Here is a 115343-nt window from a genome sequence, read left to right as displayed (position 1 = left end):
GGATAGCCGTGCCCTAAGCGTGACGGACGCATCGGGCAGCCGCGCGTTATGCGCCAAGACGTAGCCGGTCGCGACATACCCCTCCCTTGATAGCCACGCGCCATAATCGAACCGATTGAAGTTGTGATATCCATGATTGGGTTTGAGTCGAAGCGTCATATGCCAGCGCTGGCCTGAGTGCACTACTGGCTCGGGGTCATACCAGGAAAGCCGGTAGGATTGGCCGGGCTTGCACGCGATCAAGTCGCGTTTATCCGGGCAGGTGTCTACCCGCCCCCGAAAACGCACGCGGTTTGGGTCGCGTTCAAGCGCCTCGATTCGAATCACACGTTCAAGCGTTACTGTCCCCATGGATTCGGGCATCGGCTCGGGGGCGCGCAGCCGAAGATCCAACCCTGACAGCATGAGTACCGCCAGCGCGAATACCGCCGCCCAGCGCCAGGGGCGTGCGATAACGGCCAGCACTGCCAGGGTGAGTGCCAGCCAAAAAAGCATCATCGTCTCTAACGTCACGCCTGCCAGGGCCGATAACCCGGCAAGAGGCAGCGTCATCGCCGATTGTAATGGCCGATGAAACGGTGCTTCACCCATACTGTGCATTGCCTGTACCATCGCTCAATGCATACGCGGGGCGCGCACCATGTATTTCGCCCATTTCGATCACGTGAAATTTCGGCACATCCAATGCCTCGTCGACTGATCCAGCGCTATCTGCCAAAACCTGAAACGCTGCGCCGAAAGAAATCACTGCGCTGCGTCAGCCACTTCATCGCGAACCCTGCCTTGTGGCAGGTATCGCGACGGACGGTCGGCAATGCCTTCATGGTCGGTATCTTTTGCGCCCTTCTGCCCATTCCAGCCCAGATGCTGGTTGCTGCCGCCGGCGCATGGCTGCTCAGGTGCAACCTGCCGCTGTCGATCGCGCTGGTCTGGATCACCAACCCATTGACGATGCCCGTCATTTTCTACAGCACCTATCGGCTGGGCACCTGGGTTCTAAACTCGCCCCACCGAGATGTCCCGGATCACTTCAGCGCGCATTGGCTTGCAACGCAGCTTGCCGACATCCTGCCGCCGCTGCTGGTGGGGTCGATCATTGCGGGCGTCGTGCTTGGCGGGGCCTTCAATGTCGCGATCCGACTGATCTGGCGGTGGCACGTCTCTCGGCAGTGGCGCCGCCGTCGCAGGCGTCGCGCGCAGTAACTCACATTCCTACATGAAAACGGGCGGCTCATTGAGCCGCCCGTTTTCAATCCATCACCAATCGGTCCACCAATAACGCGATCAATCCGCCACTGAACTCCGCTTCGGAATTTCCCGCTTCGGGATTGCTGGCGTCAGGACTGTTCGACAAGCCGCCCTTGATCGAGGTGCAGCACACGGTCCTGGTGACGCGCGAGACCGGTATCGTGGGTCACGATCACAAAGGCACACTGACTGGTGCGCGCAATGTCGTCCATCAGCTCGAGAATCCGGCCGGCGGTGGTCTGATCTAGGTTACCGGTCGGCTCGTCCATCAGAACAAGACTCGGGTCGGTCACCAGCGCACGGGCAATGGCAACGCGCTGACGCTCACCGCCTGAAAGCTCGCCCGGCTTGTGCGCCGCCCGTGGCTCCATCCCGACCCGTGCAAGCAGCGTTCGCGCCTGAGCCCGCGCCTCGCGCCGGCGCATTCCGCGGATGATCAGCGGCATGGCCACGTTTTCATCGGCGGTGAACTCGGCAAGCAGATGGTGAAACTGATAGACGAAGCCGATGTGTCGGTTACGAAAGCGCCCGATCTCGGCCTCCGATAACCCCTTGATCGACTGCCCGGCAATGACGATATCGCCCTCGCTCGCCCGGTCGAGTCCGCCCAGTAGGTTCAAGAGCGTGGTCTTGCCGGAGCCGGAGCTTCCGACCACGGCAACACGCTCCCCGGCGCGCACGCTCAGCGACAGCTGGTCGAGCACGGTCAGGTCTTGCGGGCCTTCGTTATAGACCCGAGTGACGCCCTGACATTCAAGCATTGTCCGCTCACTCATAACGTAGCACCTCCGCCGGCTGAATACGCGCCGCCCGCCAGGCGGGATAAAGCGTTGATAGGAAACTTAACAGCAGGGCAAACCCCGTGATGGTCAGCACATCCGACAGCTCAAGCCGCGAGGGCAGATAGCTGATGAAATAGACATTGGGGTCTAAGAAGGTAACTCCGAACATGCCTTGTATCCAGGCCACCACGTCGGCCACGGTCAGCGCGCCGATGATGCCGAAGATCACCCCTAAGATGATGCCCACCACACCGATGGTCAGCCCCTGCACGATAAAGATGCCCATGATGGTCAAAGGCGTTGCCCCAAGCGTTCGAAGAATCGCGATGTCGGCGTGCTTGTCGGTCACCACCATGACAAGCGTCGAAATGATGTTGAAAGCCGCGACCGCTACGATGACCGACAGCAAAAGGCCGATCATGTGTTTTTCCATCTGAATTGCCTGGAACAGATTGCCCTGGGTATAGGTCCAGTCGATGCCGCGATAGCCTGGCGGCATCTGATTGATGATGTCCCGAGTGATCTGATTGGCCTTGAACAAATCATCAAGCTGCAGCCGAACGCCCTGCGCCTCGCCCTGGATACGCCCAAGCTTGGCCATATCCGACAGGTTGGCGTAGGCCAGATTGGCGTCAAGCTGCGCCCCGACGCTGAAAATACCCGAGACGGTAAAGCGCTTCATGCGCGGGAAGATGCCGCCCGGGGTCACAGAAGCCTCCGGAATCATCAACGTGACCCGGTCGCCCACACCGACGCCCAGGCTTCGGGCAAGCTGCTGACCGAGCACCACGTTCCACTGACCTTCTTTCAAGGAGTCGAACGAGCCCTGCGCCATGTGCTTGCCGATGATCGAGACCTTCTCTTCGGCCTTGGGCTCGACGCCCTGCACCATCGCGCCCTGGGCGTTACCTCCACGCGCGAACATGCCCTGCTGCTCGACGTAAGGCGCCGCACCGATGATGTGAGGGCTTTTCTGCTCCAGCCGCTCGGCCAGCGCCTTCCAATCATTGACGCCGTTGACGGCCTCGATGCGCGTGTGAGGGACCATGCCCAGAATGCGCGTTCGAAGCTCATGATCGAACCCGTTCATGACCGAGAGCACCAGAATCATGACCGCCACGCCAAGCGTCAGGCCAAGCATCGAAGTCATGGAAATAAACGAGATAAAGTGATTACGCCGTTTGGCTCGCGTATAGCGAAGCCCGACCAGAAACGGGATGCGGTCCAGCATGTAAGTCAGTCCTATCCTTTGGGGGCATTCATGGTACGCACTTTTTGAAAACGCTGCATCAGAGGCTACTTTCCACCAAGTAACGCTTAAGGCATTATCGCGACACCTCTTTCTGACCGCACGCAAGGCTGGAAATTCGTATGGCTTATACGCTGCCGCCCGAATGGTATCCCCAGGACGCCATTCTCTTGACCTGGCCTCCGCTTGAAAGCGATTGGTCGTCCATGCTCGAGCGCATCGAGGCGACGTTTGAAGCGCTGGTGCGTGCCATCAGCGCCTACCAGCGCGTCGTGCTCGTGCTCGACAGCCACGCCCGCGCCGATGCGGTCCGAACACGCCTGACGGCACTTGGCGCGCGCATCGAGAATTGCCTGTTTCATGTCGCCCCTGCCGATGACACCTGGGCCCGCGACCACGGGCCTATCACACGCCTGAACGAGGGCGCGCCGGAGCTTCTGGATTATCGCTTTACCGGCTGGGGCGGCAAGTTCTCTGCCGAGCGAGACAACGCCTTAACCCGCGCGCTCGAGCACTGCTGGTCGGTGCCGGTCATCGATCACCAAGCGCGCATTCTCGAAGGCGGCGCCATTGAAAGTAACGGCCAAGGCGTGGTACTTGCCACCACGGCGTGTCTGCTCAATGAAAACCGGGGCTCGGTCTCTCGCGCTGACTGGGAAGCGCACATGCGCACGCAGTGGGGCGTCGAACACGTGCTCTGGCTCGAGCATGGCCACCTTGAAGGTGATGATACCGACAGCCACATCGACACCCTGGCGCGATTTTGCGCAGAAGACGTCATTGCCTATGTGCATTGCGACGACCCAAGCGATCCGCACTTCGACGCCCTCGCCCTCATGGAAGCCGAGCTTAAGGCGTTTCGAACGCCCGAAGGCCATCCTTACACGCTGGTTCCGTTGCCCTGGCCGCGTGCGGCGTTTGACCCTGAAGACGGCCACCGGTTGCCGGCAACCTACGCCAACTTCTTGATCACCAATCAGGAAGTCCTGGTGCCGATCTATCAGGACCCGGCCGACCTGATGGCACTCAACGTTCTGCAAAGCCTCTTTCCAGAGCGTCGGGTCGTGCCGGTCGATTGCACCAGCGTCATTCGCCAGCACGGCAGCCTGCACTGTCTGACCATGCAACTGCCCAAGGGCACCCTTGGCCCGCTCGACCACCATTGATGGAGCCTGTATGACCACCTTGCACGCCGGTATCGTTCAACAGCCCGCCTGGGCCGACAAGACCAGAAGCCTCGAAGAAAGCGCCCGCGGCATTCGCACGCTGGCGGCCAAGGGCGTGCAGCTCGTGCTGCTTCAGGAGCTTCACGCCACACAGTACTTCTGTCAGACCGAAGACACTGCCATCTTCGATCTGGCCGAACCGCTTGATGGCCCGACCACGCAGTACCTGGCCGCGCTTGCCCGGGAACTGGACGTGGTCATCGTCGGGTCGATCTTCGAGCGGCGCGCACCGGGGCTCTACCACAACACCGCCGTCGTGCTCGATCGCCAGAAGGGTTTGATCGGTCACTACCGCAAGATGCACATTCCAGACGACCCGGGCTTTTACGAAAAATTCTATTTTACCCCGGGCGACAGCGCCGCCCAGGGCGGGCCGGGCTTCGCCCCGATCGAGACCTCGGTCGGGCGGCTTGGCGTGCTGGTCTGCTGGGATCAGTGGTACCCGGAAGCGGCGCGTTTGATGGCAATGGCCGGCGCGGAACTCCTGCTTTACCCCACCGCCATCGGCTGGGACCCACGAGACGAGACTGAAGAACAGCGCCGCCAGCAGGACGCCTGGACCGTCATTCAGCGCGCCCACGCCGTCGCCAATGGGCTGCCGGTGATAGTGGCCAATCGCGTGGGCCATGAAGCCGACCCCAGCGCCCAGAGCGAAGGCATCGAATTCTGGGGGGCAAGCTTCATTGCAGGCCCTCAAGGCGAGTTTCTGGCTCAGGCCGACGGGCAGCCAACGACGCTTGATACCCGGATCGACCTGTCCCGCAGTGAGGACATCCGGCGCATCTGGCCTTACCTGCGCGATCGGCGCATCGACGATTACGCGCACCTGACCCGTCGCTACATCGACTGAGGCCACACCGACTGAGGAGAAAAGGCATGGACACGGACGTGGCGTACTATCGCCTGCACGAGATCGAGCTGGCCTTCGACGCCCTTGTCGATCGCGTCAACGCGCTGTGTGACTGCGTCGAGCAACGCCACTGCCCGATCTGGCATCTTCGCGAGAGCGCCTCACCAACCGCCTGGCTGCGCCAGGCGCTTTTGGATATGTGGTACGAGCAAGGCCAGGATGGACGCGCTACCCGCAATTACATCGGTATGGTCCTGTGCGATGACGCCGTACTTGAGCACGTCGCCGCGCTCAATGCCGCCAAGGATCATTTCGGTGGGCTGGTCAATACCATGCGCAAGGAGGCTACCGATCAGATTGGTGCGCTCAAGACGCACCTGCCAAGGCGCCATCCGGCGCTCAATCAGCTCATGGCCCAGCAGGGGCTCGCCAGACTCCACCTGAAACAGGCCTGGCGCCGGATACCGGTTGCCGAAGCACCGCTTGCCCGCATGCAGATGTCCTGGTACTCAAGCGGTCGCTCAATCAAGCGCACGACCATCGCCGAGGCGGAGGAGAAATTGGCCGCGCTCAATAACGAGGCGCCTCATGTGCGCATTCAGTGGCAGAAACTTGCCGCACTGCCAAGCGATGAGGTCCTGGCGCAGGTGCAGCAGCAGGCGCCGGTCATGCGAGCAAATCTCTTCTTCAAGGAACCCCTGGATGACGGGCGACAGCGCCGCGCCTTGAACATGGCCCTGCCGCTGTTCGTGCCGGATGACGGGTCCGGGAGGCTCCCGAAAATGAACGCACCAGCGCTTGCGCCGCCTGAAACGCGTACGCGTGTACGGCGTGGTGACAACCGACTTGAAGACGCCCCCTATATCCCAAGCCTACGTCTTTATCGCTACCGATATTAGAAAAACTAGAAGTCCTGCTCACCTTGGCTTGGCAAACGCCCCAGATGAATCGAGCGAGCCAAGCGAATTCCAGGCCGAATCAACAATTGCGCACTGCCGATCACAAACAGCCAGGTGCCTATTAACATTGGCAGGCCTTCGTAGAAAAAACAGATGCTGCCGATCAAGAACCATATGCCGATCAGTAGATCGTTGATCATACTAAGCGCTGCGTATCGTCTATGTATGACAAGCTCCCTATGACCGAACGTAAACGTAAAATCTCCATTGCTTTGCTGCTGCTTTCGCATTGAACGCATCCCTGTGTGCATGATTGTGTTCCCTATCAAAACAGACGATTAAGTCCGTTCTGTGCCGCCACCCGATAGGCTTCCGCCATGGTCGGGTAGTTGAAGGTCGTGTTAACGAAGTACTTCAACGTATTCGCTTCACCTTCCTGACGCATGATGGCCTGGCCGATGTGGATGATCTCGGAGGCCTGATCACCAAAACAGTGAATACCGAGAATGGCCAGCGTCTCCGGATGGAACAGGATCTTGAGCATCCCGACCTTGTCGTCGGTAATCTGGGCGCGCGCGGTGTCCTTGAAAAAGACCTGACCGACCTCGTAGGGCACGCAGGCATTGGTCAGCTCACGCTCGGTCTTGCCGATCGAGCTGATCTCGGGAATGGTGTAGATCCCGGTTGGAATGTCATCAACAAACTGAAATTCGTCGTCCAGCAAATCCGCTGCGGCAAACCGGCCCTGGTTATAGGCTGCACTGGCAAGACTCGGCCAGCCGATCACATCGCCTGCTGCATAGATGTGCGGAAGCTCGGTGCGATACCGGTCATCGACCTGCAGCTGCCCGCGGGAATTGGCATTTAATCCGATGTTTTCAAGGCCAAGCTCATCGGTATTGCCCGTGCGACCGTTGGCCCACATGAACGCATCGGCGCGCAGCTTCTTGCCGGATTTCAGGTGAAGCGTTACACCGGACTCGCCGCCCTCAACGCGCTCGTATTCCTCATTGTGACGAACCAGTACACCATTGTTTCGAAGGTGATAGGACAGCGCATCGCTGATTTCGTCATCGAGGAACGACAGCAGCCGGTCGCGCGTATCGATCAGATCGACCTTCACTCCAAGCCCTGAAAAGATCGAGGCATACTCGGAACCGATAACGCCGGCGCCGTAGATGATCAGCGTGCGCGGTGTATGGGTCAGATTGAGAATGGTGTCCGAGCAGTAGATTCGCGGATGGCGAAAATCAATGTCGGCAGGCCTGTAGGGCCTCGACCCGGTCGCGATCACAACCTGCTTGGCGTTGAGTTCCTCGGCGCCGTCGTGCTGACCGCGTACGACGATCGTGTGCTCATCCTTGAAACGGGCGGTGCCAAAGAAGAGGTCGATGCGGTTACGCGCGTAGAAGTTGGCCCGCATCTCGACCTGCTGCTCGATCACTCGCCGCGAGCGCTCCAGCACCTTGGTGAAGGAAAACCAGCGGGGCTCTCCGATGTCTCGAAACATCTTGCTGGTGTTGAACTGGATGATCTGCTTGACCGCATGGCGCAATGCCTTGGAGGGAATCGTGCCCTTGTGGGTGCAGTTTCCACCCACTGCGCTTTGTTGCTCGATCACGGCAACACGGCGACCGTGCTTGGCGGCGTTCAGCGCCGCACTTTCACCGGTAGGCCCAGAGCCAATGATCACCACATCGTAGTTATAAACGGCCATCTGAATCGACTGCTCCTTCCGTTCGGTTATGACTTACGCTTTGTTGCATCATGACCCAGAGAAGGATCCCCTTGCGCGCGCATGGCCTGTTTCTTCTGCTCTTCTTCACAGATGTCATCCTTGCCCCCGCAGATATCACACCCCTCTTTAAGGCCCAGGTTGTTGAGCCCTCCACAGGAGCCGGCAATGGGTTTTCGACCCATCAGCACGCCTACAGACATGGCCGTTACCAATAAAAGCATCACAGCCAGTACCAATACCCAAATCAACATCGATCTACCTCCTGACGACGTTTTACCAATGGCGCTAGTGTATCAAATATGCATCCAAACTGCCCCAGGGCACTCACGCCACACGACTCATCATTTAACGGCCTGCGTTACGCGCTCTGCACCGCGCTCAGCTGCCGATGGGCGTGCGGTGAGCGATTGCGCCTTGGCGCTACAGCGCAGGCACCGAACAGGTCAGCGGCGCATGACGCTCTGTCGCCAAAGGCCGCGTGATGAGACCTTGCACCTCGAGCCACTCGAGGCGCCCGCCCCTTGATGCAAGCTCGTCAGACACCGCCTCCTGCCAGGCCCTGAGCCGGTCACACACGCAGATACCATCTTCTGCAGTGGAAGGCGCCACACGCGACAACACCGCATCAAGCGGCGTATTCAGTAACCGCGTGCGCTCAAAGGAGGCGCCTGAGGCGCCAGGCTTGCATGAGCTTGGCGTCGATGAAAACCGCTGCAGGAATGAGGGCGTGATCGGCCGCTTGACCATTGCATCCACAAAGGCCTGGTTACGCTCATCGGCCAGGGTATAGCTGACACGATAGGCAAGGCCCTGCTTCACTCCGGAAAGATGGTGCTCCGTTTGACGGTGATCAAGCAGCTCAAACGCAAAAAGGGCCAGCCCCGAAAGGGCCAGCCCGGTAAGTAACGCCGCGATCAGGCGCATTAACCGCCGAAGTCATCAAGCAGGATGTTTTCGGGCTCGACGCCGAGGTCCGTCAACATCTTGATGACCGCCGCGTTCATCATGGGCGGCCCGCACATGTAGTACTCGCAGTCTTCCGGTGCCGGATGATCCTTCAGGTACTTATCGTACAGAACGTTGTGAATGAAGCCGGTATCGCCATTCCAGTTGTCCTCGGGCTGAGGATCGGACAGCGCCAAATGCCATTCAAAGTTCTCGTTTTCTTCCTGAAGCTTGTCGTATTCCTCGTTATAGAACGACTCACGCATGGAGCGCGCACCGTACCAGAACGAAATCTTGCGAGAGCTACCGAGGCGCTTGAGCTGATCGAAGATATGACTTCGCATCGGCGCCATGCCGGCGCCCCCGCCAACGAACACCATTTCGGCATCGGTATCACGTGCGAAGAATTCGCCGAAGGGCCCATAAACGGTCACCTTGTCGCCCTCACCCAGGCTGAACACCCACGTGGACATCAGTCCCGGCGGATGATCGGAGTTGGGCGGCGGCGTGGCGATACGAATGTTGAACTTCAAAAAGCCCTTCTCTTCCGGGTAGTTCGCCATCGAGTACGCTCGAATGGTCGGCTCTTGGGTCTTGCCGGTCACGTTGAACAGACCGAACCGATCCCAGTCACCGCGATACTCTTCCGGAATGTCGAAATCGCTGAACTTGACGTCGTAGGCAGGCGCTTCGAGCTGCATGTAACCGCCGGCGCGGAAGGCAACGTTCTCACCTTCCGGTAGTTTGAGCGTCAGCTCCTTGATGAAGGTGGCAACGTTCGGGTTGGAAACGACGGTGCATTCCCATTTCTTGACCCCGAACACCTCTTCTGGCACATGTACCTTCATGTCCTGCTTGACCGGCACCTGGCAGGAAAGGCGCCAACCTTCCTTCTTCTCACCCATGGTGAAATGGCTTTCTTCGGTCGGAAGAATGGAGCCACCGCCCTCTTCGACCTGGCACTTGCACTGGGCGCAGGAACCGCCGCCACCACAGGCAGAGGACAAAAAGATGCCGTTTGATGCAAGCGTCTGCAGCAGCTTGCCGCCGGCCTGGGTCGTGATGGTGTTCTCGGGATCATCATTGATCTCGATGGTGACGTCGCCACTGGAGACCAGGCGGCTTCGAGCCGCCAGGATCACGACGACCAGTCCAAGGACGATCACCGTGAACATGACCACGCCGAGCAGGATTATCGTTGAATCGACCATGTCGAGTTTCCCTATCGCGTTCTAGTCGTAAGCGTCTTAAAGCTGAATACCGGAGAAGGACATGAAGCCAAGAGACATAAGGCCCACGGTCAAAAACGTGATGCCAAGCCCCTGAAGCCCTGCCGGAACGTCACTGTACTTGAGCTTTTCACGAATACCGGCCAGCGCCGTGATCGCAAGCGCCCAACCGACACCAGCGCCCGCACCGTAGATGACCGATTCCCCGAAGTTGTAGTCACGCTGCACCATGAACAGCGATGCACCCAGGATGGCGCAGTTCACCGTGATCAGGGGCAGAAAGACACCCAACGCGTTGTAAAGCGCCGGCACGAACTTATCCAGAAACATCTCTAGAATCTGGACGATGGCCGCGATGACGCCGATATAGCTCAAAAGCCCGAGGAAGGTCAGATCGATCTGGTCGGCGCCTTCGATGCCGGTCCAGGACAGCGCACCGGCCTTGAGCAGATAGTTCAGAATCAGGTTATTGACCGGCACCGTGATGGCAAGCACCACGACAACGGCAATCCCCAGGCCAATGGCCGACTGAACCTTTTTGGATACTGCGAGAAACGTACACATGCCCAGAAAGAAGGCGAGCGCCATGTTTTCAACAAACACCGCCTTCACGAACAGGCTGAGATAATGCTCAAACATTTACGCGGCCTCCTGAGCCTTGGTGTTGGAGGTGATCTTGAAATCAGCCTCTTCGACCTGTTCCGGGTTAATACTTCGAATGACCCAGATCATCAGCCCGATCACGAAAAACGCCGACGGCGGCAGAAGCATCAGGCCGTTGGTGACGTACCAGCCGCCATCCTTGACCGGTGTGAGCAAGGTAAAGCCGAGCAGAGAACCGGATCCGAAGAGCTCGCGCACCGCACCGACAACCAGCAGAACGAAGGTGTATCCGAGGCCGTTGCCGATGCCATCCAAAAAGCTCATGACCGGGCCATTTTGCATCGCATAGGCTTCAGCGCGGCCCATTACGATACAGTTGGTAATGATCAAGCCCACAAAGACCGAGAGCTGTTTCGAGGTTTCGTAGGCGTAGGCGCGCAGAACCTGATCCACCACGATAACCAGCGAGGCGATGATCGTCATCTGAACGATGATTCGGATCGAGGACGGCATGTGGTTTCGAATCAGGGAAACGAACAGGTTCGAAAACGCTGTAACCGAGATAACCGCCAGGCCCATGACCAGCGAGGTCTGAACGGAGTTGGTAACGGCAAGCGCTGAACAAACGCCCAGAATCTGCAGGGCGATCGGATTGTTTTTGAATACCGGCGTCGTCAGGACACCTTTCGGCGAATCAGCAGCCATGGTTATGCTCCTTGAGACGGATCACGGAAACGTGAAAGATATTTGGCAAACCCCTGCTCGCCCAGCCAGAACTGAAGCAGTTGGGTCACGCCTCGACTGGTCAGCGTAGCACCGGACAAGGCATCTACCTTGTTTTCGGCATTGGGGGTCTGACTGTCGACACCGCCCTTGACCAACCGAATGACCGGTTCCATGCCGTTGTCGGAATAGACTTCCTTGCCATCCCACAGCGCCTTCCAGCGCGGGTTATCGACTTCACCGCCGAGCCCCGGGGTTTCACCCTGTTGGTAGAAAGACAGTCCAACGATGGTGTTGCCATCGCCCTTGAGGGCCAGATAGCCATACATCATGGACCAGAGCCCCTGACCGCGAACCGGCACGATGATCTGCTCGGGGTCCTTTTGGTCGCCGACCAGATAGATGGTCGCGAAGTTCTCACGTCGACCGAGCCCGGCCGGGTCGTTGCCCTTGAGAGACTCGGAAAGCTCGGGATCTTCGGCCGCGCCGAACTGATCGAACGTATCGGGATCGAAGCGATCACTGTACTCGCCCGTGTTCAGATCGACCACCTTCGGCGTAATGTGGCTGAACTGCTCGGCCACACTCTGCCCCGGCTTATAGAGCTCGGCGACCTGAAGAATGTTGGTCTTTCGATCAAGTTCCTGGTTGGTCTGCTGAACCGGGCGCAGCGCTACCGCTGCCGCCGAGACCACGACCGAGCACACAACGCACAGGCTGAATGCCACGATCAACGTTTTCTTGATGGAGTTGTTGTTCGCCATCAGGCTATCTCCTTACCAGCCGTTGCCGAAGCCACACGCTTCTGACGACGCTTGATGTTGGCCTGCACCACGAAGTGGTCCATTAGCGGTGCGAAGAGATTGGCAAACAGGATCGCAAGCATGACCCCTTCCGGGAACGCCGGATTCACCACACGAATCAATACGGTCATGACACCGATCAGGGCGCCGAACGCGAGTTTACCCTTGTTGGTCATGGACGCCGACACTGGGTCTGTGGCCATGAAGACCATTCCAAAGGCGAACCCGCCAATGACCAGATGCCAGTACCAGGGTAGCGCGAACAACGGGTTGGACTCGGAGCCGATCGCATTGAATAGACTTGCGGTCGCAACCATCCCCAAAAACACACCCAGAATGATTCGCCAGGACGCCACACGCGTCCAGAGCAATACGGCCATGCCAATTAAAATCGCAAGCGTCGAGGTTTCACCCATCGACCCCTGAATCAGGCCGAAAAACGCATCGGTCCAGCTCATCTGATTCATGAGATCGCTCACACCACCCTGCGCCGCCGTGGACAGTGCCGTGGCGCCTGAGTAGCCATCGACGCCCGGTACCCAGACCGAGTCTCCGGACATCTGCGCCGGATAGGCAAAGTACAGGAAGGCGCGCCCGGTCAGTGCCGGATTGAGGAAGTTCTTGCCGGTACCGCCAAACACTTCCTTACCGATAACCACACCGAAGGTGATACCGAGTGCAACCTGCCAAAGCGGCGTGGTTGCCGGAAGCGTCAGCGCGAAAAGCACCGAGGTCACGAAGAAGCCTTCGTTGACCTCATGGCCACGCTTGATCGCGAACAGCACTTCCCAGAAACCACCGACCGCGAAGGTGATGAAGTAGATCGGGATGAAATACGTCGCCCCCAGCACGAAGTTGGCCCAGATGCTGTCGGGGTCATGGCCACCGGCAAGCGCCATGGTCACCGCGTCGCGCCAACCGGAAAGCGCAGACACACCATCGGTCAGAAGCGCGGTATTGGCCTGAAGCCCTGCGTTGTACATTCCAAAGAACATGGCCGGAAAGGTACACATCCAGACCGTGATCATGATGCGTTTGAGGTCAATGCCATCACGCACGTGCGCCGTTGCCTTGGTTACGCTCGGCGGCGAATAGAAAATGGTGTCTACTGCCTCATACAGCGCATAAAACTTCTCGTACTTGCCGCCGTGATGAAAATGAGGCTCGACCTTGTCGAGAATCTGTCGAATGCCCATTAATTAAGCCTCTTTCTCAATGGTCGCGAGATTGTCACGCAAAATGGGACCGTACTCGTATTTTCCCGGACACACGTAGGTACAGAGCGCGAGGTCCTCTTCGTCAAGCTCCAGACACCCAAGCTGCATCGCTGTCTCGATGTCACCGACGATCAACGAGCGCAGAAGCTGCGTCGGCAGAATATCGAGCGGCATGATGGTTTCATACGCACCGACTGGCACCATGGCACGTTCCGACCCATTGGTATTGGTCGTCGGTTTGTAGTCCTTGAGCCCCGTGATACGGGACATATAGATACCGAGCACCGAGTGCCGCTTGGTGCCGGGCGACATCCAGCCCATGAAGCTGTACTTGTTGCCCTCTTCGATCAAGGAGATCTGCGTATTGAAGCGTCCGAGATAAGCCTCACTGCCGTGCGCCGTACGCCCGCCGAATACTGACCCTGAAATGACACGCGTATCGTCCGGGGCGATGACTTCGCCCTCGAGCAGCTCATCAAGGCTTGCGCCCAAACGAGTACGCAGAAGGCGCGGCGACTTGGCGCGCGGCCCGCCGACTGCCACGGTGCGCGTCATGTCCAGCTCGCCCTTGATAAAGAGCGCGCCGAGTGCGATCACATCCTGATACCCGATGTGCCACACCTGACGGTTGAGACCAACCGGCGATAGGTAATGAATGTGCGTGCCCGGAAGCCCGGCCGGATGTTTGCCGCTGAAGGTTTCGTAACGAACGCCGTCGACAGACTCACCCACCGATGCCTTGGGCGCATGGTTCACGAATACCTTGCCCGAGGTCAGGCGCTTGAGCACGGAAAGACCATGCGCAAAGTCCTCGGCCCGCTCATCGATGATGACCGACGGGTCGGCCGCCAGCGGATGGGTATCGATTGCGGTCACGAAAATATCGGCAGGCTCGGCATCAATTGCCGGCACCTTGGAAAACGGCCGAGTTCGAAAAGCGGTCCAGAGCCCGGAGCTGACCAGTTGGTCGACCACGGTCTTGCGCTCGAGCGTCGTGATCTGCTGAGCACTGTAGGCGGTATAACGAACAGGATCGATTGACGTATCGATCCGAATAACGACCGACAGAAGGCGGCGTTTCTCTCCGCGATTGACGGCCACGACTTCCCCGGAGGCCGGCGCGGTATACACCACCCCGTCAGTTTTCTTGTCGGAGAACAACGCCTGACCGCACGCGACCTTATCGCCTTCACGCACCAGCATGGTGGGCTTCATGCCCACATAGTCACTACCGAGAACGGCTACGTGACGGACTTCTCGACCCACCTCGATGCGCGACTCCGGCGCACCTGCGATCGGAAGATCCAAGCCTCGCTTGACTTCAATCATAGTCTCGCTCAATTGTCGGTTCTGATATTTCAGCACGGCATAACGGGAGAGCGTTGTGCCTTGAACGCGTCAGCAAGCCCGGCAGCACCGGCCAGGGTTTCCCGATATCGTTATGAATCAGATGGTTGTTGCGAAGACTCGAATTAAACGAGCCCGGTAAAAAACCGCATTATTATAAAGAGGGAAGGCTCGAAAGGCCATCGGTTACGGGGGTGTAACCGAAATTCGGGGCATTATTTAAGACAAAAGTCGAATAATGCCCCGGAGGGATCACTGCTCGGGAAGCTCGACCAGATTCTGACAGGCCATCTTTTCTACAAGACGAACGACCTGACAGCTGTAACCGTACTCGTTGTCATACCAGACGTACAAGACAATCTGGCGACCGTCAGCGATGGTTGCTTCACCGTCGACGATACCGGCGTGACGATTACCGACAAAATCCGAGGAGACAACTTCAGGCGAACAGACGTAATCGATCTGATGACGAAGCTCTGAATGAATCGAAAGCTCGCGCAGATAGTCGTTCAGCCCTTCGCGGTCGACATCACTTTCAAGCGTCAGATTCAAGATCGCAAGTGACACGTTGGGCGTGGGTACGCGAATGGCGTTGCCTGTCAGCTTGCCATCGAGCTCCGGCAGCGCCTTGACAACCGCCTTGGCTGCACCCGTTTCGGTGATGACCATGTTGAGCGCGGCACTGCGCCCACGGCGTGATGCCGAGTGGAAATTATCGATCAGGTTCTGATCGTTGGTGTAGGAATGCACCGTTTCCACATGACCGTGTGCAACGCCGTAACGGTCATTGACCGCTTTAAGCACCGGCGTGATGGCGTTGGTTGTGCACGAGGCCGCCGAAAGGATCCGGTCATCTTCAGTCACGGCGTTGTCGTTGATGCCGACAACGATGTTCTTGAGGCTGCCCTTGCCCGGCGCGGTCAGCAGTGCCTTGGACACACCCTTGGCCGCCAGATGTTTCTTGAGCCCGTCTTCATCACGCCATTTACCGGTGTTATCGATAATGATCGCATTATCGATGCCGTAATCGGTGTAATCGATGCTGGACGGGTCAGAGGCATAGATGAACTGAATGCGTTGGCCGTTAACCACCAACGCATTGTGGTCATGATCGATCGAAATCGTACCCTGAAACGCACCGTGCACGGAATCACGACGCAAAAGACTCGCACGCTTTTCGAGATCGCCGCCATCGCCGCGAACAACCACGGCACGCAGACGCATCTGACTGGAATCACCGTTTTCGATCATGATCCGCGCAAGCAGTCGACCGATACGGCCAAAGCCGTAAAGCACCAGGTCCTGGGGCGGAGCCGACAGGGTTTCAGGCGAATGCTTACCGATGATCGGTGCCAGTTCCTTTTTCAGGAACTGCATCGGATCGCTGTGCCCGCCCTTTTTATAGGCCATTGCAAGCTTACCGAAATCGATTCGTGATGGCCCCGGCGACAGCTCCAGCAGGCGCTTGACCAGCGGATAGGTATCGCGAATCGTCAACTCCGTACCCTCGACCTTGCGCACGAAGCGATGGTCCTTGAGGATTCGAATGACGGACTGCTGCGCAAGCGGCCGACCATACATCAGCGGGACAACTCGAAACTCGCGGTACAACCGACCGAGCAACGGAATCATTTCCTCGGCCATGGCCTCATGCGACTGCCAGGCTTGAAAACACGAATCGCTTGAAACGGGATTCATGGAAGGGGGTTCTCCTTGTGGGGGCTCTCTCTCGACGCCTGTGTTCCTTTCGTGCGTGTGCCAACTGTCTTATATCTGGCACCGCCCACTGTTGTCGTGGCAATGACGGTTCATACCCTGGGTGTGAACGGGCAACCAAGCGATGCGGCGGATTATGAGTATTTACATGAGACCCGACAACCGCGGCATGGTCGTGCATGCTGTAGGCCTGCTACACCTGCCTGCCACTTGCCCCCATCAAATCACGCGCCAGGCACACCCGGTAGTTATAAGACTACATAAGGTGGCGATAGAGCCTGCAAGGTCTACAGTGTGGCTTTACACTACACGTACTCGACCTGGGCCCGGCATCGACACCTGCGTGCGACCGCGCCCTTCAATCAGCGTGCAAAGGCCAGACAATCGTCGTGACAACCCGCATGTATAGCCCGTTTTCTCCCCCGCTTCCCAGTGGCAGCAAACAGACCTGCTATTGGGGCCCCCAGCATGGCAGCGCCTACGCTCTGGCACTTACTCAGTGGTCACGAGAGACCAGTGATCCGATCGTGGTCATCACCCCCGATACCGCCAGCGCCCAACGCCTTGAAAGCGATCTTGGCTTTTATGGTGCCGATCTTGAAACCGCGCTCTTTCCCGATTGGGAAACGCTGCCTTATGACAGTTTCTCACCGCACCAGGACATCGTGTCGGCGCGCCTTAAGCTGCTCAATCGTGTGCAGCGCGGCTTCAATGGCATCGTGATCGTTGCCATCAACACCCTGATGCAGCGCCTGCCCCCGGTGGACTTCGTCGCCATCCAGGCCATGACGCTTGCAACCGGTGATCGGCTCGAGCGCGAGCGCTTCAGACAAAGCCTGCACCGCGCCGGATACCGCGCGGTCGAAACCGTGTTCGAGCCGGGTGAGTATGCCTTTCGCGGCGCCTTGATCGACCTCTACCCGGTCGGCGGCGATCATCCGGTTCGCATCGACTTGTTCGACGACGACGTGGACAGCCTGCGCACGTTCGACCCGGATACCCAGCGCACAATCGACAAGATAGAGCGGCTCTCGCTGTTACCGGCTCATGAATACCCGCTGACCGAGGAAGGCATTGCTCGATTCCGGGAAGGCTTTGAAACCCGGTTCGATGTCGACCCGCGCCAGTGCCCGGTCTACGTCGATGCCTTGAAGGGAATCGCCGCACCGGGGCTCGAGCAGTACCTGCCGCTGTTTTTCGAAACGACGTCGACGCTGCTTGATCATCTTCCAGAGGGCGCCTCGATTGCCCTTTATCAGCACACCTTCGAGGCGGCCGAAACGCACTGGCGCTCGATCGAAGCGCGCTTTGACAATCTCGGCGTGGATTCAACGCGCCCGCTTCTGCCCCCGGCCACGGCATTCGTGCCCGTCGCCGAACTGTTTGGCCAGTTCAACACGCGCCCCCGAGTTCAATGGGTCGAGGCCGATCACCCTCACGCGCACTTGTTCGAAACCCACGCGCTTCCAGACGTCGCCATCGATGGACGAAGCACCAAGCCACTAAGCCGAATCGAACAGGTGCTGGCCGACCACCCGGGGCAGCGGCTATTGCTGGTCGCCGAGTCTCGCGGCCGGCAGGAAGTGCTGCAGGACACGCTCGCCCCGCTGGGTCTGGATGTACCTGACCTCGATCACTGGCAGGCGTTTCTCGACAGCACCCACACGGTCGCGATGACCCACGGCGCCGTCGAGGCTGGCCTCTGGGTCGGCACGCCCCCCGACATGCTGGTGTTGACCGAAACCGAGCTGTACGGCGATATCGTTCGACAAAGTCGACGCCGGGAAAAGACAACCGACGACAGCGAAATGGCCGTGCGCCATCTCTCTGAGCTCAAGGAAGGCGCCCCGGTCGTGCATCAACAGCACGGCGTCGGCCGCTATCTGGGCCTTGAAACCCTCTCGACCGGCGGCCAGCAGGCGGAGTTTCTGACGCTAAAGTTTGCCGATGACGCGCGACTCTACGTGCCGGTGGATCATCTGCACCTGATCTCCCGCTACGCCGGTGCAAGCGACGAGCACGCCCCGCTTCACAAGCTGGGCTCGGAGCAGTGGACGAAAGCCCGCAAGAAGGCCGCAGAGAAGATTCGCGATACGGCCGCCGAGCTACTGGACGTCTACGCGCGCCGCGAAGCGCGTGAAGGCTTTGCCTGCCCCGCCCCGGATGACGACTACGCCCGCTTTTCTGCCAACTTCGCCTTCGAAGAAACACCGGATCAGCGCAACGCCATCGAGGCGGTGATCAATGACATGACCGCCAAGCAGCCAATGGACCGCGTCGTCTGTGGCGATGTGGGGTTCGGCAAAACCGAAGTCGCCATGCGCGCGGCGTTTCTGGCGGTGCATTCGGGCCGCCAGGTCGCGGTGCTGGTGCCGACCACGCTGCTGGCTCAGCAGCACTTCGACACGTTCATCAACCGCTTCGCCGACACCGCCATCCAGATCGAGCTCATCTCGCGCTTCAACGCCGGCAAGGCGCAGAAGGCGGCGTTCGAGCGCATCGCCAATGGCCAGGCTGACATCGTCATCGGCACGCACCGCCTGCTCAGCAAGGAGCTCTCGTTCGATAACCTGGGGCTTGTGATCGTCGATGAAGAGCACCGCTTCGGGGTCAGTCAGAAAGAGCGCTTGAAGCAGCTTCGCGCCGAGGTCGATATTCTGACCCTCACGGCCACACCGATTCCAAGAACGCTGTCGATGGCGATGAGCGGCATGCGCGATCTGTCGATCATTGCAACGCCTCCGGCCAAGCGACTGTCGGTCAAGACCTTCGTACAACAGCGCAACGAAGGCGTACTCAAGGAGGCAATCCTGCGCGAGCTCTTGCGGGGTGGTCAGGTCTATTACCTGCACAACGACGTCAAGACCATCGACGCCACCGGTGAGACGCTCCAGGAATTGATTCCCGAGGCCAGAATCGGTATTGCCCACGGACAAATGGCCGAACGGCAGCTCGAGCGCGTGATGTCGGATTTTTACCACAAGCGCGCCAACATTTTAGTGTGCTCGACGATCATCGAAACCGGCATCGATGTGCCCTCGGCCAATACCATCATCATCGAGCGCGCCGACAAGTTCGGCCTCGCCCAGCTTCACCAGCTTCGCGGGCGGGTCGGGCGCTCACACCATCAGGCCTATGCCTACCTGTTGACGCCGCCGCCTCGGCAGATGACCAGTGACGCCAAAAAGCGCCTCGACGCCATCGCGCAGGCCGAAGATTTGGGGGCAGGCTTCACCCTTGCAAGCCATGATCTCGAGATTCGCGGGGCGGGTGAACTGCTGGGGGACGAGCAAAGCGGTCAGATCGAGACGATCGGCTACACCCTCTACATGGACATGCTCGACAGCGCGGTCAAGGCGATCAAGGCCGGCAAGACACCGAACATCGAGGCGCCTCTCAATGAGGGCGTCGACATCAACCTGAACGTTCAGGCGCTCTTGCCTCAGGACTACATTCGCGACGTTTCCCAGCGATTGATCATGTACAAACGCATCAGCAACGCCGCCAACGAGGGTGAGCTCAAGGAATTGCAGGTCGAGCTTGTCGACCGGTTCGGCCTGCTGCCGGAGCCGGTCAAGAACCTCTTCCGCCAGGCTCAGCTCAGACAGCGCGCCGACCGTCTCGGCATCGTCAAGATCGATGCCGGCGACAAGGGCGGGCGCGTTCAGTTCAGCGAGCAGACCGCGGTCGACCCGATGACACTGGTCAACCTCATCCAAAGTAATCCGCTGATCTACAAGTTCGATGGCGCAAGTCTTCTTCGCTTCGAGCAGGACCTTGCCACCGCCGAGGCGCGGTTTAAGGCTGTGGAAAGCCTGCTTGGCCATCTCAACCAGAAAACAGCCGAAACCGCATGACGCTCAGAGCTGGTTTAGGCCACGCGTGAAGCGTTCGACGCAAAACGGCCCGGTTTCAACCGGGCCGTTTTTTTAAACGCGTTGCTTGAGATTCATCAGCAGCGGGTGCTGATGAGGGTCTCCAGAAGCCGGCGCGCACGCTCCATGCCGCCCTCGAGTGCCTCGGCGATTTCTTCCATCGTGATTTCATCCTCACACACCCCGGCTGCCGGATTGACCACCAGCGAAAGCGATGCATACGGAAGCTCGAGCTCCCGTGCCAACGCCGCCTCCGGCATGCCCGTCATTCCGACCAGCGTACAGCCATCGCTTGCCATGCGCGCGATTTCAGCCGCGGCCTCAAGTCGAGGCCCCTGAGTGACGCCATAAACGCCCTCCTCGACCAGCACCTGACCACAATGACGTCCCGCCTGACTTAGCGCGGCCCGAAGCGCCCCATTGTAGGGCCACGAAAAATCGATGTGCTTTAACGGCTTGAAGCGGCCATCGAAGAACGTGCCCTCACGCCCGTGGGTGTAATCGATCAATTGATCCGGCAGGACCAGATCGCCCGGCGCCAGGGCGGGGTCAATGCCACCAACGGCGTTGACGCCAACAACACGGGTCGCACCGGCCTGTTTCAGCGCCCAGAGGTTGGCCCGGTAATTGATCTTGTGCGGCGGCACCTTGTGCGGATGACCATGACGGGCGATGAACAGCACATCCTGCTCATTGATCCGCCCTTGAACCACGCCTGCCGAAGCGGCTCCGAGCGGGGTTTCGCTCGCGAAATTCTTGACCACTTCAAGCCCCGGCATTTCAGTCATGCCGGTTCCACCCACGATCGCAAGCATGTCGCTTCTCCTTGATGGTATCGAGCGGGGTTACAGCCCCTTGGGCGCAAAAATGCCCGGCGCGTTGCGCCAATAGCCTTTGTAATCCATGCCGAAGCCGAACACGTAACGATCCTCGACATCGAGGCCGCAGAAATCGGCACGCAGGCCAGGAACGGCCTTGCGGTCGTGGCGCTTGTCCACGAGCACTGCACTCGAGACGCTTTCAGCACCCGCAGTACGGCAGTAATCGAGAATGGCGGCAAGCGTGGTGCCTTCATCGAGAATGTCATCGACAATCACGACATGACGCCCGGCCATCGGAATCTCTGGCGACACGCGCCAGAAAAGCTCGCCTCCGCGAGTGTCACCGCGGTAACGCGTGGCATGCAGGTAGTCGACTTCCAGGGGAAATCCGAGACGGGTCAACAGGTGCCCGGTCGTGATCAGCCCGCCATTCATGACACAGTAAAATACCGGCAGTTTGTCGCCGAGCTGTTCTTCGAGCGCCGCGGCCATGGCATCGAGCGCCGCCTCGAGCTCCGATTGCGAAATCAGGCAGTCGGCCTCGTCCATCATGGCGCGCATGTCGTGATAATGACGTTGATGATCGGTAGACAAAGGGGAATCAGGCATCTTCGGCATCTTGGGTTGAATTTGAGGAGGCGTCGTCATCGCTTGGCCCTTGTCGGGCCCCACGCGTTGACCGACGCGTGTTCGACCGAGTCGCGCCTGACCGGGTCGCGCTCGACCGGGTCGCGCTCGACCGATTGGCAGTCGAGCGTTTGGACGAGCCAGCATGCTTTTCGTTCGAGCCGGAGGCGTCCTGGCGCGTGTGCGCCTCAGCGTCCTGCTCATCATCTGACTCGTCCTGCCCGTCATCAGGCTCGTTCTGTTCATTGTCGGACGAATCGGGCGCATCATACCCTTGTGGACGCTCGACCGCGACCGGCGTCGCCATATGAAGCTTGGACAGCGGCAACGCAAGCTCCGCGCCCTGGTCATAGACAATATCGCGCACGCCGAGAAGCACACGGTGCTTGATGTCGTGGAACCGCTGCCAGTCGATCTCTTCGGTGAAGGCGTACACCATGATGTCGAGCGAGTAATCACTGATGCCGTTGAAGCAGACCGTGATCGATTCATCGTGATCGATGTCGTCCATGTCCTGAAGCATCTGACGAATGGCGTCCACGATCGGATCGATGTGCTGCACATCTTCATAGCGAACCCGGATCGTTTCCCAGATACGCCGACTGATCATACGGCTCGGGTTTTCGACCACAATGCGACTGAAAATCGCGTTTGGCACGTACAGGGGCGGCCCCGGAAAGGTGCGAATACGAGTCAGGCGCCAGCCGATGTCTTCAACGACACCTTCTATTTCCCGGTCGGGCGAACGCACCCAGTCACCGACCTTGAACGGCCGATCGACGTGCACCACCATGCCGCCAAAAAAATTCGCCAAAAGGTCTCTGGCCGCGAAACCGGCCATGAGACCACCAAAGCCACCGAAGGCGAGCACACCCGAAAGCGATATGCCAAGAATCTTAAGCCCCCATAGCCCGACTACCGTAACCAGCACGGCACCGAACACCTTGGTCAGCGCGTCCATGGTGGTTTTTTCAAGGGGCTTGACGTTGCTGTTGGCGGGCGGGTTGACCATTCGCGGTTCAATGCGAGAAATGAAGCGCCACCCAAGCCACCCGAAGAGAGTCAGCGACAGCAGCTCGATGACCGTGGGCATGTACTGGCTTACCCAAGGCGCCTCGAAGTGCGCACCGATAAACAGAACGACGGTGGCCACCGCCATCATCCAGATCCAGGCCCTGAACGGCGCTCGAAACGATGCGACCAGTACATCATCCCACCGGTTCGACGTCTTCTGAAGGCGTCGCTCTACCGGTTTCAACACGAAATAGAACAGCAGGTCGACCGCAATGGCCACGCCAAGTGCGATCAGCGGCATCTCGAGCCACGCAGGGATACCCAGCCCATCGACGTACTCGCGAAACTGGGTAAAAAAAGCGAAGAAGCCGTCCATGGCAACCTCCGAAGTTAGGGATTCAGGATACAGGTGTATCCGACGTCGCCATGGCCTCGAGCCTGGCGTGCGTCTTGCGCCATCGACACAGTGCCTCCAGCGCGTCGAGCTCGGGCCGGGCGCGAGCAAAACGTAATCGGCCGAGTTTCTTGGAGGGCTCGAGTGACTGGGATTCGAACGCCTCAACAATCGAGCGTGCGCCTGCGCGATCATTGCAGATCAGCGGTAGATCACAGCCAGCGGCCAGTGCCTGGTGTGCACGCTCAAGCGGCGTGCCGGCGCCGTGGGCCCCTTTCATCGAGAGATCATCGGAGACAATCACGCCCTTGAAACCGAGACTCTCACGCAAGAGCCCAAGCCAGGACGGCGAAAACCCGGCCGGCCGAGCATCGAAACTCGGATAGCTCACATGAGCCGGCATGATGGCCGCAAGCTTGGGCGCCAGCTGCTTGAACGGCACCAGATCATTGGCCTCGATCTCCTTGAAGGGCCGCTCATCGACCGGCAGCGTCTCGTGGGAATCCGTATTTACGTGGCCATGACCCGGATAGTGTTTACCGCAGGCAACCATGCCGGCCTCCCCCAGGCCCTCGATAAAGGCGCCGGCCAAGGCGACCACCGTATCGGCCTCATCTGAAAACGCACGATTACCGATGGCCGGGCAACGATCACTGTCCAAATCAAGCACGGGCGCGAACGAGAAATCGATGCCGACCGCGGCCATTTCCATGCCGAGCAGCCAGCCGGCATCCCGCGCAGCGCCGGCGGCGACTGCGGCACCTTGCGCCTTGGCCATTTGACCGAAGGCACCCATCGGCGGCAGACGCGTCACGCCGTTGATCAGACGCTGGACGCGCCCACCTTCCTGATCGATCGCGATCAAAAGCGCCCCGTTGACCGAGCGGATATCCTGACAAAGCGCCTTGACCTGACCGGCATGTTCGATGTTTCGGGAAAAAAGAATAACGCCTGCGACGGCCCTGGACTCAAGCAACCGACGCTCATCATCGGTAAGCCTGGGGCCTTCAAGGTCTAGCATGATCGGTGCGACAGGGTGTGTCATAAAAAAACAGTCTCTTCTTGATGATGACTCAAGCACGAAGCGCGGCAATCGCCATGGGACGAATCGTTTGTGCCAGTGCCCGGATAGAGGCCTGCGACGCGTTGGGGGCCGTCATGCCGCGAAGCGTATCCAGGCTCGACAGCGTGAACACCACCGAGCCCAGCAGAAAGTGCAGACGCCAGAAGCGCTCTTGACTATCAAGCTCGGGCGTTGCCTTGGCCATCAACGACATGAACCGCTCGAACAATACCGCGTAATGCGTTTGAACGTACGCGCGCAGATCGCCCTGCTGCTGAGTGTAGGCAAGGCCGATCAACTTCATGAATACGCGCAGATCCCCGTGGCTTGACGGCGTATTCAAGGCGCAATACATCAGTGCATCGACGAGCTCTTCAAGCGTTGGCGTGCGCTCGGCCCACTGAGCAAGCGTTGTTTGAAAAAGTTCGGCAAACGGGTCGAAATGGCGACTGAACACCGACTGGATCAAGGCGCTCTTGGAGCCAAAATGGTAATTGACTGCCGCCAGATTGACGCCGGCGCGCTGGGTGATCGCACGCATGGACGTCTCGGCGAACCCGTGCTCCACAAAAAGCGCCTCGGCGGCGTCGAGAATCCGCTCGGCAGTAGTGACTTCGGCCATAGATGCTTTGTCTCTCTTATCCCTTGACTGGCTTGGCAGCGGGCAATTAACTGGATAAAATCACAGGCTGTACACCCTATCACCACGGAGTCGTCATGACACGCCCACTGACAGCACGACAGCAAGAAGTCTACGACTTTATCCGTCGAACGCTCCAAGATCATGGCTACCCGCCCACCCGCGCTGAAATCGCTACAGCGCTAGGGTTTCGTTCGGCAAACGCCGCCGAGGAGCACCTTAAAGCGCTCAAGAAAAAAGGCGCCATCGACATGATCCCCGGCACCTCTCGTGGAATTCGGCTTCCGCAGATCGACGACCCTGCCCCGGAAGGCCTTCCCGTTATCGGTGAGGTTGCAGCGGGTTCACCCATTCTTGCCGAGGCCCACATCGACCGGTACTGCCCCCTGCCCGCAGACTACTTTACACCAACCGCCGATTACCTGTTACGCGTGCGCGGTCTCTCGATGAAAAATGTCGGCATTCTAGATGGCGACCTGCTTGCGGTTCACCGCACCAGCGACGTTCGCGATGGCCAGATTGTGGTCGCCCGAATCGATGATGAAGTCACGGTCAAACGGCTTCAGCGCACCAACGGCATGATCCACCTGCTGGCGGAAAACGATGCCTTTGCGCCGATCGAAATCGATCCGACCACGCATGAGTTCTCCATCGAAGGCATCGGTGTGGGAATCATTCGAGGCGGCGACAACGCCGGGCTCCACTAACAAGAACGGCGCGTCATCCCATAAAAAAGCCTCCCTCGGGAGGCTTTTTTCGTCGAGAGACGCTTATTCGCCGCGTCCCTTCGTGGCTGCGATTCGAAGTCGAAGCGCGTTGAGCTTGATAAAGCCCTCTGCATCCTTCTGATCGTAGGCACCTGCGTCATCTTCGAATGTGGCGATAGAGGCATCGAAGAGTGAGTCGTCGGACTTACGGCCAACCACAGTCACGTTGCCTTTGTAGAGCTTCAGCCGGACAACGCCATTGACGACGTCCTGGGTGTTGTCGATCGCAACCTGAAGCATTTCACGCTCAGGGCTCCACCAGTAGCCGTTATAGATGACCTTGGCGTACTTGGGCATCAACTCATCTTTCAGATGCGCGGCTTCCCGGTCGAGCGTGATCGACTCAATCGCCCGGTGGGCACGCAGCATGATGGTGCCACCCGGTGTTTCATAGCACCCGCGTGACTTCATGCCGACATAACGGTTCTCGACAATATCGAGTCGACCGATGCCGTTCTCACCGCCGACCTTATTCAGATGCGAGAGCACCTCATGCGCCTTCATCGGCTGGCCATCAATGGCGGTGATGTCGCCATGCTCATAGGTCAGCTCGATATAGGTGGGCTGATCCGGTGCAGCTTCCGGGCTCACGCTCCAACGCCACATGTCCTCTTCGGCTTCTTCCCACGGGTCCTCGAGGTTGCCGCCCTCATAGGAAATGTGAAGCAGGTTGGCGTCCATGGAATACGGCGATTTTTTCTTGTTGGTCGAAAAATCGACCGGGATGTTGCGCTCTTCGCAATACGCCATCAGCTTCTCGCGTGAATTCAGATCCCACTCGCGCCACGGCGCGATGACCTTCACGCCAGGCTTCAGTGCGTAGGCGCCCAGCTCGAACCGAACCTGGTCATTCCCCTTGCCTGTTGCCCCGTGGGCGATGGCATCAGCGCCAGTTTCGTTGGCGATTTCGATAAGACGACGCGCAATCAGCGGCCGCGCAATCGAGGTACCTAAAAGGTATTCACCCTCGTAGACCGTATTGGCACGGAACATCGGGAAGACATAATCGCGCACAAACGTTTCGCGCAGGTCCTCGATGTAGATTTCATTGACCCCCAAGGCTTCCGCTTTCGCACGCGCAGGCTCAACCTCTTCCCCCTGCCCCAGATCGGCCGTAAAAGTGACTACTTCGCAGTCATAGGTATCTTTCAACCACTGAACAATTACCGAAGTATCCAACCCGCCGGAATAGGCGAGTACGACCTTCTTGACATCGGACATGCTGCTCTCCTTGTTGACGATGACGAGGTGGGGCAACAGCACCTGACCCACCCAAGCCTTGATGTTCTCTGCAATTATAACGAGCGACCCGGACTTCGAATACCGCAATCGCCACGCGTGAGACGCTTATCCACTTACCTGTTACACTTGGCGCGACATACTTCCCGGTCACCCACTTAAGGACACCCTATGACCGACGCCAACCCAATGGGCGCGATGGCGCGACGTTTTCGCGGCTTTCTGCCCGTGGTGGTCGATCTGGAGACTGGCGGATTCAATGCGAAAACCGATGCCATTCTCGAAATTGCGGCAACACTTCTGACCATGGACGATCATGGCAACCTGTTGCCGGACAGCACGCATGCCTTTCATGTCACACCCTTCGATGGTGCAAATATCGAACAGGCCGCGCTCGATTTCACCGGCATCCAGCTCGATAGCCCGTTTCGTAAGGACATCGCCGTCGATGAAAAGACAGCGCTTGAAAGCCTGCTCAAACCCGTCCGCAAGGCCGTCAAGTCACATGGCTGCACACGTGCCATTCTGGTCGGGCACAACGCTGCCTTCGACCATGGCTTTCTAAACGCAGCCAATGAACGGCAGGGCATCAAACGGAACCCGTTCCACCCGTTTTCAAGTTTTGACACGGCAACACTTGCCGGATTTGTTTACGGTCAGACCGTTCTGGCACGCGCCTGCCGCGCAGCAGGCATTCCGTTCGACAATCAGGAAGCGCATTCAGCCCGTTACGACACCGAGCGCACGGCCGACCTCTTTTGCGCCATGGTCAATCGGTACAAGGATCTGGGCGGATGGAACATGACGCTTCAGGAACAGGGAATGGACGACCTCTAAGTTAAGTCACAGCATCGCAAGACGTTCGCCACTCATGCTTCACATGGGTTGGCGACATAAAAAAAGCCGCCCAAGTGGGCGGCTTTTTCGTTAGCGGCTATGGACTCAGGAATCCTGTTCCATTTGCTGCTTGATCAGATCACCGATGGTAGTCGGGCCGGAGGACGTGCCTTCCGGTTCCTGATCGCGCATGGTGCGCATGGTCTTACGTGTGTCGGCCTGTTCCTTCGCTTTGATGGACAGGTTGATGACACGGTTCTTGCGGTCAACGTTGGCAATGCGCGCTTCAACACTGTCGCCTTCGTTTAGAACGTTGCGTGCATCTTCAACACGGTCAGCACTGATCTCGGAGGCCTTGAGCACAGCGATAACGTCTGTTGCCAGCTCAACGTAGGCTTCCTTGGCATCTACCTCGACAACACGGCCGGTAACCAGTGCGCCCTTGTCGTTCACGGCGAGGTATTCAGAAACCGGGTCGCTCTCGAGCTGCTTGATGCCCAGAGAAATGCGCTCACGCTCGGGGTCGATAGAAAGGATGACGGCTTCAGCTTCGTCGCCTTTCTTGTAGTTGCGCACTGCTTCTTCGCCGGTCTCGGACCAGGAGATGTCAGACAGGTGCACAAGACCGTCGATGCCGCCATCAAGACCGATGAAGATACCGAAATCGGTAATGGACTTGATGGTACCAGTGACACGGTCACCCTTGTTGAAGTGAGAGTTGAACTCTTCCCACGGGTTCGGAGTGCACTGCTTGATGCCGAGCGAGATACGACGACGCTCTTCATCGATATCAAGAACCATGACGCCGATGTCGTCACCGACCTGGACAACCTTGGACGGATGAATGTTCTTGTTAGTCCAGTCCATTTCGGAGACGTGAACCAGACCTTCGACACCCTCTTCGAGCTCGGCGAAGCAGCCGTAGTCGGTCAGGTTGGTTACGCGTGCTGTAACCTTGGTGTTTTCCGGATAACGACCCTTGATGTTGACCCAGGGGTCTTCGCCCAGCTGCTTAAGACCAAGAGAAACGCGGTTGCGCTCACGATCGAACTTCAGAACCTTGACGTTGATTTCATCGCCAACAGCTACGATTTCGCTCGGATGCTTGATGCGCTTCCAAGCCATATCGGTGATGTGCAGCAGGCCGTCAACGCCACCGAGGTCAACGAACGCGCCGTAGTCGGTGAGGTTCTTGACGATACCGTTGATCTGCTGACCTTCCTGAAGCGTTGCCAGCAGCGCTTCGCGCTCGGCACTGTTTTCAGCTTCAAGAACAGCACGACGGGAAACGACAACGTTGTTGCGTTTCGGATCGAGCTTGATGACCTTGAAGTCCAGCTCTTTGTTCTCGAGGTGCGCGGTATCGCGAACCGGGCGAACATCTACCAGTGAACCGGGCAGGAACGCACGAATGGAATTGACATCGACGGTAAAACCACCTTTGACCTTCCCGTTGATGATGCCCTTGACGACTTCATCGTCTTCAAACGCAGCTTCCAGTTCTTTCCAGGCTTCCGCGCGCTTCGCTTTTTCGCGCGACAGGCGAGTTTCGCCAAAGCCATCTTCGACGGCTTCCAGAGCGACCTTAACTTCGTCGCCGATGCCGATCGTCAGTTCACCATTTTCGTTTTTGAACTGGGCGGCCGGAATTTGGCCTTCAGACTTCAGTCCGGCGTTAACAGTGATCCAGTCGCCGTCAACATCCACAACGGAAGCCATGACGATTGCGCCCGGCTCCATATTGATGTCCTGAAGTGACTGTTCAAACAGTTCAGCAAAACTTTCGCTCATGATGTTCCTATATCTCAACGTGAAGCGGTGTTTACCGCTATCTCTCCGCGCCACCAGCAAGCACGGGCCAATCGACTTTCCCCGGGGGCGTTAACGCTGGTTCGACGTACGCAGATTTCCAGAGTTCTATCTGCGCACCCCATGACACCTGGCCGGGGCCTTTTAATGAATGACTACACGATATGTCGTTTGGAGATCAATGCAGTGATTCGTGTGATGACGTCTTCGATGGAAAGCTCGGTGGTATCGAGCGTAACAGCGTCTTCGGCTGCAACCAGAGGCGAGGACGATCGATTCATGTCCCGATCATCGCGCGCTTTTATCTCTTCCAGAAGATCGGGCAGGCTAGCATGTATACCTGCCTCCTGCAACTGACGGTGGCGTCTGCGCGCTCGCTCATCGGCGCTTGCCGTAAGAAAGATCTTGAGTGAGGCATCCGGAAAGACGACCGTCCCCATATCACGGCCATCGGCCACCAAACCCGGCGCCTTGGCAAAGTCGCGCTGGCGCTCCAAAAGCGCGCTGCGCACCACTGGATAAGCCGCAATCCGTGAGGCAATCGCACCAATGGCTTCATTGCGAATCGCCTGACTTACGTCATCGCCGCCCAAAAGTATCTTGGTTCCGCCATCAACTGGAATGAAATCGATTTCAAGCTCGGACGCCGCATGAGCGACCAGCGCCTCATCGTCGATCGGCAACTGGCGCCGATCACAGTCGAGCGCAGCCAGGCGATAGATCGCCCCCGAATCAAGAAGGTGCCACCCAAGCGTCTCTGCAATACGACGGCTGATCGTACCCTTGCCTGCACCGCCCGGCCCATCAATTGCAATTACCGGCGCCATCGCTGAATCACTCATCGCTCTCCTCGGCACTGATGCGCATGCCGAGTCGTTCGGCAAGCTCGAGAAAATTGGGGAAGGACGTGGCCACATTGGCGCAGTCGCGAATGGTGATTGTCTCACCGGCGTTCAGCGCCGCCACGGCAAAGGCCATCGCGATTCGGTGATCACCCAGGCTATCGACGACGCCACCCCCGTACTTACCCCCCACAATATCGATGCCATCATCGACCACCGTGTGCTCAATCCCAAGTACGGCCATGCCATCGGCCATCGCCTGAATACGATCGGACTCCTTCACACGAAGCTCTTCCGCCCCGCGAAGGCGTGTCGTCCCCTCGGCATTGGCGGCCGCAATGAACAGCACCGGAAACTCATCGATGGCCAGCGGCACCTGATCCTCGGGTATATCGATTCCCTTGAGCTGTGCATGACGGACATGCAGATCGGCGACCGGCTCGCCACCGACCTCGTGCTGATTTTCAAGCGTGATGTCCGCGCCCATGGCCTTCAGGATATTGATGACCCCGACGCGAGTCGGATTGATTCCGACATGTTCCAACACCAGATCAGCGTTGGGCGTGATCGACGCAGCCACCAGGAAAAACGCTGCCGAGGAAATATCCGCCGGCACATCGATTGGGCCACCGCGCAGCGTACCGCCGCCGTGCAAGGTCGAGACCGGGCCCTGCTTGTCGACCGCAAAACCAAACCCATTGAGCATGCGCTCGGTATGATCACGGGTCGGCGCCGGCTCGGTCACGCGCGTTTCGCCCTCGGCGTACAGCCCCGCCAGTAGAACGCAGGATTTCACCTGCGCGCTCGCCATCGGAAGTTCGTAATCAATGCCCTTGAGCGCTTGACCACCTCGGATTGTCAGCGGCGGTCGCCCACCCTCGGCGGACTCGATGTGTGCCCCCATCAAGCGCAGCGGGTCGACCACGCGCCCCATCGGACGCTTGGTCAGCGAGGCGTCTCCCGTCAGCTCGGTATCAAATCCCTGTCCGGCCAGAAGCCCTGCAAAAAGACGCATCGCCGTACCGGAGTTACCGACATACAGGGGGCCATCCGGCTTCTTGAGCCCATGAAGGCCCACACCGTGAATGATCACACGCCCCTGATCCGGACCCTCGATCGCAACGCCCATCTCACGAAAGGCCTGGAGGGTCGCAAGACTGTCCTCACCTTCAAGGAAACCATCCACCTGCGTCACGCCGTCGGCCAGCGCGCCAAGCATGATGGCACGATGCGACATAGACTTGTCGCCCGGCACGCGAATGCGCCCTTCGACGGCCCCGCCGGCCTGGGCACGATAGGTAATGCTGCGTTGTTCCATCGACTGATAACTCGACTGATTCAAGAGTGTTTCAAAGTAATGCCGAGCGTGGCTCGCGCGCGAAAAGATCGAAAGCATAGCGTCGCCATCGCTTGATTCGACAGCGCACCTCAAACGCGCCACGCCCTGCTCGAACTCATCAAGCGCATCCAGCACGGCCGTCTTGTTGGCCATGAACACATCGCGCCACATGACCGGGTCACTGCCGGCAATGCGGGTAAAATCACGAAACCCGCCTGCGGCGTATTGAAATATTTCGAGCCGCTCATCCTGACGCGCCAGCGTATCGACCAGTGAAAACGCCAGAAAGTGCGGAAGATGGCTGGTGCGCGCCAGAACATCATCGTGATGTTCGACGCTCATGCTCAACACCTGCGCGCCGAGGCGCTGCCAGAGCGAGGCCACCAGCTCGAAGGCCCCGCTCCGATTGGTCGCCTCAGGCGTCAAAATCACATTGTGATTGGCATAAAGCGTCGGATTTGCCGCTTTGACGCCGCTTTTCTCAGACCCCGCAATCGGGTGCCCAAGCACTACATTGTCCGGTACATGCCCGAATACCCGGCATACGCTTTCGCGCACCGCGGCCTTGGTGCTGCCGACGTCAGTCAGAACCAGTGCATCATGCCACACCGGCATGAGTGCACGAAGCACCTGCTCAACGGCAAGCACGGGAACACATACAACGATCAGATCGGCCTCTCGCCCCATGGCCTCGATCGACCCGAACGCATCGATGATTCCCATCGACCGCCCGACCTCGAGTTCATCATGGCAGGCATCGCTTGCAAGAATCCGGCCCTTGAATCCCTGTGCTTTCAGGCCCGCAGCAATGGAGGCACCGATCATGCCAAGTCCGATAATCAGAATCGAGTCGGTATGTTCAAGCACTCGCGGTGTGGATGCAGGCGCGGCCGATGTCACAGAACACCCACCGGATAGGACCCCAGCACCTTCAAATCCGCCGTACGCTCAGAGGCCTCGGCAAGCGCTGCCTTGACCCGCTCATCATCACCATGCCCTTTGAAATCGATAAAGAAGACATAGCTCCAGGCACCGTTATGCGACGGCCGACTCTCCAAGCGCGTCATGTCGATGCCATGGCGATGAAACGGCTCGAGCAGGTCATGCAGTGCGCCCGGCTGGTTACGCATGGCCGCCACAATGGATGTCTTGTCGTCACCGCTTGGCGGCACATCATGGGTGCCGATGATCAGGAATCGAGTCGAGTTGTCGGGCTGGTCCTCGATCTTTTCGGCCACCCGCTCAAGCTCATAGCGCTTCGCCGCCATATCGCCCGCGATCGCGGCGCTGTGCCACTCACTCTTGACCAGGCGCGCCGCCTCGGCGTTGGAAGATACCGCGACCCGTTCGGCATGGGGGTAGTGGGCATCGAGCCATTTGCGGCACTGCGCCAGCGACTGACTGTGCGAGTAGATGCGGGAAATCTGGTCACGGCGCGTGCGCTCGGACACCAACAGATGGTGGTGAATACGAAGCACCACTTCCCCGTTGATCTTGAGTGACGGTGAAGCCATGAACGAATCGAGCGTGTGGCTGACAATGCCTTCGCTTGAATTCTCGACCGGCACCACGCCGTAATGCGTCGCGCCCGCCTCGACCTCTCGAAAGACCTCGTCGATCGCATTGGTCGGCACCGGCACGGCACTGCCCCCGAAATGCTTGAGCGCGGCCTGCTCGGTAAAGGTGCCCTCGGGCCCCAGATAGGCCACGCGAACGGGCTGTTCAAGCGCCAGACACGAGGACATGATCTCGCGAAAAAGACGCGCCATTTCCTCGTTGCTCAAGGGGCCGTCGTTGAGCTCCATGACGCGTCTAAGCACGCGCGCTTCGCGCTCGGGCCGGTAGAACACCGCACTCGGGTCTTCGGTCAGCTTGACGCTTGCAACCTGCTGCGCACAGCGAGCGCGCTCGCTGATCAATGCGAGAATGTCGCTGTCCAGTTGATCGATACGCTGTCGAAGCGCTTCCAGGGAATCACTGATGCTTGAAGAAGAATCGGTCATGCTCGCTCCTAGCCGTGTCGGCGCTCGAAATCGGTCATGAACTCGATGAGCGCGTCCACGCCTGATTCCGGCATTGCGTTATAGATGCTGGCGCGCATGCCGCCAACGCTTCGATGCCCTTTCAGCGCAAGAAGCCCCGCCGCCTCGCTTTCGGACAAGAACGTCGAATTGAGCGCGTCATCGGCAAGCGTGAACGGTACGTTCATGATCGAACGGCTGCGCTCGACAATGGGGTTATTGTAAAGCCCACTGTTGTCGATCGCCTGATAGAGCTTGGCAGCCTTGCGGCGATTGATCTCGGCCATCGCCTCGACCCCGCCCTGCTCTTTCAGCCACTGAAAGACAAGCCCAGAGAGGTACCAGGAATAGGTCGCCGGAGTGTTGTACATCGAGCCATTGGCGGCCATGAGCTGATAGGAGAGCATCGATGGAATGCTCGACTGCGCACGGTCGAGCAGATCGTTTCGAACGATCACCAGCGTAATGCCGGCCGGGCCGATGTTTTTCTGAGCGCCTGCGTAGATCACGCCGAATTTCGATACATCGACCGGCGTCGACAGAATGGACGACGACATGTCGCAGACTACCGGCACATCCACCTCTGGCACGTGATCGAACTGCAGGCCACCGATGGTTTCGTTATCGGTGTAATGCAGATACGCCGCGTCGTCGGTAAGCGAAAGACTGCCCTGAGCCGGGGCTTCGGTGTAGTTATTGGCGTCACTTGAGGCAATAACCTCGGCCCCCACCAGATGCTGGGCTTCCTTATAGGCCTTCTGGGACCAGATGCCGGTATCGATGACGTTGGCTCGACCGCCCTTGCCGGTCAGATTAAGCGCGGTGGCCGCAAACTGCGTCGCAGCGCCTCCCTGGACAAACAGCACGCTGTAATTGTCTGGCACTCCCATCAAGTCGCGGAAATCAGCTTCTGCCCGCTCGGCAATCGCCATGTAATCCGCGCTTCGATGGCTCATTTCCATGACCGAAAGGCCCTTGCCCTGATAGTCGAGCAACTCGGCCTGAGCGCGCTCGAGCACGGCCTGCGGAAGCGTTGCCGGGCCCGAGCAGAAATTAAAGTGTCTCGTCATCTGACAAGCGTCCTTCCAACTGAACGAGCGGGTCCCCCGCTCGCTGGTTCACCCTGCAGGCAAGGCCTGCCTGAAAAAGCGGGCAGTGCACGCACCACCCGCCCCCTATATCATGCCTCGGAATCGTCCGACTCGAGCTCGGGCGCGCCTTCTTCCGACGCTTCCGGCTCCGACTCATCCGGGATCAGATCGTCGAGACGCACCGTCGCCACAAGCTGCTCCCCTTTCGAGGTCCGAATCAGCGTCACACCCTGAGTATTGCGCGAGCTGATCGAAACTTCCTCAACGCGGGTACGCACCAGAGTGCCCCGGTCGGTAATCATCATCATCTCATCAAGCGCAGCCACCTGAATTGCGGCAACCAGCGGGCCGTTACGCTCAGAGGTCTGCATCGCAATAACGCCCTGACCACCTCGGCCACGCAGCGGGAATTCCTCGAGCCGGGTACGCTTGCCATAGCCGTTCTCGGACGCCGTCAGGATGTAGGCCTGACTCTGCTGATCGCCCGACAGCGGCTCATCGGCGTCGACCGAGTCGTCGTCGGCCGAGTCATCGATGGTGGTCGATTTCGGAATGATCAGACTGATGACCTTGGCATCGCCCGTAAGGCGCATGCCTCGAACACCGCGCGCCGTTCGGCCCATCGAGCGAACGTCCGTTTCATCGAACCGGATGGCCTTGCCATTGGACGAACACAAAATGGCGTGATCGGTGCCTGAGGTAATCGCGGCCCCGACCAGGCGGTCGCCCTCGTCGAGATCCAGCGCGATCAAACCTGCACTTCGGGGGCGCGAGAACTGATCGAGACCGGTTCGCTTGACGGTACCGTTGGCGGTTGCAAAGAAGATATAGCTGTCGGCGCGGTATTCTTTGACCGGCAAGATCGCGGTAATCCACTCACCGTCATCAAGCGGCAGCAGATTGACCAGCGGCTTGCCGCGCGAGCCACGGGAGGCCTGCGGCATCTCATAGACCTTGAGCCAGTAAACCTTGCCCTTGTCGGAAAAGAGCAGCACGGTGTCGTGGGTCGAGGCCACCAGCAGATGCTCGATGACGTCTTCATCCTTCATGCTCGTTGCCGACTTGCCGCGCCCGCCGCGTTTCTGGGCCTGATAATCCGAAAGCGGCTGCGTCTTGGCATAGCCAGAGCGTGAAATCGTGACCACCATGTCCTCTTCGTTGATGAGGTCTTCGATGGTCAGGTCCTTGCGACTGGTCTGGATCTCGGTCAGTCGCGCGTCGCTGTACTGATCGCGAACCGCCTCGAGCTCTTCACGAATCACCTCCATCAGCCGCTCGGCAGAGGCCAGAATGCGCGTAAATTCAGCAATCTTGTCCAGAATGGACTTGTACTCGTCCAGAAGCTTTTCGGTTTCAAGCCCGGTCAGACGGTGCAGACGCAGTTCCAGAATCGCCTGAGCCTGAGCAGGCGTCAGCCGGTATTCCGTGCGGTTTTCCGAAAGGCCGCGACCTGGTTCCATGCCGTCCGGCTCGCAGGCCGAGGCGCCGGCGCGGTCGAGCATGTCGAGCACTTGGCCGGGCTGCCATACGGCATCGATCAGTTTTTCCTTTGCCTCAGACGCCGACGGGGACGCCTTGATCAGCTCGATCACCTCATCGATGTTTGAAATTGCAACCGTCAGACCTTCGAGCAGGTGCCCGCGCTCCTTGGCCTTTCTGAGCTCATAGAGCGTTCGTCGGGTAACGACTTCACGGCGGTGGCGAATGAAGGCTTCAAGCAGCTGCTTCAGGTTCAGCGTCTTGGGCTGGCCGTTATCGAGCGCGACCACGTTGATGCCGAACACGGTTTCAAGCTGCGTCTGGGCAAACAGGTTGTTGACGATGACGTCGCCGTTTTCGCCCCGCTTAGTTTCAATCACCACACGAAGGCCTTCTTTATCCGACTCATCGCGGAGTTCGGCAATGCCTTCGATGCGTTTTTCCTTGACCAGCTCGGCGATCTTTTCGATCAGTCGTGCCTTGTTGACCTGATACGGAAGCTCGGTGATGACAATGTGGTCGCGGCCGGTCTTTTCATGATGCTCGACCGTATGACAGGCGCGCACATAGATGCGCCCACGCCCGGTACGATAGGCATCCATGATGCCGGCCCGGCCATTGATGATGCCGCCGGTGGGGAAATCCGGGCCGGGAACATACTCCATCAGATCATCGACGGTAAGCTCGTGATCATTTATGAGCGCGAGGCAGGCATTGATGACCTCGCCCATGTTGTGCGGCGGAATATTGGTTGCCATACCGACCGCAATGCCGGACGCGCCGTTGACCAACAGGTTCGGCACCCGGGTCGGCAGCACGTCGGGGATGCGCTCGGTACCGTCGTAGTTGTCGACCCAGTCGACGGTTTCCTTTTCCAAATCCGAAAGCAGTTCATGCGACAGGCGCGCCATGCGCACCTCGGTATAACGCATCGCGGCTGCACTATCGCCGTCGATCGATCCGAAGTTGCCCTGGCCATCCACCAGCACATAACGCATCGAAAAGCTCTGCGCCATGCGTACGATGGTGTCATAAACCGCGCTATCACCATGGGGGTGATATTTACCGATCACGTCGCCCACGACACGAGCGGATTTCTTGTATGGCTTGTTCCAGTCGTTGCCAAGCTCATGCATGGCAAAAAGCACCCGTCGGTGAACGGGCTTGAGGCCATCGCGAACATCGGGCAGCGCGCGCCCGATGATGACGCTCATGGCGTAATCGAGGTAGGACTGCTTAAGCTCGTCCTCGATGTTGACTGGCAGAATCTCTCTGGCGATCTCACCCATGGGTCGTCGAATCCTTTAAACAGCGTCCGGCAGATAGACAGGCCACGCATCCCGGCACGTCGAATTACCGAAGTACGTAAGCGGTGCGACTCATCGTCTACCGACACCCAAGACGGTTAATAAATCAGGCCGGAGTGTACCATAGTCGATCCCTGACGCGGCATGCCCAGCCGTTATCCCGACATGAAATCAGACGGCACTGGCCGAGCGGCCCTTCCTTCGACATAATGTGGCGCTCTCAAAGGAAGGTCATCATGTGGTTCAAGCATTTACATCTCTACCGTCTTCATGACGAACAGGTTATCGACCTCGAATCGCTCGACGACGCACTGTCGACGCAGGCGTTCAGACCGGTCGGCCCGTTCGAAGCCAAACGCGTGGGCTGGCAATCACCGGGCGGGCGACTCGACCCGAGTCTGGTGCGCGACATCGAAGGCCATCGCCTGCTGACCATGGGCTGTCAGGAACGGCTGTTGCCAAGTTCGGTGATCAAGGAAGTGCTCGAGGAGCGCTGTCTTGAGCAGGAAGCCGAGCAGGGATTTCCGGTCACTCGCCGCGACAAGCAGGCGCTCAAGGAAAAGCTGACCGAGGAGCTGCTGCCTCAGGCCTTCACGCGCTCGACCCGCGTCGATATCTGGTGGGATACGCGCAACCGCTTGATCGGGGTGCACTGCGCCAGCCAGAAACGCGCCGAAGAAGCGCTTGATCTGCTTCGTCAAAGCCTTGGCTCGCTCAAGGTCGCACCGATTTCGGTCGCCGTTCCACCAGGCCGGACCATGACCGGTTGGCTGAACGACCCGACCACCCGACCGGACACCCTGCTATTGGGTGATCAAATCGAGCTGCGCGCGGCCAATGAAGATGAAGGCGTGCTGCGAGGCCGCCAGGTGGACCTTGAATGCGATGAAATTCAGGCGGCGCTGTCAGCCGGTCGGCGCGTAAGTCAGCTGGGCCTGATCGCTGACGGTCAGATGCGCTTTACCCTTCATGAAGACCTTGCCATCAAATCGATTCGATTCGACGACGCTCTGACCGAGGAGGCCGATGAATCGCTCTCCGACGAGGACCCGCTCCTCAAGCTCGATACCGAATTCTCGCTGATGGCACATACCCTGTCGGCCACCTTGAGCCAGCTGATCGAGTGGCTCGGCGGCGAAACCCAGTTCACTACATCCGAGCCATGACCACCGATAACGCCGACGATCCCTACGCCAAGATTCGCCCCTATCACGACGATGAAGTAGCGCCGGTACTTACGCGTCTGGCCGAGTGTGACGAGTTTCTCGACACCATCACCCGCTACCGCATGCCACGGCTTTCAAAACGCATGCCAGGGCTTGCCAGACGACTGGTGAGTTTCGGACTCAAGCGAAAGATGCGCGGCGTCGAAAGCGTCCAGGGCTTTCAGCAGCACATTGCCTACTACATGAACCAGATGCTCGAACGAAGCGTCGATAAGTTCGTGGTAGAGGGGCTTGACGCACTGGAAGGCGAGACCGCCTATCTGTTTTTCGGCAACCACCGCGACATTGCACTCGACCCGGCGTTCGTCAACTACGCCCTCTATCTTCAGGGGCGCAACACGGTGCGTATCGCCATCGGCGACAACTTGCTTCAAAAGCCTTATGTGACCGACCTGATGCGCCTGAACAAGAGTTTCGTGGTGCCTCGCTCGGCCAAGGGCAAGCGGGCAATGCTCGCCGCCTATCAGATGCTGTCGGGCTACATTCGCCACTCGATCACTCGCGACAATCACTCGGTGTGGCTGGCTCAGCGTGAGGGGCGCGCCAAGAATGGCGTCGACCGCACGGATAACGCCATCATCAAGATGCTCAGCATGGCGGCCCGGCAGGAAGACAAGAGCTTGAGCCTTGCTGGCGCCATTAACGAGCTGCGCATCGTGCCCGTCTCGATCAGTTACGAGTTTGATCCCTGCGACGTGCAAAAGGCGCGCGAGCTCAAGGCGGTCGATGACGGCCAGAGTTACGAGAAGAAGCCGTACGAGGACATTCTTTCCATCGCGTCCGGCATCTCCGGCTACAAGGGGCGTGTCAAACTGGTGTTTGGCACGCCGATCGTGCTCAACGACGAAACCGTCGACATCGCCGATCACATCGACGCGCAGGTGCTTGATAACTACACCCTGTTTCCGTCGCATTATCTGGCACTTGAAGCCAGCGGTCAGGCACCGGAGCTGGTCGATACGGCATCGATCACGGACGCTGATCGCGCCACGTTCAACGCACGTCTAGCAGACGTTCCTGCCGAGCTTCGCCCCTGGTGGCTCTGCCAATACGCGAACCCCGTCCTTAACAAGCACGGCCGCCTTTAGCCGCGCTCAGGCTGCCGGATCAATAACACGGTCTCAGCCAACACCATCACCACCTGCTTCAGAAAAAAGCGCTCTCATGAGCGCTTTTTTTATAGAGCTCACACTGCCTGTAGACCGTTTTGTATCTTACATGCATGAAATTTGATTTTCGCCTTGCACCCCCCCCGGGAAAAACTAAACTCGATTCAAGGATTACTTATTGACGCTGACCTGCCCGTTCCGACGGCCCTGCCTCCATCACGAGACGCTCAACATGTTTACCAGTCAGTCTCCTTTCTCTCCGTTTCTCAATCCGTTCGGCGCCCCCATGTTCGAAGGGCTCAATATCCCCATGTTCAATACGGAAACGGTCGAACAATGGCTGGCCAACCTGCCGGGCATGAGCACCTTTCAGCAGCAAACGCTCGACGCCGAGCGTTTTCCGAAAATCCCTCCGGAAACCCTTTTTGCGTTAAGCAGTCAGTACAGCCTCGAAGTTACCCAGCTGTGGCAGCAGATGCTGATGGCGCAGACGCCACAACTCGATGATCCCCGGTTTACCGCCGAAGCCTGGCGACATCCGGTGTATGGGTCGATCGCCGCCCTTTATCTTTTAAATACGCGCTTTCTTCTGAATCTTGCCGAAGCGCTCGAAGGCGATCGCAAAACCTGCGCCCGGGTACGCTTTTGCATTGAACAGTGGGTCGCAGCCAGTGCACCGAACAATTTCCTGAACACCAACCCTGAAGCGCTTACGCGTCTGGAAGCAACTGGTGGTGAGAGCCTACGTCGCGGGATCGAAAATTTCTGGTCCGACTTTTCCAAGGGGCGCATCTCGCAAACCAACGAAGGCGCCTTCGAGGTCGGTCGCGACGTTGCGCAGACCCCGGGCGAGGTCATTTTCGAAAATGAGCTGATTCAGCTGATTCAATACTACCCGACCACCGATAAAGTGCACGAAACGCCCCTGCTGATCGTGCCGCCCTGCATTAACAAGTTCTACATTCTCGATCTACAGCCCAAGAACTCGCTGGTTCGATTCGCACTCGACCAGGGCCACAACGTTTTTCTGATTTCCTGGCGAAATATAGATGACACTCTGGCCCACTCGACCTGGGACGATTACGTCGACAGCGGCGTCATGACAGCCATTCGGGTCATGCAGGACATCACGCGGCAAAAGCAGGTCAATACACTTGGATTCTGCGTGGGCGGCACCCTGCTCTCATGCGCGCTTTCCGTATTCAAGTCACGCGGTGAAACACCTGCAAAGAGCCTGACGCTGCTGACGTCGATGCTCGATTATACCGATACAGGCATGCTCGATGTCTTTATCGACGAACACGCAGTCCAATATCGGGAAAAGACCATCGGCGGCCACGGCGGCCTCCCCCCGCGGATGCTCAAGGCCCATGAGTTGGCCAATGCCTTCTCGTTTCTTCGCCCGAAAGATCTGGTATGGAACTATGTGGTGGGCAATTACCTGAAAGGCGATACGCCGCCCCCCTTTGACCTGCTTTACTGGAACAGCGATGGCGCCAATCTGCCAGGGCCGATGTTTTCCTGGTACCTGCGCCATACCTACCTGCAAAACGACTTGAAAACACCGGGTGCAGTTACCGTCTGCGATCATGCGCTTGACCTCAGCGCACTCGAGATACCGGCCTACCTGTACGCCTCGAAAAGCGATCACATCGTTCCCTGGCAAAGCGTTTATAGAAGTGCCTGCGTACTTGGGGGCAACAAGCGGTTCGTACTGGGGGCATCCGGTCATATTGCCGGTGTGATCAATCCTCCCATCAAGAACAAGCGCTGCCACTGGCTGGGTCAAAGCGATGATCTGCCGGACGCGCCGGATGCATGGCTCGATGACGCAACAGAGCACCCAGGCAGTTGGTGGACCGACTGGGCCAATTGGCTAGGTCAATTCGGCGGCACTCGAAAAGCACGGTTCAAGACACCGGGCAATGCAACCTATACGCCGATCGAAAAAGCGCCGGGGCGCTACGTTAGAACCGCGGCGTAACGGCGTATCACAAAAACAATGCCTTTCGAGTTTGAGAGGCCATGAAACACCCATTAAAGGAGAAAAGTGTCATGTCTGATAAGCGCATTGCGTTCGTCACCGGGGGTATGGGCGGCATCGGAACAGCCATCAGTCAACGACTGTATAGCGATGGCTATAGAGTCGTGGTGGGGTGCAGCGTGAACTCGGCCCGCAAGGATAAATGGCTTGCCGACCAGAAAGAGCAAGGCTTCGAGTTCGACGTCAGCGAAGGCAACATCAACGACTGGGAGTCGGCACGAGAGAGCTTTCTCAAGGTTCGCGAATCAATCGGGCCCATCAGTATTCTGGTCAACAACGCCGGCATCACCCGCGACGCGGTTTTCAAGAAAATGTCGCCCGAGGACTGGAACGCTGTCATCAACACCAACCTGACGGGGCTTTTTAATACCACCAAGCAGGTGATCGATGACATGCTTGAAAGCCAGTGGGGGCGCATCATCAATATCGCCTCGGTCAACGGTCAGAAGGGTCAGTTCGGACAAACCAACTACTCCGCGGCCAAGGCCGGCATCCATGGCTTTACCAAGGCACTTGCCCAGGAAGTGGCCTCGAAAGGCATTACGGTCAATACCGTCTCTCCGGGCTACATCGAAACCGATATGACCGCCGCCATCAAGGAAGAGGTGCTCGACAAGATCAAGTCCGGCATTCCCAACAAGCGTCTTGGCAAACCCGAAGAGATCGCCTCAATCATCAGCTGGCTCGCATCCGAGGAATCCGCCTATTCCACTGGCGCCGAGTTCTCGCTTAACGGCGGGCTGCACATGAGTTAATCTGGCGAAAATTCGCCAACGATAAAAAAACCCGGCCTACGCCGGGTTTTTCACAATGGACACGCTATGAGCGAACACGCCTCCCCCCGGCTGATCAAGAAATATCAGAACCGACGGCTCTACGATACCAAGGCCAGCGCTTACATCACGCTTGCCCAGGTCAAGGCACTAATTCTCGAGCAGGAAGATATCTGTGTGGTGGATGCCAAGACCAACGACGACATTACCCGCAGCATCCTGCTGCAGATCATTCTTGAAGAAGAAAGTACCGGCGGCGAGCCGCTGTTCAACAGCGACATGCTGCAGTCCCTGATTCGTTTTTACGGCCACGCCATGCAGGCGCCCATGGGACAGTATCTGGAACAGCAGATCGGCTACATTCGAGAGTTTCAAAATCAGCTTGCCAAGCAAGGGGTTAACGCATATCGCCCGGAAAACGTCGAACAGGTCTGGGCCTCGATGCAAGGCATGCAGCCCCCGTTCATGAAAGACATGATGGAAAGCAACCTGCGCCAATCACAGGCATTCATGAAGCAGATGCAGTCGTTTTGGACGGCGCCGTTCAAACGCCGTGACGACGATGAATGACCGCAGCCGATCTATCCTGGCCATAAAAAACCGTACTACGCAGATATAAAAACCATACTGCGCAGCCATAAAAAAAGCCCCATTCATGGGGCTTTTTTTATGCATGAGCGATCAACGCTGACTCGGGAAAACGACCACCTGCCCGGGTGTTTGGCGACGAACCTCACGATCAACACCTGACTCCGCTTCGAGCTTTTCTGCACGTTTACGCGTCAACGAGGCCACTTTACCTGGCGACGACACGGAGGCTGACTCTGCTGCACCGTTGGAGACGGTCCGAACGTTGGCGTGAGCACTACCCCGGTGAGGCGCAACGGCCGTGAACGGAGCCGCGTACTTTCGCTCGGCGCGACGAAGGCTCTGGAATCCGAGTGCAACATAAAGCGCCGCAGTCACCAGGCAGAGGCTACCGCCGGAGATGCTCAAGAGATCCGCGTGAGACGGCATCAGGCAAAGCGCAACCAGAAATGACGTCAGCGACACATGGCCGACAACGCCACTTACGCGATTGATGCGATGATGCGGCGCCTGCTTGAGCGCAGTATCAATGGTCGCCGACGTCTTTGAAAAGGAGCGCGCGGCCAACACAAGCGCGATAACGCCGATCGACAGCGTCATGGCCGCTTCAGAGGACACGGTAAGCCCCCAGGTCACCATCGCGCCACCGAACAGGGCGTAGGTCAGACCGCTTGAAACCATATCGATGAACTTGCCGGCCGAACTGAACGTGCTGCCGAAACGCGGAAGCGAATGGCTCAGGGCACCAATCAAGCGATGAATCAGCAGGACGACAGCCGCCAGCTCAAGCTGTCCGGCCCACAGGGCAGGCACGGCAAGAAGGCCGACCACAAACCCGGTGATGGCAAGTTTTGTCGGCGTAACGCCCTTGTTGGCCAACAACGTTGTAAGTCTTGAAACGAGAGACTGACTGCGCGCATCGATTCGATAATTAGGCATCTATCACGATCCTCCTGACGGAGAATATCCCTGTGTTGGTTCGAATATGTGGCTCCATCCTGGAGTGATCCCTGTGTAGATGCTGTGCAGAATAGTCGAATCTAGTACTTTGGCGTAGCAACCCGGCGCATCGGCACAATTTTATACTGGCGCTTCATTCTTTTTCATCAGCAAAAGCCGGTGATATACAAAAAGACACAGCCTATGAACTTAATTTTGCTGACGCTCTTTTTTTGCGCACGTACCAAAAAGGCCAGCTTATTCAGCTGGCCTTTTTGGTACGTGCCTGAAACGTTCGCCATTATTACTTCATGGCCAGTCGCTCGCTGATGTCCGCGCGGTCGATCGGCCGTCGCGCCTGCCAGAAATAACGCGACCAATACGGGTTATCGAGTTTTGAAAGTCGAACACCGGTCGAGGAAGACGCGTGCATGAAATAGCCATCCCCCACATAGATGCCTACATGACGGTCATTTCGCTTGGGCCGGAAGAAAACAAGATCACCTGGCTTGAGCGAGGCCTTGTTGATCTTGTTGCCCTCGAGCACCTGACCAAGCGTCGTACGGGGCAAGTCGATATCGAATGAATCACGAAATATATGCTGAACCAGCGCTGAACAATCGACTCCCGAGCGGCTTGTTCCGCCATAGCGGTAAGGCGTGCCGGCCCAGGCGTCGTACTCGTTCATCAATGACGTTCGAATCGTTGCCCAGCTCACCGTCGACGGCGATGGCGTTGCGGCGGCGGTGCCACCACCGGGGCGCTTTGAGCGTGGCGTCGTTTTGGGAGTACTCATAGACGGCATCGCCACATCGTAATACTGGGACTGAGTCGATGGTTGTTGCGCAGCACAGCCGCCAAGAAGCGCCAGTACCGCCAGACTGCCAAGCCAATGCCTCATGAATAACGCCTCGAACACCGCCGAAGACACCAACGCCTCGGCATCCATGGTTGAAAGATGTGCCCGGTGCCTGATCGCGGCCATCGCGAACCAGAACACCGACAACCAACGCATGATGCACGTTTTGGCACAATATATGCAATTAATGCACGGCGAAGGTTAAGCGATCTTTAGGCTTTGCTGGCATGCTGGTCAAAAAGTGGCCCTTATCAGGGCCTAAAACAGGAAGACGCCCTTTTTTGTTTCAAATAATACACACTGACGTATTTTTTAATTGACGGCTCTACCCTACTATAGAGTGATGGCGTCTGGCGATCGCCACGCTCACCGAACAACCTCGTCTGTTCGGCTTTTATCGCAACCCACCACGCCGGAGCGCGACATGAACAACAAGCATCTCAGTGAATTGAAACAGCAGTACGTGGCCAAGGGCGCGCCGCACATGATCCAGGCCTTTGCAGATACGGCCGAAAACGCCGAAATCTGGGACGTCGAAGGCAACCGCTACATTGACTTCGCCGGTGGCATCGGCGTACTCAATCTGGGTCACCGCCATCCCAAGGTGGTCGAGGCCATCAAGGCACAGCTTGATAAAGTCATGCACACCTCGGCTGCGGTAATGCCCTACGCCCCTTACGTTCACTTGTGCAAGCGCCTGTGCGACGCCGTGCCGATCTCGGGCGACACTCGAGCGGTGTTGGTCAACAGCGGGGCGGAGGCGGTCGAGAACGCCGTCAAGATTGCACGCGCCGCCACCGGGCGCAGCGCCGTCATTGCCTTCGATGGCAGCTTCCACGGTCGTACGATGATGACCCTTGCGCTGACCGGCAAGGTACTGCCGTACAAGCACGATTTCGGCCCGATGCCGGGCGATGTGTTTCGGGCGCCTTACCCGAACCCGACCCACGGCGTCAGTGACGCGCAAAGCCTGGCGGCCATTGAAAAGTTGTTCAAGACCGATGTCCCCGCACACCGCGTGGCAGCCATCATTATCGAACCGATTCAGGGCGAAGGCGGATTTTATCAAGCCTCACCCGCCTTCATGCAGTCGCTGCGCGCGCTCTGTGATGAGCACGGTATTGCCCTGATCGCCGACGAAGTGCAATCCGGCTTTGCGCGCACCGGCAAACTCTTTGCCATCGAGCACACCGACGTCGAACCGGATCTGATCACCACGGCCAAAAGCCTTGCCGACGGCATGCCGCTGGCAGCAGTGGTTGGCAAGGCCGACATGATGGACGCCTCCGGGCCTGGCTCGCTCGGCGGCACCTACGGCGGCAACCCGCTGTCCTGCGCCGCCGCGATTGCCGTGATGGATGCCATCGAGGAGGAGGATATTCTCGGGCGAAGCCAGCGTATGGGCGAGGCACTCGCTGAACGTTTCCACACATGGCAGGCGCGCTTTAGTCACGTCGATCACTCCCGAAACGTCGGGGCGATGGCCGCCTTCGAACTCGTGGACGAACACGGCGCACCGTGTGCCGTAAAAACCAAGGCCTTGACCCAGAAGGCCGCCGAAAACGGCTTGATCCTGCTTTCCTGCGGATTTTACTCGAATACCATTCGAGTACTGGTACCGCTGACGGCCACCGACGACGTCCTGAACGAAGGACTCGACATCATCGAGCGCTGTCTCGAAGAACTTTGAGATGTCATAAAAAAAGGCCCCGATGGGGCCTTTTTTTGGTTTAGCGCTCGCTTACTGCTTGAGCAAATGGCGCTGAAGCCAGTTACGAACCTGAACCACGAACTGCTCCTGAAACACCACACACAGCGCAACGGTCAAAATCAAAAAAACCGGGTAGTACCAGATCGAAATCGGGCCGGCCGCATCGAAACACTGGCGGAACTCACCGGCCATGCACAAGGATGGCTCACCGGAAAGCACCCGTTCGACGCGCGAGAAGATAATGTAAAACGGCACATGCAGCGCAAACATTGGAAGCGACGCCCCACCCAGGCGCGTTGCAAACCGCGTTATCGAGGCGCGCTTTGGCATCGGCATGAACAGACACAGATAGACCAGCGCCAGCTGCGCCGGCAACAAAAGGCCATTGTGCATGAAGTAGTACCAGACGTGCCCCTTGGTCAGAAGCACCTCGGCAATGGCAATCGACACAACAATCAATCCCACCAGCGCCCAGCGCTTGCCAATGCTCAGACGACGCCCCTGTGAGCGACGGCGCGTGTATAGACCACACAGCAAAATCCCGGCGAGAAACTCAGGGAGTCGAATGATCGGATTACGGTGAAGAATGCCGGTCTCGGGCATGCCGTAATCGGTGTACAGGCTCACCAAGATCGTCGGGATCAGATAGATCGCCATCACAAGGGCCATGGCGCGGTAGAATTTTCTGAGCCGAACCAGTCGCGTCGCAGCGAACGGAAAGACCATATAGAAGAAGAACAGCGTCGAAATCGACCAGGACGGCGGATTGAACGTCAGATAGTACGGGTTCCAGGCATGCAGAAGGGTCAGGTTCAACACGACGTTCAACGCCGCCTCACCGGTACTCATGAAGTGATGAAGCGGATTGGGCGTGGCCTGGCCCATGTCGTTGTTGACGTCATAGATCGTGAACAGCGCAGACGTCTTGGCATCCTCCGGCACGATTGCCAGGTATGGGATCAGCGACATGACCGCAATGGTCAGAAGAAACGAGCCGATGTGAATGGGATAGAGGTTCGAAAACCGCTTTACCATGAAGCTTCTGGCCGGCTCACGCATCTCGTTATGTTCATTGAGATAGACGTGCGTCAGCAAAAACCCCGACAACACGAAGAAGGTGCTGGTCGAGAAAAAACCGACCTGAGTGACCAGGTGGCCCCACCCTTTCGTTTCCGGGTAATAGTGCATGGTATGGAAAATGACGATGTAGAGGCCGAGCAGAAATCGCATCCACTCGAGGCCGATAAAACGTTCTTTTTTCATGACTCGAAACCATTGGCAAGGCACACCACGGTGCCTGATGCGTTGAACCCCCTCGATGACGACCAATAACCGGCCGTCGAAGACGGGGATCATCTTGCCTGATTCGTATCGAAAAAACCTTACCAATTCGCGCCAGAGCATCGCTTGCGCCAAACCGATGCCCGGTCAAGCCGCGCCTCAACGAAGACTCGGGCCCACGTGCGGCGCATCGCGACAGCGCTTTCACGCGAAGGAATTGCGCTTGACCCACTGTCTCGCTACTCAGACTCGTCAGCGGCGCAGATAGGCTTCGTGCTCGGGTTTACTCACTGGCGAAACGATGACGCAGTACAGGTGTTCAAGCGACTCAGGCAGTGGTTAGAGGTCATCGAGCATGGACCACCCCAACAAAAACGCCCTCCCGAAGGAAGGCGCCAAAAGCCGATCCAAGACTAATCAGATGTGATCACTGACGGCTTTCTGGGTATGGGCAGCCAGCGCCGCTTCAACACGCGCACCATAATCGGGATCGGCAGCCGAGCAGATCGCGATCACGCGCTGTTGAACAGAAGCGGACACATCGAGCAACGTCGAGCCGATCACGTTGGTGATGCGCTCGCGCTGGCCTTCATCGAAACTGCGATAAAGGTTGCCCGCCTGGGACACGTTGTCGTCCTCACTGTTATCGAAATAACCTACCCAGGCCTCTTCCTCGAGCGGCATTGGCGGCTCGATGAATTCGGGGGCGGGCACCGGTGCACCGTTTTCGACACGATCATTCGGGTAGAAATTGGTCAGCGAGTACTGGCCATCCTCACGGTGCATGCCGGCCATAAAGCCATCACGCTGATAATGATTAACCGGGCAATGCGGGCGATTTACCGGCAGCTGCGTGTAGTTGGCCGTCAGACGGTAACGATGTGCATCCGCATAGGACCAAAGCCGCGATTGAAGCACCTTATCCGGTGACGCACCGACACCCGGCACGAAATTCGAGGGGCTGAACGCGAGCTGCTCGACCTCGGCAAAGTAGTTATCCGGATTTCGGTTCAATTCAAGCTGACCGATATCTCGCAGCGGAAAATCGGCATGAGGCCAGACCTTGGTCAAATCAAACGGGTTGATACGGTAGGCCCGGGCCTCGGCGTCGGTCATGACCTGGAGCTTGACGGTCCAGCTTGGAAAATCGCCGTTTTCAATGTGACTGAACAGATCGCGCTGATGGTGGTCCGGGGCAAGCGTGAGCGCCTGCTCGTCGGTGACGTTTCGAATGCCCTGATTGGTCTTGAAGTGCCATTTGACCCAAACGCGCTCACCATCCCGATTCCACATGCTGAGCGTGTGCGAGCCATAGCCGTTCATGGTGCGGTAGCTGTAGGGGATGCCTCGATCCGACATCAAGATCGTGACCTGATGAAACGCCTGAGGGTGATTTGCCCAGAATTCCCAACGATTTTGCCAGTTGACCAGGTTCGAACGCGGGTCCTTTTTCTGGGTGTGAATGAAATCCGGGAATTTACTGGGCTCTCGGATGAAAAACACGGGCGTGTTGTTGCCCACGATGTCGTAGTTGCCTTGTTCGGTATAGAACTTCAGGGCAAAGCCACGCACATCACGGACGTTGTCGCCACTGTCCTGACCGCCGGCCACCGTCGAGAATCGAAGCGCGACGGGTGTCGTTTTGCCCGCCTCGTTCAGAAAATCGGCAATCGTAATGTCTGACAGATCATCGCTCAGAGTAAATATGCCAAAGGCCGCACTGCCGCGCGCATGCACCACGCGCTCGGGAATCTGTTCCCGGTTGAAGTGCGCCAGCTTTTCGAACAGGCGCCAATTATCAAACGTCAGCGGCCCACGGCTGCCGGCGGTGAGACTAACATCGTCATTAGGGACCGGAGCGCCATTAGCCATGGTGTAGCGCGTGTGATGAGACATGGGAATACCCTCTGTGAGTCGTTATCGAGTTCACGCAGGATATAGAGCCCGGGTATGGCGAGATAATTGGGAAGCCAAATGCCGGCCATCAATTAATTAAATGAATCAAAAAATCAAAATAGATAGCATTTTATAAACAAAAGGCGCATAAAAAAGCGCCCGAAGGCGCTTTTCCGAAAAGGCGATCTCCAGGGATCACGCCTTTTTCTTGATCAACGACACGATCCAGAGCAATACGACCGCACCGATAAGCGCCGTGACCAGAGAACCTATGATGCCACCGCTGGAGGAAAGCCCCAGTACGCTCAAGAGCGCACCGCCGATGACGGCACCGACGATACCTACAACGATGTTACCGACGATACCGAAACCGCCGCCGCGCATGATCTTGCCTGCAATCCAGCCTGCAAGACCACCGATGATCAACCAGAGAATAATGCCCATTTTGCGTAACTCCTTTTAAATGTGGGCCGACCCGGTACGTCGGATCGACGCTTTCCATGCAATACATCACATCCCATGCAATACATCCCCAGTGTAGAAAAGACGGTGTATTTTGCCACCCAAACCTGTTTGTCAGAGCCGGAGACAGGCTATGTCAGACAATAGGCGAATAGCGCTTTGGGAACCGATGGATACACTGGCGTCTGAATCAAAAAAGGTCGGCGTTCAGCGCCTAAACCGTATAAAAATTCGCAAGGGATACTCACCATGCATGCAATAACTATCCTGTCGTTCTTGCTGTTTACCTTAGCGGTGGCCGCACTTACGTGGAAAATCACGCGTAACGACGACCATAAGCATTCCAAGGGCTATTTTCTGGCCGGACGAAGCCTCTCTTTTCCGCTGATCGCGGGGTCGCTTCTGATGACCAACCTCTCAACCGAACAGATGGTCGGCCTTAATGGCGCCGCCTTCGTCGACGGCTTCAGCGTCATGGCCTGGGAAGTCGTGGCCGTCGTCGCGCTGGTGCTGATGGCCCTGTTCTTTTTGCCACGATTTTTGAAAAGTGGCATCACTACCGTGCCGCAGCTGCTCGACATACGTTTCGACAAGGGCACGCAGTTAATCGCCAACATCATTTTCCTGTTGGCCTACATCGCGATCCTGTTGCCGATCGTTTTGTATTCAGGCGCTGTTGGTCTGCTCGGCATGCTCGATCTGCAAGGGCTGACGGGCATCGAGTCCAATACCACGCTTCTTTGGGGCACCGTCTGGCTGGTGGGTCTGATCGGGTCAATCTATGCCCTGTTCGGCGGCCTTAGAACCGTTGCGGTGTCTGACACCTTGAACGGCATCGGCCTACTGATCGGCGGCTTCATCATTGTCTACTTCGGCCTTCAGGCCGTCAGCGGCGGTCAGGGAATTGCTCAGGGCTGGGAGACCCTCACCACCTCGATGCCAGAGCGTTTCAACTCGCTGGGCACTGAAGAGCAGTCCGTACCGTTTTCTACCCTGTTTACCGGCGTGCTGCTGCTGAACGTCTTCTACTGGTGTACCAACCAGCAGATCATTCAGCGCACCTTCGGCGCCAGTAGCCTTGCCGAAGGGCAGAAAGGTGTGCTTCTGACCGGGTTTTTGAAGCTGTTCGGGCCGCTGTATCTGGTTATTCCCGGCATGATCGCGTTTTATCTGTACGCCGATCAGGGCATCAAGGCCGACGCGGCCTATGGCCATCTGGTCTTCAATGTATTGCCCCCCTACCTGACCGGCTTCTTCGCCGCCGTCATGGTCGGCGCCATCCTTTCGTCCTTCAACTCCGCACTCAACAGCACCACGACGCTGTTCAGTCTTGGCATCTACAAGCAGGTCCTGCGCAAGGACGCCTCTGACGAGGAAGTGGTCAAATCAGGCAAGGTATTTGGCTGGATCGTCGCGATCGCGGCCATGATCATTGCACCGCTTCTGGCCGGTCAGGAAAGCATCTTCGTCTACCTGCAAAAGATGAACGCGCTGTACTTCATTCCGATTCTGGCAGTCGTGGCCGTCGGCCTTCTTAACCGCCATGTTCCGGCCATTGCTGCAAAGCTCGGTCTGATTCTTGGCTGTCTGGTTATCTTTCTGGTCTACTTCGTACCGCCGTTCACTGGCGTTTTGAACGTCGTTCACGACTTCCACTTTATCGGTCTCGTGTTTGTCGGCCTGATCGCCATGATGCTCATCATCGGCAAGCTGGCACCGCGCAAGGAGCCCTGGGTTCAGGAAGACAGCGGCGAAGTCGACCTCACGCCGTGGAAAGGTTCGTTTCCTGCAGGTATCGCTTTGATCGTCTGCGTACTGGCCATCTACATCGCCTTTGCATGATCGTTTGACGTTGGACCTTTAACGTCAGACCCTGCATAAAAAAAGCCCCGCTCAGCGGGGCTTTTTCATGGCGCGTACGTGTTGGAATGTGCCCAACGCGTACAGCGTATCCGTACCGACGTTTTGTCAGTATTTACTTCTTGTTCGAGGTATTGGTGTTGCTGGACGCGTTGGCGTTGGCCGACGATGCAGCTGTTGCACTGTTCCTGGAGGCCTCGGCCGCTTTCTGAGCCTGGTCAGCGGCGTTCTTGGCAGCAGTTGCCGTACGCTGTGACGCGTCCTTGGTTGCGCCCTGAACATCACCTGCAAAGCGAGACGAGGCATCGGTTGCCTGCTTGGCCTGCTCGTGGGCCACGCTTGTGGCGGCTTCGAAGTTACGCTCGGCGTTTTCCATGGCCTGGCGCACCATCTTCTGCACGGTGTCGTAGAAGCTTGCGGTAGCGCTGGTGGCCGATTTAGTCATCGATACCGTTGATTCCGCGCCGACCGGTGCATTTCGGGCAAGATCATCCACGTAGGACTGAAACGCCTGGCTGCGTTCGGCGGCCTTTTTCTCGGCAAGCCTCATCACATCAGACTGCATGCCGGACATGATCTTGTACGCATTCTGGGTGTACGCCATGCTGCGCTCGGAAAACGGCTGGAACATGACGGACTGCAGATTGAAGACTTCCTGCGCTTCACGAGCCGAAAGCATCTTCTGGGTCATGTCCGCACCTTGAGACATCATGTCCTGTGCTGTCTTGAGGTTAAGCTCGGTCAGCTGCTCGACACCTTTCATCCACTGCTGGGTAAAGCCCATCAGCGTATTGACCTGCTCGCGGTAGACGTCTTTCATCTTTTCCGGATTATTCATGGTGTACATCGTATTCTCCTGTCGGTGTCTTACCGATCGTGACTGGATATTCGTCGAACCTTGCGAACCACCCGCCTCGCCAGATTCGTCACCGCCAGTGCCTGGCTTATTGTGCACTGCACAATGCAAGTATTGCTGCAGCGCACAATCCTGTCAAGATCTAACTTGCATGATCACGAATAAACTGCAAAAGCTGCGGGTAAAGCTTGGTTCGAAAGCGCCGACCGGAAAAGATGCCGTAATGCCCGGCCCCTTCAAGTGTGATGTGAAAACGGCGTTTATCCTCAATGCCGGTACACAGATCATGAGCGGAGGCTGTCTGGCCGTGGCCTGAAATATCGTCACGCTCACCTTCTACCGTCATCAGGGCCGTTTCCTGGATGCAAGACGGGTCAACGGGCTCGCCACGAATGGTCCAGGTTCCCTTGGCGAGCGCGTACTCCTGAAACACGACGCGAATGGTATCGAGGTAATATTCGGCCGGCATGTCCAGCACCGCATTGTACTCATCGTAGAACCGACGATGGCTTTCGGCGTCCTCCTCATCACCACTGAGCAGATGCTCATAGAATTCCCAGTGCGACTTGAGGTGCAAGTCCGGATTCATCGCAACAAAACCGGCATGCTGAAGAAAGCCTGGATAGACCTTGCGACCGGCGCCTGGGTAACCGCCAGGCACTCGGTGGATGACGTTGTCCTCGAACCACTGAAGAGACTTGTTGTTGGCCAGGGAGTTGACCTCGGTCGGACTCTTTCGAGCATCGATCGGCCCGCCCATCATCGTGATCGTATTGGGCAAGACCTCGTTTCGAGCCGCCATCAGCGACAGCGCCGCCAGCACGGGCACCGTGGGCTGACAGACTGAAATCACATGCAGATTGTCGGCACCGATGGTACGAATGAACGACTGGATGTACTCGACGTAATCATCGAGATGGAACGGCCCTTCATCGTTGGGCACGGTGCGCGCATCCTTCCAGTCGGTGATGTAGACCTTGGCATCGTGCAGGAATTGGCGAACGGTATCGCGCAAAAGCGTCGAATGGTGGCCTGAAAGCGGCGCGCACAGCAGTATCTTGGGCTCGTCGGTGAACGTCTGCGCAAGCTCTGCGTTGTCGGCGTAGCGCTTGAATCGAATCAGGCGACAAAACGGCCTGTCCTCAACGATCTCCTCAACGATTGGAACAATTGAGCCACCCTTTTCAATCGTTCGGATATCGAATTCAGGTTTTTCGTACTCCTTGCCCAGCCGGTAGATCAGCTCGTAATTGGCCGCCAGGCGATTGGCCCAGGGAAGGTGGGAAAGACTGTGGCGCGAGTCTGTAAAAAGCTCCGCCGACAGTTTCGCCATTACAGAAACCGGATAGAAGAACGAGCGCTGGAATTCGTAGTACTGGTACAGCATGGTGCTTTCCCCCGTTGTCGCCAAGACCTGACCCTTTTATCAATAGCACACATGACCCACGTTGTGCACTGCACAATAAAAGAGGTAACGGCCGGTACGCGTCAACCTTCACTTACCCTGGAAAAAAAGCACCCTTCCTGACACGCTATTTTCGCCAGAACATCGGTGTCACCAACACCAGCACCGTCAGGATTTCGAGACGCCCCATCAGCATTCCGAAACTCAAAAGCCATTTGGCCGCTTCTGGTAGCGACGAAAAATTACCTGCCGGGCCAATGGTATCGCCAAGGCCCGGGCCGACGTTTGCCACCGCGGTCGCCGCACCCGACAATGCCGTCACAAGGTCAAGCCCCATCGCGGCCAATCCAAGCGCGATCGCGCCCACCGTGAAAAAGAAGAAGAAGGAAAACGCGATAACGGCGCGGATCACATCGTCGGTCAGCATTCGTCCGTTATAGCGCTGGGCGAACACGCCGTTGGAGTGCACCAGGTGCCGGAGCTGGTTGATCAGCATGATGATGCCGATCTGAAAGCGGAAGACCTTCATGCCGCCACTGGTCGAGCCCGAACAGCCGCCGACAAAGGTCAGGTAGAAGAAACAAACAATGGCCAGCGGCCCCCAGAGGGTGTAGTCGTCGGAGGCGTAGCCGGTGGTCGTGACCACCGAAATCACATTGAAGGCAACTTGCGTCAGCGCATCGAAAAACGGCACGCCGCGCACCACTCGATACACCGTAAGCCCTAGAATGACCACGACCAGCATGTACAAGAGTCCGCGCACCTGCTGATCCTTCCAGAACGAGGACAGCGTCTTTTCGCGCATCATCTTGATGTACAAAACGAACGGCACCGCGCCCAGGAGCATGAACAGGTTGGCCATCCACATGATCCAGGGCTTGTCTTCGTAGATGCCGAACGAGCTGTCGTAGTTCGAAAACCCGCCGGTCGCCACCGAGCTCATCCCGTGTACGACCGCGTCCAGAGATGTCATACCGGCGAACCAGTAGCTTACGATCGCAACCACGCTGATCAGCAGATACACCCCGGTGATCGACTTGGCGACTCCCCCCGCCCGCGGCAGGATCTTGTCTGACCAATCCGAGGACTCGGTCTGAAACAGGCGCATGCCGCCCACCTGCAGAAACGGCAGAATCGCGATCGCCATGACGATGATGCCGATCCCGCCGACCCACTGCAGCAGTCCGCGCCAGAGCTTCAATCCATCGGAGAGGTTGTCGATACCGACCATGACCGTCGAGCCGGTGGTGGTGACCGCCGAAACCGACTCAAAGACCGCATCCCCCATCGACAGATGAGGCGCACCAAACACCAGCGGCAGGCTTGCGTAGGTACAGATGGTGACCCAGCTAAGCGTCGTCAGAATGAACATCTGACGCGGTTTCAACTGAATCTCTATTTGCCGCGTCACCAGCAGCATCAATCCTGCCGATATAAGCGTTGCGAGTTCGGCGTAGACAAACGCCCATAGATCGCTGTTTTGCTCGATAATGAGCACAACCAGCGGCACCGCCATGATGACGGCAAGGACCAGCAACAGCATGGCCAGAATCCGCAGAACCGGGCCAACACCGGTCGCCCGCTGGAACAGCGTCAGACGTGACATTTTCTACCCTTTTTGCAAACCAATGTCAGAACGCGCCACTATACGCCCTCCATCGCCCCGGTGCAGCAAGGACACTTTGATCGATGCAAGACGCGACGCTTGATAACTCTCGCCGCACAGCCCAGCGCATCACGCTCCTGGGGGCCGTCTTTGACGCCCTTCTGGGCGGACTGAAGATTGCGGTCGGCTACGTCACACAGTCAGGCGCGTTGGTCGCCGATGGCATTCATTCGCTCTCGGATCTGATCACCGATGCGTTTGTAATGCTGGCAACGCATTATGGTCGTCAGGCGCCAGACAGCAACCATCCTTACGGCCACGGGCGGATCGAAACGCTCGGTACGCTCGCCCTCGGCGCCATGTTGATCGGCGTTGCGGCGGCTCTTGCCTGGGATAGCCTCGACCGCCTTCTGACCGGCTCGACGCTTTCAAGCGCCGGCACCGGCGCCATACTGCTCGCGGCAGCCTCGATGCTGATCAAGGAGGTGCTGTTTCGGGTGACCCTGCACGTCGCCCGCCAGCAGCGCTCGCGTCTTCTGGAGGCCAACGCCTGGCACTCGCGCAGTGATGCGCTGTCCTCCCTGGTGGTTCTGGTCGGACTGGTCGGGCTTCAGTTCGGCTGGAGCTGGTTTGACAGTGTGGCAGCCATCATCGTGGCCGCGATGGTCGCCAAGGTCGGCGTCGAGCAGATCTGGCACGCCGGGCGGGAACTCATCGACACGGCCCTTCCGCCGGAAGAGGACAAAGTGATTCGCGAACTGGCGCTCGGCGTCGACGGGGTAAAGGACGTGCACGACGTTCGAACCCGCACCCAAAGCGGCAGCGTCATGCTGGACCTGCACTTGATCGTGGGCTCGCGCCTGAGCGTTTCCGAGGGCCACGAGATCGGCAACGAGGTCATTCGCACCCTTCGCACTGCACGCCCAGAGCTTGAGGATATCGTCTTCCACATTGATCCCGAAGACGACTCCAACGCCCCGCGGGCCGAGCATCGAAAGCCTCTGCCGCTTCGAACCGACGTCATCCATGAGCTGGAGGCGCGCTGGCACGCCCACCCGCTCTGGCGGGCGCGCATAAGCCTTGGCCTGCACTATGCAAGTAATGAAGACCGGCGCGCCATCGATGTGGTCCTCTATGTCCCGGCCGGGCTCGAACTGCCCGAGGCGCCCTATACCGCGCTCAAGGAAAGCACCTCGGATCTCGAGTGGCTGGGTGAGATCACCCTGTGGCAGACGATCCCATCTGGTGAGTAATGGGGTCGACGCGCTATCCTAGACACAAGCTTCACCGGCTGGCCAAGGACACGTCCAGGCCAGCCCTACATCGTTTACCCCAGGAGGAAGGCGCCATGAGCTCAGCCACCGAAATTCAGCAACAGCGCATGATTACCGAGCTGCGCCACTTCATCAAGAAGATGCTGCAGGAACCCGAAATTCTCTCGCAGTCGCTCATTATCGCCCGTGAACACTACGGCGAGCCCGAGGCGATGGCGAAAATCGCCAACGCCATCTCGAACTCCACCAACATCAATATCCCTGAAAACCCCAAACAGCATTCCCCGGCCGATGGGCTCTTTCTCGATGTGCTCAAGGAAGTGGTCGAGGAAGAACGGGCGATGTACTGACACAAAAAAGCCGGCGGATGCCGGCTTTTTTCAATAGCGTATCAAGTTTAGGGTCCCGATGGTGCTTCACACCCTTTGGGTTGGTAAGCCTCTTCTAGCGATGTAGAGCAAGACCATGCGCCCGTGGAATTGCGATCAAGCTGTACATATTTTCCTGTCACGGCAGAGCTACTATTTGAACCGTAGGTAAAGCGAATATTTTGAGCACTGTCTTGATCCAATGAAACCGTTCCAAGCTCACTTGCATCATCTGTAATACCCACAAAACCCGCATTTGAGCTATCCAGCGACGGAGTCTGCCCAGTGAGCACGCGCTCTTCATACGCAGTCTGTGCGCCCTTGATCGTTGCAAGACCAGATGCTGCTTCCGAACGCGCGACGTAGTCCTGATAGCGCGGCACCGCGATTGCCGCGAGTACGCCGATGATCGCAACCACGATCATCAGCTCGATCAATGTGAAACCGCCTTGTTTTTGTGCTGCCATCGATGTGATTCCCCTGTCAAAAAGATAAGTGCCCAACCGGGCCATGCCCAAGTACTGCCCGATAACGACCCCTCAAAAAAAAACTTTACCGATTAACCGAGGCGCTCGACCGGTCAAGCCGGTCTCGGTTTCGCCGATAAAAAGGCATCATCGTTTTTGCGTTCGAGGTCTTAAATGTCGTTTGCGCCGTCTCTCTACCCTGTGGGCAATGCGCTGCGCGGGCTTGCCAAACTGCTGGTGCAGGAAGGCATGCTGAGCGAAAACGACGCCGTTACGGCCACAGAAAAAGCGCGCGATCTCGAGCAGCCCCTGTTGAGCTATCTGGTGGCCAATGGGCTGGTCGATGCGCGCCGTGGGGCGCTGGTAGCCGCCATGGAGTTCGGGCTTGGCTGTCTGGATCTGGACAGCGTGCCGGCCGCGCGCCTGCCTGAGCCGGGCAAGCTCTCGGAAGACCTTCTCAGAAAGCTCAACGTATTGCCGGTCGCGTTCAAGGATCATGTACTGACGGTGGCCCTGAGCGGGCCGGCAGCGCTTGGCGCACTCGATGAACTTCAATTCGTGACCGGCCACCGGGTCGAGGGCGTGCTCGCCCCGATCGATCAGCTCGAGCGCCGGCTGGAGGAGTATTTCTCGGCCCACTTCAAGGGCGCGATGTCGCTTCTCGATGATGACATGTCAAGCGACAGCCTGACCGTCGAGGAGCCCGAGGACGACGACGAGCCGGTGCTCTCGCTCAACGACGACGCCCCGGTGGTGCGCTTTGTCAACAAGCTCATGCTCGACGCCATCCGCCGCGGCGCCTCCGACATTCATTTCGAGCCGTATGAAACCAGCTACCGGGTCCGGTTTCGCGTCGATGGCGTGCTGACCGAAGCGGTTCGCCCGCCGCCGCAGATGCGACAGCGCCTGGCCGCCCGTTTGAAGGTCATGGCCAAGCTCGACATTTCCGAGCGCCGACTCCCGCAGGACGGCAGCATCAAGCTCAAGGTCTCGGCCAAGCAACAGGTGGATTTTCGCGTCAACACGCTGCCGACGGTCTACGGCGAAAAGATCGTCATGCGCCTGCTCGACCCCAAAAGCGCCAAGCTCGGTATCGACAAGCTCGGCTTTTTCCCCGAACAGAAGGCGCTCTTTGAAAAGGCGCTGGCCCGGCCACAGGGCATGATTCTGGTCACCGGCCCCACTGGCAGCGGCAAAACCGTCTCACTCTATACCGGGCTCAATATCCTGAACACCGAAAGCCGCAACATCGCCACCGCCGAAGACCCGGTCGAACTCAAGCTCGAAGGCATCAACCAGGTCAACGTAATGCCAAAGATCGGGCTCGATTTTGCAAGCGCTCTACGAGCGTTTCTGCGTCAGGACCCGGACGTGGTGATGGTCGGTGAAATTCGGGATCTGGAAACCGCGGAAGTCGCAATCAAGGCCGCCCAGACCGGCCACCTGGTGCTCTCGACCCTGCACACCAACTCGGCCCCGGAAACCCTGACACGCCTTCGCAACATGGGCGTGGCCGCGTTCAACGTTGCAACCTCCGTCACGCTGATCATCGCGCAGCGCCTGGCACGGCGACTGTGCGATCACTGTAAGGAGCCCGTGGAACTTCCTGACGCCGTACTCAAGGAAGAAGGCTTTTCCGAGGCCGACCTCGCGGGCCTGACGCTCTATCACGCCAAAGGCTGCGGCAAGTGCACCCAGGGCTACAAGGGGCGCGTGGGCATTTATGAAGTTCTACCGATTTCAAACGCCATGAGCCGCTTGATCATGGATGAAGGCAGCTCAATCGCGCTGGCTGATCTGGCCCGGGAAGAAGGCCATCAGGATTTGCGTCGATCCGGGCTTCGACGCGTCAAGGAGGGCGTGACCACGCTCGAGGAAATCAACCGAGTGACCAAGGAGTAACTTGTCATGGCACGTGCCCTCGCCCCACCCCGCAAGCCCGCCGAGGCCTTCTCCCAGTGGCAGTGGCGTGGCAAGAACGCCCGCGGCGAACTGCAAAAGGGAGTATTGGTGGCCTCAAGCCGCGAGGAGGCACGCGCGCAGCTGATCAAGCAGGGCATCATCATCAAGCAGCTTCAAAAAAAGCGCGCCTCCTTCGGCCTTGGGCAACGCGTGACCGGCGCCCACATCGCGCTCTTTTCCCGCCAGCTTGCCACCATGATTCGCTCGGGCATCCCCCTGCTTCAATCCCTCAACGCAATCGGTGAGAGCGCGACCAACACATCGCTTCGCCACATGATCAGCCAGATGCATCAGGACGTTTCCGAAGGCAAGAGCTTCGCTCAGGCTCTTGAAGCGCACCCCAAGCACATCGATGACCTGTTCGTGCATCTGGTGGCGGCTGGCGAGCAGGCCGGCGCGCTCGACACCATGCTCGAGCGCATCGCCACCTACAAGGAAAAGCTTCAGGCGCTCACATCGAAGGTCAAAAAGGCGCTGTACTACCCGGCGGCAGTCATCAGTGTCGGTCTAGGGGTCACGGCCATGCTGTTGATCAAGGTGGTGCCCCAGTTCGAAACCATGTTCAACGGCTTCGGCGCGGACCTCCCGGCGTTTACCCAGATGACGCTTGCGCTTTCTGAAATGGCTCAAACGTATTGGTGGTGGGTGCTGATTGCGGCAGCGCTGACGGTGATGGGCATTAAAACAGGCGTGAAGCGCTCTCCCAGGTTCGCGTTCGGCTGCTCAAGATTTGCGCTCGCGCTGCCGATTCTGGGCCCCATTCTGGAAAAATCGGCCATCGCCCGCTTTGCCCGCACGCTCGCCACCAGCTTTTCGGCAGGCGTCCCCCTGATCGATGCCCTCGATACCGCCGCGGGGGCCTGCGGCAGTCAGGTGTTTGAGCGCGGCATTCGAGCCATGCAGGAAGACGTCGTCAACGGCCAGACCCTGAACTTCGCCATGCGCAACACCGGCCTTTTTTCCGGCATGGCGCTTCAGATGGTCGCCATCGGCGAAGAAGCCGGCTCGCTGGACGCGATGCTCAACAAGGTGGCCGATTTCTTCGAACAGGACGTCGAAAACCGCGTCGACACGCTGACGTCCCTGCTCGAGCCACTGATCATCGTCGTGCTGGGCGTGATGGTCGGCGGCCTGGTTCTTTCCATGTATCTGCCGATCTTCGAGATGGGCAACGCCATGTAATGGCATTCACCCGACAGGTAACCGACATTCATGGACACATTGTCTCTTATGGGCTGGATCTTTCTGACACTTGCGGGCTTGTCGTTCGGGAGTTTTCTGAACGTCGTGATCAAGCGCCTGCCCGTCATGCTCGACCGCTACTGGCGGCGCGATGCGCGGGCAACGCTCAATCATCTGGGTACACTGCAGGAATCCCCGCAGGAGCCGCCGTCAAGACTGTCGCTTCTGTACCCAAGGTCTCATTGCCCGATGTGCAAGTCGCCGATTCGCTGGCACGACAACCTACCGCTGATCGGCTGGCTCAAGCGACGCGGGCGCTGCCGGGACTGCAACGGCAAGATCAGCTGGCGCTACCCTGCCATCGAGTTCGCATCAGCCCTTCTGGTCATTGCAACCATCGAACTGATGGGGCCAACGATTGGCGCACTTTTTGTAATCATTGCCCTTTTGATCCTGCTGGCACTGGCGGTCATCGACGCCGACACCCTGCTGCTGCCGGATGTGCTGACACTGCCGCTCCTATGGCTCGGGCTTTTGTATCACGTCCTGATCGACCCCAGCCGCCTGCAGGATGCGGTGCTCGGGGCGATGATCGGTTACGGCCTATTATGGGCGTTTTACTGGCTCTTCAAGATCGTCACCGGCAAGGAAGGCATGGGCTACGGTGACTTCAAGCTTCTGGCCGCGCTCGGCGCGTGGTGTGGCTGGATTGCACTGCCGATGATTCTGATGATCGCCGCCGGCAGTGGCGCGGTCATCAGCATCCTGATCCTTACACTTCGAGGTCAGAGCGTTTCCGACCGAGGCGTGCCGTTTGGCCCGTATCTGGCCCTGGCCGGGATGGCGATGCTGCTGTTCGGTGATACCCTTACAGGTCTTTATAGCCTGTAAGGACCGTTCATGACGATTACCATCGGTTTGACCGGCGGCATCGGCTCCGGCAAGTCGACCGTCGCCATACTGTTCGAAGCACTTGGCGTACCGTGGATCGATGCCGATCAGGTCGCGCGTGACATCGTCCTCCCCGGCGAGCCGGCACTCGAGGAAATCTCGGAACGCTTCGGGGCCGACATTCTCGCCGCGGATGGCACACTCAATCGTCGCGCACTGCGCAATGTGGTGTTCGACGATGACCAACGCAGAGCCGAGCTTGAAGCGATTACTCATCCACGCATTCGCAAGCGTTTGAAAACGTTTCTCGAGACGCCAAAGGCGTCACCGTATCAACTTCTGGTGTCACCGCTTCTGCTCGAAACCACCCAAAAAGCGCTGGTTCAACGCATTTTGGTGGTCGACACGCCAGAACCGCTTCAAATCGCCCGAACCACGCAGCGCGACAGTGTCGACGACGCGCATGTCCGGCGCATACTCGAGGCGCAAATGCCAAGAACGCAGCGTCTTGCCGCCGCCGACGATGTCATCGACAATCAGGGCGACCCCGATGCGCTGCGCGCACAGGTCAACGATCTGCACGCAACGTACCTCACACTCTGCGGAGCGACCTCATGAGCCAGACCACCGACACGCCCGCCATCAATGTACACTGCCCCCACTGTGGCACTGACGTTGCCTGGACGGCGGAAAATACCTACCGCCCCTTCTGCTCGAAGCGCTGCCGCTTGATCGACCTCGGGGCCTGGGCCAACGAAGACCATCGCATTGCCGGGGAACCCGCCATGGATGAAACCAATCTCGAGGATTGGCTTGATCCAGGCGAGCGCTTCTGACCGACACTCAATGCGCCACGCTCAAAAAAACGCCCGAACCATTGGTCCGGGCGTTTTTTATCGACGACTCGATGTGATTTTACGCGTCATCCTGGTCGGGCAAAAAGCTTCGAATCGATGCAACACCCTGGGCACCAACCGCACGTGCGCGGTCGATGTCATCCAGTGTGGTGCCGCCAAGTGCGTACACCGGCATGGCCGCGAACTCGACCATCTGCTGAAAGTCGTGCCAGCCGATGGTAACGGCGCCGGGGTGACTCGGCGTCTCCCGGATCGGCGACAGCGTCACGAAGTCGCAATCAAGCTGCGCGGCTTTCGAAAGCTGCTCGTTATTGTGCGTCGAAGCCGACAGCCACTTGTCCGGCCCAACCGGACGTTCCGTGGCCGCCATCAGATCATCGCTGGTCAGATGAATGCCATCGGCATCAACGTGCTCGAGCAATTCGGCGCTGCCATTAAGAATCAGGCGCGCTCCGTGCGCGCGACACAACGACAGCGCCTTCTGCGCGCGCTCGACAAAGTGCGACTCTTCAAGCGATTTGGCGCGAAGCTGAACCAGTAGACCGCCGCGGTTTTGCAGCGCATGCGAAAGCATTGCCTCGAACGCTTCGTCATCGTCGGTTTCATCGGTGATGACGTAGGCGTGCGGCAGACCGACCGCGCGAATGATCGGCACGTTGGCCGGCGGGAAGGGGTAGCTGAACAGCTTGTCGATATCGACCCAGCGCACAGCCTGCCCTTCACGGCCGTAGGGCGAGCCTGTATACCCGCGAACTTCCCAGACATCGAGCAGCACGAACTTGTCGGGGTATTCGTAATGCACTCGAATCAGCGGCTGGGCGCGCTCCACCGCAATACCGAGTTCTTCCTTGAGCTCACGCTTGAGCGCTTCCAATCCGGTTTCGTAGACTTCGAGTTTGCCGCCGGGAAATTCCCACAGCCCCCCCTGATCCGCTATCGATGGGCGCCTGGCCAGAAGCACTTGGCCCTGATCGTTGTAAATTGCCGCGGCGGCTACATGAACGCTACGTTTCGGCATTATCCGAAGTTTTCCTGTGGTTAATTCAACATCGGCCCTAAAAGGCGGGCTCAACTGCGATAATCGGCATTGATCGAGACATAGTCGTGCGACAGATCCGATGTCCAGACCCGCTCGGCATGCGCGCCGCGACCCAGCGCCACACGAACGGTAATTTCCTGCTCGGCAACGGCCTGGCTGCCGGCCTCTTCACTGTACCCGGCCGCACGCCCGCCGTGTTCAGCAAGGCGGACGCCATTGAGCTCAAGCACCACCTTGTCGACGTCCAGATCCGCGACCGGCGCCTTGCCCACCGCCATCAAAAACCGCCCCCAGTTGGCGTCGCTTGCGTACAGCGCGGTTTTAACAAGCGGTGAGTGCGCGATACTGAACGCAACCGCCAGGGCTTCGCCCTCGTTCGCGGCTTCCTCGACATCGATGGTAATGAACTTGGTCGCGCCCTCGCCGTCTCGGATAATCGCCTGAGCAAGTTCGGTCATGACCGCTTGAAGCGCATCCTTGAAGCGGGCCAGGCCTTCTGCATCAAGCGTTTGAGTGCGCTGCGTTGCCATAAGCATGCAGGCGTCGTTGGTCGAGGTGTCAGAATCGACCGTAATACGATTGAACGAACGAGTCGTGGTGTCACTTAGAAGCGATTGAAGCGTGTCGTGGTCGATACTTGCATTGGTGCCGACAAAGGCAAGCATCGTGGCCATGTTGGGGCAGATCATGCCTGAGCCCTTGGCGATACCGTTGATGTGAACGGTTTCTCCGTTGATCTCAAGCGTTCGGGTTGCGCCCTTGGGCCGAGTATCGGTGGTCAGAATGCCTCGACCAGCCGCCGCCCAGTGATCATTGCCGAGCGCATCAAGCGCCGCAGGCAGCGCCGCCTTGATGCGCTCAACCGGCAGCGGCTCCCCGATTACCCCGGTTGAAAACGGCAACACGTTGCCCACCACACCACCGGCGGCCTCGGCCAACGCCTCACAGCAGGCCCGGGCATCACGTAGCCCCCGATCGCCGGTCCCGGCGTTGGCGTTGCCGGTATTGATCACCAGCCAACGGGGCGCGTCATCGGCCAGATGCCGCTTGGCCACGTGTACCGGTGCGGCGCAAAAGGCGTTTTGCGTGAAGACGCCCGCCACGCGCGTGCCTTCGTCAAGCTCGATCACAACCAGATCGTCGTGCGAGGGCTTTTTGATACCGGCCTGGGCCACACCCAGTTTAATGCCATCGATGACCGGCATCTCGGGAAAATGCGCGCTACCTACTGCCACAGTGACCTCCTTGACTCTGTAAAAACGACGATCAGTTCAACCGACCATGACACTGCTTGTACTTCTTGCCAGACCCGCAGGGGCAAGGATCGTTGCGACCCACCTTGGGCTCTGTGCGACGAACGGTTTCCTGAGCGGTCTGCTCGGCGCCGGCGATGGCCTGTTCGTCAAGCGCAACATCGTCCTCGACGTCTTCGGCATACTCGTTTTCAAGCGTCATTTCGCTGGCGGCCTGCTCTCGTTCGAGCGTTTCCTTGCGGCTGCGCTCGAGCTCATCGACGTCATCAGGCTGACGTACCTGCACATGGCTCAAGATACGGATAACGTCGCTTTTGATATTTTCAAGCAGCGTCTGGAACAGCTCGAAGGCCTCGCGCTTGTACTCCTGCTTCGGATTTTTCTGAGCATACCCACGAAGGTGAATACCGCGACGCAGGTGATCCATCGACTGAAGGTGCTCTTTCCAGCGCGTATCCAGCACCTGCAGCATGACCTGCTTTTCGAAGCGGCGCATCACGTCCGCGCCGACGGCGTGCTCCTTGGCAGCAGAAGCCGAGCTCAGCTGGGCGTGCAGGCGTTCGCGCAGGAGCTCTTCATGGAACTGATCGTCGTCCTTGGCCCATTGAGTCACGGGCGCATCGAGATTGAACTCCTGGGCAAGCGTGTCCTGCAGCCCGTCCAGATCCCACTGTTCCGGCAGGCTCTGAGGAGGCACATGGCGAGAAATCGCGCCATCGAGGACTTCGACACGCAGCGCTGCAATGTTTTCGGAGACGTCATCGGAGTTGAGCACATCGTCTCGTTGCTCGTAGATCACGCGACGCTGGTCATTATTGACGTCATCATACTCAAGCAGCTGCTTACGGATATCGAAGTTACGACCTTCGACTTTCTTCTGCGCCCGCTCGACGGCGTTGGATACCATCTTGTGCTCGATCGCCTCGCCTTCTTTCATTCCGAGCGCGCCCATCATGCGTTGAACGCGGTCAGAGCCGAACAGACGCATAAGGTTGTCCTCGAGCGACAGGAAAAAGCGGGTCGACCCCGGATCCCCCTGACGGCCGGAACGTCCGCGAAGCTGGTTGTCGATACGGCGTGACTCGTGACGCTCGCTGCCGATCACATGCAAACCGCCCGCCTCGATAACGGCGTCGTGGCGCTCGCGCCAGGCCTGTTTGACGGTGGCCACCTGCTCGTCACTCGGGTTATCGAATTTTTCCAGATCGTTCTGCCAGCTGCCGCCCAGAAGAATGTCCGTGCCGCGCCCGGCCATGTTGGTCGCAATCGTGATTGCCCCGGGCCGACCGGCCTGAGCGATGACTTCGGCTTCGCGGGCGTGCTGCTTGGCGTTGAGCACGTTGTGCGCGACGTCCTGCTTGCGCAGAAGCTGAGACAGATACTCGGAACTCTCGATCGAGGCCGTACCTACAAGCACCGGGCGGCCTTTTTCAACGTTTGCCTTGATGTCTTCGATGATGGCGTTGTACTTGTCGATGGTGGTCATGTAGACCAGATCATTGCCATCCTTTCGCACCATCGGCCGATTGGTCGGAATGACCAGAACGTCAAGGGTATAGATCTGACGGAATTCGAAGGCTTCGGTATCGGCGGTGCCGGTCATGCCGGAAAGCTTGGTGTACAGGCGGAAGTAATTCTGGAAAGTGGTCGAGGCAAGCGTCTGGCTTTCCTTTTGAACCGTGACCTTTTCCTTGGCTTCCACCGCCTGGTGCAACCCTTCGGACCAACGGCGGCCCGGCATGGAGCGCCCGGTATGCTCATCGATGATCACGATTTCATCGTTGGACACGATGTAATCGACGTCGCGCATATACAGATGCTGGGCTCTAAGCGCCGCATGAACATGGTGCAACAGCCCCAGATTCTGCGCGGCGTACAGAGAGTCTTCCTCGGCCAGAAGCCCGGCTTCACGCATCAACTCTTCAACGCGCTGGTGGCCAAGCTCGGTCAGCTCAACCTGCTTCTGTTTCTCATCGAGGGTGAAGTGGCCGCTTTCCGGGTCTTCTTCATCGGTACAGGCTTCCAGATTCGGAATCAGACTGTTGATTCTCGAATACAGGTTGGTGTCTTCATCCACCGGCCCGGAAATGATCAACGGCGTTCGCGCCTCGTCGATCAGAATCGAGTCAACCTCATCGATCACGGCAAAGTTCAGTTTTCGCTGAACCTTGTCTTCAAGCGAAAAGGCCATGTTATCGCGAAGATAATCAAAGCCGAATTCGTTATTGGTGCCGTAGACGATGTCGCAGGCATAGGCCTGACGTTTTTCAAGCGGTATCTGGCCTGAATAGACCACACCGACCGTCAGGCCGAGAAATTCATACAACGGGCGCAGGGTTTCGGCATCACGGGTAGCCAGGTAATCGTTGACCGTGACCACGTGGACGCCCTCACCTGACAGCGCATTGAGATAGACCGCAAGCGTTGCCACCAGCGTCTTGCCCTCACCGGTCTTCATCTCCGCGATCCGGCCTTCATGAAGGGCCATACCGCCGATGAGCTGAACGTCGTAATGACGCATTTCCATCAGGCGGCGTGTGGCTTCCCGAACGGTCGCAAAGGCCTCGGGAAGCACCTTGTCCAGTGATTCACCGTCCGCTACCCGAGCGCGGTATTCGTCGGTTTTTGCCCGTAGCGCAGCATCATCCAGTGTCTTGAAGGACTCTTCCTTTTCGTTGATCGATGCAACGACCTTGCGCATGCGCTTGAGTTCGCGCTCATTCTTGCTGCCTACAAACTTGCGTACTAAACCGGTGAACATCCGTTTGTCCTGTCTTGATAAAATCGTAAAGGCGTTAAATGGGCATGAGCATGCGCTGCGGCGGGCCTCTGCGAGACAGAAGAGTCATATCATGTTCAAGGCGCCACACTGTAACCACGTGAGTGATGTTCGAGCTCAAGCACGTTTTTGAGCTGCAGCGAGGCCGGGTATTCTTACTCGGATACCGCGTAGCATGCGTCTGCCTGGATGTTGCCAGCGCAGAAACGAGCGAGGCGTAGATACCGAATGTGCTCGTCATATCACAGGCGTCGGTGCCACGCGTTCGAGCCAGTCCAAACGGCAGCAGACACCCGAACAACAAGCTGGCGAGCCAGGCGGTTCGACTACGACTCAGGGCGCAGAGATGGCTGTCAGAAAACCCTCGGAACATGATAGATTGCTATGATCTCTCTTAAGGCAATAGGGCCATGAGTATAAAGGCTAAGAACCGACGCGCCCAGCCCGCGTCTCAATTGATGTCGACACATCAGCGCGGACCCATGGCGCTTCTGATGAAAAAAGCGCATTTATTGGGCCTCATTCAAGATGAGCTGGAAACTCTGTTGCCGGATGCGGCCAAGGGGCATGTTTTCGTTGGTGGGTATTCAGAAGGCCGCTTGACGCTCATGACCAACCGCGCCGCGCATTTGACGTGGCTTCGTTACGAACAACTACGGTTGCTGACGCACCTTAAAAAGATCGCGGGGCTCGAAGCGCTCATGGGTTTCAATCTAAAGGTCCGCCCGATCAGGACATTCACTCCACCCCCGGCTCAGCCACGCCGTATGGATGAACAGGCTGCGGCCAATCTCAAAGCCTGTGCGGAGGAAGTAAGCGATAAGCGCTTGAGGTCATCACTCGAACGCCTGGCTAAACGCGCCGAAAACTTAGACGACTCCTTATAAAAAAACGCCGGCATCAGCCGGCGTCATAAAAGGGTCACGTTTACCGTTTACACTGCGAATGCAGGTGAGGTGTAGGAGATCGGGGACGCTGCTTCTTCTTCATTTTCGAAGGTGACCATTTCCCAGGCATCGGTTTGCTTCAACAGCTCGCGAACCAGCTGGTTGTTAAGCCCATGACCAGATTTATAGCCACGGAACTCTCCGATCAATCCATAGCCCATCTGATAAAGATCGCCAATCACATCAAGGATCTTGTGCTTGACGAACTCATCCTCATAGCGAAGACCTTCCTCGTTCAGAATCCGGTAATCATCGACAACGATGGCATTATCCAGGCTTCCACCCAAAGCAAGATTACGCTCGCGCATGGTTTCAAGATCCTTCATGAAACCGAAGGTACGGGCCCGGCTCACTTCCTTGACAAACGACGTGGTCGAAAAATCGATGCTGGCTGTCTGGTTCTGCTTGGCAAATACCGGATGATCGAAATTGATGGCCAAGCTGACCTTGAAGCCATTGTGCGGAATGAAACTTGCGTACTTGTCACCGTCGGAAATGGAGACTTCCTTGGTGATACGAATAAACTTCTTCGCTGCGTTCTGCTCGGCGATACCAGCCGACTGAATCAGAAACACGAACGGGCCTGCACTGCCATCCATGATGGGCACTTCAGCGGCACTGAGTTCAACGAATACGTTATCGATTCCAAGCCCGGCAAGTGCCGACATCAAATGCTCGACAGTTGCTACACGTACATCGCCATCGACCAGGGCAGTACACAGCGTCGTATCCTGCACGTTTTCAGGATGCGCCTTGATATGGACCGCAGGCTCGAGATCGGTACGTACGAATACGATGCCGGTATCCACGGGCGCCGGGCGCAGTGTCAGATATACCTTATCGCCCGAATGCAGACCGACGCCGGTTGCACGAATTGTATTTTGTAGTGTTCTTTGAGAGATCATAGGTGAGTGACCCACTTTGGATTCAAACGGTTGTTTACCATGTTATCAGGATGCCCGGAGAGTCACAACGAACACTGTTCGATAAAATGTAATTAAACTTATCCGTTCATAGCGAAACGCCCCGCAATGCGGGGCGTCAGGCCTTTACTCAATCGGCTTTACGCCGCAAAAAGGCAGGAATATCAAGATAGTCATCCAACTCGCTCGATGATTTCTGACGCTTTCTGGCCGCCTCGTCCTCTTTCTCACCGCGATCACGATCAGTCGTACGAGCGGCAGTCTGTGACTTGCGGTAATCGCTTGCCTCACTGCGACGAGCAGAGCCTGCGGACGCAGAGGTACGCTGCGAGACACTGCTGCGCTGATCAGCACCGTCCAGACCCGCAGCCACTACCGTGACCCGCAACTCATCGGACATGTCCATATCGATCGATGTACCCACCACGATCGTTGCATCCTGAGAGGCAAATTCCTGAACGGTCGCACCGACATCATTGAATTCACCAATCGACATGTCAGGGCCCGCTGTGATGTTGACCAGAATACCCTTGGCACCATTGAGATCGATGTCTTCCAGAAGCGGAGAGCGGATTGCCTTTTCAGCAGCTTCCCGAGCGCGGTTTTCACCCGTCGCGGTTCCAGAGCCCATCATGGCCATGCCCATTTCGGACATGACGGTTCGAACGTCGGCAAAGTCGACGTTGATGATGCCTGGGCTGGTGATAAGCTCTGCAATACCCTGAACCGCCCCCAGCAGCACGTCATTGGCCGCGCTGAACGCCGTAAGCAGGCTTGCGCTCTTGCCGAGCACCGTAAGCAGCTTTTCATTGGGAATTGTGATCAGCGAATCGACGTGCTCGGAAAGCTCCTTGATGCCTTCCTCAGCCACTTTCTTGCGCTTGGGGCCTTCGAACGGGAACGGACGCGTAACGACCGCCACGGTCAGGATTCCGAGTTCCTTGGCGACCTGGGCAACGACGGGCGCACCGCCTGTTCCGGTTCCGCCACCCATGCCGGCTGTGATGAAGACCATGTCCGCTCCCTGCATGAGCTCGGCGATTCGCTCACGGTCTTCCATTGCCGCCTGACGGCCGACCTCGGGGTTGGCGCCTGCACCAAGGCCCTTGGTGATTTCCGTGCCCAGTTGCAATACGGTCTTGGCCGCGACACGCTTGAGCGCCTGAGCATCCGTGTTCGCACAGATAAACTCGACGCCTTCGATGTTGCTTTCCACCATGTGGTTGACGGCGTTACCACCGCCGCCACCGACACCGATCACTTTGATGACGGCGCTGCTGGAAGGTGCATTATCGACTAGTTCGAACATGAGTCCCGTCTCCTGTGACTATCACGGATAGCCCCTGAAGTAGTTAAAAGTTTCCTTTGAACCAGCGTTTCACTTTCTCCATGGGAGAAAGCTCATCCTGAACCTGGTTGCGTTCGGTCGGATACTTGCGCGATGGCTGCTCGCGAGGCGGTCGGCGCGGCGACCCGTTCTCCGAATTCGCCTGCTTGATGCCGTACTGCAAAAGCCCGACCCCGGTCGAATAGATCGGGTTTCTGACCACATCCGCGAGACCGCGAACGTTTTGAGGGCATGCAATACGCACCGGCATATGAAAGATTTCCTCGGCCAGTTCTGCCACGCCTTCCATGCGCGATGTACCACCCGTCAATACAATTCCCGCAGCGACCAAATCCTCGAAACCACTGCGTCTTAATTCCTCGCGTACCAAGGTAAAAAGTTCTTCATATCTCGGCTCGACCACCTGAGCCAGTGCCTGGCGGGAAAGGTCCCGAGCCGGGCGATCCCCGACGCTTGGCACTTTGATCGTTTCATCATTGCTGGCCATTTGAGTCAGCGCGCAGGCGTATTTAACCTTGATATCTTCAGCATATTGCGTTGGCGTTCGAAGCGCCATGGCAATGTCGTTGGTCACCTGATCGCCTGCAATCGGAATGACCGCAGTGTAGCGAATGGCGCCTTCGGTAAACACCGCGATATCGGTCGTACCACCACCAATGTCTACCATGCAAACACCGAGTTCACGCTCGTCCTCGGTCAATACCGCGTGACTTGAAGCCAACTGCTCGAGAATGATGTCATCAACCTCGAGATTGCACCGGTGAACACACTTTTCGATGTTCTGGACGGCATTGAGGGCGGCGGTTACCAGATGAACACGCGCTTCCAGTCGAACGCCCGACATACCGAGAGGCTCACGAATCCCTTCCTGGGTGTCGATGGCGTATTCCTGAGGGAGCACATGCAGGATGCGCTGCCCTTCTGAAATCGCTCTTGCCCGAGCTGAATCAATGACGCGCTCGATGTCGTAGGGCGTTACTTCGCGCTCTTTGATCGCAACGACACCGTCGGAATTCATCGAACTGATGTGACTGCCTGCAATACCGACATACACCGAGTGAATGTCGCAGCCGGCCATCAGCTCGGCTTCCTCGACAGCACGCTGGATGGACTGGACCGTCGACTCGATATTGATCACGACGCCCTTTTTCATGCCGCGCGACGGATGGGAGCCAATACCTACAATTTCAAGACCGCCGTCGTCAGAAGGCTGTCCGACAATGGCAACCACCTTGGATGTTCCGATATCCAGCCCGACAACCATATTGGATACGTTAGGTTCTCCTGCCATAGGTCGGGCTTACTCCTTATCCAGCTCATTGCAACAATTAAAACACCAAGACGCACCATCATCCGATGATAAATGCGCCAAATACAACATATATTATGTCGAGAATACGGCGATTAACGTCTGAAAGAAATACCTTTAACCAAACCAAGCGTATAATTTAACGCAATTACGCAGCTTTTTACTTAAGTTAATACAATGGTTTTAAAAACCGTAAAGTACTAATTCTTAAAACTTATCCGGCAGTCGCACTGGTACCGTGCCAGGACACGGCGATTCCATTTGGATAACGCAGGTCTATGTAGCGAATATTCGAACTTCGATTTTTCAAATCACGCTGCCAGGCGGCAATAAATCGCTTGAGTCGTTGTTCGCGATCCGTACGACCAATCATTACCCAAAAATTGTCATTTATTTGAAAACGCCACGCACCGCGAGGCTCCAATCGAAGCTGCGAGATCGACATATCAAGCGGTGCCAACGTGCTCTTGAGGTCCTCGAAATACGACACCACCTCCGAACCACTGCCTGGAGGCCCGCCTAGATGAGGAAGATCCCCTGCCGTTTTGACCCCGCGCATATTGAACGCCTTACCGTCGCGGTTAAGCAGCTCACCGTCCTGCCAGTAGGCAATGGGGCGCTGCTCGGTCAGGTGAAAGACCAGCGTCGACGGCCAGCGTCTCGAAATCTCGGCGCTTTTTATCCAGCTGATCGAACTGGCTTCATCCTTCAACGCATTAAGATCGACCGACAGCCAGGTCTTGCCGCGCACCAACGGCGTCAGCCGCTCATTGAGATAATGCTGATCGATGTGCGCCAGATCACCTCGGATCGCGATACGCGCAACCGGCTTATCGAGCCAGAGCCACAGCGTTCGACCGCCCGCGCCGATCAAGGCAACGATCAAGACCAGCCCGAGCAAACGATTGGACACCACACCCGCCATGGCTAGGCCTCGCTCGCAAGCGTCGTCGCCAGCACACGACACACCAAGGCATTGAAATCGATACCTACATGATGTGCGGCTTGAGGGACAAGACTATGGCCGGTCATGCCGGGCGAGGTATTGACCTCGAGCAGCCAGAAGCCCCCGTCGTAATCACGCATGACATCGACCCTACCCCACCCTTCACAGCCGATGGACTCAAAAGCCTGTACGCTGAGCGTCGAAAGACGCTGCTCGACATCGGCGTCGAGACCGCACGGCAGGAGATAGCGCGTCTCATCGGAGAAGTACTTGGCCTCATAATCGTAGAACCCGTCCGGCGCGACCACACGAATCGCGGGCAGTGCCTGGCCATCAAGCACCGCGACCGTATACTCCTCACCTTCGATGAAGCGCTCGGCCATGACCTCATGGTCAAATTTCAGGGAAGCCTCGAACGCAGCTTCCAGCGCGCTCTCATCGCGCACGATGGTAAGCCCGAGCGTCGAGCCTTCATTGACCGGCTTGATCACCATCGGAAGCCCGATCCGCTCACTTAGAGCGCGCCAATCCGTATCGAGCGTCAAACGCTCGCTCAAGGGCGTTGGCAATCCTTCTGCCGCCCAGACCCGCTTGGTACGCATCTTATCCATACCGAGCGCCGACGCCATGACCTTGCTGCCGGTATAAGGAATGCCCAAAAGCTCGAGTGCGCCTTGGAGCGTGCCGTCTTCTCCGCCGCGACCATGAAGCGCAATGAATACCCGGTCGGGTTCGAGCGCCATCAGCCCCGGCAAGCCTTCGGCAAAATCGTAGCCAATGACGTCGACGCCCTGAGCCTCGAGCGAGGCCAGCACGGCCTTGCCGCTCATCAATGAAACTTCACGCTCCGACGACGTGCCGCCGTAGAGCACCACGACTCGCCCGAACCGGTTCACATCGTCGGTCATGACACGTTCTCCTTCTCGAAGTTCAACTGACAGCGCGCAAGCGATGCGCTGATGCCACCGATATCCCCCGCCCCCTGGGTGATGAGGATATCGCCATCACGCAAGACGTTTGAAAGAAGCGTTGCAAGCGCCGTCTTGTCTTCAACAAATACCGGATCGATCTGACCGCGCTGGCGGATCGACCCAGCCAGTGCCTTGCTGTCTGCCCCGGCAATTGGGACCTCACCCGCGCTGTAGACGTCCATCAACAAAAGCGTATCGGCCTTGGAAAGCACACGCACGAAATCCTCGTAAAGATCGCGCGTCCGGCTGAACCGATGCGGCTGATAAAGCATGACCAACCGGCGGTCGGGCCACCCTTCACGCACAGCCTTGATGACCATGTCGACTTCGCGGGGATGATGGCCGTAATCGTCCACCAACATCACACGCTCACTGCCCGCTCGTCCCGGAAGCTCGAATTCGCCATGCACCTGGAATCGTCGCCCGACCCCCTCGAAGCTTTCAAGCGCGCGCAAAATGGCCGCATCGGACACACCCGCATCACACGCAACCGCAATGGCTGCCAGCGCATTCAACGCATTGTGCTTGCCAGGCATGGCAAGGCAGACCGGCAAAGGCTCACCCGCGGGCCGCTGAACTGTGAACCGAACCACACCGGCCTGCTGGGTGAACTCGGTAATCCGATAATCCGCAGCCTCATCGAAGCCATACGTCACAAACTGACGCTGAATGCTCGGCATGAGTGCCTTGAGCACCGGATCATCCAGACACAGGATAGCCAGCCCGTAAAACGGAAGGTTATGCAGGAATTCGATGAACGTGTCCTGAAGGCGCTGGAAATCACCGTCATAGGTTGCCATGTGATCGGCATCGATATTGGTCACGATCGCCGTCATCGGCTGCAGATGCAAAAACGAGGCGTCTGATTCATCGGCCTCGGCCACCAGATAATCACCTTCACCGAGGCGCGCATTGGTTCCAGCGCTGGTCAGACGGCCACCGATCACGAAGGTCGGGTCAAGCCCGCCCTCGGCCAGAAGCGTTGCGGTAAGGCTGGTGGTCGTGGTCTTGCCGTGTGTGCCGGCAACCGCGATGCCGTTTCGAAACCGCATCAGCTCAGCCAGCATTTCGGCCCGACGCACGACCGGAATACGGTGTTCGCGAGCGTAGGCCACCTCGGGGTTGGTCGGGTCGATGGCCGTGGACACCACGACCACATCCACCTCATGGGCGTTCGCGGCTTCGTGACCAATATAGACACGGATACCACACTCGCTCAGGTGCTGAGTGACGGCGGACTCCTTGACGTCACTGCCGCTGACCTCAAACCCTTGTGTGCACAGCACTTCAGCGATGCCGCACATGCCCGACCCGCCGATGCCGATAAAATGGATCCGACGAATGCGGCGCATGCCGCTGCGTGAGGGATGATTACTGCTCAAAACCGATCTCCATGCATTGCTGAGCCATGCAGGCCATGGCGTCGAGTCGAGCCTGTGCCCGCGCGTTGCGGGCCATTGTCGATAGTGTGTCCGGCACCAGTAGCGCCGTTAATTGTTCAGAGAGTGCCTCGGGCGTCAGTTTGTTCTGGCGCACCATGACGGCCGCGCCGTGGTCGGCCAGAAACCCTGCGTTGATCGCCTGATGATCGTCGACCGCATGCGGAAACGGCACCAGAATCGCTGGCATCGCCGCCGCCGCCAGCTCCGAAACCGTCAGCGCACCCGAGCGACAGATCATCAGATCGGCCCACGCATAGAGCGCGGCCATGTCATCGATGAACTCGACCACCTCGGCCTCGACGCCGGCGGCGGCGTAGGCCTCGCTTGTGACGGCGCGCTTGTCCCGGCCGGCCTGATGCCGCACCTCGGGTCGAACATCCGGCGCCAGCTGGCCAAGTGCCTGTGGCACGACCTCATTGAGCGCCTTCGCGCCGAGAGACCCACCGGTCACCGCCACGCGTAGCGGCCGGCCCTCATAGAAAGTAGCCTCGCGGGGCGTGCGTCCGACCCGCTCGATGTCATCACGCACCGGGTTACCGACCACCGAAACATCGCGCTTGCCGGGAAAGGCCCCTGGAAACGCCGCATAGGTGCGTGTAGCAAGGCGCGCCAGGCACTTGTTGGTAAGACCCGCGATGGCATTTTGTTCATGTATGACCAGGGGCACGCCCACAAGCTTTGCCGCCACACCGCCCGGACCACTTGCAAAGCCGCCAAGGCCAATCACGATGCCGGGCTTGAGTGTTTGAATTACCTTTCGCGCCTCGGCGATGGCGGCCCAGAGCTTATAGGGCGCTTTCAGCCATTCCGCCGCACCATTGCCTCGAAGGCCTGAGACCTTGATGTGATGCAGGGTATAGCCCGCCTTTGGTACCAGCGTGTTTTCGATGCCACGGGGGGTGCCAAGCCAGTGCACATCTACGCCCCGTTCCGACAGCGCCTTGGCAAGCGTCAGTGCTGGAACAACGTGGCCGCCAGTGCCGCCAGCCATGATCAGGGCCCGCTTCATTGACTGGCCTCCCGGGGCGCCCGCTTGACCGGGCGCTGATTGCGCCGCTTGACGTCTTCGGCGATGCGCTTGCGCGCTCGGGTTTCACCGTCCACGCGGAGCAAAAGCCCTACCATGATGCCACTGATGATCAGGCTCGACCCGCCGTAGCTTAACAGCGGAAGCGTCAGACCCTTGGTCGGCAGAAAGCCAACGTTGACCGCAATATTGACAAACGCCTGCGCCGCGAAGATCAAGCCAACACCGTAACAGACGTAGGCCGAAAACAAGCGCTTGGACGTCTCCGCAGTCCGTCCGACCACGAACGCTCTGTAGATCAACACGCCAAACAGGGCAACGACCCCGACCGCACCGGCCATTCCCAGTTCCTCGGCCAATACAGAGAACACGAAGTCGGTATGGGCCTCAGGCAGATAGAAGAGCTTCTGGACGCTATTGCCAAGCCCGAGCCCCTCCCAGCCACCGCGACCGAACGCGATCAGCGCCTGGGTAAGCTGATACCCGCTGCCGTACTGGTTGGCCCAGGGGTCAAGAAAGCTTGTGATGCGCTGCATGCGGTAAGGTTCGGCCACGGCCATCATCGCACCAAGCGCGATCACCCCGCCTGAAAGCAATACAAAACGCCAGAGCGACGCGCCCGCCAACAGCAGTACACCCATGGTGGTCGACAGCAGCACGACCGTGGCGCCGTAATCCGGCTCCATGATCAAAAGCGCCCCAAGCCCGAAGGTCAGGCACAGCGGCGCCAGAAATCCCCACCAGGTATGTCGTACCCGAGTCAGGTGCCGCTCGATGTAGCCACTCAGGTACACCACCAGACACAGCTTCGCGACTTCAGAGGTTTGAAGGTTGATCGGGCCGAGCGAAATCCAGCGCCGGCTGCCGTTCACCTCGCGCCCGACAATCAGAACCGCCGCGAGGAGAATCGCTGCAATTAACAAAAGCGTTGGGCCATTACGACGCCACCAGGTCATGGGCACCCGCATGGTAATAAAGGCCGCACTGGCCGCGATCAACACGTAAATGCCGTGGCGAATCGAATAATAATACGCATTACCGGTCTGACTGGTCGCGATCTCGGTCGAGGCCGAGGTCACCATGATCCAGCCGATGGTCAAGAGCGCGATCGCCGAGCACAAAAGCCACCCGTCCACGACATGGTGCTCGGTCGACAGACGCTGCTCCCAGGTTTTAAGTCCCATCGTTGTCTCCTTCCAGCACCAGGGCTCGAAACGCCTCGCCACGACGCTCGAAATTGTCGAACTGATCAAGGCTTGCACAGGCCGGCGACAGCAGCACCACGTCACCGGGTTCAGCGCGGCACCTGGCCCGCTCATGCGCCGAGGCAAGATCGTCGACAACCTCGACCGGCACCGCAGGGGACAGCGCGTCGGCAAGCAACGCCCGATCGCGCCCGAACGCGATCACCTCGCCCCGGCCATCAAAAGCGCTCGCAAGCGGCGAAAAATCGGCCCCCTTGCCAACGCCGCCGGCCAGCACGATCAATCGCCCTGCAAGCGCCGGCAACAAGCCTCTAATGGCGGCAAGCGTTGCGCCAACATTGGTGCCTTTTGAGTCGTTGATCCAGCGAACGCCCTGGCGCTCGGTCACAAGCTCCATGCGATGCGGCAAGCCCTTGAACGTTGCCAGCACCTCGCACATTGTTTCGACCGGCCACCCCATGGCGTCACCGATCGCAAGCGCCGCCAGGGCATTGGACAGGTTGTGCTGCCCCTGAAGACACACCTGACTGGCCGCCATCAACGGGCGAGCGCCATGCATCAACCAAAGCTCCCCCTCGTGCAGCGACAGCCCCCACTCGTTCGACGACGGCACCTGAGTGGTGAACACACGACACGGGAGTTCGCGGGCCGGAGCCGTCAGCGCGTCGTCCCGGTTGACCACTGCCTGAGTAGCTGACTCGAAGATGCGCTGCTTGGCGGCGTTGTAGCCCGCCATGGTGGCATGACGGTCCAGGTGGTCTTCACTGAGATTCAAATAACAGGCCACATCGGCGCCGAGATCCGCCGTGGTTTCAAGCTGAAACGACGACAGTTCAAGTACGTAGGTATCGGCGTCCTCGAAAAGATCCAGCGCGGCGCGCCCGAGATTGCCACCCACGCCGACCCTACCGCCAACGGCGCAGGCCATTTCCCCCACAAGCGTGGTGACCGTCGACTTGGCATTCGACCCGGTGATGGCGATCAATCGAGTCGAGCGGCCACAGGCGCGCCGAGCCCGAGCAAAGAGCGTGAGCTCTCCGATCACGTGCGCGGGAAGCCCCGGCGTGGTCGGCGCAACGCCTGGGCTGATCACGACCTCACGCGCACGCTCAAGCGAAAGCGCCTCAAGTGGCCCGGTCAAAAGGGGCACCTCGGGAAACTCGCTGCGAAACGCATCCCGCCCTGGCGGCACGAGTCGCGTATCCGCCATGACGAACGGCTCGCCCTGGCGTCTCAAGTGCCGCGCAATGGCAAGTCCCGACACCCCAAGCCCGACCACGACGGTCTTGCCGTCGACTGAAACGGCGTGCTCCATGTCAGCGCACCTTCAACGTTGCAAGACCCAACAGCACCAGGACCACCGTGATGATCCAGAACCGCACGATGACGCGCGGCTCCGGCCACCCTTTCAGCTCGAAGTGGTGATGAAGCGGCGCCATGCGAAAGACGCGTCGACCGGTGGTCTTGTAGGAGGCGACCTGAATGATGACCGACAGCGTTTCAGCCACGAAAATGCCGCCCATGATGAACAGAACGATCTCCTGACGGACGACGATTGCCACCACGCCGAGGGCAGCGCCAAGCGCCAGTGATCCCACATCGCCCATGAACACCTGTGCGGGGTAGGTGTTGAACCAGAGAAACCCAAGCCCCGCGCCAATAAGGCCACCGCAGAAAACCGCGAGTTCACCGGCCCCCAGAATGAAGGGGATATGCAGGTACTGGGCAAACACCGCGTTGCCGCTTAGATACGCGAACACGGCAAGCCCCATCGCCACCAGCACAGTGGGCATGATGGCCAGACCATCGAGACCATCGGTCAGATTGACCGCGTTGGAGCTGCCAACGATCACCAGATAGCTCAGCAAAATGTAGAATCCGCCGAGGGGAATCACGATCTGCTTGAAAAACGGCACGATCAGACTGGTTTCCACCGGTGAGCTCGCGGTGGCGTAGAGGATCACCCCGGCCGCCAGACCAATCAGGGACTGCCAGAAATACTTCCACTTGGCCGGAAGCCCGCGGGGGTTCTTTTCAATGACCTTGCGGTAGTCATCGACCCAACCAATGGCGCCGAACCCAAGCGTCACCAAAAGCACCAGCCAGATGTAGTAGCTGCCAAGATCACCCCATAAAAGCGTCGTGATCGCGATCGACACCAGAATCATCGCCCCGCCCATGGTCGGGGTACCGGCCTTGGACAAATGCGACTTGGGGCCATCGTCACGCACGGCCTGACCGATCTGTCCCTCGACAAGGCGCCGAATCAGGTACGGGCCGAACCACAGGCAGAGCAGCAATGCCGTCAGCGTGGCCAGCAGAATGCGCAGTGTCAGATAACCGACGACGTTGAAACTGGTATTGAACTGCGCCAGCAGTTCACTCAGAAAAAGCAGCATGATCTATTTACTTAACCCTGTTCGAAGGCCCCAGCCGTAAGCGCGTCGACAAGACGCTCCATGCGTGCGCTGCGTGATCCCTTGATCAGCACGCTTGCATGAGTCGGCAAATGGTCGATGGAAAATTGCTCGAGCGCGTCGAACCGCTCGAAATGATGCCCGTTCGCCCCGAAGGCCGCCGCCGTGCGCGCAGCTTCGGGACCAAAGGTGCATACCGTATCAATTCCCTTGTCCCGCGCGTAATCGCCAAGTGCCCGATGGGCCTCGGCGCTGTGCTCCCCAAGCTCACCCATGGCACCGAGCACACACCAGCGCGGCGCGGGCATGGCGGCAACCACATCGATGGCGGCGCGCATCGCGCCGGGGTTGGCATTATAAGTATCATCAAGCACACAGGCGCCACGAAGCCCCGAAAGCGTTCGCATGCGCCCCTTGCCGGCTCGAAAGGCCTCGAGCCCGGCCTTGATCGTCTCAAGCGGCACGCCAAGTGACCAGGCGCCCGCGGCAGCGGCCAGCGCATTGCTCACGTTGTACCGCCCAAGTACCCCAAGCGTGACTCGTCCAGCACTGTCACCATCAAGCATCAGCTCGAAGCTGCAACAGCCTCGGGCGCCCTGTTCAATCTCTCGCGCCGTGACATCCGCCTGCGGGTCGAGTCCGAATCCGATCACCCGCCGCGGTGAGGCCATGGCCGCCCACAGCGGGAAATAGTCGTCGTCGACGTTCAAGACCGCCGTACCGGCGTCAGGCAATGCCTGCACCAGCTCACCCTTGGCCTGCGCAATCAACCCACGACCGCCGAATTCACCGATATGAGCGCCGGTCACGTTGGTAATCACGGCCACCTCGGGCCTGGCGAGCGACGCTGTCCAGGCAATTTCACCAATGTGGTTGGCCCCAAGCTCTACCACCGCCAAACGGTGCTCGGCCTCCAGCCGCAAGAGCGTCATCGGCGCGCCGTAGTCGTTGTTCAGATTGCCCTCGGTCACAAGCGTTGACGCGTGGCGGGAGGCAATCGCCCCGAGCATTTCCTTGACGGTGGTCTTGCCGCTGTTGCCGGTTACCGCCAGCAGACGCCCTTCCCACCGCCTGCGCCGCGCACGGGCAATCAGCCCGAACGCCAGGCGCGTATCGGGGACGGTCAATGAAGGCACGCCTTGTGAGACCGTTCCCGGCTCGCACACCACCGCTACAGCGCCCTGCTCGAGTGCCTGATCGATGAAATCATGGCCATCGAACGAAGCGCCGCGCAGCGCAACGAACAGATCCCCCGGTGCGATGCGCCGAGTGTCGGTTGTCACATTGGCCACCGCGCGATCTTCCGCCGGGCGCGCGCAGTTCAAGGCATCGGCAAGCTCAAACAGCGTTTCAGCCATGACGCGCCTCCAGCGCGGCGCGAGCCACCGCCTGGTCAGAAAACGGGTGTCTGACGCCCTGGATTTCCTGATACGCCTCATGACCCTTGCCGGCAATCACGATGACATCGTCATCCGCCGCTCGCTCGATCACGGCCTCGATGGCCGCCTGGCGACCGCCGATGACCTCGACATCGTCGCTCTGGGCAACCGCCTCGAACATCGCCGAGCGAATCGATTCAGGGGCCTCACTGCGCGGATTATCGTCGGTGATCACGAGCCGGTCGGCGCACTCGAGCGCGGCGCTCGCCATCAGTGGCCGCTTGCCGGGATCGCGGTCACCACCACAGCCAACGATGCACCAAAGCCTGCCGGGCACGTGGGCCCGCACCGCTTCGAGCGCGTTGGTCAGTGCATCCGGCGTATGGGCATAGTCGATCAGTACGGCAGGTCCGGGGGCGTCCAGCACCTCCATGCGACCGGGCACCGGCGTCAGACTTTCGGCAGCCGACAGCACCTCATCAAGCGTCGCCACGCCCTGCCCGTACAGCACGGCCACGCTCAGCAAGGCATTCACGAGATTGAATCGCCCCATCAGCCCAAGCGACAGCGTGCGCTCACCTTCCGGGGTCTCGATGCGCGCATGAAGTCCCTTCTGAACGTAGGAGACATCAAGAATGCGAAACGCCGCGTCCGGCCCGGTACCGACGTGAAGCGTGCGAACGCCTGGCTTGAGGCCTGCAAGCATCAACCGCGACAGCGGGTCGTCTGCGTTGACCACCGCAAGCTCGAGTTCCTCACGCTGAAACAGGCGCGCCTTGGCGGCTGCGTAGCCGCTCATGGTCTGGTGATAGTCGAGGTGGTCCCGGCTTAAGTTGGTAAAGACAGCGGTCGTGATTAAGGCCCCGTCAAGTCGCCCCTGATCGAGCGCGTGCGATGAAGCCTCGAGCGCCACATGCTCGGCACCGGCTTGCGCGCAGCTTGCCAGAAACCGATGCACGTCGATCACACCGGGCGTGGTCAAGCCTGCATCGACCAGATGTCCCGGCCGCCCGATCCCGAGCGTGCCCATTTCACCGCTCGGGCGGCCGAGTGCCTCACCGAGCAGCGCAATGTAATGCGCCACCGAGCTCTTGCCGTTGGTGCCGGTCACTGCGGTCAGCCCAAGCGGCTCGGGCACCTCGAACGCGTCGACACACAGGCCCCCCAGGCGCGCCTTGAGCCCCGGCACCGCGACCACGCGCGCTTCATCATCAAGCGCCCCGGCCTCGTTTTCACCCGCGACATGAGCAAGAATCAGCGCCGCGCCCTGCTGAAGCGCCTGCACTATGAAATCGCGCCCATCGGCGTGAACACCAGGCATGGCCACGAACACATCGCCTGTGCGCAACTGGCGTGAGTCGACGATCAAGCGCGTGGTCGCGGGCAGCGTGGGGAAAGCAAGCGTCGGCCAGGTTCGCGCCAGCAGCCGGTTCAGCCGTGGCCCGTCGATGGTGTCAATCGGCGTCATCGGGTCGCCTCCGCGTTGTCATGGGGGTTGTCCGGCGGAACATCCAGAAGCCTCAAGGCCTTGCCGGCCACACGGGCAAAGATCGGTGCCGAGACCTGACCGCCGTAGAATTCCTTGCCCTTGGGATTGTCGATCGAAATCATGGTAATGATGCGCGGGTTGCTTGCCGGAGCGATGCCGAGGAAGTTGGCGCGATAGGCCTTTCTCTGATAGCCCTCGACACCGACCTTGCGCACGGTGCCCGTCTTGCCGGCGACGCGATAGCCGTTGACGGCGGCGCGGTAGCCACTGCCCCCGGGCTCAACCACGGTTTCCATCATCTTGAGCACTTGATGCGCCACATCAGGCGTCACGATCTGCTTGCCCTTGACCGGCGAGCGACGCTTGAACAGGGTCGCCGGCACTCGGCGGCCATCATTGGTGATGGTGGTGTAGGCCGCCGCCAGCTGAAGCGCCGAGGCCGACAGTCCATACCCATAGGCAAGCGTGGCGCGCTTGGCCTTGGACCAGTGATACGGCGACGGCAGGCTGCCCGACGCCTCGCCCGGGAAGGTAATGTCCTCCGGTTCCTGGCCGAGGCCCATCTTGCTGTACATGTTCCAGATGGCGTCGTCCGGCAGAGCCAGCGCCATATGGGTCATGCCGATGTTCGAGGACTTGGTGATGATCCCGGTCATGGTCAGCTTGCCGAAATCGAGGCTGTCCTTGATGGTGTACTTGTGGTCCAGCACCATCCAGCCGGGCGAGGTGTCGATCACCGTATCAGGGGTGAACTTGCCGGACGATAGCCCGGCGCACATGGCCAGCGGCTTCATCACCGAGCCCGGTTCGAAGGCGTCGGTGACGCCCCGATTCCTGAGTCCGGCCGGGTCGAGGTTCGCACGATTGTTGGGATTGAACGACGGCGCATTCGCCATCGCCAGTACCTCACCATTGTGCGCGTCGATCATCACAAGCGTACCGGCATCGGCGTGATGCTCACGCACGGCAGCCTTGAGCTCGCGGTAGGCCATGTACTGAAGGCGCAGATTGATCGTGAGCTGCAGGTCGCCGCCAGGCTCGGCGTCTCGAATCAGGTGAAGATCACGCACCAGCCGGCCTTTACGGTCTTTCAGTACGCGACGCTTGCCGGGCGTGCCGGACAGATAGTCGTCGTAGGCAAGCTCGAGGCCCTCCTGACCCTTGTCGTCGATGTTGGTCACCCCAAGAAGCTGCGCGGTAACCTCGCCGGTCGGGTAATAGCGCTTGTAATCGTGCTTGCCATACACCCCCGCAATCCCCAGATCGAGCACGGCCTGGGCCGGGCTGGGAGTGACCTGGCGCTTCAGATACATGAAGGATTTCTTGCGGTAGCGCTCGACCCGATTGATGAAGTCGCCTGGATCGTCGCCGAGCGACTTGGCAAGCCGGGTAAGCGTTGCGCGATCGTCCGGCAGTTCCTGAGGATTGGCCCAGAGGGTGACAACAGGCGTTGACACCGCCAGTGGCTCGCCGTCGCGGTCGGTAATCATGCCCCGGTGGGCGTCGATGGTCTCAACACGCAGGGTGCGAGCGTCCCCCTGGCCCTTCAGGAACTGATGATCGACCACCTGAAGGTAGACAATACGCCCGGCCAGTACGGCCATGGCCGCGAGAATGATGAAAACGATGAATCGAAACCGCCACGGCGACATCGGGTGGTATTCGCTGTCGCTCGATGATGTGTCCTTCTGCCTGCTCATGGCCGGATCACCCTGCTGTCATTGACGTCTGGTACGTGCATGTTCAACCGTTTCTGCGCCAGCGCCTCGATCCGGGAAGGCGAAGACCAGGTACTTTCCTCGAGCAACAGCCGGCTCCAGTTGGTCTGCAGCTGATCGTGCTGACGTTCCATCTTTTGAAGACGGACGTACTGCACCCTCGTGTGGTGGGCGCTTGTCACGACGACAAACGCCGACAGCACGACCAGCAAAAACAGAATGGCCACTCCCATGAACGAGGGCCGAAAATGAAGACTGAACGGCAGTTGGCCAAGCCAGTTCGGGGTCTGCGTACGCGTGCGTTTTGCCATGCTTCCTCTTACGCCAGTTTTTCCGCTATACGCATGACAGCACTTCGTGCCCTCGGGTTCAGCGAAATTTCATCCTCGGTCGGCTTCAACGCCTTACCGACCAGCTTGAGCCGACGGTTCAACTGATCTTCTCGAAGCGGCAATCCCTTGGGTACATCGACATCGCCCCGCGCCTTTTCCCGCATGAAGCGCTTGACGATGCGGTCCTCGAGCGAATGAAAGCTGATCACTACCAGCCGGCCACCGACGGACAGGGTTTCAAGTGCGGCATCAAGCGCGCGCTCGAGCTCACCAAGTTCATCGTTGATGTGGATGCGAAACGCCTGGAAGGCGCGGGTCGCCGGGTGCTTGTGTTTCTCCCAGGCGGGGTGGGCCTCCTTGATCAGCTCGGCAAGCTGATGGGTGCCGGTGATCGGGGTCTGCTTGCGCTCCGTGACAATTGCACGGGCCAACCGCTTGGCAAAGCGCTCTTCACCGTAGGTCTTCATGACCGAGGCGAGCTCCCGCTCACTGACGTGCTCGAGCCATTCAGCCACACTCTGGCCGTGGTCGGGGTCCATACGCATATCCAGCGGCCCGTCACGCAGAAAGCTGAAGCCGCGACTGCCGTCGTCAAGCTGCGGGGAAGAGACACCGATGTCGAGCAGAATGCCATCGACGCGACCGAACACATCATGACGTGATGCGACGTCACCCAACTGCGAAAACGGCGCACGAGCAATTTGAAAGCGGGGGTCGTCGATGGCCGATGCGGTGTCGATGGCCTGCGGGTCACGGTCAATGGCAAGCAGCTGACCATTAGGCGATAACCGCTCGAGAATCGCGCGACTATGGCCGCCGCGACCGAAGGTGCCGTCCAGATAGCAACCGCCTGGCTCGGTCACCAACTGCTCGACAGCCCCATCGAGCAGGACGCTTTTATGAAGAAAGTCCCGGGGGGGCGTCGAAGATGATGACATGAATGAACTCGAATCCGTGGCTACTGGATGTGGTGTGAAATGTGAGGAGGGAGCCGGCCTGTAAGCCGGGTTCTGTCGAGGACAGTCATTCCTCTAGAGGACACGTCACCGTGCCCTTCAAGCAACCTACCCGAACCCAGTGCGGGCCACACCTGCGGGTTCCTATTTGGTCTTGCTCCGAGTGGGGTTTACCGTGCCACGAACTGTTGCCAGCCGCGCGGTGCGCTCTTACCGCACCCTTTCACCCTTACCGGCAGCCAAAGCTGCTTAGGCGGTCTACTCTCTGCTGCACTTTCCGTCGGCTCGCGCCGCCCAGGCGTTACCTGGCACTCTGCCCTATGGAGCCCGGACTTTCCTCCCCCGGCATCGATGATGCCAGCGGCGACTGCCCGGCCGACTCCCAAGCGGGGAAGAATACCAGCGCCCCTGCCCCCCCTCAACTGTTCTATGAACAAGATCACGGATAAATGCACTTCTCTACAAAGCGTTACTGACGATCAAGAAGTGTTTGGTACCACTGCTTTTTCCGGCCGCCCAGCAGCCGTGCGGCGATGGCCGCCGACTGCTTTACGCCGACACCCTCCTCTACGAGCGCCTCAAGCAGCCGGTCGGCGTCAATGTCGGCTCGCGTCTTGGCCACTTTATCCTGCGACGTGCCGGCGATCAGCACCACGAATTCTCCCCGCCCCTGGTTGGCATCCTCTTCAAGCCGGGCAACCAGTTCGGCGGGCGTGCCCTTCAAAAAGGTCTCGAATGTCTTGGTCAACTCCCGTGCCAGCACCCACTGGCGCTCGGGCAGCACATCACCCCCCTCTTCGAGCAGATGGCGGATTCGGTGCGGGGACTCATAGAGAATCTGCGTGCCTTGCGCGCTTATAAACGTCTCAAGCAGCGCCCGGCGGGCCGTACTTTTTGATGGCGCGAAGCCATGAAAGCTGAACGCATCACTTGGAAGCCCCGCCGCGCTGAGCGCCGTAATCAGCGCACACGGTCCCGGTACGGGCACCACCGCGCAGTCATTGGCACGCAAGGCGTTGACGACCTTATAGCCCGGGTCCGAAATAAGCGGTGTTCCGGCGTCGCTGATCAGAGCTATGCGCTCCCCCTTTTGCACCCGCTCAACCAGAGTTTCGACCCGGGCCGCCTCGTTGTGCTCATGCAGCGACAGAAGCGGTGTTCGAATGTCAAAGTGCGCCAGCAGTCGGGCACTGTGGCGCGTATCTTCTGCCGCGACCAGATCGACCTCTGAAAGAATCTTCAAGGCGCGGGCCGACATGTCATCGAGGTTACCAATCGGTGTGGCAACCACGTACAATGCCCCCTCGGAAAGGTGTGTCATCTGTTATCCGTTATGCTGAAAGGCCGGGAGCCCGCCCCGGTAGTAAAAAAGGAATGGCGCCTGGCGCCCAATCAAGGTCGATTAAAAGAGGCAAGACATCATGCGAACCTCATGGCGATGTGCGACAGCGGCTGCCGCGCTCACCCTGGCCCTCGGCGGCTGCGCCAGCTCCTCGCTGACGGGCACATCCGAGCCCCAGTCAGCCCAGCAACTGCTCGAACAAGCCAAGCAACAGCAAGGCACGAACGCCGCTCAGACCCGCCTGAAGGCCGCGACCATCCTAGCACGTGACAACCAGCCAGCGCAGGCACTCGACGTGCTCAAGCGGCTCGACTCGAGCGCACTTCAGGGCAGTGAGTTGACGCGGTGGGCCCTGCTGACCAGCAAGACCGCACTGATGCAAAACGATGGCCGCACAGCCCTTCAGGCAGTCGATGCGATTTCTCTCGAGCAGGTCTCGTCCTCCGAGCGTCAGAGCCTGATGGCCAGAAAAGGCGTGGCGCTTGGGCAGCTCAACCGCCCATTTGACGCCGCCACCACCTTGATTCGAGTGCAGGATGAAACCTCTGACGTTCGACTGAATGACCCGATCTGGCGTCAGATCGCACGGCTAAGCGGCGACCAGCTCGAAAACCTTGAATCCATGAACCCGACTGCACGCGGCTGGGTCAGCCTCGCCCGGGTAAGCCGCGAGCAGGGCAGCGACCTTCAACATCTGTTCAGCGCTGTCACGGGCTGGCAATCGCGCCACTCAGAGCACCCGGCGGGCCGGCAATTGCCGAGTGACCTGGCAGCGCTTGGCGATGCCCGAAACGAGCAGGTCGACCGTATTGCCGTATTCCTGCCTGAATCCGGCCCGCTCAAAACCATCGCCGACGCCATTCGAACCGGCATGAAGGCGCAGAACCTGATCGCCAGCAACAATGGGCAGCAGACGCCGCAGCTGACCTTTTACGATTCCAGCGCCCAGGACATTCAAAGCCTGTATGCACAGGCAGCCATGAACGGCGCTCAGCTCGTGGTCGGCCCGCTCGATAAGGACAAGGTCAGCCAGCTCGAAACGCGCCCGGACCTTCCGATCACGACACTTGCACTGAACTACGGCACCAACGCCACCAATACCGCCGGCAATCTCTACGAATATGGCCTTTCGGCCGAAGACGAGGCTCGAAACGCGGCCCAGCGCGCCTATACCGACGGCCATCGCAATGCGGCAGTCATGGTTCCCAGCAACGACTGGGGCAACCGTGTACTAAGCGCCTTTCAGGAGGCCTGGCAGCAAAAGGGTGGGCGAATCGCAAGCGTTGTGAATTACGACCCCGACGGCTCGGCAACGAACGCGGTGCAAAAAGCGCTCAAGAGCGGTCAGACGCCGGACATGCTGTTTTTGCTGGCCTTGCCGAGCTACGGCCGCCAGGTGCCACCCTCGCTTGATTATTATTACGCAAGGACACTTCCGGTCTACGCCACATCCCATATTTATCAGGGCGCCCCCCAGCCCCGCATGGATCACGACCTGAACGGCGTGCTGTTCTGCGACATTCCCTGGCAGATCCCGGACCCGGCCGTAGGGGGCGTCGACGCACTGCCCTACTCGAGCGCCTACCAGGAATTTTCAGGCCAGGATCAACCGGCGCTTCTCAAGCTGAAGGCGATGGGCGTGGACGCCTATGAGCTGTCACGCCGCTTGCCGCTGTTTGAAAAAGTGGCCTCACTCGAGGTCAACGGTGCCACCGGCACGCTTCATCTGACCGATGAGCGGCGCTTTCAGCGCAAGCTCCCCTGGGCACAGTTCAAGCAAGGAGCGCCAGCACTGCCCACCGTAACCTCCTCAAGCAGCCTCAATGTGGATGAGACGCAGTAGCCATCACCGGGGCCGCCACATGGAAGCATTGGCGGCCCGCTGGCTTATTGAACGCGGCCTTGTTCAGGTGGCAAGCAATGTCACCTTCAAGGGCGGCGAGCTGGATCTAATCATGCGCGACGGCGAGACCCTGGTGTTTGTCGAGGTGCGCCATCGCGCGTCGAACCAGCACGGCTCGGCGCTTGAAAGCATTACCCATGCCAAGCAACGGCGCCTGATCCGCGCCGCCAGTCTGTATCTTCAGAGTCATCCAGCCGCGCGCTGCCGATTTGACGTTGTGGCCATTGATGGCGCCGACGCCGAACACATCCACTGGATCAAGAACGCGTTCGACGCCGTCTAATGCGCCGCGCTGGCATCCCCTTTTCGAGGCTGGCATCATCACGCGTTACTGTCCGATACTGCATATCCGATACTTCACTCGATTCCAACGATAGACCGAGACCGTTATGGACCTTCAATCACGCCTTCTCGACCACTTCAACGCAAGCATTGACGCCAAGACCTATGCAAGCGAAGTGCTGCCCCCGTTCATCGAGGCGGCCAGCGCCATGATGGTTCAAACCCTGATCAACGACGGCAAGATCCTCGCCTGCGGCAACGGCGGCAGCGCCGGCGACAGCCAGCACTTCTCCTCGGAGCTCTTGAACCGCTTCGAGCGTGAGCGCCCAAGTCTCCCGGCGCTTGCCCTGACCACCGATACCTCGACACTGACGTCGATCGCCAACGATTACAGCTACAACGATGTGTTCTCGAAACAGATCCGAGCACTTGGTCAGCCGGGCGACATTCTTCTGGCCATTTCCACCAGCGGCAACTCCGCCAACATCATCCAGGCCATTCAGGCAGCCCACGACCGGGAAATGAACGTGATCGCCCTCACCGGTCGCGATGGCGGCAACATGGCATCACTGCTGGGCCAGGAGGACTGCGAGATTCGCGTCCCGGCCACGTCCACCGCGCGCATCCAGGAAGTGCACTTGCTGGTCATTCACTGCCTGTGCGACCTTATCGATCATCAGCTTTTCGGCAGCAACGAGTAAACAATCATGAAAAAAGGCTTTATGTCAGCGGCGCTGGTCGCTGTAGCAGTGGCAGTCAGTGGCTGTGCCTCGGTCGGACAACAGGGCATGAATTATCAACCCCGCCCGGACGCCGTCGCCCAGGGTGACAGCCAGCTTCAGCATCGCCTGCTCGAGTTGATCCTGCATGGGGATTACCGCTACGCCGATGCTCACATCAATGTCGACGCGTATAACGGCCATGTGCTTCTGACCGGCCAGGTTCAGAACCAGGAACTCAAGACCATGGCGGGAGATGCAGTCAAGCGCCAGAACGGCGTCAAGGATGTTCGAAACGAGCTGGAGATTGGTGAAAATACCTCACGCGCTCAGCGCGTCAAGGACAGCTGGATCACGACCAACATCAACTCAAGACTGGTCGTCGACAATTCGATCGACAGTGAAAGCGTTCACGTAATCACGGAAAACGGGGTTGTCTACCTGATGGGCACCGTCAGCAAGCACGCCGCTGACGACGTCGCCTCGCTCGCCGCAAGCATCGATGGCGTCCGGCAGGTGGTCAAGGTCTTTCAGTACATCGGCCAGTGACCCATAAAAAAGGCAAGCCCTACGGCTTGCCTTTTTACATCCTCTACTCGGGAACCCACTCGCGTCTTACTTGATGACCCGCAGTGATGGCCGCTTTTTCTCGGCCCCCTTGTCAGAGTCGCTGTCACTGCCTGAAGCGTCACTGCCTGAAGCGTCACTGCCTGAATCGTGCTGCTGAGTGGGCGCCTTCTCTTCTTCAACGCTATCCGATGACGGCGATTCGACGCTTCGAAGCGCCGGACCGCTTTCCTCGATGTCCGCATCGTCATCGTCTTCCGCACCTGGAATGATCGGCTCGTGTCCGAACACCATACCAACGCCGTTTTCTCGAGCGTAGACCGCAACGAGTGCGTCAATCGGAACTTCGACACGCATTGGCTGACCGCCAAACCGCGCATTGAACGCGATCATGGCGTTTTCCATCATCAGGTCACGCACGGCATCCGGCGACACGTTGAGCACGATCTGTCCGTTTTGAACGAACTGACGCGGCACGGTCACGCCCGGCAACTCGGCGTCGATGACCATATAAGGCGTCAGCTCGTTATCCAGCAACCACTCGTACAGCGCGCGTGCGAGATAGGGACGACTGGTAGATGACATATTCCTTCCTCCTGCACCCGGCTAACAGCCGGGTCGTCGATTACGCTCGAATTTCGCGCTCGGCTTCCGTCAGCGACGCCTTGAAGGCATCCCGGGAAAATACGCGCTCCATATACTCCATGAGCGGCTTGACCTGGGCTTCGGGAAGCTCGATACCAAGACTTGGCAAGCGCCAGAGGATCGGGGCGACGCAGCAATCGACCAGAGAAAATTCTTCACTCATGAAAAACGGCAGGTCCTCGAAGATCGGACTGATACCGATCAGGCTTTCACGCAACTCCTTGCGTGCAGCCTCCTGCTCCTTCTTGGTACCTGTGCCGTTGACCAGCATACTGACCTTGGAGCACCACTCGCGCTCGACGCGATGAACCCAGAGTCGACTCTGAGCGCGCGCGACCGGATAGACAGGCAGAAGCGGCGGGTGCGGAAAGCGCTCGTCCAGATACTCCATCATGACCTGAGACTCATAGAGTACAAGATCACGATCCAGAAGCGTTGGAGCACTGTTGTAGGGGTTGAGATCAGCAAGTTCTGCCGGCGGATTTGCCTCGTTGACTTCGATGATATCGACGGAGACGCCCTTTTCGGCCAGGACAATCCGGACACGATGACTGTAATGATCATCATTTCCGGTATAAAACGTCATAGACGATCGTTTGGCTACGACACCCATGTAACTTTCCTCGCTTTGATTCAAGCCCGATCATACCACGTGTGGCACCGTCGGAGGGTAACATATACCGACCTCGAAGGAGGCCGGCCAGACACAAAAACGCCCAGACCATTCGGCCCGGGCGTCTCCAACCCAATAAGGGTGCGATTAACGCTTGGAGAACTGCGGACGACGACGCGCCTTGCGAAGACCGACCTTCTTACGCTCGACTTCACGTGCGTCACGAGTAACGTAGCCTGCGCTGCGAAGCGGCTTGCGGAACTCTTCGTTGTACTGAAGCAGTGCGCGTGTGATGCCGTGACGGATCGCACCGGCTTGAGCCGAACCACCACCGCCCTGGACGGTGATATTGAGATCGAACTGGCCAGTGGTTTCGGTCAGCTCGAGCGGCTGACGAACAACCATCTGCGCAGTAACACGACCGAAGTACTCGTTGATTTCACGGCTGTTGACCGTAATCTTGCCGGTACCCGGCTTCATGAATACACGTGCGGTAGAAGTCTTGCGGCGACCGGTACCGTAATACTGTTGGGACATATCAGACCTTCCTTCAGATGTTCAGAGCTTGCGGCTGCTGTGCGGCATGCGGGTGCTCGGCGCCAGCATAGACCTTGAGCTTGGCGTGCATGGCACGGCCTAGCGGACCTTTGGGCAGCATGCCCTTAACGGCGAACTCAATGACACGCTCAGGCGCGTGATCGATCATCTGTTCGAAGGTCATGGAACGCAGACCACCGGGATAACCGGTGTGGCGATAATAATTCTTGGCAGACGCCTTATTACCGGTCACACGGACCTTTTCGGCATTGATAACGACGATGTAGTCGCCAGTATCAACGTGAGGCGTATATTCGGGCTTGTGCTTGCCACGCAAACGACGTGCGATTTCGGTAGCAAGACGACCCAGAGTCTTGTCCGTCGCGTCGACGACATACCAGTCGCGCTGGACGGACTGCGGTTTGGCGCTGAACGTCTTCATGAAAATACCTCTTGAGGGTCACTGACCGTTAAAGGCCATGACCAATCCCTATTTTTCTTGGTTACCTAAACCACGGTAACAATGGCGAGCGCGCATTATACATGGGGCCACCGGTACTGATAACCCCTTTTTTACCTTCAACCGGCTTTTCGTCACGGCTTGTGCGCAAGCGCCAGATACTCTTTGGACTGCATCTCCTGAAGGCGTGAAAGCGTACGCTCAAACTCAAACGACAGCGTGCCTCCGGTGTAGAGAGACTCAGGAGCAACCTCAGCGCTCATCAGAAGCTTCACGGCCCGGTCATAGAACTCATCCACCAGGTTGATGAAGCGACGAACCTGGTTGTCCTCATTGGCGCTCATGACCGGCACATGAGAAAGAAAGACCGTGTGGTACTCGCGCGAAAGTTCGATGTAATCGTTTTGACTTCGCGGACCATCACAAAGCGTCTTGAAATCGAACCAGATCGTCCCTTCGTTGACACGCTCGGCCGTTAGCTGACGGTTGTTGATCTCGATGGTCTGTCGCGTCTTGCCGGCGCTTCCCGACACCCGCTGGAAGCTCTCTTCAAGCGCGCGCTCGGCGTCGGCATCGTCTGGGTAGTGAAAGATCTGAACCTGCTCGAGGGTCCTAAGCCGATAATCAACCCCTGAATCGACATTGACCACCTCGCAGTGGCGCTTCAAGAGATCGATGGCCGGCAGGAACCGGGCACGCTGGAGACCATCCTTGTAAAGATCGTCCGGCACGATGTTCGACGTAGCAACCAGCACGACACCCTGTGCAAACAGTGCCTCCAAAAGATTGGCAAGAATCATCGCATCGGTAATATCCTTGACGAAAAACTCATCAAAGCAGATGACCCGCGCCTCGCTTGCAAGTGTGGCAGCAACCTTGTTAAGCGGGTTCTTTTCACCCTTGTGATGCTCAAGCTCGCGGTGTACGCGCTGCATGAAACGGTGAAAATGGGTTCGCATCTTGCGCTCGAACGGCAGGCTGTCGTGAAACGTATCCACAAGATACGTCTTGCCGCGACCAACCCCACCCCAGAAATAAAGCCCCGTGATGGCCGGCGTCGAAGGCGCCTCGGGCGCACTCTTGCTGCGCCCGAAAAATCCCGCCATCTTGCCCTTGAGCCCACCCTCGGACCCACCGCTTTTGGCAGCAGGCGTTGGGGCCGGTGTGCGCATCAGGTCATCGTACAAGCGCTGAAGATGCTTGACGGCAGCCTCTTGCGCGGCGTCGTATTCGAAATCCTTGCGTTCAAGGTCTTGTTTATACTTCTGCAACGGAGTCGGTTTTGAGCTCATGGACGGCTATCGATCGGCGTGGATGGAAGAAAAGAGCGTCACAGTATAGCGAATCTGGCTCTGACTGTGGGACGCCCGGGTTTGACTGAACAAGGCCAACGTTCTTTAATGGCGGGATTCCCGGGGGCTCGATGCTACGCTCCTGTTTTATAAGCACAAGGAGAGACGGTGTGAACGACGGTAACATCGACTGGATTCTCGCGCTGGCGTGTTTGCTGGCCGGCATCGGGATTGGCGCGGTGGGGTATCACCTTTTGAACGCCAATGTTCGACGCAATCAGAAAGTCAGGCAGCGCCTGTCTGAAACCGAGCTTCAGCTCGGCCAGGTTCGCGATGCGCTGAATAACCACTTCAGTCAGGCAACGGATCTGGTCACCCAGCTCCAGCGCACGAGCCAGGAGCTGCAACAGCAACTGACCGCGCAAGCCGATGCCCTGTGTGATGACCCTCAACTCAAGCGTCGCCTGCATCAAAACGATGATGAAAGCCCGAGCGAGGAAGACACCTCGCTGCATGCCCCGAGAGACTACGCCGAAAGCGGGCGTGGCACGCTTTCTGAAAACTACGGCATGCAGAACAAGGCGCCTGAAAACGACCCTCAGCCGCCCCGCTACTGATCGGCGATCAGCCGCACTGCCTGGCCCGTGCAGTGCGCGGGCAATGAAAAGGCCGCCTATCAAGGCGGCTTTTTTATAGAACGACCCGTTTAGACCGGATTATCGATGTCCACGAATCGGAACTCGATGTCGGCACGCTCGGAAAGCCAATCACCCAGCGCCTGAACCCCGCACCGCTCGGTTGCGTGATGGCCTGCCGAAAAGTAACTGATGCCCTCCTCGCGCGCGATGTGCGTCGTACGTTCTGAAATCTCGCCGGACACGAACGCATCAACACCTGCCGCGCGCGCAGCCTCGATCATGTCCTGCGCACCGCCGGTGCACCAGGCAATACGCTCGATTGGCCGATCATGACCCTGAATCATCAAAGGCCTCCGCTCGAGCACCTCCCCCATGTGCTGAGTCAATGCGTCATGGGTCATCGGCGTCGACAGCGTGCCTTCGTATAAAAGCCCCTGCCCGACCGGCCCATCGAGTACGCCGGTAAACGTCCACCCCATCAGCTGCCCAAGCTGCGCATTGTTGCCAAGACTTGGGTGGGCATCGAGCGGCAGATGGTACGCCAGCACATTGATGTCGTGGGCCAGCAACTTGGCCAGACGCCGACGCTTCATGCCGGTCACCTGGGCCGGCTCGTTTTTCCAGAAATAACCGTGATGCACGAGCACCGCATCGGCCTGCCAGGCAATAGCCTCATCGATCAGTGCCTCGCACGCGGTTACGCCCCCCATGATGCGCCCGATACGCTCACGACCTTCGACCTGAAGTCCATTGACCGTATAATCTTTGAACCGACTCGGCGTCAGCTCATCATCGAGCATGTGAATCAGCGTGTTGCGATCGATCATCTTCCCTCCGGGCTGACGTGAAATGATACACTTCGCAGTATATCGACCTGATTTGGCCCCGACGACTCGCGACACAGGATCCCCTTCATGCGCCAATACCTTGCCGCTCTGTTCTGGCCCATCATCAGCGGCGTCCTGTTAGCGGTAGTTATTCTTAATTACCTTCCCTCACAGTCCGAGTCCGCGCCGTCCTCGAGCGCATCGACGGCGCCTCAAAGTGCTCCGCCGGCAAGGCCTGACCCCGCACTGCCTCCGCCTGCAGAGCGCGACGCGCCGGATACGCGCACCGCCGAGCCATTGACGCGCACACAGGGTCAGGCCAGCTACTCCGACGCCGTCGAGCGCGCAGCCCCGGCTGTGGTCAACATTTACTCGTCAAAGATTGTCGAGAACAAGTCCAAGGAAGACTTATCCAACCCGATCATCGACCGCTTTTTCGGCAAGGGCACCTCAGCACGCCAGCGCATGCTGTCAAGCCTCGGCTCGGGCGTGGTGGTCAGTGAGCAGGGCTACATCCTGACCAATAACCACGTCATCGAAGGCGCCGACGAAATTCAAGTGGCGCTGCGCGATGGCCGCGAGACCATCGCCCATGTCATCGGCGCCGACCCGGACACCGACCTGGCGGTTCTAAAAATCGATCTTGACGATTTACCCGTTGCCTCCCTGGCCGCCGACCATGACATCCGAGTCGGCGATGTCGCCCTTGCCATCGGCAACCCCTACGGTGTCGGGCAAACCGTCACCATGGGCATCGTCAGCGCCCTCGGCCGTAACCATCTGGGGCTGAACGCCTATGAGGATTTCATTCAAACCGATGCGGCCATCAACCCCGGTAATTCCGGCGGCGCACTGATCAACGCAGAAGGCGCCATCATCGGGATCAACACCGCGATCTTCTCCCGAACCGGTGGCTCACAGGGCATTGGCTTTGCCATTCCCATTTCATCGGCTCAGCGCATCCTCGATGACCTGGTTACCCAGGGCCGCGTCATTCGCGGCTGGCTTGGCATCGAGGCGCGCGAAGTCTCCCCTCGCCTGGCGCATGCCTCAAACCTCAATGCACCGAAAGCGATCATGGTGTCGAAAGTGATCGACAACGGCCCGGCCGACAAGGCCGGCATCAAGGCCGGCGATATTCTGATCGCCATCAACGACAAGCCCTTGATGGATGCGCAGGCCGCAATGATGGACATCGCCAACGTCAATCCCGGGCAGGCCGTGCCCGTCTCCCTGTACAGAGACGGCAAGGAAATGACGGTCTCAATCAAGGCCGCTGAACGCCCGGCTGGTCAACCCACCATTCAAACGCCATCAAACAAGAAATAACGCCTGTAACCCAAAAAGGCGGCCCAAGGCCGCCTTTTTGGTGATCCACCAAGTAACGTTTGCTACCTGGCAACGTTTTCAAGCATCACGATTTCAACCGATTTTCTGCAGCGCGGGCATGCGCCGTAAGTGACTCACCACGGGCAAGCACAGAGGCAACGCGACCGAGTCGGTCGGCCCCCTCGGCCGAGCACTGGATCAGTGACGAGCGCTTTTGAAAATCGTAAACGCCAAGCGGTGAGGAAAAACGCGCAGTTCCAGACGTCGGTAGCACGTGATTGGGCCCTGCGCAGTAATCACCGAGCACCTCGGCGGTGTAGGTGCCCATGAAAATGGCACCAGCGTGACGCACCTGATCGAGCCAGGCGTCCGGTTGAGCGACCGAAAGCTCAAGGTGTTCAGGCGCGATGCGATTGATCAATGCCGCGGCCTCGGCGGCGCTCTCGACACGAATCAAGGCGCCCCGTTTTTCGAGTGACGCGCGAATGATGGCCTCACGCTCCATGGTCGGCAGCAAGCGCTCGATGCTTTCAAGCACTTCATCGAGATGGGCATCGTCCCAGGCAACCAGAATCGCCTGCGCGTCCTCGTCGTGCTCGGCCTGGGAAAAGAGGTCCATCGCCAACCAGTCGGCGGGCGTGGTGCCGTCCGATATGACCAGAATTTCAGAAGGCCCGGCGATCATGTCGATACCGACCTGCCCGAACACGGCGCGCTTGGCGGTTGCGACATAGATATTGCCCGGCCCGACGATCTTGTCCACTCGTGGCACGCTCTCGGTTCCATAAGCAAGCGCCGCCACGGCCTGCGCACCGCCGATCGTGAACACGCGCGTAACGCCTGCAACGAACGCAGCCGCCAGTACCAGCTCATTGAGTACGCCATCCGGCGTCGGCACGACCATGACGATGTCCTCGACGCCGGCCACATGCGCCGGCACGACGTTCATGAGCACCGATGAGGGGTAGGCTGCCTTGCCGCCCGGAACGTACACGCCGACACGGTCCAGGGGCGTCACTTTCTGCCCGAGCATGGTGCCGTCGGCCTCGGTGTACTGCCAGGACGTCGGCTTTTGATGCTCGTGATAGGCACGAATGCGCTCTGAGGCTTGGTCCAGCGCGTCGCGCTGATCGTCACTGATCGCGTGATACGCCTCTTCGAGGCGAGCTCGACCGAGCGTCAATTCACTCATGGCGCTGACCGACAGCCGGTCGAATCGACCGGTAAACTCGATAAGCGCGTCATCACCCCGCGCTCGAACCTCGCTTAAAATGTCGTCGACCCGAGTTTGAACCTCGCGATCGGATACCCCTTCCCACGCCAAAAGCGTATCGAGGGCCTGATCGAAATCCGCGTTCGACGCGCTGAGGCGTGCGATGGTTTGGCTTACCTGGGTCATGAAACCGACTCCTCCTTGGCGCGCCGGGCGGATGAGACCACCTCGCGCAGACGCTCGATCAGCGGTTTTATCCGCGCATGCTGCATGGTCATGGACGCCTTGTTGACCACAAGGCGCGTACTTATGTCAGCAATCAGCTCACGCGGGGCCATGCCATTGGCTTTCAGGGTATTGCCGGTATCGACGATATCGACGATTTCATCGGCCAGATTCATGAGCGGCGCAAGTTCCATCGCCCCGTAGAGCTTAATCACTTCCGCCTGAATGCCCTGAGAGGCGTAATAATCCCGCGCGATATTGACGAATTTGGTCGCAACGCGACGCCGAGCACGCCGCGGCGGCTCTCCGACAATACCGGCTGTCATCAGCCGGCAGTGCGATATGTCCAGATCCAGCGGTTCATAGAGCCCGTTTCCGCCGTGCTCCATCAGAACATCCTTACCCGCGACGCCAAGGTCGGCTGCGCCCAACTGAACGTAGGTCGGTACGTCAGTCGCCCGGATCACGACCACCCGAACGTCTGGGTGATTGGTCTCAAACAGCAGCTTTCGGCTTTTACTCAAATCTTCGAGCGGCTCGATGCCGGCCTGGGCCAGAAGCGGCAGCGTCTCTTCGAGAATACGCCCCTTGGACAGGGCAATGGTCAACGGTGTGTTCATAACCTCACTATGCGATCTCGAGCTATCGTCCATCGTATTAGGCCTTAACCAGGGACACGGCGGATGCGCGCGCCCAACATCTGGAGTTTTTCTTCGATGCATTCATAACCACGGTCGATGTGGTAAATGCGATCCACCACAGTCTCGCCGCTTGCGACCATGGCCGCAATCACAAGGCTTGCCGACGCCCTGAGGTCTGTTGCCATCACCGGCGCACCGGAAAGTGCTTCGCCCCCGGTAATGATGGCAGTGTTGCCTTCAAGCGCGATGTCGGCCCCCATCCGGACGATTTCCTGCACGTGCATGAACCGGTTTTCGAAAATGGTTTCCGTGACATGCCCGACACCTTCCGCCACGGCATTAAGCGCCACGAACTGCGCCTGCATGTCGGTCGGAAACGCCGGATACGGCGCCGTTCGAACACTGACGGCCCTGGGCCGCTGCCCGTTCATGTCGAGCGTAATGAACCCGTCACCGGTCTCGATATGCGCCCCGGTCTCTTCAAGCTTGAGCAGAACGGACTCAAGGATGTCGGCTCGCGTGTTTCGAACCTTGACCCGACCACGCGTGGCCGCCGCCGCAACCAGAAATGTACCGGTTTCGATACGATCAGGCATGACGTCGTAGTGACACCCATGGAGCTCTGGCTGCCCTTCGATCGTGATGGTGCCGGTGCCGTGGCCGGTAATGCGTGCGCCCATGGCGATCAGGCATTCAGCCAGATCGACCACCTCCGGCTCACGCGCGGCGTTTTCCAGCACGGTAGTCCCGTCGGCAAGCGCCGCCGCCATCAGTAGGTTCTCGGTGCCGGTCACGGTGACCGTATCGAGGATGATGTGCGCGCCCTTGAGCCGACCCTCGGTTCGCGCCCGAATATAGCCCTGCTCGACACGGATATCGGCCCCCATGGCCTGCAATCCGCGGATGTGCAGGTCAACAGGGCGCGTGCCGATCGCACAGCCGCCGGGCAGTGAGACATCGGCCTGGCCGTAGTGCGCAAGAAGCGGACCCAGCACCAGAATCGATGCCCGCATTTTCTTGACCAGATCGTAAGGGGCGTGGCAATCCCGAACCGCTCCACCCAGCTGGATGGACATCTTTTCGCCCATCACCGGCTCGACCCCCATCCGCCCCAGAAGCTCGAGTGTGGTCGTAATGTCCTGCAGGTGAGGCAGGTTACCGATCGTGATTGGCTCCTTGGTCAGAAGCGTCGCCGCGAGAATCGGCAGGGCCGAGTTCTTGGCACCCGACGCCCAGACCTCGCCGTTAAGCGGCACACCACCGCTAATGATCAATTTATCCATGCAAGAAATGCGCTCTAGAACGTTCGATAATCACGCCTTTTAGGCGTTGGCCCACTGTTCTGGGGTATAGGTACGGATCGTGATCGCGTGCAATGCACCACTGGCGATTTCCTCGGAAAGCGCTCCGTAGATCAACTGCTGGCTCTTGACCCGGTTAAGATGGGCAAACCGTTCACCGATCGCGGTGACCTGAAAGTTGCACCCCTCCCCCTGAATCACGAATTCGCACTCGTCGATGCGCTCTTCCAGCCGCGCCTTGACTTCAGTTGGCTGCATGATCACTCCTTGCTCGTCGCGTTTAAAATCACGTCATCATAAATGAAAAGATGGCCTGAGTGCGATGCAACCAGACCATCAATTGTACCCCGCCGCTCGGCGCCAACGACTATTCGAACGCGTCAAACACATCCGTTAGCGCCGTGACTTCGGCAAGCCCCTTGAGTGTCGGCGAAAGCCGAATACGGGCAACGTCAATGCCCTGGCTTTGGCAGGTACGAAGCCATTCCAGCAGCACCGAAATCGTTGCACTGCTGGTGTTGGCGACCTCGCTTGCATCGAGCGTCAATGCATCAGTTGCTGTCCGCCGCTCCAGAAACTGGATACCGATACGACGCAGCTCCGAGGCATGATCGAATCCCGGGCGCCCGGCAATGACCAGCCGGCCATCGTCGGTTGCCTCGAGTGATACGTCGTCTTCATCGAACAGCTGTTCACTCATTGCCGCTGCCGTCTTCCAGATCGACGTCCGGCGACCACTGCTCGATGACCCGGTCGATGTCGCGGTTGTTGTCACGCATCGCCTGATCAAACTGATTGCGGAAGGTCAGGCCCAGGTTGATGCCATTGACGACCACGTTCACGACCTTCCATTGCCCGTCACGCTGCTTGAGGGTGTAGGACACGGGGTAAGTCTTGCCCTTGGTCGAGACCACGTTCATATCGACGTTGGCCTGATCTTCATAGCGCTGGGTGTTCTGATTTTCCGGCACCGACAGCGTCTTGTAGTCAAACGTCACCAGCCCTTTCGCGTAGGTGTCAATAAGCGTCTGCTTGAAAACGTCAGCAAATCGGCTGCGCTGTTCCGGGCTTGCCGCACGGAAGTATTTACCCATGACGCTTGCACCGACGTAGCGAAAATCAACGATCGGGCTGACCGTTTCATCCACCAGCTGTTTCAGTTCGTCTTCGTGCTGCTGATAGTAGCCCTGCTTCTTGTCGAGCTTACTCATCAACGCCTTGGCGTTGTCACGAATGATCGTTTCCGGGTCTTGAGCCGCACTTGCGTTCATGCTGAACAGCACGCCCATGCACGCCATGAACACGACCAGAATGCGAGAAACCATTGCCTTATGCATTATCCTCTCCTTGTAAACATCCGATGCGCCGGTCGACCGACTCATTCCTTGCTGAAGTTGGACACCAGTTGCTGGATCAGTTCTTCAAGCACCAGGGCCTGCTGAGTGTCCTTGATGGTATCGCCGTCTTTCAACATGTCCGGCGAGCCCCCGGGCGTCAGCCCGATGTACTGCTCACCGAGCAGTCCCGACGTCAGAATCGAGGCCGTGGTGTCCTGTGAAAGCTTGTCCTTGAGCTCATCGGTTACCGACATCGTGACTCGGGCATCGAACCACTTGGGATCCAGCTCGATGCTGGTGACCCGACCCACGGTAACCCCGGCCATGGTCACTTTCGAGCGCTCCTTCAATCCACCGATATTGCTGAAGTTGGCATTGAGCGTGTACGTATCGCCACCGCGCGAAAACGACAGCCCACTGACCTGAAGGCCAAGAAATACCAGCCCCAGAAACCCGGCTAGAACGAACACACCAACACCACATTCAAGCCATCTACTGCGCTTCATCAAAACTCTCCAAACATCAAGGCAGTGAGAATGAAGTCCATCCCGAGCACTGCCAGAGAACCATAGACCACGGTGCGGGTCGTGGCCCGAGAAATACCTTCGGAGGTCGGCTCCAGATCATAGCCCTGAAACACGGCGATCCAGGTGACCACGACCGCAAACACGACGCTCTTGACCATGCCGTTCAAAATATCGTCTGTGAACAGCACGCTGTTTTGCATCGTGCTCCAAAACGACCCGGAATAGACGCCCAGCCAATCGACGCCCACCAGATAACCCCCGAAAATGCCGACCACGCTGAAAAAGACCGTCAGCACCGGAAGCGATATGAACCCGGCCCAAAGCCTCGGCGCGATGACGCGCTTCAATGGATCGACCCCGATCATTTCCATGCTGGTGAGCTGCTCGGTCGCCTTCATCAAACCGATTTCCGCGGTCAGTGCCGAACCGGCACGACCTGCAAAGAGCAGAGCAGTCACGACTGGGGCCAATTCGCGCAGAAGCGACAGCGCCACCATCTGACCAAGCGCCTCCTCGGCACTGAAATCGACCAGCACTACATACCCCTGAAGGGCTAGTACCATGCCGATAAACACCCCGGAGACGATCACAATCGGGAGCGACAGCACGCCCACAAAATGAATCTGGCGCAGAAGCAGACCCAGTCCGTTTTGAAGCGGAAGCCTGAGGCCCATCACCAGAAAGATCACCGAGCGCCCGAGCGCCTCGAGCACGTTGATCGTGCCGCGCCCGAGCGCCGCCAGTTGATTGATCACGACGTCCTCTCCTTTAAGCCGCTACCCCGAAGTATATCGTCGGCAAAATCAACGTCCGTCGGATAATGAAACGGAACCGGACCATCCGGCTCGCCGTGCACGAACTGGCTGACTCGCGGATCGGAGGCCTTGCCAAGCTCCTCGGGCGACCCTTTCGCCATGACCCGCCCGTCGGAAATGACGTAGACGTAATCCGCGATCGAAAGTGTCTCCTTGATGTCGTGCGAGACCACGATGGCGGTCATGTTGAAGGCCTGATTGAGCTGGCGTATCAGCTTAACCAGCACCCCCATCGAGATCGGATCCTGACCAACGAAGGGCTCGTCGTACATGATCAGATCGGGGTCGAGTGACAGCGCCCGCGCCAGCGCCACGCGCCGGGTCATGCCGCCGGAAAGCTCGGAGGGCATCAGGGCACGTGCGCCACGCAGGCCAACCGCCTGCAGCTTGATCAAGGCCAAATCGCGAATCATGGTTTCCGGCAGGTTCGTGTGAACCCGGATAGGAAACGCCACATTTTCAAATACGGACAGATCCGAAAAGAGCGCGCCGCTTTGAAACAGCATCCCCATACGTCGGCGCATGCGAAAAAGCTCCGACCGAGACAGCCGGTGCACATCCTTATTGGCAATGTGCACCCGACCCCGATCAGGGGCGAGCTGACCACCGATCAGCTTCAAAAGCGTGGTCTTGCCCGTCCCGCTTGGCCCCATGATCGCGGTGATCTTGCCCTTGGGAACAACGAGGTCGACCCCTGAAAAGATCTGGCGACCACTGCGCGAGAAATACAAATCCTCTACTTCAACAAGATTCGAGTCGTTCATGGACTCCCAAACTGCCGTCAATGATAATTATCGAACATCGTATCCTAACCCCCTACGCAAGGGCCAGTGTTCAAACGCGTACGAGGGCATCGAGGTTGCACTTGCCAACGCTCCTTCGTTTAATACCCTAGGTGCGCACGCGGCCAAAACGCCAGCGTGCATTTACTCATGGTCATGGATTTGAAATGCCAAAGCCACTTGCACAATTTTCGTTCATCAAAAGCGCACACCGTACGCTCGACCTTGAACAGCGCGCCCTGGGCCAGTTGATCGAGAAGCTCGACACCCGATTCGACACGCTCTGTCAGCGGCTTCTGGCCTGCGAGGGGCGCATCGTGGTGACCGGAATGGGAAAATCCGGCCATATCGCGCACAAGATGGCGGCCACGCTTGCAAGTACGGGTACGCCGGCCTTTTTCATGCACCCGGCCGAGGCAAGTCATGGCGATCTGGGCATGCTGACGCCGCACGATGTGCTTCTGGCGCTGTCGAATTCAGGGGAAACGTATGAAATTACCGCCCTGCTGCCGGTTCTAAAGCGCCGAAACATTCCGATGCTTGCACTGACTGGCCGGGATGATTCCACGCTTGCAAGGCATGCCGACATCCACCTCAATGTGGGCGTTGATCAGGAAGCCTGCCCGCTGAACCTTGCGCCGACCTCGTCAACGACTGCGGCCCTTGCCATGGGCGACGCCATTGCCATTGCGCTGCTCGAGGCCCGCGGCTTTAGCGCCGAGGATTTCGCCCTTTCTCACCCCGGGGGCAGTCTCGGCAAACGACTTCTCCTGACGGTTGATGATGTGATGCGCAAGGGCGATCAACTGCCGCTGGTTCGATCGGGCACGATGCTTTCCGAGGCGTTGGGCGAGATATCACGCAAGGGGCTCGGGTTTACCTGCATCATTGATGAGAACGAAACCCTGGTTGGCGTATACACCGACGGTGACCTGCGTCGCACCATCGATCAGCACGACTCGCTGCGCACGCTGACGATCGACGACGTCATGACCGTCGGCGGCTACACGGTGCACGCAGGCCTTCTCGCTGCCGAAGCTCTCAATATTCTCGAGCAGCACCGAATTTCAGCACTTGCGGTGATCGATGACAGCGACCGGCCCATCGGTGTGCTCCACATGCACGACCTACTGACGCATGGCGTCGTTTAACCCACTCAAAGGCTCCCTATTTCATGACGTCAAGCACACCCAACCGGCCTTCGGCGACACTGTCGCTCTCTGACCGACAACGCGCCCGCGCACGCTCGGTTCAGCTTCTCGCCCTTGATGTCGATGGCGTCTTGAGCGATGGCCGACTGTACTACGACGCCAATGGCGTCGAAGCCAAGGCCTTTCATACCCAGGATGGCGTCGGCATCAAGATGCTGCTCGCACTCGGCATCGAGGTCGCCATTATTACCGGACGCACCTCCCCAATGGTCGAGCGCCGGGTGGAAGAGCTTGGCATCAAACACCTCATCATGGGCCGAGATGATAAGTGGCAGGCCCTGAGCGCCCTTGCCAGTGATCTGGCCCTTGGCCCAGAACATCTGGCCTACTGCGGTGATGACCTGCCAGACCTTGAAGCGATCATGAAGTCGGGCCTTGGTGTGAGCGTGCCCAATGCACCGACCTACATTCAGGAAAACGCCGATGTCGTCACTCAGCGAGCAGGCGGTTATGGCGCCGTTCGCGAGCTGTGTGAACTGATCGTTGACGCCAAGGGCCAGTGGCCTCAGACCATGCGACGCTACCTTGCAACCGACGACACGCCGAAGGAGTAACGGATGGGATCTCTGCTCTCACGCATCACGCCGAAAGTCTGGCTGTTTCTGGTACTGATCGTTGTTGGCGGTGTCATGGCCCTGATCGAGCAGCGCGATCAGTTCACGGCGGTCGGCCCAGCGCCCACCAGCGATAACGGCGAACCGGATTATTACCTCGAAGGCGTGACCTTTACCCGCTTCAATACCGAAGGCGCTCCCTACCAGGTTTTGAAATCCCCGCGGCTGACACACACACCGAACGACGACATCACCCGCGCCGTCACCCCGGAACTCGAATGGACCAACGACCAGAACAAGACATGGCTTGGCAGCGCCGAACGCGGCCGCGTGGAAGGTAGCGGGTCACGCATCACCCTCGACGGCAAGGCGCGACTGCACCAGCCAAGCAGCGACTGGACCCTGTCGACCCAGACCATTCATTACACCCAACATGACAGCCATGCCTGGAGCGATGATCGCTCTACCTTTACTCGAGGCCAGGAAAAAACCGTCGCCAACCGCTTTGATGCCTGGATTGACAAGAATCAGGCCACACTCGATGGCAACGTCACAGGCTCATACCCTCCGACCCGATAACCGCGCTTTAAAAGGACAGCTCGATGATCACCAGACGACTAAGCACCCTGGCCGTTATTTCAGCCTGCTCACTGATGGCTGCCGGCGCCTGGGCACTGCCATCGGATGCCAGACAGCCCATCCACGTGAGCGCCGATCAGCTCAAGCTCGACGACAGTGCCGGCACCGCCATCTACACCGGCAACGTCGACATGACCCAGGGGTCGATGAAACTCGAAGCGCATCGGGTCGACATCAAGCGCGGCAGCAACGGTGAAGTCTCAAGCGTCACTGCCCGCGGACAAGGGACGCGCGCGTACCTGGAACAAAAACCAAATCAGCAGGACGCCAAGATTCAAGGCTGGGGCGACACCGTGATCTATCACGCCGCCTCGCGCCGGGTCGAACTCATCGGCAATGCCAAGCTGATTCAGGCACCCGACACCTTCAACGGTGCCTACGTCGAGTACTTTCTGGACAAGCGGCAGGTCAATGCCCGTGGCAGTCGCTCAAGCGCGAACCAGAACCAAGCCAAGGACGGTCGCGTTGAAATGACGCTGACCCCCAACAGCAGTGTGAGTAACGACCAGTGAGCAGCTTAAAAACCCTTTCCGTGGCCAACCTTGCGAAAAGCTTCAAGGGCCGCCGCGTCGTGCACGATATCAGCATGTCGATCTCTCAGGGCGAAATCGTCGGTCTGCTTGGCCCCAATGGCGCGGGTAAAACGACCTCGTTTTATATGATCGTTGGCCTGATCCAATCCGACGCCGGGACCATCGCCATCGATGACCGTGACCTCTCCCGGCTCGCGATGCACAAGCGCGCCCGGGCAGGCATCGGCTATCTACCGCAGGAAGCCTCGATCTTTCGAAAGCTGAGCGTTGCCAACAATATTCTGGCCATTCTTGAAACCCGCAAGGACCTGGATCGCAAGGCACGTCTCGCTCGCCTTGAAGAACTTCTTAACGAGTTCAACGTCACCCACATTCGGGACAACATGGGCATGGCCCTCTCCGGTGGCGAGCGTCGCCGGGTCGAGATCGCGCGAGCGCTTGCCACCGAGCCGGACTTCATTCTGCTCGACGAACCCTTTGCAGGCGTCGATCCGATCTCGGTCGGCGACATCAAAAGCATCATCCGCCAGCTGAAGGCGCGCGGTATTGGCGTCTTGATCACTGACCACAACGTGCGTGAAACCCTCGATATCTGTGACAACGCCTACATCGTGGGCGACGGTCAGATCATCGCTGAAGGCGATGCCCAGGCCATATTGGCCAATCAACATGTGCGCGATGTCTACCTGGGCCACGAATTCAAGCTTTGACCCAGCGCATCGACAGCACCCTTGAAACTTTGGCATGATTCTTGCTGGAGGCGCGTTTTTGGCTTGCAAGGCGCCAAGTGCGCCGATAGCGTAACGCCCGATTCGATCACGCCGAGACCGTATGACGATGAAACCTTCACTGCAGCTCAGAGTCGGCGCGCATTTAACGATGACGCCCCACCTGCAGCAGGCTATCCACCTGCTGCAGCTCTCTACGCTCGATCTTCGTCAGGAAATCCAGCAGGCCCTCGAAAGCAACCCCATGCTCGAGCAGCAGGAAGCGCTCGAGGAACACGACGCCTCGCCCGAGCCTGAGGCCGACTGGGCAGAAAGCATCCCGGACACCCTTGACCACGACAGTGACTGGAGCGACACCTACCAGGACATTGGCCCCGGCGGCCTGGGTGCTCAGACACCCTCGGATGAGGCACCGGACATCGAGCGCAACAGCTTAGAGAGTACGCTTCAGGACCACGTTCGGGATCAGGTTCGCCTGATTGACCTTGATGACCGGTCACGCCTGATCGCCGACTACCTGATCGATGCGCTCGACGACACCGGCCGGCTGAGCGTGCCCCTTTACGAGCTTGGTCAGCAGCTTACGCATCATTTTCCGACACTTAATTTCAAGCAGGACGAGCTCGAACGCACATTGCAGCTGATGCAGCAGTGTGAGCCTGGTGGATTATTCGCGCGCGACCTTCAAGAGTGCTTGCTGCTTCAACTCGATCACCGCTCTGGCGACACGCCGCTGCTTGCCCAAACGCGGCGGCTTATTCGCCAGTTCCTGGAGGCACTGGCCGGCGGGGATTACAAGCGCTTGAAGCGTCGACTGGGCGTTGATGACGAGCAGCTCGAGCAGATCATTCAAACGATCCAGTCACTCGACCCTCAACCCGGACGCCGGTTCGGGGGCGCACGCAATCACTACGTGATTCCGGATCTGATCATGCGCCACGATGCCCAAAAAGGCTGGCGGGTCGATCTCAATGAAGATGCCCTGCCCCGGGTGCAGCTCAATGCGCAGTACAGTGCACTGATCAAGCGCGCCGACCAAAGCCAGGACAACACCTTTCTCAAGCAGCACCTGCAGGACGCGAAGTGGCTGCTTAAAAGCATTGCCAGTCGCAACGAGACCTTGCTCAAGGTTGGACAGGAAATTCTTGCGCGCCAGCCCGGCTTCGTCGAACACGGCGAGGCAGGCCTAAATCCGCTCACTCTTGCCGACATTGCCCAGGCGGTGGATATGCATGAATCCACCATCTCCCGGGTTACCACGCAAAAATACCTGCACACACCGCGCGGAGTCGTCGAACTCAAGCTATTCTTTTCAAGCCAGGTCGGCACAGGGCAGGATGGGGATGCCCACTCGGGAGTGGCCATCCGCGCACGCATCAAGAAATACGTCAGCGAAGAGCCGACCAGAAAACCGCTTTCGGACGCTAAACTGGTGGAACTCCTGGATCAGCAGGGCATCAAGGTCGCCCGTCGTACCGTGGCCAAATACAGGGAAGCACTGGGCATTCCCTCGTCCAGTGAACGCAAGCGCCTTGCCTAGACACCCGATCAACACAAGGGTTTGTTTTAGCGCAAAAAAGGTTACAATCGAAGTGTCAACCCGTGGGTAAAGGAGAATGCCATGCAGGTCAATATCACCGGACATCACGTTGAACTGACTGACGCCCTCAGAGACTACGTTAATCAGAAACTGTCACGTCTTGAGCGCCACTACGACAACATTACCAACGTTCAAGTGACGCTCTCGGTTGAGAAGGAACGCCAACTTGCCGCCTGCACCCTGCATGCAAGCGGTGCAGAACTTCATGGCGAAGCCGCCCACGACGACATGTACGCGGCGATCGACGCACTGGCAGACAAGCTTGACCGCCAGCTCGTGAAGCACAAAGAAAAAGCCCAGGCGCGCGCTCAGGGCGCACGCTGAGATCCAATATCTATGACGCTCGACCAGCTTCTCCCGCCCGAACGCACGCTCTTTGACGTAAAGGGCGGGAGCAAAAAAAGGGTGCTGGAATTTTTCAGCACCTTTATCGCGCAAAATATTCCAAGCCTTGATGATCAGGAAGTCTTCTCCAGACTGATCGGTCGTGAACGGCTCGGTAGTACTGGCGTTGGCAACGGAGTCGCGATTCCGCATGCCCGCAACCCACACTGCAAGGTCCCGGTTGCAAGCTTCATTCGCCTGGCCGAACCGATCGATTTCGACGCGATTGACGGCGACCCGGTCGATTTGATCTTTGTACTGCTGGTGCCCGAAGAAGCCGAGGATACGCACCTGACCCTGCTTGGGCAGATCGCCGAGCTTCTCAACGACAGCGACAACCGACACACGTTAAGGAACACTCACAGTCAGCGTGAGCTACATGAAACGCTGGTTGACCTCATCGCCCAACAACAAAAGGCCTAGTTTCCATGCAGTTGGTCATCATAAGCGGACGCTCAGGCTCAGGAAAATCCGTAGCTCTTCAAGCGCTGGAAGACTTGGGGTTCTATGCGATCGACAATCTTCCGGCCACACTGCTGGCCCCGCTCATTGATGAACTCGATACCGGAAGCGTCAGCCAACGCCGCATCGCTGTAAGCATCGATGCCAGAAATCTGCCCAAGGCGCTCGAGCGCTTTCCAGAGCTTCTGGCTGATCTTTCCAAGCGCATCGATGCGCAGGTCGTCTACCTGACCGCGGATGCCCGCTCCCTGCTCGAACGCTACGCCGCCACCCGTCGTCGTCACCCGCTTACCCGCGCAAGCCAGATGACGCTTGCCGAAGCCATTGATTCCGAGCAGAGCTACCTCGCCCCCATTCGCAACGCAGCGGATCTCGTGATCGACACGACTGACCAGTCGGTACACGAACTTCGCAACCAGATCGCAAGTCAGGTCGCCAAGCACACCAGCAAGCAGATGACGCTCACTATCGAGTCCTTCGGGTTCAAGCACGGGGTGCCGCTTGACGCCGATACCGTCTTCGATGCGCGCTCACTGCCCAACCCTTACTGGGTGCCGGCGCTCAGGGGCTATACCGGCCGAGACCAGGAAGTCATTCATTTTCTGGAATCTCATGACGAAGTGGCGGCCATGCGCGACGACATCGTCGGCTGGCTCGAGCGCTGGCTGCCGTCCTACAGCAAGAGCAACCGCAGCTACTTTACGGTCGCCATTGGTTGTACCGGCGGGCAGCACCGCTCGGTCTATCTGGCTGAGCGCGTAGCCACCCACTTTGCCGAGCAGTTTCCGACGGTTCGACTGCGACATCGCGAAATGAGCGTTCAGACCCTGCTCAATGACAGCGAGCCACCGAATGATTCGCCGTGAGCTAACGCTTACCAACAAGCGTGGTCTGCATGCCCGCGCGGCGACCAAACTCGTACAATGCTGCGCCACCTTCGAGAGCACCGTGATCGTCTATCGTGACGATCACAGTGCGCGCGCCAACAACATCATGGCGCTTTTGATGTTGGCGGCACCGTGCGGCACACCGCTTGTCGTTGAAGTCGAAGGCAGTGATGAGGCCCAGACCCTTGCCGCCATCGAGGCCATGTTCGATGCCCGCTTCGATGAAGAGACCTGATACCGCCGCACCGCTGATACCGCCGCACCGATAGACACGCCCTAACCCTTTCCCCCCTTTCACGCCGAGGAAGTTCCATGAGTCACGACCTGGCCGATAACGCCGATCATCTGGACAAACTACATGGAGCGCTCGAGCGGGACGCCGTGGATCAGATACGTCGGCTGCTGAATCAGACCATGGTCCCGGCCGAGGTGGCCCACGCACTCGAATCGACACCGCCACGTGAGCGCGAATTCCTGTGGCAGCAGATCGACACCGAAACCCAGGGTGAAATTCTTCTCTATCTGAGCGAAGAGCTACAGACGGAATTCCTGGAGCGCATGAGTGCCCAGGACCTTCTGACCGCCACCGAAAACCTGGACACCGACGATCTGGCGGATCTGCTGCAGCGTTTGCCGACCTACAGCATTCAGCAGGTCCTTGACTCGATGGAGGCCCAGGAGCGCCACCGGGTAGAGACCGTGCTGTCCTATCCAGAGGACACCGCCGGCGGCTTGATGGACATCGATTCCATCACCATTCGGCCCAACATCACGCTCGACGTCGTGCTTCGCTACATCCGCCGCCACGATGAACTGCCCCACTCGACCGATGCGCTTTGGGTCGTGACCCGAAGCGACGTGCTGGTCGGCAGGCTTTATTTGAATGAACTGCTGGTCTCCGATCCCGGCATGACCGTCCGGGAGGTCATGGACACCGAGTTCACGCGCCTTGATGCCATGACACCCGAAGACGAAGTGGCCCAGCTGTTCGAACGCCACGACCTCATTTCGGCACCGGTCGTTAACGAGCAGGGCCAACTTCTTGGCCGCATCACCATTGATGACGTGGTCGACGTCATCCGTGATACCGCCGAACATACTGTCATGAGCATGGCCGGTCTTGATGAAGAAGAAGACACCTTTGCTCCGGCGCTTCGTACCAGCCGGCGTCGTGCGGTGTGGCTCGGCATCAACCTGTTGACGGCCTTTCTCGCTTCGTCCGTTATCGGCATGTTTGAAGGCACGATCCAGAAAATCACCGCACTTGCCGTATTAATGCCCATCGTTGCCAGCATGGGCGGCATCGCCGGCTCTCAAACCCTGACCGTCTTGATTCGAGGGATCGCGCTCGGCCACGTCAAGGGCAACAACATTCGCTGGTTAATCAGCCGTGAGCTGGTCGTTGGATTACTCAATGGCGCGCTGTGGGCCGTTGTCGTCGGGCTTCTGGCGCTGGTCTGGTTCGATGACCGCATGCTTGGCATCATCATTGCGCTTGCCATCATCATCAATCTGATCGTGGCCTCACTCGTTGGTACGCTGCTGCCGGTGGTGCTCAAAAAGCTCAAGATCGACCCGGCGCTGTCCGGAAGCGTCATTCTCACCACAGTTACCGATGTCGTGGGCTTCCTGTCGTTTCTTGGCCTCGCGAGCCTGGTCTATCTTAACTAGCATAAAACTCAACTAGCACAAAAAAGACCGCGCTGCCTAGGCAGCGCGGTCTCCCGCATCCCTCTTTCACCGCGACTCAACCCGTGACAGTCATGCCATCGACCCGCCAGCTTCCCGTATGAATACTGCCGCGGGTATCAAGATCATCACCAAGCCCTGCAAGAGAGGCGAACATGCCGCTCAGATTGCCGGCCACCGTGAACTCCTCAATGGGCCCGGCCACGACACCGTTTCTAATCAAAAAGCCCGAGGCGCCGCGGGAATAATCACCGGTCACCGTGTTGATGCCCTGCCCCATCAGTTCAGTCACGATAATCCCATGATCGATCCCGCCGATCAGCGCGTCGTAGTCGATCAAGGGCGCGTCGATGCGCACATTACGGGCACCACCGGCGTTGCCGGTTGACTTAAGTCCCAGACGCCGCGCGCTGTAACTTGAAAGCATGTAGCTTGAGAGCCTGCCCTGCTTCACGAAGTCATTGTCCTGCGTCGCGACCCCCTCGCCATCAAAGGCCGCGCTCGACATCGCGCCCTTGATACGCGGCCGCTCCCCCAGCGAAAACCACTCGGGAAACAACGACTCGCCCAGCCGGTCGCACAAAAACGACGACTCCCTGTAAAGGGCACCGCCGGCGATGGCGCTGAGAAAATGCCCGATCAATCCCTTGGCCATGCTCGGCGCGAACACGACCGGCATGGTGCCTGAAGGTGCCTTGAGTGCACCAAGTCGTGCGAGCGTACGTTCGGCCGCACGGTGACCGATGTCTTCGGGGGAGCGGAGTAAAAATGGATGGCGCGTGGAACTGTAATCCATGTCGCGCTGCATGCCGGCGTCGTCCCTGGCGATCAAAACACACGACAGACTGTGCCGACTTCCACGCTGAGTCCCCATGAAACCATGGCTGTTGGCGTAGAGCGTTACCCCCTCGCCAGTGCTCAGGTGTGCGCCTTCGGAGTTACTGATGCCCTCGACCGCAAGGCCCGCCCGCTCGCACCGTGCAGCCAGATCGGCGGCCTCGTCAGGGTCAAGCGCCCACGGGTGATGGACCTCGAGATCCGGAAAGTCGGTCGCCATGCGCTCGATGTCGGCAAGCCCTGCATGAGTGTCTTCTCCGGTAAAACGCGCGATATCGATCGCTTTCTCCACCGTTTCTCGAATGGAGCGCTCGCTTGCATCGCTGGTCGAGGCATTGCCCTTGCGCTGGCCAACGTAGACCGTGATGCCAAAGCCTTGATCACGGGCAAGCTCCAGGGTTTCCACCTCACCGAAGCGAACATCGACCTCAAGCCCCTGACTGACTGCCGCGCTGAGCTCACAGGCGGTTGCGCCATGCTGTCTGGCATGTTCGAGGGCCAGCTCGGCCTGACGCTTCAGCGCCGCTTCCTGTGCGTCGATATCAAATACCTGGCTCATGAACGAACTCCTAATACCTGCCGCGCCTGTACTGGTATACTGCGCGCACTCTGATTGACTGGATGAATCATGTCGAGCGAACTTCCCCCCGACCACGACGAATTTCAAAGCAAGACCCAACGCAAGAACGCCATGCTTGCCCTGCAGGCGCTGGGCGATCGCATCCTGGCGCTGAGACCGGTTCAGCAGCGCGAACTGCCGCTGTCCGAAGATATGTGGGCCGCCATCGAGGAAATGGGTCGCATTTCATCGCGCGAGGCGCGCCGTCGGCACATGCAATACATCGGCAAGGTCATGCGCCACGAAGACATTGACGCGATCGAAGCCAAGTTCGAGGAATTCGATCAGCGCAAACAGGCGAGCGACCGCGAGTTCCACCGCCTCGAGCAGTGGCGTGACCGTCTGGTGGCCGAAGGAACGCCGGCTGTG

The 115343-nt window shown here is 58.6% G+C and carries 110 protein-coding genes and 1 other RNA gene (2 of these 111 running past the window's edge); 40 read left to right on the top strand and 71 right to left on the bottom strand.

From position 1 onward, the window contains the following. Positions 1 to 600, bottom strand: partial view of a DNA internalization-related competence protein ComEC/Rec2 gene (locus tag NAT23_RS01075; protein ID WP_251924703.1) — the 5' end (the start) only. It extends 1695 nt beyond the left edge of the window; only the first 600 of its 2295 coding nucleotides appear in the window; its start codon is at positions 598 to 600; its stop codon lies off the left edge, out of view. Between the two features lie 84 nt (positions 601 to 684). Between NAT23_RS01075 and NAT23_RS01070 the strand changes: the two genes are divergently transcribed. After that, positions 685 to 1203 (top strand): DUF2062 domain-containing protein, encoded by a 519-nt coding sequence (locus NAT23_RS01070; protein WP_251924702.1) that lies wholly within the window; start codon positions 685 to 687, stop codon positions 1201 to 1203. A 134-nt stretch (positions 1204 to 1337) separates the two neighbouring features. On the opposite strand, the gene NAT23_RS01065 is transcribed toward NAT23_RS01070, so the two are convergent. After that, positions 1338 to 2024, bottom strand: coding sequence for an ABC transporter ATP-binding protein (locus tag NAT23_RS01065; protein ID WP_251924701.1), 687 nt, complete (start codon positions 2022 to 2024; stop codon positions 1338 to 1340). After that, the gene (locus NAT23_RS01060) at positions 2017 to 3261 is read right to left on the bottom strand and encodes a lipoprotein-releasing ABC transporter permease subunit (RefSeq protein WP_251924700.1); all 1245 of its coding nucleotides are present in this window, start codon (positions 3259 to 3261) and stop codon (positions 2017 to 2019) included. Before NAT23_RS01060 ends, NAT23_RS01065 begins: the two co-directional genes overlap by 8 nt. Before the next feature lie 140 nt (positions 3262 to 3401). Here NAT23_RS01060 and NAT23_RS01055 point away from each other — a divergent pair, with 140 nt between their 5' ends. Genes NAT23_RS01055 through NAT23_RS01045 form a run of 3 tightly spaced genes read left to right on the top strand, consistent with a single transcriptional unit; the run spans position 3402 to position 6254 of the window. Then, the gene (locus NAT23_RS01055) at positions 3402 to 4445 is read left to right on the top strand and encodes an agmatine deiminase family protein (RefSeq protein WP_251924699.1); all 1044 of its coding nucleotides are present in this window, start codon (positions 3402 to 3404) and stop codon (positions 4443 to 4445) included. A gap of 10 nt (positions 4446 to 4455) precedes the next feature. Then, complete coding sequence (locus tag NAT23_RS01050; protein ID WP_286009892.1) at positions 4456 to 5355, top strand: carbon-nitrogen hydrolase; 900 nt, start codon at positions 4456 to 4458, stop codon at positions 5353 to 5355. Positions 5356 to 5381: 26 nt separating this feature from the next. Then, positions 5382 to 6254 carry a DNA replication terminus site-binding protein gene (locus tag NAT23_RS01045; RefSeq protein WP_251924698.1) on the top strand — a complete coding sequence of 291 codons (873 nt, stop codon included), beginning with the start codon at positions 5382 to 5384 and terminating at the stop codon, positions 6252 to 6254. Positions 6255 to 6259: 5 nt separating this feature from the next. On the opposite strand, the gene NAT23_RS01040 is transcribed toward NAT23_RS01045, so the two are convergent. The 11 genes from NAT23_RS01040 to NAT23_RS00990 form a co-directional block, all read right to left on the bottom strand. Further along, entirely contained in the window at positions 6260 to 6565 is a 306-nt protein-coding gene (locus NAT23_RS01040; protein WP_251924697.1) for a YrhK family protein, read from the bottom strand. 14 nt (positions 6566 to 6579) lie between these two features. Then, entirely contained in the window at positions 6580 to 7971 is a 1392-nt protein-coding gene (gene sthA / locus NAT23_RS01035) for a Si-specific NAD(P)(+) transhydrogenase (protein WP_251589654.1), read from the bottom strand. A 26-nt stretch (positions 7972 to 7997) separates the two neighbouring features. Next, positions 7998 to 8243: a (Na+)-NQR maturation NqrM gene (nqrM, locus tag NAT23_RS01030; RefSeq protein ID WP_251924696.1), complete on the bottom strand. Its 246-nt coding sequence runs from the start codon at positions 8241 to 8243 to the stop codon at positions 7998 to 8000. A gap of 169 nt (positions 8244 to 8412) precedes the next feature. Beyond that, entirely contained in the window at positions 8413 to 8916 is a 504-nt protein-coding gene (locus tag NAT23_RS01025) for a hypothetical protein (protein ID WP_251924695.1), read from the bottom strand. Then, positions 8916 to 10148 carry an NADH:ubiquinone reductase (Na(+)-transporting) subunit F gene (gene nqrF, locus NAT23_RS01020; protein ID WP_251924694.1) on the bottom strand — a complete coding sequence of 411 codons (1233 nt, stop codon included), beginning with the start codon at positions 10146 to 10148 and terminating at the stop codon, positions 8916 to 8918. The genes NAT23_RS01025 and nqrF overlap by 1 nt, the downstream gene beginning before the upstream one ends. A 36-nt stretch (positions 10149 to 10184) precedes the next feature. Then, the gene (nqrE, locus tag NAT23_RS01015) at positions 10185 to 10805 is read right to left on the bottom strand and encodes an NADH:ubiquinone reductase (Na(+)-transporting) subunit E (RefSeq protein WP_251589646.1); all 621 of its coding nucleotides are present in this window, start codon (positions 10803 to 10805) and stop codon (positions 10185 to 10187) included. Next, complete coding sequence (locus NAT23_RS01010) at positions 10806 to 11474, bottom strand: NADH:ubiquinone reductase (Na(+)-transporting) subunit D (RefSeq protein WP_251589645.1); 669 nt, start codon at positions 11472 to 11474, stop codon at positions 10806 to 10808. It lies immediately after the preceding gene. A 2-nt stretch (positions 11475 to 11476) separates the two neighbouring features. After that, on the bottom strand, positions 11477 to 12259 hold the full coding sequence (locus NAT23_RS01005) for a Na(+)-translocating NADH-quinone reductase subunit C (protein WP_251926194.1): 783 nt from the start codon (positions 12257 to 12259) through the stop codon (positions 11477 to 11479). Beyond that, complete coding sequence (locus tag NAT23_RS01000) at positions 12256 to 13491, bottom strand: NADH:ubiquinone reductase (Na(+)-transporting) subunit B (protein ID WP_251589644.1); 1236 nt, start codon at positions 13489 to 13491, stop codon at positions 12256 to 12258. Before NAT23_RS01000 ends, NAT23_RS01005 begins: the two co-directional genes overlap by 4 nt. Before the next feature lie 3 nt (positions 13492 to 13494). Continuing rightward, on the bottom strand, positions 13495 to 14841 hold the full coding sequence (locus tag NAT23_RS00995; RefSeq protein WP_251924693.1) for a Na(+)-translocating NADH-quinone reductase subunit A: 1347 nt from the start codon (positions 14839 to 14841) through the stop codon (positions 13495 to 13497). 270 nt (positions 14842 to 15111) lie between these two features. Further along, positions 15112 to 16557, bottom strand: coding sequence for a glyceraldehyde-3-phosphate dehydrogenase (locus NAT23_RS00990; protein ID WP_251924692.1), 1446 nt, complete (start codon positions 16555 to 16557; stop codon positions 15112 to 15114). A gap of 419 nt (positions 16558 to 16976) precedes the next feature. Between NAT23_RS00990 and mfd the strand changes: the two genes are divergently transcribed. Beyond that, positions 16977 to 20432 (top strand): transcription-repair coupling factor, encoded by a 3456-nt coding sequence (gene mfd, locus NAT23_RS00985; protein WP_251926193.1) that lies wholly within the window; start codon positions 16977 to 16979, stop codon positions 20430 to 20432. Positions 20433 to 20527: 95 nt separating this feature from the next. On the opposite strand, the gene NAT23_RS00980 is transcribed toward mfd, so the two are convergent. The 5 genes from NAT23_RS00980 to NAT23_RS00960 are packed head-to-tail and all read right to left on the bottom strand — an operon-like array spanning position 20528 to position 24991. Then, on the bottom strand, positions 20528 to 21265 hold the full coding sequence (locus NAT23_RS00980; protein ID WP_251924691.1) for an S-methyl-5'-thioinosine phosphorylase: 738 nt from the start codon (positions 21263 to 21265) through the stop codon (positions 20528 to 20530). A gap of 30 nt (positions 21266 to 21295) precedes the next feature. Then, entirely contained in the window at positions 21296 to 21880 is a 585-nt protein-coding gene (locus NAT23_RS00975) for a hypoxanthine-guanine phosphoribosyltransferase (protein ID WP_251589639.1), read from the bottom strand. After that, on the bottom strand, positions 21873 to 23288 hold the full coding sequence (locus NAT23_RS00970) for a mechanosensitive ion channel family protein (protein ID WP_251924690.1): 1416 nt from the start codon (positions 23286 to 23288) through the stop codon (positions 21873 to 21875). The genes NAT23_RS00975 and NAT23_RS00970 overlap by 8 nt, the downstream gene beginning before the upstream one ends. A 22-nt stretch (positions 23289 to 23310) precedes the next feature. Then, positions 23311 to 24351, bottom strand: a complete 1041-nt coding sequence (gene nagZ, locus NAT23_RS00965) for a beta-N-acetylhexosaminidase (RefSeq protein WP_251924689.1) — start codon at positions 24349 to 24351, stop codon at positions 23311 to 23313. Positions 24352 to 24379: 28 nt separating this feature from the next. Further along, positions 24380 to 24991: a TetR/AcrR family transcriptional regulator gene (locus tag NAT23_RS00960; RefSeq protein WP_251924688.1), complete on the bottom strand. Its 612-nt coding sequence runs from the start codon at positions 24989 to 24991 to the stop codon at positions 24380 to 24382. A gap of 95 nt (positions 24992 to 25086) precedes the next feature. Here NAT23_RS00960 and lexA point away from each other — a divergent pair, with 95 nt between their 5' ends. Next, entirely contained in the window at positions 25087 to 25716 is a 630-nt protein-coding gene (lexA, locus tag NAT23_RS00955; RefSeq protein WP_251924687.1) for a transcriptional repressor LexA, read from the top strand. Between the two features lie 63 nt (positions 25717 to 25779). Here the strand turns inward: lexA and NAT23_RS00950 are convergent, their stop codons facing one another. Next, positions 25780 to 26997, bottom strand: a complete 1218-nt coding sequence (locus tag NAT23_RS00950) for an argininosuccinate synthase (protein ID WP_251924686.1) — start codon at positions 26995 to 26997, stop codon at positions 25780 to 25782. Positions 26998 to 27186: 189 nt separating this feature from the next. On the opposite strand from NAT23_RS00950, the gene rnt reads away from it, so the two are divergent. Then, on the top strand, positions 27187 to 27852 hold the full coding sequence (gene rnt, locus NAT23_RS00945; protein ID WP_251924685.1) for a ribonuclease T: 666 nt from the start codon (positions 27187 to 27189) through the stop codon (positions 27850 to 27852). 105 nt (positions 27853 to 27957) lie between these two features. On the opposite strand, the gene rpsA is transcribed toward rnt, so the two are convergent. The 6 genes from rpsA to gyrA all read right to left on the bottom strand — a co-directional run bounded on the left by rpsA (position 27958) and on the right by gyrA (position 37722). After that, positions 27958 to 29643 (bottom strand): 30S ribosomal protein S1, encoded by a 1686-nt coding sequence (gene rpsA, locus NAT23_RS00940; protein WP_251924684.1) that lies wholly within the window; start codon positions 29641 to 29643, stop codon positions 27958 to 27960. Between the two features lie 173 nt (positions 29644 to 29816). Further along, positions 29817 to 30503: a (d)CMP kinase gene (gene cmk, locus NAT23_RS00935; RefSeq protein WP_251924683.1), complete on the bottom strand. Its 687-nt coding sequence runs from the start codon at positions 30501 to 30503 to the stop codon at positions 29817 to 29819. Further along, positions 30496 to 32742: a bifunctional prephenate dehydrogenase/3-phosphoshikimate 1-carboxyvinyltransferase gene (locus NAT23_RS00930; protein ID WP_350028296.1), complete on the bottom strand. Its 2247-nt coding sequence runs from the start codon at positions 32740 to 32742 to the stop codon at positions 30496 to 30498. Before NAT23_RS00930 ends, cmk begins: the two co-directional genes overlap by 8 nt. Then, the gene (gene pheA / locus NAT23_RS00925; protein WP_251924682.1) at positions 32739 to 33845 is read right to left on the bottom strand and encodes a prephenate dehydratase; all 1107 of its coding nucleotides are present in this window, start codon (positions 33843 to 33845) and stop codon (positions 32739 to 32741) included. The genes NAT23_RS00930 and pheA overlap by 4 nt, the downstream gene beginning before the upstream one ends. 8 nt (positions 33846 to 33853) lie before the next feature. Continuing rightward, the gene (serC, locus tag NAT23_RS00920) at positions 33854 to 34933 is read right to left on the bottom strand and encodes a 3-phosphoserine/phosphohydroxythreonine transaminase (RefSeq protein ID WP_251924681.1); all 1080 of its coding nucleotides are present in this window, start codon (positions 34931 to 34933) and stop codon (positions 33854 to 33856) included. Positions 34934 to 35043: 110 nt separating this feature from the next. After that, entirely contained in the window at positions 35044 to 37722 is a 2679-nt protein-coding gene (gene gyrA, locus NAT23_RS00915; protein WP_251924680.1) for a DNA gyrase subunit A, read from the bottom strand. A 254-nt stretch (positions 37723 to 37976) separates the two neighbouring features. Between gyrA and NAT23_RS00910 the strand changes: the two genes are divergently transcribed. The 5 genes from NAT23_RS00910 to phaR all read left to right on the top strand — a co-directional run bounded on the left by NAT23_RS00910 (position 37977) and on the right by phaR (position 43462). Then, positions 37977 to 38906 carry a recombination-associated protein RdgC gene (locus NAT23_RS00910; RefSeq protein WP_251924679.1) on the top strand — a complete coding sequence of 310 codons (930 nt, stop codon included), beginning with the start codon at positions 37977 to 37979 and terminating at the stop codon, positions 38904 to 38906. After that, on the top strand, positions 38903 to 40054 hold the full coding sequence (locus NAT23_RS00905; protein WP_251924678.1) for a 1-acyl-sn-glycerol-3-phosphate acyltransferase: 1152 nt from the start codon (positions 38903 to 38905) through the stop codon (positions 40052 to 40054). Before NAT23_RS00910 ends, NAT23_RS00905 begins: the two co-directional genes overlap by 4 nt. Positions 40055 to 40253: 199 nt before the next feature. Further along, positions 40254 to 42059 carry a class I poly(R)-hydroxyalkanoic acid synthase gene (gene phaC / locus NAT23_RS00900; RefSeq protein WP_251924677.1) on the top strand — a complete coding sequence of 602 codons (1806 nt, stop codon included), beginning with the start codon at positions 40254 to 40256 and terminating at the stop codon, positions 42057 to 42059. Between the two features lie 71 nt (positions 42060 to 42130). After that, complete coding sequence (locus NAT23_RS00895; protein ID WP_251589622.1) at positions 42131 to 42874, top strand: beta-ketoacyl-ACP reductase; 744 nt, start codon at positions 42131 to 42133, stop codon at positions 42872 to 42874. A gap of 66 nt (positions 42875 to 42940) precedes the next feature. Further along, the gene (gene phaR, locus NAT23_RS00890) at positions 42941 to 43462 is read left to right on the top strand and encodes a polyhydroxyalkanoate synthesis repressor PhaR (protein ID WP_251924676.1); all 522 of its coding nucleotides are present in this window, start codon (positions 42941 to 42943) and stop codon (positions 43460 to 43462) included. 111 nt (positions 43463 to 43573) lie between these two features. On the opposite strand, the gene NAT23_RS00885 is transcribed toward phaR, so the two are convergent. Continuing rightward, positions 43574 to 44419, bottom strand: coding sequence for a hypothetical protein (locus NAT23_RS00885; RefSeq protein WP_251924675.1), 846 nt, complete (start codon positions 44417 to 44419; stop codon positions 43574 to 43576). A 304-nt stretch (positions 44420 to 44723) separates the two neighbouring features. Further along, complete coding sequence (locus NAT23_RS00880; RefSeq protein ID WP_251924674.1) at positions 44724 to 45434, bottom strand: C40 family peptidase; 711 nt, start codon at positions 45432 to 45434, stop codon at positions 44724 to 44726. 268 nt (positions 45435 to 45702) lie between these two features. Between NAT23_RS00880 and gabT the strand changes: the two genes are divergently transcribed. Beyond that, positions 45703 to 46968 (top strand): 4-aminobutyrate--2-oxoglutarate transaminase, encoded by a 1266-nt coding sequence (gene gabT / locus NAT23_RS00875; RefSeq protein WP_251924673.1) that lies wholly within the window; start codon positions 45703 to 45705, stop codon positions 46966 to 46968. A gap of 51 nt (positions 46969 to 47019) precedes the next feature. On the opposite strand, the gene NAT23_RS00870 is transcribed toward gabT, so the two are convergent. From NAT23_RS00870 to NAT23_RS00860, 3 genes are all read right to left on the bottom strand, one after another. Next, positions 47020 to 48252 (bottom strand): acyltransferase family protein, encoded by a 1233-nt coding sequence (locus tag NAT23_RS00870; protein WP_251924672.1) that lies wholly within the window; start codon positions 48250 to 48252, stop codon positions 47020 to 47022. A 435-nt stretch (positions 48253 to 48687) separates the two neighbouring features. After that, on the bottom strand, positions 48688 to 50166 hold the full coding sequence (locus tag NAT23_RS00865; protein ID WP_251924671.1) for a catalase: 1479 nt from the start codon (positions 50164 to 50166) through the stop codon (positions 48688 to 48690). A 195-nt stretch (positions 50167 to 50361) separates the two neighbouring features. Further along, positions 50362 to 50610 (bottom strand): GlsB/YeaQ/YmgE family stress response membrane protein, encoded by a 249-nt coding sequence (locus NAT23_RS00860; RefSeq protein WP_251589608.1) that lies wholly within the window; start codon positions 50608 to 50610, stop codon positions 50362 to 50364. A gap of 267 nt (positions 50611 to 50877) precedes the next feature. On the opposite strand from NAT23_RS00860, the gene NAT23_RS00855 reads away from it, so the two are divergent. Continuing rightward, positions 50878 to 52470, top strand: coding sequence for a solute:sodium symporter family transporter (locus tag NAT23_RS00855; RefSeq protein ID WP_251924670.1), 1593 nt, complete (start codon positions 50878 to 50880; stop codon positions 52468 to 52470). A gap of 133 nt (positions 52471 to 52603) precedes the next feature. Here the strand turns inward: NAT23_RS00855 and NAT23_RS00850 are convergent, their stop codons facing one another. From NAT23_RS00850 to NAT23_RS00840, 3 genes are all read right to left on the bottom strand, one after another. Next, a complete protein-coding gene (locus tag NAT23_RS00850; RefSeq protein WP_251924669.1) occupies positions 52604 to 53335 on the bottom strand; it encodes a phasin family protein in 732 nt (243 codons plus the stop codon). Positions 53336 to 53486: 151 nt separating this feature from the next. Further along, on the bottom strand, positions 53487 to 54731 hold the full coding sequence (locus tag NAT23_RS00845; RefSeq protein ID WP_251924668.1) for a polyhydroxyalkanoate depolymerase: 1245 nt from the start codon (positions 54729 to 54731) through the stop codon (positions 53487 to 53489). 145 nt (positions 54732 to 54876) lie between these two features. Then, complete coding sequence (locus NAT23_RS00840) at positions 54877 to 56355, bottom strand: TrkH family potassium uptake protein (protein WP_251924667.1); 1479 nt, start codon at positions 56353 to 56355, stop codon at positions 54877 to 54879. An 83-nt stretch (positions 56356 to 56438) separates the two neighbouring features. Here NAT23_RS00840 and NAT23_RS00835 point away from each other — a divergent pair, with 83 nt between their 5' ends. Continuing rightward, entirely contained in the window at positions 56439 to 57608 is a 1170-nt protein-coding gene (locus NAT23_RS00835; RefSeq protein ID WP_251924666.1) for a cation diffusion facilitator family transporter, read from the top strand. Positions 57609 to 57703: 95 nt separating this feature from the next. Further along, positions 57704 to 57979, top strand: coding sequence for a hypothetical protein (locus NAT23_RS00830; RefSeq protein ID WP_251589598.1), 276 nt, complete (start codon positions 57704 to 57706; stop codon positions 57977 to 57979). Between the two features lie 47 nt (positions 57980 to 58026). Here the strand turns inward: NAT23_RS00830 and NAT23_RS00825 are convergent, their stop codons facing one another. Then, complete coding sequence (locus NAT23_RS00825; protein ID WP_286009891.1) at positions 58027 to 58464, bottom strand: pilin; 438 nt, start codon at positions 58462 to 58464, stop codon at positions 58027 to 58029. Positions 58465 to 58638: 174 nt separating this feature from the next. Here NAT23_RS00825 and pilB point away from each other — a divergent pair, with 174 nt between their 5' ends. Genes pilB through yacG form a run of 5 tightly spaced genes read left to right on the top strand, consistent with a single transcriptional unit; the run spans position 58639 to position 63335 of the window. Next, entirely contained in the window at positions 58639 to 60366 is a 1728-nt protein-coding gene (gene pilB / locus NAT23_RS00815) for a type IV-A pilus assembly ATPase PilB (protein ID WP_286009890.1), read from the top strand. 6 nt (positions 60367 to 60372) lie between these two features. Further along, the gene (locus NAT23_RS00810; protein ID WP_251924665.1) at positions 60373 to 61608 is read left to right on the top strand and encodes a type II secretion system F family protein; all 1236 of its coding nucleotides are present in this window, start codon (positions 60373 to 60375) and stop codon (positions 61606 to 61608) included. A 30-nt stretch (positions 61609 to 61638) separates the two neighbouring features. Beyond that, positions 61639 to 62499 (top strand): prepilin peptidase, encoded by an 861-nt coding sequence (locus tag NAT23_RS00805; RefSeq protein ID WP_251924664.1) that lies wholly within the window; start codon positions 61639 to 61641, stop codon positions 62497 to 62499. A gap of 9 nt (positions 62500 to 62508) precedes the next feature. Further along, entirely contained in the window at positions 62509 to 63117 is a 609-nt protein-coding gene (gene coaE / locus NAT23_RS00800) for a dephospho-CoA kinase (protein WP_286009889.1), read from the top strand. Further along, complete coding sequence (gene yacG / locus NAT23_RS00795; RefSeq protein WP_251924663.1) at positions 63114 to 63335, top strand: DNA gyrase inhibitor YacG; 222 nt, start codon at positions 63114 to 63116, stop codon at positions 63333 to 63335. The genes coaE and yacG overlap by 4 nt, the downstream gene beginning before the upstream one ends. 79 nt (positions 63336 to 63414) lie before the next feature. Here yacG and NAT23_RS00790 read toward each other — a convergent pair whose 3' ends face one another. From NAT23_RS00790 to secA, 3 genes are read right to left on the bottom strand one after another with little or no spacing between them, the layout of a single operon-like run. Beyond that, positions 63415 to 64374, bottom strand: coding sequence for a Nudix family hydrolase (locus NAT23_RS00790; protein WP_251924662.1), 960 nt, complete (start codon positions 64372 to 64374; stop codon positions 63415 to 63417). A gap of 50 nt (positions 64375 to 64424) precedes the next feature. Continuing rightward, entirely contained in the window at positions 64425 to 65630 is a 1206-nt protein-coding gene (gene argJ / locus NAT23_RS00785; RefSeq protein WP_251924661.1) for a bifunctional glutamate N-acetyltransferase/amino-acid acetyltransferase ArgJ, read from the bottom strand. Positions 65631 to 65661: 31 nt separating this feature from the next. Then, entirely contained in the window at positions 65662 to 68409 is a 2748-nt protein-coding gene (gene secA / locus NAT23_RS00780; protein ID WP_251924660.1) for a preprotein translocase subunit SecA, read from the bottom strand. Between the two features lie 500 nt (positions 68410 to 68909). Here secA and NAT23_RS00775 point away from each other — a divergent pair, with 500 nt between their 5' ends. Continuing rightward, positions 68910 to 69314: a DUF721 domain-containing protein gene (locus NAT23_RS00775; protein WP_251924659.1), complete on the top strand. Its 405-nt coding sequence runs from the start codon at positions 68910 to 68912 to the stop codon at positions 69312 to 69314. 47 nt (positions 69315 to 69361) lie between these two features. On the opposite strand, the gene lpxC is transcribed toward NAT23_RS00775, so the two are convergent. The 17 genes from lpxC to rsmI form a co-directional block, all read right to left on the bottom strand. Next, on the bottom strand, positions 69362 to 70279 hold the full coding sequence (gene lpxC, locus NAT23_RS00770) for a UDP-3-O-acyl-N-acetylglucosamine deacetylase (protein ID WP_251924658.1): 918 nt from the start codon (positions 70277 to 70279) through the stop codon (positions 69362 to 69364). A 148-nt stretch (positions 70280 to 70427) separates the two neighbouring features. After that, positions 70428 to 71606 (bottom strand): cell division protein FtsZ, encoded by a 1179-nt coding sequence (gene ftsZ, locus NAT23_RS00765; protein WP_251924657.1) that lies wholly within the window; start codon positions 71604 to 71606, stop codon positions 70428 to 70430. Positions 71607 to 71649: 43 nt separating this feature from the next. Then, complete coding sequence (gene ftsA, locus NAT23_RS00760; protein WP_251924656.1) at positions 71650 to 72936, bottom strand: cell division protein FtsA; 1287 nt, start codon at positions 72934 to 72936, stop codon at positions 71650 to 71652. Between the two features lie 232 nt (positions 72937 to 73168). Continuing rightward, on the bottom strand, positions 73169 to 73879 hold the full coding sequence (locus NAT23_RS00755) for a cell division protein FtsQ/DivIB (RefSeq protein WP_251924655.1): 711 nt from the start codon (positions 73877 to 73879) through the stop codon (positions 73169 to 73171). Positions 73880 to 73881: 2 nt separating this feature from the next. After that, positions 73882 to 74808 carry a D-alanine--D-alanine ligase gene (locus NAT23_RS00750; RefSeq protein WP_251924654.1) on the bottom strand — a complete coding sequence of 309 codons (927 nt, stop codon included), beginning with the start codon at positions 74806 to 74808 and terminating at the stop codon, positions 73882 to 73884. Then, entirely contained in the window at positions 74805 to 76223 is a 1419-nt protein-coding gene (murC, locus tag NAT23_RS00745; RefSeq protein WP_251926188.1) for a UDP-N-acetylmuramate--L-alanine ligase, read from the bottom strand. The genes NAT23_RS00750 and murC overlap by 4 nt, the downstream gene beginning before the upstream one ends. Before the next feature lie 19 nt (positions 76224 to 76242). Next, a complete protein-coding gene (murG, locus tag NAT23_RS00740) occupies positions 76243 to 77322 on the bottom strand; it encodes an undecaprenyldiphospho-muramoylpentapeptide beta-N-acetylglucosaminyltransferase (RefSeq protein WP_251924653.1) in 1080 nt (359 codons plus the stop codon). Then, complete coding sequence (gene ftsW, locus NAT23_RS00735) at positions 77319 to 78524, bottom strand: putative lipid II flippase FtsW (RefSeq protein WP_251589580.1); 1206 nt, start codon at positions 78522 to 78524, stop codon at positions 77319 to 77321. Before ftsW ends, murG begins: the two co-directional genes overlap by 4 nt. Continuing rightward, the gene (gene murD, locus NAT23_RS00730; protein ID WP_251924652.1) at positions 78514 to 79860 is read right to left on the bottom strand and encodes a UDP-N-acetylmuramoyl-L-alanine--D-glutamate ligase; all 1347 of its coding nucleotides are present in this window, start codon (positions 79858 to 79860) and stop codon (positions 78514 to 78516) included. The genes ftsW and murD overlap by 11 nt, the downstream gene beginning before the upstream one ends. A 1-nt stretch (position 79861) precedes the next feature. Beyond that, entirely contained in the window at positions 79862 to 80944 is a 1083-nt protein-coding gene (gene mraY / locus NAT23_RS00725; protein WP_251589577.1) for a phospho-N-acetylmuramoyl-pentapeptide-transferase, read from the bottom strand. An 11-nt stretch (positions 80945 to 80955) separates the two neighbouring features. Beyond that, a complete protein-coding gene (locus NAT23_RS00720) occupies positions 80956 to 82320 on the bottom strand; it encodes a UDP-N-acetylmuramoyl-tripeptide--D-alanyl-D-alanine ligase (RefSeq protein ID WP_251924651.1) in 1365 nt (454 codons plus the stop codon). Beyond that, the gene (locus NAT23_RS00715) at positions 82313 to 83809 is read right to left on the bottom strand and encodes a UDP-N-acetylmuramoyl-L-alanyl-D-glutamate--2,6-diaminopimelate ligase (RefSeq protein WP_251924650.1); all 1497 of its coding nucleotides are present in this window, start codon (positions 83807 to 83809) and stop codon (positions 82313 to 82315) included. The genes NAT23_RS00720 and NAT23_RS00715 overlap by 8 nt, the downstream gene beginning before the upstream one ends. Next, positions 83806 to 85530 (bottom strand): peptidoglycan D,D-transpeptidase FtsI family protein, encoded by a 1725-nt coding sequence (locus NAT23_RS00710; protein WP_251924649.1) that lies wholly within the window; start codon positions 85528 to 85530, stop codon positions 83806 to 83808. The genes NAT23_RS00715 and NAT23_RS00710 overlap by 4 nt, the downstream gene beginning before the upstream one ends. Further along, complete coding sequence (ftsL, locus tag NAT23_RS00705) at positions 85527 to 85859, bottom strand: cell division protein FtsL (RefSeq protein WP_251924648.1); 333 nt, start codon at positions 85857 to 85859, stop codon at positions 85527 to 85529. Before ftsL ends, NAT23_RS00710 begins: the two co-directional genes overlap by 4 nt. 8 nt (positions 85860 to 85867) lie before the next feature. Then, positions 85868 to 86818, bottom strand: a complete 951-nt coding sequence (rsmH, locus tag NAT23_RS00700; protein ID WP_251924647.1) for a 16S rRNA (cytosine(1402)-N(4))-methyltransferase RsmH — start codon at positions 86816 to 86818, stop codon at positions 85868 to 85870. Positions 86819 to 86863: 45 nt separating this feature from the next. After that, positions 86864 to 87219, bottom strand: an RNA gene (gene rnpB / locus NAT23_RS00695) — RNase P RNA component class A. 86 nt (positions 87220 to 87305) lie between these two features. Then, a complete protein-coding gene (rsmI, locus tag NAT23_RS00690) occupies positions 87306 to 88157 on the bottom strand; it encodes a 16S rRNA (cytidine(1402)-2'-O)-methyltransferase (RefSeq protein WP_251924646.1) in 852 nt (283 codons plus the stop codon). 100 nt (positions 88158 to 88257) lie between these two features. Between rsmI and NAT23_RS00685 the strand changes: the two genes are divergently transcribed. From NAT23_RS00685 to NAT23_RS00670, 4 genes are all read left to right on the top strand, one after another. Beyond that, complete coding sequence (locus NAT23_RS00685) at positions 88258 to 90021, top strand: penicillin-binding protein activator (protein ID WP_251924645.1); 1764 nt, start codon at positions 88258 to 88260, stop codon at positions 90019 to 90021. Then, positions 90002 to 90364, top strand: a complete 363-nt coding sequence (locus tag NAT23_RS00680; protein WP_350028295.1) for a YraN family protein — start codon at positions 90002 to 90004, stop codon at positions 90362 to 90364. The genes NAT23_RS00685 and NAT23_RS00680 overlap by 20 nt, the downstream gene beginning before the upstream one ends. 106 nt (positions 90365 to 90470) lie before the next feature. Then, positions 90471 to 91064: a phosphoheptose isomerase gene (locus NAT23_RS00675; protein WP_251589563.1), complete on the top strand. Its 594-nt coding sequence runs from the start codon at positions 90471 to 90473 to the stop codon at positions 91062 to 91064. 6 nt (positions 91065 to 91070) lie between these two features. After that, positions 91071 to 91631: a BON domain-containing protein gene (locus NAT23_RS00670; protein ID WP_251924643.1), complete on the top strand. Its 561-nt coding sequence runs from the start codon at positions 91071 to 91073 to the stop codon at positions 91629 to 91631. A 66-nt stretch (positions 91632 to 91697) separates the two neighbouring features. On the opposite strand, the gene NAT23_RS00665 is transcribed toward NAT23_RS00670, so the two are convergent. From NAT23_RS00665 to zapE, 5 genes are all read right to left on the bottom strand, one after another. Then, positions 91698 to 92234, bottom strand: a complete 537-nt coding sequence (locus tag NAT23_RS00665) for a ClpXP protease specificity-enhancing factor (RefSeq protein ID WP_251924642.1) — start codon at positions 92232 to 92234, stop codon at positions 91698 to 91700. Between the two features lie 40 nt (positions 92235 to 92274). Next, positions 92275 to 92907, bottom strand: a complete 633-nt coding sequence (gene sspA, locus NAT23_RS00660) for a stringent starvation protein SspA (RefSeq protein WP_251589559.1) — start codon at positions 92905 to 92907, stop codon at positions 92275 to 92277. 147 nt (positions 92908 to 93054) lie between these two features. Further along, entirely contained in the window at positions 93055 to 93444 is a 390-nt protein-coding gene (rpsI, locus tag NAT23_RS00655) for a 30S ribosomal protein S9 (protein ID WP_251589558.1), read from the bottom strand. Positions 93445 to 93457: 13 nt separating this feature from the next. After that, complete coding sequence (rplM, locus tag NAT23_RS00650; RefSeq protein WP_251589557.1) at positions 93458 to 93886, bottom strand: 50S ribosomal protein L13; 429 nt, start codon at positions 93884 to 93886, stop codon at positions 93458 to 93460. A 152-nt stretch (positions 93887 to 94038) separates the two neighbouring features. Beyond that, the gene (gene zapE / locus NAT23_RS00645) at positions 94039 to 95196 is read right to left on the bottom strand and encodes a cell division protein ZapE (protein WP_251924641.1); all 1158 of its coding nucleotides are present in this window, start codon (positions 95194 to 95196) and stop codon (positions 94039 to 94041) included. 170 nt (positions 95197 to 95366) lie between these two features. Between zapE and NAT23_RS00640 the strand changes: the two genes are divergently transcribed. Next, positions 95367 to 95813: a Z-ring associated ZapG family protein gene (locus tag NAT23_RS00640; protein ID WP_251924640.1), complete on the top strand. Its 447-nt coding sequence runs from the start codon at positions 95367 to 95369 to the stop codon at positions 95811 to 95813. Positions 95814 to 95902: 89 nt separating this feature from the next. Here NAT23_RS00640 and NAT23_RS00635 read toward each other — a convergent pair whose 3' ends face one another. Next, positions 95903 to 96661, bottom strand: a complete 759-nt coding sequence (locus tag NAT23_RS00635) for a Nif3-like dinuclear metal center hexameric protein (protein ID WP_251924639.1) — start codon at positions 96659 to 96661, stop codon at positions 95903 to 95905. A gap of 87 nt (positions 96662 to 96748) precedes the next feature. On the opposite strand from NAT23_RS00635, the gene NAT23_RS00630 reads away from it, so the two are divergent. Then, positions 96749 to 97990, top strand: coding sequence for a S1C family serine protease (locus NAT23_RS00630; protein WP_251924638.1), 1242 nt, complete (start codon positions 96749 to 96751; stop codon positions 97988 to 97990). Between the two features lie 85 nt (positions 97991 to 98075). Here the strand turns inward: NAT23_RS00630 and hisD are convergent, their stop codons facing one another. The 9 genes from hisD to NAT23_RS00585 form a co-directional block, all read right to left on the bottom strand. After that, the gene (gene hisD / locus NAT23_RS00625; protein WP_251924637.1) at positions 98076 to 99389 is read right to left on the bottom strand and encodes a histidinol dehydrogenase; all 1314 of its coding nucleotides are present in this window, start codon (positions 99387 to 99389) and stop codon (positions 98076 to 98078) included. After that, complete coding sequence (gene hisG, locus NAT23_RS00620; protein WP_251924636.1) at positions 99386 to 100048, bottom strand: ATP phosphoribosyltransferase; 663 nt, start codon at positions 100046 to 100048, stop codon at positions 99386 to 99388. Before hisG ends, hisD begins: the two co-directional genes overlap by 4 nt. Before the next feature lie 44 nt (positions 100049 to 100092). Next, positions 100093 to 101352: a UDP-N-acetylglucosamine 1-carboxyvinyltransferase gene (gene murA / locus NAT23_RS00615; RefSeq protein WP_251589546.1), complete on the bottom strand. Its 1260-nt coding sequence runs from the start codon at positions 101350 to 101352 to the stop codon at positions 100093 to 100095. A 39-nt stretch (positions 101353 to 101391) separates the two neighbouring features. After that, positions 101392 to 101628 (bottom strand): BolA family protein, encoded by a 237-nt coding sequence (locus NAT23_RS00610; protein ID WP_251589545.1) that lies wholly within the window; start codon positions 101626 to 101628, stop codon positions 101392 to 101394. Positions 101629 to 101737: 109 nt separating this feature from the next. Next, positions 101738 to 102070, bottom strand: a complete 333-nt coding sequence (locus NAT23_RS00605; RefSeq protein ID WP_251924635.1) for an STAS domain-containing protein — start codon at positions 102068 to 102070, stop codon at positions 101738 to 101740. Beyond that, positions 102063 to 102707, bottom strand: coding sequence for an MlaC/ttg2D family ABC transporter substrate-binding protein (locus NAT23_RS00600; protein ID WP_251924634.1), 645 nt, complete (start codon positions 102705 to 102707; stop codon positions 102063 to 102065). Before NAT23_RS00600 ends, NAT23_RS00605 begins: the two co-directional genes overlap by 8 nt. A gap of 41 nt (positions 102708 to 102748) precedes the next feature. Beyond that, a complete protein-coding gene (mlaD, locus tag NAT23_RS00595; protein ID WP_251924633.1) occupies positions 102749 to 103213 on the bottom strand; it encodes an outer membrane lipid asymmetry maintenance protein MlaD in 465 nt (154 codons plus the stop codon). Continuing rightward, positions 103213 to 103986: a lipid asymmetry maintenance ABC transporter permease subunit MlaE gene (mlaE, locus tag NAT23_RS00590; protein WP_433962191.1), complete on the bottom strand. Its 774-nt coding sequence runs from the start codon at positions 103984 to 103986 to the stop codon at positions 103213 to 103215. Before mlaE ends, mlaD begins: the two co-directional genes overlap by 1 nt. After that, positions 103986 to 104813 carry an ABC transporter ATP-binding protein gene (locus tag NAT23_RS00585; RefSeq protein ID WP_251924631.1) on the bottom strand — a complete coding sequence of 276 codons (828 nt, stop codon included), beginning with the start codon at positions 104811 to 104813 and terminating at the stop codon, positions 103986 to 103988. Before NAT23_RS00585 ends, mlaE begins: the two co-directional genes overlap by 1 nt. 185 nt (positions 104814 to 104998) lie before the next feature. Here NAT23_RS00585 and NAT23_RS00580 point away from each other — a divergent pair, with 185 nt between their 5' ends. The 11 genes from NAT23_RS00580 (at position 104999) to mgtE (ending at position 113500) form a co-directional block, all read left to right on the top strand. Further along, complete coding sequence (locus NAT23_RS00580) at positions 104999 to 105982, top strand: KpsF/GutQ family sugar-phosphate isomerase (RefSeq protein WP_251924630.1); 984 nt, start codon at positions 104999 to 105001, stop codon at positions 105980 to 105982. A gap of 23 nt (positions 105983 to 106005) precedes the next feature. Continuing rightward, the gene (locus NAT23_RS00575) at positions 106006 to 106596 is read left to right on the top strand and encodes a KdsC family phosphatase (RefSeq protein ID WP_251924629.1); all 591 of its coding nucleotides are present in this window, start codon (positions 106006 to 106008) and stop codon (positions 106594 to 106596) included. Between the two features lie 3 nt (positions 106597 to 106599). Beyond that, a complete protein-coding gene (gene lptC / locus NAT23_RS00570; protein ID WP_251924628.1) occupies positions 106600 to 107175 on the top strand; it encodes an LPS export ABC transporter periplasmic protein LptC in 576 nt (191 codons plus the stop codon). Between the two features lie 23 nt (positions 107176 to 107198). After that, entirely contained in the window at positions 107199 to 107747 is a 549-nt protein-coding gene (lptA, locus tag NAT23_RS00565; protein ID WP_251924627.1) for a lipopolysaccharide transport periplasmic protein LptA, read from the top strand. Beyond that, positions 107744 to 108478 (top strand): LPS export ABC transporter ATP-binding protein, encoded by a 735-nt coding sequence (lptB, locus tag NAT23_RS00560; protein ID WP_251924626.1) that lies wholly within the window; start codon positions 107744 to 107746, stop codon positions 108476 to 108478. Before lptA ends, lptB begins: the two co-directional genes overlap by 4 nt. 121 nt (positions 108479 to 108599) lie before the next feature. Further along, positions 108600 to 110036 carry an RNA polymerase factor sigma-54 gene (locus tag NAT23_RS00555; protein ID WP_251924625.1) on the top strand — a complete coding sequence of 479 codons (1437 nt, stop codon included), beginning with the start codon at positions 108600 to 108602 and terminating at the stop codon, positions 110034 to 110036. An 81-nt stretch (positions 110037 to 110117) separates the two neighbouring features. Continuing rightward, positions 110118 to 110420 carry a ribosome hibernation-promoting factor, HPF/YfiA family gene (gene hpf / locus NAT23_RS00550; protein WP_251589528.1) on the top strand — a complete coding sequence of 101 codons (303 nt, stop codon included), beginning with the start codon at positions 110118 to 110120 and terminating at the stop codon, positions 110418 to 110420. Between the two features lie 12 nt (positions 110421 to 110432). Further along, positions 110433 to 110903 carry a PTS IIA-like nitrogen regulatory protein PtsN gene (gene ptsN, locus NAT23_RS00545; RefSeq protein WP_251924624.1) on the top strand — a complete coding sequence of 157 codons (471 nt, stop codon included), beginning with the start codon at positions 110433 to 110435 and terminating at the stop codon, positions 110901 to 110903. A 5-nt stretch (positions 110904 to 110908) separates the two neighbouring features. Then, positions 110909 to 111808, top strand: a complete 900-nt coding sequence (rapZ, locus tag NAT23_RS00540) for an RNase adapter RapZ (protein WP_251589526.1) — start codon at positions 110909 to 110911, stop codon at positions 111806 to 111808. Further along, entirely contained in the window at positions 111795 to 112064 is a 270-nt protein-coding gene (locus tag NAT23_RS00535) for an HPr family phosphocarrier protein (protein WP_251924623.1), read from the top strand. Before rapZ ends, NAT23_RS00535 begins: the two co-directional genes overlap by 14 nt. A gap of 77 nt (positions 112065 to 112141) precedes the next feature. Then, complete coding sequence (gene mgtE, locus NAT23_RS00530; protein ID WP_251924622.1) at positions 112142 to 113500, top strand: magnesium transporter; 1359 nt, start codon at positions 112142 to 112144, stop codon at positions 113498 to 113500. 76 nt (positions 113501 to 113576) lie between these two features. Here mgtE and pmbA read toward each other — a convergent pair whose 3' ends face one another. Then, a complete protein-coding gene (gene pmbA / locus NAT23_RS00525; protein ID WP_251924621.1) occupies positions 113577 to 114914 on the bottom strand; it encodes a metalloprotease PmbA in 1338 nt (445 codons plus the stop codon). Positions 114915 to 114983: 69 nt separating this feature from the next. On the opposite strand from pmbA, the gene yjgA reads away from it, so the two are divergent. Next, positions 114984 to 115343, top strand: the 5' portion of a protein-coding gene (gene yjgA, locus NAT23_RS00520) for a ribosome biogenesis factor YjgA (protein ID WP_251924620.1). It continues 138 nt past the right edge of the window; only the first 360 of its 498 coding nucleotides appear in the window; the start codon lies at positions 114984 to 114986; its stop codon lies beyond the right edge, outside the window.

This window comes from Larsenimonas salina (genome assembly GCF_023736155.1).
GTDB classification, from domain to species: domain Bacteria; phylum Pseudomonadota; class Gammaproteobacteria; order Pseudomonadales; family Halomonadaceae; genus Larsenimonas; species Larsenimonas salina.
This window is presented reverse-complemented; position numbering and strand designations above follow the sequence as displayed.

Bases quoted from the DNA above. Each gene is read 5' to 3' on its own strand.
- NAT23_RS01070 (WP_251924702.1), top strand. From the start codon at position 685: ATGCCTCGTCGACTGATCCAGCGCTATCTGCCAAAACCTGAAACGCTG.
- NAT23_RS01065 (WP_251924701.1), bottom strand. From the start codon at position 2,024: ATGAGTGAGCGGACAATGCTTGAATGTCAGGGCGTCACTCGGGTCTAT.
- NAT23_RS01060 (WP_251924700.1), bottom strand. From the start codon at position 3,261: ATGCTGGACCGCATCCCGTTTCTGGTCGGGCTTCGCTATACGCGAGCC.
- NAT23_RS01055 (WP_251924699.1), top strand. From the start codon at position 3,402: ATGGCTTATACGCTGCCGCCCGAATGGTATCCCCAGGACGCCATTCTC.
- NAT23_RS01050 (WP_286009892.1), top strand. From the start codon at position 4,456: ATGACCACCTTGCACGCCGGTATCGTTCAACAGCCCGCCTGGGCCGAC.
- NAT23_RS01045 (WP_251924698.1), top strand. From the start codon at position 5,382: ATGGACACGGACGTGGCGTACTATCGCCTGCACGAGATCGAGCTGGCC.
- NAT23_RS01040 (WP_251924697.1), bottom strand. From the start codon at position 6,565: ATGCACACAGGGATGCGTTCAATGCGAAAGCAGCAGCAAAGCAATGGA.
- sthA (WP_251589654.1), bottom strand. From the start codon at position 7,971: ATGGCCGTTTATAACTACGATGTGGTGATCATTGGCTCTGGGCCTACC.
- nqrM (WP_251924696.1), bottom strand. From the start codon at position 8,243: ATGTTGATTTGGGTATTGGTACTGGCTGTGATGCTTTTATTGGTAACG.
- NAT23_RS01025 (WP_251924695.1), bottom strand. From the start codon at position 8,916: ATGCGCCTGATCGCGGCGTTACTTACCGGGCTGGCCCTTTCGGGGCTG.
- nqrF (WP_251924694.1), bottom strand. From the start codon at position 10,148: ATGGTCGATTCAACGATAATCCTGCTCGGCGTGGTCATGTTCACGGTG.
- nqrE (WP_251589646.1), bottom strand. From the start codon at position 10,805: ATGTTTGAGCATTATCTCAGCCTGTTCGTGAAGGCGGTGTTTGTTGAA.
- NAT23_RS01010 (WP_251589645.1), bottom strand. From the start codon at position 11,474: ATGGCTGCTGATTCGCCGAAAGGTGTCCTGACGACGCCGGTATTCAAA.
- NAT23_RS01000 (WP_251589644.1), bottom strand. From the start codon at position 13,491: ATGGGCATTCGACAGATTCTCGACAAGGTCGAGCCTCATTTTCATCAC.
- NAT23_RS00995 (WP_251924693.1), bottom strand. From the start codon at position 14,841: ATGATTGAAGTCAAGCGAGGCTTGGATCTTCCGATCGCAGGTGCGCCG.
- NAT23_RS00990 (WP_251924692.1), bottom strand. From the start codon at position 16,557: ATGAATCCCGTTTCAAGCGATTCGTGTTTTCAAGCCTGGCAGTCGCAT.
- mfd (WP_251926193.1), top strand. From the start codon at position 16,977: ATGTATAGCCCGTTTTCTCCCCCGCTTCCCAGTGGCAGCAAACAGACC.
- NAT23_RS00980 (WP_251924691.1), bottom strand. From the start codon at position 21,265: ATGCTTGCGATCGTGGGTGGAACCGGCATGACTGAAATGCCGGGGCTT.
- NAT23_RS00975 (WP_251589639.1), bottom strand. From the start codon at position 21,880: ATGCCTGATTCCCCTTTGTCTACCGATCATCAACGTCATTATCACGAC.
- NAT23_RS00970 (WP_251924690.1), bottom strand. From the start codon at position 23,288: ATGGACGGCTTCTTCGCTTTTTTTACCCAGTTTCGCGAGTACGTCGAT.
- nagZ (WP_251924689.1), bottom strand. From the start codon at position 24,351: ATGACACACCCTGTCGCACCGATCATGCTAGACCTTGAAGGCCCCAGG.
- NAT23_RS00960 (WP_251924688.1), bottom strand. From the start codon at position 24,991: ATGGCCGAAGTCACTACTGCCGAGCGGATTCTCGACGCCGCCGAGGCG.
- lexA (WP_251924687.1), top strand. From the start codon at position 25,087: ATGACACGCCCACTGACAGCACGACAGCAAGAAGTCTACGACTTTATC.
- NAT23_RS00950 (WP_251924686.1), bottom strand. From the start codon at position 26,997: ATGTCCGATGTCAAGAAGGTCGTACTCGCCTATTCCGGCGGGTTGGAT.
- rnt (WP_251924685.1), top strand. From the start codon at position 27,187: ATGACCGACGCCAACCCAATGGGCGCGATGGCGCGACGTTTTCGCGGC.
- rpsA (WP_251924684.1), bottom strand. From the start codon at position 29,643: ATGAGCGAAAGTTTTGCTGAACTGTTTGAACAGTCACTTCAGGACATC.
- cmk (WP_251924683.1), bottom strand. From the start codon at position 30,503: ATGAGTGATTCAGCGATGGCGCCGGTAATTGCAATTGATGGGCCGGGC.
- pheA (WP_251924682.1), bottom strand. From the start codon at position 33,845: ATGACCGATTCTTCTTCAAGCATCAGTGATTCCCTGGAAGCGCTTCGA.
- serC (WP_251924681.1), bottom strand. From the start codon at position 34,933: ATGACGAGACACTTTAATTTCTGCTCGGGCCCGGCAACGCTTCCGCAG.
- gyrA (WP_251924680.1), bottom strand. From the start codon at position 37,722: ATGGGTGAGATCGCCAGAGAGATTCTGCCAGTCAACATCGAGGACGAG.
- NAT23_RS00910 (WP_251924679.1), top strand. From the start codon at position 37,977: ATGTGGTTCAAGCATTTACATCTCTACCGTCTTCATGACGAACAGGTT.
- NAT23_RS00905 (WP_251924678.1), top strand. From the start codon at position 38,903: ATGACCACCGATAACGCCGACGATCCCTACGCCAAGATTCGCCCCTAT.
- NAT23_RS00895 (WP_251589622.1), top strand. From the start codon at position 42,131: ATGTCTGATAAGCGCATTGCGTTCGTCACCGGGGGTATGGGCGGCATC.
- phaR (WP_251924676.1), top strand. From the start codon at position 42,941: ATGAGCGAACACGCCTCCCCCCGGCTGATCAAGAAATATCAGAACCGA.
- NAT23_RS00885 (WP_251924675.1), bottom strand. From the start codon at position 44,419: ATGCCTAATTATCGAATCGATGCGCGCAGTCAGTCTCTCGTTTCAAGA.
- NAT23_RS00880 (WP_251924674.1), bottom strand. From the start codon at position 45,434: ATGCGTTGGTTGTCGGTGTTCTGGTTCGCGATGGCCGCGATCAGGCAC.
- gabT (WP_251924673.1), top strand. From the start codon at position 45,703: ATGAACAACAAGCATCTCAGTGAATTGAAACAGCAGTACGTGGCCAAG.
- NAT23_RS00870 (WP_251924672.1), bottom strand. From the start codon at position 48,252: ATGAAAAAAGAACGTTTTATCGGCCTCGAGTGGATGCGATTTCTGCTC.
- NAT23_RS00865 (WP_251924671.1), bottom strand. From the start codon at position 50,166: ATGTCTCATCACACGCGCTACACCATGGCTAATGGCGCTCCGGTCCCT.
- NAT23_RS00860 (WP_251589608.1), bottom strand. From the start codon at position 50,610: ATGGGCATTATTCTCTGGTTGATCATCGGTGGTCTTGCAGGCTGGATT.
- NAT23_RS00855 (WP_251924670.1), top strand. From the start codon at position 50,878: ATGCATGCAATAACTATCCTGTCGTTCTTGCTGTTTACCTTAGCGGTG.
- NAT23_RS00850 (WP_251924669.1), bottom strand. From the start codon at position 53,335: ATGTACACCATGAATAATCCGGAAAAGATGAAAGACGTCTACCGCGAG.
- NAT23_RS00845 (WP_251924668.1), bottom strand. From the start codon at position 54,731: ATGCTGTACCAGTACTACGAATTCCAGCGCTCGTTCTTCTATCCGGTT.
- NAT23_RS00840 (WP_251924667.1), bottom strand. From the start codon at position 56,355: ATGTCACGTCTGACGCTGTTCCAGCGGGCGACCGGTGTTGGCCCGGTT.
- NAT23_RS00835 (WP_251924666.1), top strand. From the start codon at position 56,439: ATGCAAGACGCGACGCTTGATAACTCTCGCCGCACAGCCCAGCGCATC.
- NAT23_RS00830 (WP_251589598.1), top strand. From the start codon at position 57,704: ATGAGCTCAGCCACCGAAATTCAGCAACAGCGCATGATTACCGAGCTG.
- NAT23_RS00825 (WP_286009891.1), bottom strand. From the start codon at position 58,464: ATGGCAGCACAAAAACAAGGCGGTTTCACATTGATCGAGCTGATGATC.
- pilB (WP_286009890.1), top strand. From the start codon at position 58,639: ATGTCGTTTGCGCCGTCTCTCTACCCTGTGGGCAATGCGCTGCGCGGG.
- NAT23_RS00810 (WP_251924665.1), top strand. From the start codon at position 60,373: ATGGCACGTGCCCTCGCCCCACCCCGCAAGCCCGCCGAGGCCTTCTCC.
- NAT23_RS00805 (WP_251924664.1), top strand. From the start codon at position 61,639: ATGGACACATTGTCTCTTATGGGCTGGATCTTTCTGACACTTGCGGGC.
- coaE (WP_286009889.1), top strand. From the start codon at position 62,509: ATGACGATTACCATCGGTTTGACCGGCGGCATCGGCTCCGGCAAGTCG.
- yacG (WP_251924663.1), top strand. From the start codon at position 63,114: ATGAGCCAGACCACCGACACGCCCGCCATCAATGTACACTGCCCCCAC.
- NAT23_RS00790 (WP_251924662.1), bottom strand. From the start codon at position 64,374: ATGCCGAAACGTAGCGTTCATGTAGCCGCCGCGGCAATTTACAACGAT.
- secA (WP_251924660.1), bottom strand. From the start codon at position 68,409: ATGTTCACCGGTTTAGTACGCAAGTTTGTAGGCAGCAAGAATGAGCGC.
- NAT23_RS00775 (WP_251924659.1), top strand. From the start codon at position 68,910: ATGGCGCTTCTGATGAAAAAAGCGCATTTATTGGGCCTCATTCAAGAT.
- lpxC (WP_251924658.1), bottom strand. From the start codon at position 70,279: ATGATCTCTCAAAGAACACTACAAAATACAATTCGTGCAACCGGCGTC.
- ftsZ (WP_251924657.1), bottom strand. From the start codon at position 71,606: ATGTTCGAACTAGTCGATAATGCACCTTCCAGCAGCGCCGTCATCAAA.
- ftsA (WP_251924656.1), bottom strand. From the start codon at position 72,936: ATGGCAGGAGAACCTAACGTATCCAATATGGTTGTCGGGCTGGATATC.
- NAT23_RS00755 (WP_251924655.1), bottom strand. From the start codon at position 73,879: ATGGCGGGTGTGGTGTCCAATCGTTTGCTCGGGCTGGTCTTGATCGTT.
- NAT23_RS00750 (WP_251924654.1), bottom strand. From the start codon at position 74,808: ATGACCGACGATGTGAACCGGTTCGGGCGAGTCGTGGTGCTCTACGGC.
- murC (WP_251926188.1), bottom strand. From the start codon at position 76,223: ATGCGCCGCATTCGTCGGATCCATTTTATCGGCATCGGCGGGTCGGGC.
- murG (WP_251924653.1), bottom strand. From the start codon at position 77,322: ATGAAGCGGGCCCTGATCATGGCTGGCGGCACTGGCGGCCACGTTGTT.
- ftsW (WP_251589580.1), bottom strand. From the start codon at position 78,524: ATGGGACTTAAAACCTGGGAGCAGCGTCTGTCGACCGAGCACCATGTC.
- murD (WP_251924652.1), bottom strand. From the start codon at position 79,860: ATGGAGCACGCCGTTTCAGTCGACGGCAAGACCGTCGTGGTCGGGCTT.
- mraY (WP_251589577.1), bottom strand. From the start codon at position 80,944: ATGCTGCTTTTTCTGAGTGAACTGCTGGCGCAGTTCAATACCAGTTTC.
- NAT23_RS00720 (WP_251924651.1), bottom strand. From the start codon at position 82,320: ATGGCTGAAACGCTGTTTGAGCTTGCCGATGCCTTGAACTGCGCGCGC.
- NAT23_RS00715 (WP_251924650.1), bottom strand. From the start codon at position 83,809: ATGACGCCGATTGACACCATCGACGGGCCACGGCTGAACCGGCTGCTG.
- NAT23_RS00710 (WP_251924649.1), bottom strand. From the start codon at position 85,530: ATGAGCAGGCAGAAGGACACATCATCGAGCGACAGCGAATACCACCCG.
- ftsL (WP_251924648.1), bottom strand. From the start codon at position 85,859: ATGGCAAAACGCACGCGTACGCAGACCCCGAACTGGCTTGGCCAACTG.
- rsmH (WP_251924647.1), bottom strand. From the start codon at position 86,818: ATGTCATCATCTTCGACGCCCCCCCGGGACTTTCTTCATAAAAGCGTC.
- rsmI (WP_251924646.1), bottom strand. From the start codon at position 88,157: ATGACACACCTTTCCGAGGGGGCATTGTACGTGGTTGCCACACCGATT.
- NAT23_RS00685 (WP_251924645.1), top strand. From the start codon at position 88,258: ATGCGAACCTCATGGCGATGTGCGACAGCGGCTGCCGCGCTCACCCTG.
- NAT23_RS00680 (WP_350028295.1), top strand. From the start codon at position 90,002: ATGTGGATGAGACGCAGTAGCCATCACCGGGGCCGCCACATGGAAGCA.
- NAT23_RS00675 (WP_251589563.1), top strand. From the start codon at position 90,471: ATGGACCTTCAATCACGCCTTCTCGACCACTTCAACGCAAGCATTGAC.
- NAT23_RS00670 (WP_251924643.1), top strand. From the start codon at position 91,071: ATGAAAAAAGGCTTTATGTCAGCGGCGCTGGTCGCTGTAGCAGTGGCA.
- NAT23_RS00665 (WP_251924642.1), bottom strand. From the start codon at position 92,234: ATGTCATCTACCAGTCGTCCCTATCTCGCACGCGCGCTGTACGAGTGG.
- sspA (WP_251589559.1), bottom strand. From the start codon at position 92,907: ATGGGTGTCGTAGCCAAACGATCGTCTATGACGTTTTATACCGGAAAT.
- rpsI (WP_251589558.1), bottom strand. From the start codon at position 93,444: ATGTCCCAACAGTATTACGGTACCGGTCGCCGCAAGACTTCTACCGCA.
- rplM (WP_251589557.1), bottom strand. From the start codon at position 93,886: ATGAAGACGTTCAGCGCCAAACCGCAGTCCGTCCAGCGCGACTGGTAT.
- zapE (WP_251924641.1), bottom strand. From the start codon at position 95,196: ATGAGCTCAAAACCGACTCCGTTGCAGAAGTATAAACAAGACCTTGAA.
- NAT23_RS00635 (WP_251924639.1), bottom strand. From the start codon at position 96,661: ATGATCGATCGCAACACGCTGATTCACATGCTCGATGATGAGCTGACG.
- NAT23_RS00630 (WP_251924638.1), top strand. From the start codon at position 96,749: ATGCGCCAATACCTTGCCGCTCTGTTCTGGCCCATCATCAGCGGCGTC.
- hisD (WP_251924637.1), bottom strand. From the start codon at position 99,389: ATGACCCAGGTAAGCCAAACCATCGCACGCCTCAGCGCGTCGAACGCG.
- hisG (WP_251924636.1), bottom strand. From the start codon at position 100,048: ATGAACACACCGTTGACCATTGCCCTGTCCAAGGGGCGTATTCTCGAA.
- murA (WP_251589546.1), bottom strand. From the start codon at position 101,352: ATGGATAAATTGATCATTAGCGGTGGTGTGCCGCTTAACGGCGAGGTC.
- NAT23_RS00610 (WP_251589545.1), bottom strand. From the start codon at position 101,628: ATGCAGCCAACTGAAGTCAAGGCGCGGCTGGAAGAGCGCATCGACGAG.
- NAT23_RS00605 (WP_251924635.1), bottom strand. From the start codon at position 102,070: ATGAGTGAACAGCTGTTCGATGAAGACGACGTATCACTCGAGGCAACC.
- NAT23_RS00600 (WP_251924634.1), bottom strand. From the start codon at position 102,707: ATGCATAAGGCAATGGTTTCTCGCATTCTGGTCGTGTTCATGGCGTGC.
- mlaD (WP_251924633.1), bottom strand. From the start codon at position 103,213: ATGAAGCGCAGTAGATGGCTTGAATGTGGTGTTGGTGTGTTCGTTCTA.
- NAT23_RS00585 (WP_251924631.1), bottom strand. From the start codon at position 104,813: ATGAACGACTCGAATCTTGTTGAAGTAGAGGATTTGTATTTCTCGCGC.
- NAT23_RS00580 (WP_251924630.1), top strand. From the start codon at position 104,999: ATGCCAAAGCCACTTGCACAATTTTCGTTCATCAAAAGCGCACACCGT.
- NAT23_RS00575 (WP_251924629.1), top strand. From the start codon at position 106,006: ATGACGTCAAGCACACCCAACCGGCCTTCGGCGACACTGTCGCTCTCT.
- lptC (WP_251924628.1), top strand. From the start codon at position 106,600: ATGGGATCTCTGCTCTCACGCATCACGCCGAAAGTCTGGCTGTTTCTG.
- lptA (WP_251924627.1), top strand. From the start codon at position 107,199: ATGATCACCAGACGACTAAGCACCCTGGCCGTTATTTCAGCCTGCTCA.
- NAT23_RS00555 (WP_251924625.1), top strand. From the start codon at position 108,600: ATGACGATGAAACCTTCACTGCAGCTCAGAGTCGGCGCGCATTTAACG.
- hpf (WP_251589528.1), top strand. From the start codon at position 110,118: ATGCAGGTCAATATCACCGGACATCACGTTGAACTGACTGACGCCCTC.
- ptsN (WP_251924624.1), top strand. From the start codon at position 110,433: ATGACGCTCGACCAGCTTCTCCCGCCCGAACGCACGCTCTTTGACGTA.
- rapZ (WP_251589526.1), top strand. From the start codon at position 110,909: ATGCAGTTGGTCATCATAAGCGGACGCTCAGGCTCAGGAAAATCCGTA.
- NAT23_RS00535 (WP_251924623.1), top strand. From the start codon at position 111,795: ATGATTCGCCGTGAGCTAACGCTTACCAACAAGCGTGGTCTGCATGCC.
- mgtE (WP_251924622.1), top strand. From the start codon at position 112,142: ATGAGTCACGACCTGGCCGATAACGCCGATCATCTGGACAAACTACAT.
- pmbA (WP_251924621.1), bottom strand. From the start codon at position 114,914: ATGAGCCAGGTATTTGATATCGACGCACAGGAAGCGGCGCTGAAGCGT.